Here is a 114242-nt window from a genome sequence, read left to right on the forward strand (position 1 = left end):
TTCGTGTCCGGCGGGGTGGTCAAGGCCGTCGACGGTGTCTCCTTCGACCTGCGTCGGGGCGAGACGCTCGGCGTGGTGGGGGAGTCCGGCTGCGGCAAGAGCACCCTCGCGCGGATGCTGGTCGGGCTGGAACAGCCCACCTCCGGCGCGGTGCGTTTCGGCCGCTCGGTGGTGCACCAGGCCAAGGGGCGGGAGCTGCGGGCGCTGCGCCGACGGATCCAGATCGTGCTCCAGGACCCGTACACCTCGCTGAACCCGCGCCGGACGATCCGGGAGATCCTGCTCCAACCCTTCGAGATCCACCCGGACGTGCTGGACCGCCGGCGCCGGGTCGAGCGGATCAAGGAACTGCTCGACCTGGTCGGTCTCGACGCCAGCCTGCACCTGGACCGCTACCCGCACCAGTTCTCCGGCGGGCAACGTCAACGCATCGGCATCGCCCGGGCACTGGCGTTGAACCCCGACGTGATCGTCTGCGACGAGCCGGTCTCCGCACTGGACGTCTCCGTGCAGGCCCAGGTGGTCAACCTGCTGGAACGGCTCCAGGAGGAGCTGGGCGTGGCGTACGTCTTCATCGCCCACGACCTGTCGGTGGTGCGCCACATCTCCGACCGGGTCGCCGTGATGTACCTCGGCAAGCTGGTGGAGACCGGTCCGGAGATCGACCTGTACGAGTCGCCCAAGCACCCGTACACCAGCGCGTTGCTCTCCGCGGTGCCGGTGCCCGACCCGGCCGGCCGTCGGCAGCGACAGCGGATCCTGCTGGCCGGTGACCCGCCCAGCCCGGTCAACCCGCCGTCGGGTTGCCGCTTCCGGACCCGCTGCTGGCAGGCGACCGACACCTGTGCCACCACCGAACCCCCGCTGGCCGCCGGTGAGCATCCGGTCGCCTGTCACTATCCGCTGGCCGCGTGACGGCCGGCTACCGTCCTGACAAGGAGAAGGTCTTGCTGCTAGATCCCGCCCCCCGGTACCAGGGCCACAGGTCGTACTCGTACCTGGAGCCGCACTCGGACTACCGGGTGTTCGAGCTGGCCAAGGAAGTCGGTCGGGTGCCGGAGCACGACCTCGGCCTGACCGACGCCCAGCGTGCGCGGGTGACCCGGCTGCTCACCGAGCACACCGCCATCTCGCTGCACGAGCATCCGGTGATCCTGCCCGAGGACGTCCGCGAGTTGCGCGCCTACAACCGGACGGCGCGCCAGCGCACCGGCTACGAGGGCCTGGCCCGCTCCGGCCTGACCGCCGTCTTCGACAACTTCATGGCTGGTGCCTCCTGTGTGACCAGCGAGAACGGCTGGAAGTGGAACGACCTCATCTATGCCCTCGGGATGCGGATGAGTGACCTCTACAAGCAGGATCACGTATTCCTGGCGACCTCGCTGGCCGACATCCGAGCGGCGAAGCGGGACGGCCGGCTGGCTCTGGTCGCCGGCCTGGAGTGCAGCAGCCCGATCGAGAACGAGCTGGACCGCATCGACATCCTGTACGGCTTCGGTGTCCGCCAGCTCGGCATCGCCTACAGCCAGGCGAACATGCTCGGCGGTGGCCTCTCGGAGAAGCACGACGGCGGGCTGACCCACTTCGGGCGGCGTGCGGTGGACCGGATGAACAAGCTCGGTATCGCCATCGACATCTCGCACTCCGGCGACCAGACCTGTCTGGACGTCATCGAGGCCAGCCGGGTGCCGGTGTTCATCACCCACGCCGGTGCCCGCGCGGTGTGGGACACCTCCCGGATGAAGCCGGACGAGGTGATCCGGGCCTGCGCCGAGCGGGGTGGCGTGATCGGCATCGAGGCCGCCCCGCACACCACCCTCTCCGAGGCGCACAAGCACCACTCGATCGAGTCGGTGATGGACCACTTCACGTACTGCGTCGACCTGGTCGGCATCGACCACGTCACCTTCGGTCCGGACACGATGTTCGGTGACCACGTCGGAGTGCACAACACCTACGCCGGCAACTACGCCCACGACGCCGGCAACCGGCCGGAACACCCGCGGGTGGAGTACGTGTCCGGACTGGAGAACCCGGGCGAGGCGTTCGGCAACATCGTCGGCTGGCTGGTCACGCACGGTTACTCCGACGACGAGATCGCCAAGGTGATCGGCGGCAACACCATCCGGGTGCTCGAACAGGTCTGGTGACCTGTCGGCCGATCGGCCTGGTGTGCACCGACGAACTACACTCCCTAGGCCGTCGACGGCGAAACGATGAGGTGAGGGCGGATGGCTCGGCGCGAAACCGCGCTACAAGCTGCGCACGGCCGGCTCCGGGAGCTGATCGGCAGTGAGTTCCGCTCGGGCGACAAGCTGCCCAACGAGCGGGACCTGGCCGAGCGGTTGGAGGTCAGCCGGGCCACCGTACGCGAGGTGCTCGGCCAACTCGCGGCCGAGGGAGTGGTGACCCGTACCTGGGGGATCGGCACCTTCGTGCACGACGGCGCCGAGCGGGTGCCGGTGTCGATCAGCGACGTCACGGCGCTGCGGGACCGGATCACCGCCTCCGGCCACCGGCCGACCCTTCAGGACGCCGCAGTCAGTCGGGCTACCTGCCCGCCTGACTGCGCGAAAGTCCTCGGGTTGGCGCCGGAGGCGCCGGTGTGGCGGGTCGACCGTCTCTTCGCCGTGGACGGCGTTCCCGCCGCCTGGATCCGTGACCACCTGCCGCTGAGCTTCGACGGCCGGGACCTCGACCCGTCCGGGCTGGTCAGCATCGACCTGGACATGTTCGAGTTCCTGGCCAGCGCCACCGGCATGCCGGTGTGCCGGGCCGAGATCGAACTCGCCGCCGTCCTCGCCGACGAGGAGTCGACCGCCCGGCTCGGCGTGGCGGTCGGCCATCCGCTGATCACCGCCACCCAGATCGGGTACGGCAGCAACGGCGCCGCCCTCTTCCACGGGCACTTCACGGTACGCACCGACGTGCTGACCCTGAAGATCAGCCGAGGTGGGGACCCTCAGCCTGCCCGATGAGCATGTGGGGCTGCTTGCCGGTGAGCATCTGGGGCTGCTTGCCACGCGGCCGACGCCCGGGGATCGGTGGTTGACCGCTCCGGTGCGTCGGCCGCCGGTTTGACAGGGCAGGCTCAGGGGGTGGCGCTGGCCGAGACGTCCGGGTCGGGCTCCTCGGTCGGCACGTCCGCTGCCGGCTCGTCCGCGGTCGGCTCGTACGGCAGGGCGCTGCCCTTGACGTACTGCTCCCAGCTGACGTTCCAGTCCGTCCAGCCGTTGCCGAGCTGAAGCTTGCGCTCGGTGCCCTTGACGACGATCGGGTCACCGACCTTGGTGTTGTTGAACAGCCAGGCGCCGTTGGCCATCGAGACGTTCACACAGCCGTGCGAGACGTTCGTGGTGCCCTGCTGCCCCTCCGACCAGGGCGCGGCGTGGATGAACTCACCACCCCAGGTCAACCGCTGGGCGTAGTCGATCTTCGTGCGGTACCCGTCCTCCGGGCCCAACTCGTCGAACGTGTCGAAGACCGTCTTGCGCAGCTTCTCCATCACTACCATCGTCCCGCTGGACGACGGGGTGCTCTTCTTGCCCAGGCTCACCGGGATCGTCTTGATCGTCTCGCCGTCGCGGGTGACCACCATCCGCTTGGTGCTGTTGTCGACCGTCATGACCAGCTTGGGGCCGATCTTGATGTCGACGGTCAGGTCGGCCCGGCCGTACCAGCCGTCCCCCAGCGGCAGCCCGCCCGCCTGCACCCGGTACGACACCTTGCTCCCGGCCTGCCAGAACTCCTTCGGCCGGTAGCGGACCTCGGTGGGGCTGACCCAGTGCCAGATGCCCTCCTGGGCCGGCGACGAGGTCACCGTCATCCGCCGCTGCAACTCGGCCCGGTACTGCTCCGGAATGGCCCGACCGAACTTCACGATCAGCGGCATGGCCACCCCGACGGTCTGGTCGTCGCCGAGGAAACTGGTGATCCGTACCTGCTTGCTCGGCTGCTTCATCACGGTGAATGCGCTGGTGGCCGTCACCGGAAGGTCGTCGTCGCCGGTTGCGGTGACGGTGACGGTGTACGACTCGCCGTACGACAACGCCTTCGACGGCAGCCAACTCTTACCGTCCTGGGCGAGGGTGCCCTTGACCTTCTTCCCGGCGGAGTCGGTCAGCTCGACCGAGGTCTGCTCCGCCTGCTGGGCGGCGAAGGTGATGGCCGTGGCGGCCGGCACGTTATTCGCGTCGGCGGCCGGCTCGCTGATGGTCACCGATGCCTTGGCAGCCGGCTGATCGGCACCGCCCTGCCAGCCCGGCGCATCGTCGCTGCCCTTACCGCCCGTGCAGGCGGAGGTCAGTGCCAACGCCACGGCGAGCATTCCCGCGGCGAGCACCCCCCGCCGCCGGTTGCGCTGGTCCCGAACTCGCATGGTGTCCTCACAGTTGTGGTCCGCTGCCCATCCACATCACTGACGCATCAGTTCACGTACCCGTTGCCGATGGTGAACCGAAACACGTGAAGCGGGATGTCCGGATAGTGACATATCCAGCCTCGGTCACAGAGCCGACCCAGCACCACCGTCCGGAACCGGCAACGCACTGCCCTTGACGAACTCCGCCCAGCTCAGATCCCACGCGGTCCACCCGTTGCCGGCCGCCAACTCACGCTCGGTGCCGGTGATGGTGATCGGGTCGCCGATCTTCGTACGCTCGAACAGCCACCGGGCGTTCGCCATGGAGACGTTCACGCAGCCGTGAGAGACATTCTGCCGCCCCTGCACATGCTCCGACCAGGGCGCGGCGTGGATGTACTCGCCACCCCAGGTGAGCCGCTGGGCGAACTGGATGTCGGTGACGTAGCGGTTCTCCGGGTCCGGGTCGTCCATCGTGTCGAAGACCGTCGCCTCCTTCTTCTCCATCACCACGAGGGTGCCACTGGAGGAGGGAGTCTTCTTCTTGCCGAGGCTCACCGGCAGCGTCTTGATCAGCTCACCGTTCTCGTACACCCGCATCTGCTTGTCGGAGTTCGTCACCTTCATCTCGAAGGCGGAGCCGATCTTGGCGGTGGCGGTGCGGTCGACGTTGCCGTACCGGCCGTTGCTCAGCGGGATCCCGGCCAGCGCGATGCGTACGGAGATCTTCGTGCCCGGCTTCCAGAACTCCGGCGCCCGGTAGTACGCCTGGGTGCCGTTGCCCACCCAGTGCCAGGCGCCCGGCTGCGGCGGATCCGTCTGCACGAACATCCGCTTCTGCACCTTCGCCCGATCCTTCTTCGCGATGCCCGGGTGGAACTCCGCCACCACCGGCATCGCCACCCCGTACGTCCGGTCGTCGAACAGGTACAACCCGGAATTGATCACCGAGCTGGGCTTGGCCATCGTGGTGAACGTGCTGGTGCCCTCGCTGACCGCGCCGTCCGGCTGGCTGGCGGTGACCGTGGCGGTATAGCTGGTGGACCACTTCAACGGCGCCGACGGCACCCACGAGGAGCCGTCCGTACGCAGCTTGCCCTTGACCTTCTTGCCGTTCTCGGTGGTCAACGTCACCTGCGTGACCTTGCCGCCGTCCGGCAACTTCGCCCCGATCTCCACACTGACCGGGCGGTCCTTCGCGCCGTCGGCCGGGCTAACCGCCAACGGCGGCCCACTGGACACCTCCGGGGTGCCCGGCGTCGCCGAACCGGTCGCTGTCGGCTGACTACCCTCCACGAACTGGGCACCACTGGAATCGCCACTGCAACCCGACAACGCCAGCGACGCCACCAGGCCCAGAGCACCCAGCAACGCCCCGGCCCGCGCGAACCTGCCCATCCCCACCCCTGTCTCACGCACCTGGCGGACATCGTGCCGTACCTGAGCCATCCGGCATCAGCCCGTCCCAAAGCTTGTGCACCTTTGGTACCGAATGTCCGCAGAAGCTCGGCCGAAGGGACGACCCGGGGATCGGATTGGAACCCGGTTCGCGGGCCATGCTAGTGTTCTCCCCGTTGCCAACGAGCGCCGCTAGCTCAACTGGCAGAGCAGCGGACTCTTAATCCGCGGGTTCGGGGTTCGAGTCCCTGGCGGCGCACCACCGAGCAAGGCCCTGACCTGGCAGATCTCTGCCGGTCGGGGCCTTATTCGCGTTCGCCGGTGGTGGGTGATTGCTCGCTGGGTGCTCGGGAGCCGTTGGACGCGGTGGATGAGTCCTAACCCGGGGCGTCTTGCGACTACCGCTTCCGGCGCGGCGCCCCGCGCTCCCGTACAAGGAAGAAGCCCACGCGCCGGTCTCGCGCGTTCTGATGGATCGTCCGGCGTTGTGCTTCGAAGCGAGCGACCCGTGCCTGGATTGCCAGGTTCGCGCTATCCAGGCAGTGAATACATCCGCCGTACTCACGCAGCATTGCCTTCACCGCAGGCTGCGTGGAGATCCGTTCGTCTTGGGTGAGCAGCGACCAGCCACGTCGTAGCCCATACTCGATCCACTCGGGGTCGCTGACCGCTTGGGCATCGTCGGGGAAATGATCACTGATGACGTGGATAATCCAGCCCAGATCAATCAGCAACGCTGGAGCTTGCTTGCCGAGGCAACGGTCAGCGAAAAACTCAAGCGGCGACTCGGATGAGCGCTTCGACCTGCTCAACGCTCAGTCCGTACTCGCTGGCAACGACATCGGGGCTTTCTCCGCCTCTCCACATGCCGAGGATCGTGTCAACGGTGACCTTGGCAGGCTCAACGATGGGAGCACCCCAAGCGAACCGTGGGTCAATGACAACCTGGGCGACGGCCGGGTCGTAGCGCCGCAGGGTCAACCGCTTGGCGAACCCGTCGTCGTCCCATGCGATGTACTGCAGGTAGTTCTCGACGATCTGCCGGATCGGCATCTGCCCGTCCGATGCGCGGGCAAGCTCGTCGCTGTCGAGATAGTGCACGAACACGTCGATGCCGTCGGTGGCAATCTTGCGCGTCGCCAGCCCATATTCGGTGCCGAACTGGATCCTGACGGTCGCCGCCGCATCAGCGATCTTCCGGGAGGACAGGCCGAGATCCCGCAGAGCGCGGAGCACGTAGGCCTCGACCAGCGCGATGAACGGCACCGACGGCCAGCCCCGTCGCTCCGGCTTGACGCTGTGTACGAGCGGCGAACCAGCGGCGTCCTGGTGCAGCCAGCGGCGCATCGTGCGCTCGGGGATCTGGAGGTGCGTAGCGGCTTCGTACGGGGTCAGCAGTGGAACCGTGAACTTGTCAATCATGGCTCACTCCTTGTCCTGGCTGACGGCCCGAGCATCGCACATCTACGACGACTGTATGGACCTCCGCTTGGCTGGACACGCCTGTCTACATCTGCTCAAGGTGTATCGGCCTGACGCCGCGCCGGAACACCTCCTCCGTCTGGGTATCGATCCGTCCCGAGCGGTACCGTCGGTCGACGCAGTAAGTTCGACGATTGGCCCACGTGGGACAACTGGGCTCGTTCGACAGCCGGCCAGGCTGGGACAACTCCTGGCCCGGTGCCGTCCTCGACGACTTGCGGCTGCGCGACAGCCGGGCCACTGGAGTCCTGCCAGCTCAACGGTGCACCTGCAGGGCAACTCCCTTCAGGATCTGAGGACCAGCCTCGGCAATCTGCACGGGTCATCCTTGGCGAAGATCATTACCCGACCTCACCCGGCTGGCCCGTCGAGGAATTCAGCCTCACCATCCGGGGGAGCGACCTCTCGCAGGGCACTCGGTCACCTTGCACGCGACCCACCCTGTAGTCAGCCGGACCGGCGACCTCCGTGTTTATCGGGAATCTCAGTCCAGCTCGGCCGTGAAGCATGCATTGCGGCGAAGTGATTCAGTGGCTCGGCCGGGCTGTCGCTGTCAACGGTTCTTGTGGCCGCCCTCGCCCATGAAAACCCTTACCGCATATCGGATTGCATCAGCGTGAAGATAGATGTCGTCGATAGAGTCGATCAAATGGCGAGTCTCTGTCTTGTTCGCGTCGAACGTGCCAATGTACTTCCGGGCCTTTCCGTTGAAGTGAAGTCGCGCGATCGGCTTGCGGTTGTTATCGTCGAGAATAATTGCGAAGTAGGACTTTGCGTCACGGCCAACAATGCGTTGGGGCTTGACCTCGCTGCATGCGATCGCCTTGACAATCTGGTAGCCCGTAAGTTCTTCAAGCGTGGTTTCCACCTCCGTGCCGCGTGCGGCATCGCTCAGTGCAACCTCTTCACTCTCAAGCGCTTCGGAGGGTACGTCGGTGGTCTGTTTGGGTAGATTTGTGTAGAGAGCGCCCTTGAGCCGTTCGTTTACTTGGTCCCTGACGAACTGCGAGGCAGCCTTGGCAACGAGCGATCTGAACTGTTCACGCCTCTTCTGGGTGAGCGAACCCTCATACACTTTCGTCGCGAAGAACCGGACCCACTCATCCTCGGGATCCTTGAACTGTGCCGCCATCCAACGCTTGATCTGGCCGAGATACTTCAACTCTTCGGCTGCGCTGATTATGGATTCGAGATCGAAAACTTCCTTCGAGAGCTTGCGTAGCTCAGGTATGAGGGTGTCGTCGATATCTTCCAAGTCGAGCACGAGGAAGGGCTTGTTGTCCATCTTGTTCGGGGCGTCGAGGTCGGTATAGAAGTGATAAATCTGTCCATTGGTGAGGGCGGCGATCCGTGCATTCGTAACCGAGAAGTATCGATAAAGTTGAGATGCGTGCTCAATTTTGAGGGAGTCACTCGGCTGCTTGCATTCGATGAGGATTTGCACCTCGCCGTCACGCATGATCGCGTAGTCTACCTTTTCGCCTTTCTTGGTCCCGACGTCGGCGGTGAACTCCGGGATAACCTCCAGTGGATCGAAGACGTCGTAGCCGAGGATCATAGAGATGAACGGCATGACGAAAGCATTCTTGGCGGCCTCTTCCGTCTGAATCGCGTCACGCTGATTCCGGACCTTCGTGGCGAGCGCGGCGACCCGTTCATCGAAATCCATTGAGGGACTCCTTCTGCGCATAAGTGGAAATGTGCCGTACGCATGCATGCATTCATGCCTGGTTCTGGCGACTCTCGGAAATCCGAGGCGACGATCGGATGCTACCGATCAATCGGGAAGCGCGAAGCCGCGAAGGAGACCTACTGACGTCTCCTTTCGTCGGTCCGATGCGACGAAAAGGGCAGTTTGCAGTGTCTCGGTAGTGAGTAAGATGCGCTACCGACTGAAGGCGTACGAGGCTACACGCAGCGCCGCGCAGAACGCCTGCTTATGCCAGGTAGCCAGCTGGGTTTTCGCTGCTGGTTGCTGTGTCGAACGCCAACGTCCAGGGGAAGGCTCGTTGCTGCTCGTTGCCACTGCCTGGTGGGTGTGGTTCCCAGCCGTCTTCGGGGCCGAGCAGGATCCGTACGCCTTCGTCGCGGAGGCTTGCCACGGCGCGGCGGAAGGGCGAACGGGCGGCGAGCGCGGCATTGACGAACGGGACGATGACGGTCGGTATCTGCCGTCCGATCAGTTCGGCGACTGAGGTCATGGCGTAGTTGTCGGCCAGGCCGAGAGCGATCTTGTTGATCGAGTTGTACGAAGCTGGTGCGATGACCAGCGCGTCTGCGGCGGGTAGCGAGCGGCGGTCGTCGCGGGCTTGCCGGTAGCTGGATCGCACCGGAGCGCCGGTCAACTCCTCGATAGCGGGTGCGTTGATGAAGTCCATCCCGTTGGGCGTGGCGGTGACGGCCGTCGTCCAGGAATGCTTGTGCGCGGCGCTGATCAGTTGAGTCACGTCGGCGGCGGGGCCGGCGGCGCAGACGACGATCTGCAGTTGGCCACCAGTCATATCCGGATCCCTGCCCGTCGGGCGAAGGCAATCACGGCGGCGTGGACAGAGCCCTTGGCCAGGAGAGTGAGATCGGTGGCGATTTTCTGGACGACTGGACGGCAGCGGATCTCTTCGGGTACCACCGTCTTTCAATCCCCCTCGCGTGGTGTGCCTGGACGTCGGCTGTCTGGTTGCCCTGCGTGGGCTCGGCCGTGCTGTCATTCGGCGTCGTAAGTGGGGCGGGACAGGGCGGGGATCTGATCGAGTTGGTTCGGACGGAGGTGGGCCGTGATGATCCCGGTGAGGGCTTTCCGTCGTGGTTTGAAGCTCAGTACTTGGTATGGGGTGATCGCGAGGTCGACTGGGAAGTCGTGGGCGGCGTGGGGTAGTTGGTCGTCGAGGAGTTGGGTCTGGTGGATGGTGGTGGCGATGGTGGTTTCGGTGGTGATGAGGCCGGCGTCGGTGAGGAGGGCGACTTCGAGGTCTGAGTAGCCGGCGCCTTTACCGATCCGTATGCCGTCGTGTCGGCTGACGGCGACGCTGCCGCAGACGATCAGGTCGATGGGCCGCATTTCGTCTGGGCTGACGGTGGGGGCGACTTCGGGTGCTCCGGTGCTGGTGGCAGCGGTGTCGAACGGGGCGGTCAGGGTGGTCGGGTCGAGGAGGTGGAAGGGTTTGGGGGTGGCGAGGCGTGGTACCGCCATGTAGAGCAGTTTGCCTTCTTGGAGCGCGCGTATCCGGACGGGAAGTTGGGCGCGGTCGGGGTTGCACTTGATGACCTGCGCCGCCTTCCAGGCGTCGAGGTCGGCGAGTAGGTCGGCGGCGGTTTCCTTGCCGACGAAGTCGGGGATGTGTCCGTGGACTCCGGCTGGGGCGGCGTGTTGTCGTTCGAGGAGGTCCCAGACGTGGTGCCGCACGGTCTGCTTGGCGTGGTCGATCTCGGCGAGGCTGGTCATGGCGATGGCTCCTACGGGGTCATGAGGGTGAGGAGTCGATCGTTGACGTCCTGGACGGCGGGTTGGTCGCGCCAGGGGCGTAGCTGGCGTGCTGCGGTGAAGGCGAGGTTGAGGCCGCCTCCGGCGCGGGTTCCTTCGATGACGTCGATGGCCTCGTGGAGATAGCAGGTGGCGGCGTCGAGGTCGCGTTGCAGGATGCTGGCAAGGGCCAGGTTGCCCAGGACGACGGCGGTGGATTTGCGGCGTGCGGCGATGAGGTGCCGGGCGTTCTCCAGCGCGGGGATGGCGTCGGCCGGCTTGTTCAGGAACAGCCAGCAGGAACCCGCGAGTCGGGTGTAGTGACTCGGGCAGAAGAGGGCGGCGGCTGGATCGTGGGTATCGACCGCGGCGAGGTGGTTCTCGGCGGCTGAGAGGGCGTCGGAGCAGTCTCGGGGCTGGCCGAGCATGGCGTGTGCCTCGGCGCGGTGCAGGTGCGCGAGGCCGGCGATGACGTGACTGTCGTTGCGACTGATGGATGCGGCGTTCGTGGTCAGGACCAGGCTGCTGGTGGGTTGCTTGGTGCCGTAGAGAGGGAGGTAGCTCTTGCGAAGCAGGGCGTTGGCCTCCGTGACGACGTCGCGGGTTTCGCGGGCAGCGCTGATCGCTTGATCGAAGTAGACGGCGCTGACGTTGTGGTCGCGTCGTTGTGAGGCGTCCCAGACGAGTTGGCCCATCAGCGTGGCGGATTCGGCGACGGCTGCTGCCAGTTCGCGGTGCACCGATCCGGCGTTGGCGTGCTGACGGAGGAAGATGGCCTGCCCGTGGAGTTGACCGGCCTCGGCGAGGAGGAGCGTGGAGGGCAGGGAGTCGTACTGCTGGTCGAGGCTCTGCACACGTTCCCGCAGATGCGCGACGGCGACCAGGTCGACCCGACGGGGGTGACGCAGGACGTAGGCGAGACGTTCGTCCGGTGGGGCGGGTGGCTGACCGACATCGTCCAGGAGATCGGCCAGTTCCTCGATCGACAGCCGGAGGGCCACTGCCAAACGTGGTCGATGCCACGGTTGGGGATCCGTATCCGCCCGTTCCCAGCGGACGATTGTCGAGCGGTCGACGCCGAGGGATTCGGCCAGGCGTTCTTGACTCAGCCCGACCGTTTTGCGGCGCTGGGCTAGCCGGTGCCGGCGTTTGCCCACCACGTACCCCTCCCTCGGCCGTCGGTCATAACGGAATCATTCATGCAGCTCACGCCTCGTAACGCAATGGGGATGCATCAGTTCTGCGCCGTTGCCGCCCTGGGAGCCGTCGCCCCTTACCGATTGGATGGACGCATGGAGCCGTCGCGTCCGCAGTGGCACTGTCGGGATGCGGCCATCCCTGGCCCTGCCTCCTGGCGCGGGCGATCGAGGCCCCGCGTGCGCGTTGGTCACCCCGGCTGGCGTTGGTAGACGGATCAGGAGACAGGACTCATCGTGGGCTATCGACCGGGGCCGAATGATCTGCTGCGCGCGGCGCGGTTGGCGCGGCGGTCTCCTTCAGGTTCAGGACGACCGATGTCGCGCCAGGAGTTGGCGGATGCGGTCAATGCGTACGCCTACCAGCATGCGGGGCGCCGGGTCGACGTGGACGCCCGCTACGTTGGCAAGCTTGAGCGCGGGGAGCACAGGTGGCCTTATGAGCCTTGCCGCACGGCGTTGCGGGAGTTTCTCGGTAAGGCCACCGACGCTGAGCTTGGGTTCTTCGTCATTCATGGACACGCCTCAGACCCCGAGGCGAACCCCGTCCCCGAACCGTCCCTGGGCGTGCCTGCCGTTGAATCCGAGGACGGGGTCAGTGCGATAGTGGCATTCGGGGATGCGGGTGATGGGCTGATCGTTCCCGGTGGTGCGGCGACGGTGCGGGTGCGCCTGACCGTCGAGGCGGCACAGGTCAGGGTGGTACGTGACCAGGGCCCGGCCGGGCGGGTAGCTGTCCTGGCAGGGCCGGTCGAGGTACTCATCGAACCCTCCGACGCCACGACCATCCTAGCGCCCTCGCCAGCCCGTTCGGGTACGGCGGCCGACGGGTCCCAGGTGCGCTGACCGTCTCGCCGGGTCGGCGTACGACCTGGCCGCCGCCGGGATCGGCGGCGGCCAGCAGCGCGGGTCTTCCGGTAGCTCAGCCGTTGTCGATCAGGCTGGCGATCTCGTTGTAGATGAGGTGCGCCTTCGCGCCCTGGTTGGACGGGCAGCCGCCGAGGTGGTGCAGGGCGATCACCCGGTGGCTGCTGTCCAGCACCGGCGAGCCGGAGTTGCCGCCGGAGGTGTCGCAGCTGTAGCTGATGTTCCAGGTGTTGTAGTTCGCGCTCCGTACGGTGCAGCGCGCTCCGTTCTGGGTGTTCTCGAAAATCGACAAGCGCTTCGGGCTGCCGTCGCCGTGCCCCGGGATGTACATCTGGGCGCCGTTGGTGGTGGCGGTCGTCGCCAGGTACAGGGTGCCGAATCCCTGGATGGCGGCGAAGTTGTTCACCGAGAACAGGGCGTAGTCCAGTTGGCTGGAGCCGCCGCTGCTCACCCGGTAGAGGGTGGCGCCGCTGACCTTGGTGCCGGGGCCGGGGTTCGAGCCGCCGCAGGTGGCGCACTGGTAGTTGAACTGCATCTCGCTGCCGCTGACCGCGGCTTGCGTCGAGAAGCAGTGCTTGTTGGTCAGCATGCGGTTGGTGTTGCCCACCCGCCAGGTGGTGCACATGCCGCCGCCGCTGATCAGTAGCCGCGCCACCGCGTTGCTGCGGGCGAATTCGGTGGGGTGGCTGTTCTGGTAGCAGACCACGTCGCGGCGGGCGTCGGTGCTGCAGACGGACTGGGTGGAGAAGTTGTACTGCCCGATCTCCGTGCGGTCGTAGCCGCGCCAGAACCGGTCGATGGTCGCGGCGGCGTTGGCGCGGGCGGGGCGGCTGCTGTGCAGGGTCACCACTGCGGTGTCGCCCTCCACCGACATGGCCCAGAAGCCCGGCTGGCCGTCGGTGGTGTAGTCCGAGCCGGTCGCCCGGTCCAGGTTGCGGTCGTACCGGTAGCTTTCCCGGCCGTCGGGGCTCGACACGGTGACGTACTCGCCGGGGGCCAGTCGCAGCGAGCTGAAGTGCACCTTGACGTAGGTGGCGCCGGGGTGCCGGATGACCTGGGTGCGGCCGTTCCGGGCGTACGACAGGGAACTGTCGACGGTGCGCAGCTCACCGACGGTCGTGACGCCCTCGGCCTCGAACTGTTCCGACTCGGGTGCCCGGTCGGAGTGCGGTGCGAGAGGTTGGACCGAGTACGCCGCGGCGGGTGCCGACAGCAGGCTCAGCCCGAGTGTGCAGGCGCCGAGTGCGGCCGCCAGCGTTCGTAAGCGGCGCGGGGCATGTCTCATCGTCGCTCCCTCCAGGATCCGGAACCTTAACGAGTGCTAAGTCTTCATACACGAGCACGAGGAAGACATGCAAGATAATCGATGTCTTGTGATGGCGGGGCGGGGTTTCGGGCTGACGTCGCCTGCTGGTCGCTGTTGATCGCTGTTCGACGGTCATCGATGATCAATAGTGTCGTCGTTATCGTTCACCTGCACGGCTTCCGGCGGCGGCCTGATGGGGTCACGTCACTGTGGGTAGACGTATGACGTTGACGATCATGATTGGATAGGTGTCCACATGCTGGGCTTCTTGAGCGCACTGAAACTTTGTGGCAATCTCGGCTTCATCGACGCGTAGCGTTCTCTCGTCTCCTGTGTCGCCCCGGGGAGCCTTTGAGCCGGCCGGTGATGTTAGCGCTAACTCGTCGAAGAAGATTCGACTCCGGGAAGGTGCTGGCAGATGAAAGATCTGGTACTACCGAGCGGTTCTCCGCGACGACTTGGTTTTCTCTCAGCGGTGCTGCGTGCACTGATAGCCGGGCTGCTGGCGGCCGGCATGACGCTGGTGCCCGTCAGTGCCGCCAATGCGGCCACCACGCTCGGTGCCTCGGCGGCGGAGAAGGGCCGCTACTTCGGTGCCGCCGTCGGGACGTACAAGTTCAACGACAGCACGTACATGTCGGTGCTGAACCGCGAGTTCAACAGCCTCGTCGCCGAAAACGAGATGAAGTGGGACGCGACCGAGCCCCAGCGCGGCGTGTTCAACTACGGCGCCGGTGACCGCATCGTCAACCACGCCCGCTCTCAGGGCATGAAGGTGCGGGGACACACCCTGTTGTGGCACGCCCAGCAGCCCGGCTGGGCCCAAGGGCTGTCCGGCGGTGACCTGCGCAACGCCGCCATCAACCACGTCACCCAGGTGGCCGGCCACTTCCGGGGGCAGATCTACTCCTGGGACGTGGTGAACGAGGCGTTCGCCGACGGCGGCAGTGGCGCCCGGCGGGACTCGAACCTGCAACGCACCGGCAACGACTGGATCGAGGCGGCGTTCCGTGCCGCCCGGGCGGCCGACCCGAACGCCAAGCTCTGCTACAACGACTACAACACCGACGGGATCAACGCGAAGTCCACCGGCATCTACAACATGGTGCGCGACTTCAAGTCCCGCGGGGTGCCGATCGACTGCGTCGGCTTCCAGTCCCACCTGGGCACCACGATTGCCGGTGACTACCAAGCCAACCTCCAGCGCTTCGCGGATCTGGGCGTGGACGTGGAGATCACCGAGCTGGACGTCACCCAGGGTGGCAACCAGGCCAACATCTACGCCACCGTCACCCGCGCCTGCCTGGCGATCTCGCGCTGCACCGGCATCACCGTGTGGGGCGTACGGGACTGCGACTCCTGGCGTGGCGGCGACAACGCCCTGCTCTTCGACTGCGCGGGCAACAAGAAGGCCGCGTACAACGCGGTTCTCGACGCCCTCAACAGCGGCTCGAACCCGCCCCCGAACCCGACCGGCAACCGGCTGCGCAACGAGGCCTCCGGCCGCTGCCTGGACGTCAACGGGGCAAGCTCGGCCAACGGGTCACAAATGATCATCTGGGACTGTCACAACAACGCCAACCAGCAGTTCACCCAGAACGGGCGGGCGTTGCAGGTGATGGGCAAGTGCCTGGACGTGCCGAACAACGCCGCCGCCGGGACCCGGGTGCAGATCTGGGACTGCAGCGGTGCCACCAACCAGCAGTGGGTGTTCAACGGCAACGGCACGATCAGCAGCGCCCAGACCGGGTTGTGTCTCGACGTCAACGGCGCCAACAACGCCAACGGCACTGCGGTGATCGTGTGGAACTGCCACGGGAACGCCAACCAGCGCTGGGCGAGGGCCTGACATGGGCGTTGCTTCTGCCACCAAAGGCTTGTTGCTCGCGGTCGCGGTGGCTGTCTCCGGCGTGGTGCCGTCCCTGATCGCCTACCAGGAACCGGCTTCGGCCGCGGCCCAGGCGACGTACTACGTGGCGCCTGACGGCAGCGACGCCAACCCGGGCACGATCACCGCACCGTTTCGGAGCCTGCAGCGTGCGCGGGACGTCGTGCGTACGACGAACGCGAACATGACCGGCGACATCCAGGTCTACCTGCGTGGCGGAACGTATCCGGTCAGCAGCACGATCGAGTTCGGGGCGAGCGACTCCGGCACCAACGGCTACCGGGTCAGCTACGCTGCCTACCCGGGCGAGACGCCGGTGCTCCAGGGCGGTGTGCAGGTCGCCGGCTGGACCCAGCACAGCGGCAACATCTGGAAGGCCCCGCTCGACCGAGCCAACAAGCTGCGGTCGCTCTACGTCAACGGCAAGCGGGCCTTCATGGCGGCCAAGACCATCAACTCGGCCGGCTGTCACGGGTCGTACACCATCACCGCGGGGCAGGCCGACTGGGCCTGGGAATCCGGCTCGCAGTGCGCGGGCGCGCGATACAGCCAGGCGGATTTCCCCGCCGTGGCCCGGAACCAGGAAGACGTCGAGATCGAAACGGCGACGACCTGGACCACCGCCATCGTGGGCGTCCAACAGGTGATCACCGACGGCGGGAACCGGGTGGCGTTGTTCCAGCAACCCGGTGCCGCCATCGCCCAGGGCGCGTTCAACGGCAACGCCCAGACCGGTGGCACGCACAAGGTCATGAACGCCTACGAGTTCCTGGACGCGCCGGGGGAGTTCTATTTCGACAAGTCCAGCCGGACGGTCTACTACTACAAGGCCAGCAGCGAGAACATGGCGACCGCCTCGGTCTTCGCGCCGAACAACGTGGCGACCGTGCTGCGGATCGCCGGCACGTCGACCAGCAACCGCGCGCGGAACATCACGTTCTCCGGGCTCACCGTGGAGCACTCCGACTGGAACCTGGTAAACGTCGCCGGTTCGGTGTTCAAGCAGGCGCAGCAGGGCAACCTCAGCGCCTTCGCGTACGCCCGGGGCAACTTCCACGTCTACCACTACCGCAACGTCGACGTCACGCCCGGCATCGTCCACCTGCAGAACGCCGACGGGATCCTGTTGGATCGCAACCGCGTCCAGCACACCGGTGCCGACGGGATCAACATGGTCAACGACGTGATCAACACCCGGTTGATCGGGAACTACACGAACGACGTCGCGGGGACCGCGGTCAGCGTGGGTCATCCGCAGCACGTCTACGTCGGGGACCACACGTCGAGCAACCGGGAGAAGTACTCGGCCCAGGTCGAGGGGGCGCCGCGGAACATCGAGATCAAGAATAACTACATCCATGACAGTGCGGTGTTGTTCAACGGGCACGGCGCGGTCGCGGCCTACTTCGTCGATGCCCTCACCGTGCAGTACAACCGCATCGAGAAGGCCCCCTGGGCCGGCATCACCATGGGGTGGGGGTGGTGGAACTTCGACGGCTCATCCGGATCGATCGTGCCGAACCGGCCCACCACGACGGCGAAGAACAACACCATCAGCCACAACCACATCATCGACACCGTGCAGCGGCTCAGCGACACGGCACCCATCTACACGTTGGGCAGCCAACCGGGCACCGTCGTCAGCAACAACTACCTCCAGGGCGTTCCCGCCGGCCACAAGTACGGGCTCCACCCGGACGAGGGATCGGCGTACATGACCTTCCGGGACAACGTCCTGAGCGTCGACAAGAACATCACCTGGATGATCAACTCGGACAACTTCGGGCGCAAGCACGACCTGACCATCACCCGGACGTACGGCCCGATCAACAAGGTCTCCGAGAAGAACCTGCCCAACAGCACCATCGAGGACATCATCGTCTCCTCCGACTACGTGTGGCCGACGGCGGCGTACCAGATCGCGGTGAACTCCGGGCCGGAGGACTCGTACCGCGACGTCGTCCAGGCCCGTGGGGTGCCGCTGCAGGACTACGTCCTGCCGGCCAGCACGACCGCCGCCAGCGGCGTGACCTCGATTCCGATCCGCAGTACCGGGGACGCGGCCAGGACCCTCTGGCTGGCCCCCTCCGGCACCACCAGCTTCGCGGCCGGCCCGACGATGACCAGGGCGGACGGCAATGCCACCAGCATCGCCGTGCCCACCACATCGGGGGATTACCGGCTCTACGTCCTCGACGCCCAAGGCAACCGGTCGGCCGAATCCGTGTCGATCGTGCGGCGGCAGGGCACGAGCGGCGGGCAGAGCGTCCAGCTCGTGGGCGGTCAGTCAGGTCGTTGCATCGAGGTGCCCGGCGCGGCCACCGCCAACGGCACCCAGGTGCAACTCTGGGACTGCGGCGCCGGCACGCACCAGCGGTGGACCTACACCGCGAGCAAGCAGTTGACCGTGTACGGCAACAAGTGCCTGGACGCCTTCGGCAACGGCACGGCCAACGGCACGGCAGTCATCATCTGGGACTGCCATGGCGGGCTCAACCAGCAGTGGAACGTCAACGCCAACGGCACCATCACCAGCGTCCAGTCCGGACTGTGTGTCGATGCCAACGGTGCCGCCACCGCCAACGGCACAAAGATCATTCTTTGGTCGTGCAACGGCGGCACGAACCAGCAGTGGAGTCGACGTAGCTGAGAATCGACCCGGGGGCCAGGCATCCCTGCCTGGCCCCCGGGCCTTTGCTACTCGACCGGCCCGGTGCACCGCACCGGTCCGGATCGGGTCACTCGGACTTGCCGAATGCGTCGACGCCGGTCAGCTCGGCCGAGAGCGTCCAGAGCCGCTCGGCCGCCTCGCGGTCCTCGGGGCCGTCGAAGGTCTTGGCGACCTTGCACGCCTGGAGGTAGCTGCCGCCCTCAGTCTCCAGCCCGGGTGACGTCGCGGCCCAGACCTGGGTCGCGGCGCCCTGCTCGGGGGCCCGGAATTCGGGCAGCAGTGCGTTGCCGTCCTCGTCGATCCAGCCGGCACCGACCATCTCCTCCTTGGCGAGGTGCCGCTGCAACGGGGTGAGGATGTAGCCGGGGTTCACCGAGAACGCCCGCACCCCGGCCGCCCGACCCAACCGGTCCAGCTCGGCGGCGAAGAGGATGTTCGCCGACTTTGACTGGCTGTACGCCGCCCACTTGTCGTAGCCGTCGACGAAGTGCACGTCGTCCCAGTTGATCCGGGGGTTCTCCCCGGCGCCGGAGGAGAGGACGACCACGCGTGCTCCACCGTCGCCGGCCAGCGCCGGCCAGAGCCGGTTGACCAGGGCGTAGTGCCCCAGGTGGTTGGTCGCGAACTGGGCCTCCCAGCCCTCACCGACCCGGGTCAGCGGGGTGGCCATGATGCCCGCGTTGTTGATCAGGATGTCGATGCTGCGTCCCGACGCAAGAAAGCGGTCGGCGAACGCCCGCACGCTGTCGAGGTCGGCCAGGTCGAGTTCGTCGACCTCCACGCCGTCGATCCCCCCGACCGCCTCCCGCGCGACATCCGTACGCCGGGCCGGGACGACGACCCGGGCGCCGGCGGCGGCGAGGGCGCGGGTGGTCGCCAGGCCCAGGCCGGAGTAGCCGCCGGTGACGATGGCGAGCTTGCCGGCGAGGTCGATGCCGGCGAGCACCTCGGTCGCCGTGCTGTCGATACCGAAGCCCAGGTCGTCGGACTGATCAGAAAGAGTCATCTTCAACTTCCGGTCAGGCACCATTACTAATGCTGGCGCGTGGGAGGGGTCAGGCGGGCGTCTCGACGCGGTAGAGCCGCTGCGTCATGCTTGGATATAGCAATCCCTGCAGGATGCCGATGCTGGCTGCCACCGCAGACGTGAGCGTCACCAATAGATGGAGCACCGTGAATTGTAGTCCAAAGATGACTCCGTGGTGCCGGTAGGCGTACGCATAGGTGCGCTTGTCGAGGGCGATGCCGATTCCGGTCAGCACCGCAGCGGCGAGCAGCGCCCAGGGGCCGAGTAGCACTGTCGAGACCAGCGCGAACACGGCCGCGAGGATGAAGGCGCTGCCCAGCGCCCGGTAGCCGGTGCCGGCGCCGCCGGGCAGCTTGTTCAGCCGCAGCCAGTTCGGAGCGCCGAGGCGGGTGCGGTTGAAGACCTTGGTCAGCATCACCCGCAGCGTTCCGTCGTGGTCGTGGCGCCCCCGGATGGTCGGGACGGCCTTGACCTCGTAGCGGGCGTTGAGCCGGAAGCCGTAGTCCTGCTCCTCGGTCCACCGGAGCCGGTCGTTGAACTCGCCGACCTCCAGGAAGGTCTCCTTCTTCATCGCGAACAGCGCCGAGTGCAGACCGGGGATGGCGCCTTCGACCTCGCAGAACCAGACGTACTGCTGGATGGCGCGGTAACGCTTGACCAGACTGTCGGGGAACATCGGCTCGGCCCGGTACATGCCGCAGATCGCGCCCAGTCCCGGCTCGGTCTGCAGGTATTCGACCGCCCGCTCCACCGCGTCCGGATCGAGCGCGACGTCGGAGTCCACGAAGAACAGCACCTCACCCTTGGCGTGCCGGGCACCCAGGTTCCGGGCGGTGGAGACGCCGCTGTTGACCGGCACCTGCAACACCGTGACGTCGAGTGCCCGGGCGATCGCCACCGAGTCGTCCGTGCTCGCGTCGTCGGCCACGATGACCTCTACGGCCGGGTAGGTCTGGTTCTTCGCCGCCTTGATGCACTCGCCGATGGTGCTGGCGTAGTTGTAGTTCGGAATGATCACTGAGACCAGTGGCTGCTCGTTCATCGGACTCCAACCTTTCCCTTGTTTCATCGGTGTTGCCGTGCTGCGGTGCGCCCGCGAAGGGTGCTGAAGAGAACCTCGTGCGCGTCCAGCGACGTCGCCACGGAGAAGCGCGCCCGGGCCGCCCGGGCCTTCTGCTCCTTCCAGTCCCGCGGCACCGTCGCCAGTTCGGAGATGGCCTGTTCCAGCGCTTGTGGATCTCGTGGGGGTACCACCCGACCGAATCCGGTGGCGGTGACCGGGTACCGGTTGCCGGGAAGATCGGTCGTCACCGACGGAATGCCGCTCATCATCGCCTCGGCCAGCACGGTGCCGAACGATCCGGCGACCGCCGGTAGCGCGAACACGTCGACGGAGGCGTAGAAGTCGTTGACCTCCCGGCCGCGTAGCTCGCCGAGGATCCGGACCCGGCTGTCGCGGTCGATCTCCGCCTGCACGGCGGCGAGATTGCTGGCCCCCGCGACCGTGTGGTAGTTGCCCGCGATCAACAGCCGGGCGTCGGGGTCGGCGATCCGGTGGAACGCCCGGACCAGGTAACCGATGCCCTTGTCCGCCACGATTCGGCCCAGGAAACCGACGTGCAGGCCGCGGGTCTCCCGGTACCGGGGCTCGCCACCCCGCCGGTCCAGACACGGTGGCGCGATCGGGGCGAAGTTGCGGTTGCGGATGACCGGCCAGAACCGGGAGGCGTGCGCCTGGTCGCGGCTGGCCGCCACCACGGCCGCGGAGCGGCGGATGGCCGCTCGGGCGGCGGCGTCCGAAAATCGTGCGATGGCCCGGCCGAACCAGCTCGGCGGCAGGTACGGGTCACTGTGCAGCATGCTCACCACCGGTACGCGGGGGGCCATCGGCATCAGCAGGCCCGCCGCCGACATCGGCAGGTTGAGGTGCAGCACCGACGACCTGCGCGCCAGCTGCCCGACCAGCATCGGATAGCGGGGGGCGACGCGTGTCCGGCTCGCCTGCATCAGCATCGGCGAACGGTAGACGTCGACGCCGCCGACGGCGTCGCGCAGCGGCAGTTCGGCGTCGTGCTGGGCGGTGACGACGGCGACCCGCCAGCCGCGGTTGGCCATGCCCTCGGCGATGCTGCGTGCCGTCTGCGTGAAGCCGCTGACGTACGGCTCGTAGTAGGGGGCCGCTATCGTCAGATCATATTTCCTGTCCGGCATCAGTACCGCATTCTCCGAGATGACGTCACGGCCGAATATCGAAGTCCCTGAGCACATTAGTGGCTCGCCTGTGGCCAGTTTCTTGGCGATTCCTTGGAAGCCGGCAGGCCGGCATTCGCGTCCTCCGTGCCGACCGCTGTCACGGGCTCGGCAGGAGGTGTCGCCATCGAACGACGTCGAATGATCGCCTGGGTGGCCAGTAGGCCGACGCCGGCGGTAGCAAGCTCACTGACCGTGACCACGACTCGGCTGACCAACGCCACCACCCCGGCCACCGGCACCGGCAGGATGACACTGAGCGCGACCGTCATCACCACCTCCCGGACGCCGATTCCGTCGGGGGCGAAGACGGCTATCACCCCAGCCACCGCACCGAGGCCGAAGGCACCCAGGCAGAGCGGCAGCGCGCGCAGCGGCGGCGCGCCCATCGCCACGGCGAGCAACCACAGGTGAGTGCCGCCGATCAACCAGGCCAGCAGTTGGGCGACGACCGCCTGCCGGATGCCGGTTCCGGACATCGCCGTCGACGGCTCCGGGCGGCGGCGCACCCGGGCGACCAGGATCGCGGCCCGGCCGACCAGTTCGGGACGGACCAGGACCGCAGCCACCGGCAGGACGGCCAGCAGGAGCCAGGCGGAGGACGCGCCGAAGACCTCCGGGCCGGCCGCCAGCCCCACGGTGGCCCCGGTGAGCAGGCTCACCACGAGGGCCAGCAGCCAGGCCGCGCCCATCCGACCCGCCGGTACGCCGATGCGCCGGCCCATCTCGACGCTGAGGAGCAGGCCCATCACCTTGCCGGGCACGTACTTGACGAACTGGCCGAAGTAGAAGATCCGGGCCGCGTTCACGGCGGAGACCCGCTCGCCGACGCCGGCGAGCATGGCCCGCCAGGAGATCATCGTCGCGACCAGGCCGGCGGCGTTGGCCAGTACGGCCAGTGCCACCATCGTCGCGACGAAGCCGGGCCGTTGACCGCGCAGCGTCGCCGCGACCGTGGACCAGTCCTGACCACGGAGCGTGATCACAATGAAGATCACGGTCGCCGCCAGCAGGAGGCCCATGACGACCTTGCGGGCCACCACCTGCCACCGCTTCCGCGGTGCCCCGGTCATTGTTTCGGCTATTTCCGGGAAGGTCTGCTGTGCGTCCAGTTCTTTTGTCGACACGCGCCACCTTCTCCGATCGTGGAAAGGATTCGACCTGGGTGACTCACGCTAACCGTGAACCGCTTGCTTCTTCCTTGTCCGACCGATCGACGATCATTTTTCCTGGAGCCCGGCGAAGCGCTCCCGGGCGTACAGCCGCAAGAGTTCGCCCATCCGGTAACTGCCCGGCGTCGAGGTCTCCAGCAGTTGCACGTCGACGAGACGCTCCAGGATGCGTTCGGTGTGCGCCTCCGAGCGGGCGAGCAGCCGGGCTGCGGTCGACCGGCTGAGTTCCGTCATCGTCGACGTCCCCAGCAGCTTGAACGCCTCGGCGATGGCGCGCTCGGAGCGGTCCGAGCTGCCGGAGAGGCGGTCGTAGGAACCGGCCATGCTGGCTCGCAGCCCGACACCGTCGAACTCCAGATTGTCCAGCCGGCGGCGCTCGTCGGCGAGCCGGTCGCGCAGCTCGGCGAGCGGCCATCCGGGCCGGGCGACGAGGCGGGCGCCGACGATGCGGAGCGCCAGCGGCAGGCATTCGCACCATTCGGCGATCGCGGTCGCGGCCTCCGGCTCGGCGGCCACCCGCTCCGCTCCGACCCAGTGGCTGAGCAACGCGATGGCGTCGGTGACGGTGAGCGGCCCGACCCGCAGTTGACTGACGTCGCCGAGGCCCGCCAGCGGTTGCCGGCTGGTCACCAGCGTCCCGCAGCCGGCACCGCTGGGCAGCAGGGGGCGCACCTGGGCGGCGTCGACGGCGTTGTCCAGCACCAACAGCAGCCGTCGCCCGGCGACCACCGATCGGAACAGGGCCGCAGCCTCGTCGACCTGCTCCGGGGCGGAACTCATGCTGACCCCGAGCGTGCGTAGCAGCCGGGCGAGCGCGTCGACCGGCGTCAGCGGCTCCGCGTCGACGCTCGTGCCCCGCAGGTCGATGTACAACTGGCCATCCGGGTAACGGCCGGCGACCTTGTGCGCGGCGTGGATGGCCAGGGTCGACTTTCCCACCCCGGCCGCCCCGTAGATCGACACGACCGGGGCCGAGTCCGCCGTGCCGGTGGGGTTCAGCCACTTCAGGACCGGGGCGAGGTCGTCTTGTCGGCCGGAGAACCGGGCGATGTCGGCGGGCAGTTGTCGCGGTACGTGCCGGACCGGGGTGGAGACCGGTCCGACGCTGTTCAGGTACGGCTCGTCGAGCTCGCCGCGGAGTATCGCGACATGCAGGTTACGCAGTTCGGGTCCGGGCTCGGCGCCGAACTGCTCGACGATCTGCGCGCGGGTCTCGACGTAGTACTGCAACGCCTCCGGGGTACGCCCCATCGAGCAGAGTGCCCGCATCTGGAGCGCCACGAGCGGTTCGGCGAGCGGGTACGAACCGAGGATCCGGGCCAGCCGGTCGGCGACCGCCTCCGGGTTGCCGAGTCGCAGTTCCTCGGTGCTCCAGGCGCCGGCCAGGCTGATCAGCTGCGACGCGACGCTACGCCTGACCCGGTTGGCCCAGTCGTTGGCGAGTGTGGCGAGTGGATCTCCCCGCCACAGGTCCATCGCCTCACGTAGTGCGGCGATGCGTTGGACGTCGCTGTTCTGATGCCCCGCACGGTTGGTGTCGATGAGGTGGTTCAGCCGATGCAGGTCGACCTGCTGACGGTCGACGTTGAGCACATATCCGTCCCCGTGGCGACTCAGGCTGATCGGCCCCCCGGAGCCGTCGTCGACCTGGGCAAGGGCCCGGCGGAGCCGGGCGACGTGCGCGTAGAGGGCGCTACGAGGCGCCTCCGGAGCGGCGGGGCCCCAGACCCGCTCGGTCAGGGTGTCGATCGACACCGGCGTGCCGGCGTCGATGGCAAGGGCCGCCAGAACCGCCCTACGTTGACGTGGTCCTACGTCCAACGGGCCGTCGGCCGACTCCACCCCGATAGGCCCCAGTAGTCGGATACTCACACGCTCTCCCCCTGATCACGCCGTACGCCGGCCGGATCTCAATGGACCCCGGCCGGTGTCCGGTACCTCTGTCGAAAGCGCGCGTCGAGCACGTAGCGCAGGCCACCACTCAACGCGCCCGCGGAAATCGCGAGACTGTACAGAAAGCTGAGTAACACGCTGGGCGGAACCATCCGCCAGCCGGCAGTACGTCGGACGTAGTTGAAGAGGGACAGGTCGACGCCGATGAACCAGGCCAGGAATACGGCCGGGACGGCAGCCAGGTAGGGCGAGACCAACACCAGGGGGAGGCTGGCGGTGGTCAGGAAGGCGGCTGCGACTTCGGCGGGGCGGTGGGTGGCCTCCCGTTCGGGCTTGAGTTCACGTTGTTTGAACACGAGGGGGACCAGCGAACCGGCCCGCCGGTAGAGCTTGCGCAGGATCGACGAGAGTTGGTCGTCGTCGTCGTGGTATCCGACCACGGACAAGGTGCGGATGACCGGATAGTGCTCCGCGATCCGGAGGCTGAACTCGTGGTCCTCGTTGGCGTACTGGCCGAGCAGCCGCTCGTCGAAGGCCCCGATCTTGTCGATGACCCAGCGGGGGATGGCACCGCTGGCGAAGTGGCCGGTGCGGGCCGGCCCGAGCTTGCGGGTGGCGCGGTAGTGGCCGTACAACACCTGCACCCACTCCACCACGCCGTCGTCCACCAGGGGACGGTTGCCGTAGACGCCCCAGACGGCCCCGTAGGACGGGTTCTCCTCGAAGATCTTCACGGCGTTGGCGACGGCGTCGGGGGCGAGTGCGACGTCGGAGTCGAGAAAGAAGAGGATGTCACCGCTGCTCGCCGCAATGCCGCGGTTGCGGGCCGGGCCGGCGCCGACATTCTCGGTCAGTTCGATGAGCGTGCAATCGAGTTTTCTGACAATCTCCGGGGTGTCGTCGGTGCTTGCGTCGTCAACGACTATGACCTCGATCGAGGGATAGGTTTGGTGCAATGCCGAGAGCACACTCAGAGCTATGGTCTTCGTGCTGTTATGGCAGGGGATTACCACCGATACCAGTGGCGTCTTTCCGGGCTTCATTGATGCTCCTCGGGCAGTAATTCGGCTGCGCTGCGAGGTGGACGACGCGTCTGCCTGTCGGTTTCCTCGTCGTCGAGAAGACCGTCGACCACCCTAGTACACGACCGACAACCGTCGATAGTCGTTGATCTGCCTCGTGCGTGTTAAAAGGCCAGGATTACTGGTCTTCGCCTGCTCGGCGCCAATGTGACGCTCATCTCGATCAGGGTGCCGAGATGACGAACTGCTGCGCTTTGTGGTCGGACAGGCCGTTGGGCATGGTCAGGTCGTAACTGTGCACTTTGATGTCCGGAGTGGTGAAAAGCCAGTCGATACGCCACATTCGCGGTTTGTCGCCCACCGGCCAGGTGACCGGGTAGAGCGAGGAGAGCACCTTGGTCTGGTCGACCAGCCGGTCGGAGACCATGTCGAGGAGGTTCATCGACGGTGAGGTGTTCAGGTCGCCGGCCATCACCGCCCGGTTCGGGTTCTTCTCCAGGTCGGCCGCGATGGCCTGGTAGCTGGCCTGCCGGATCTCGAAGTTGAACCGGTCGATCTCGAACATGTTCCGGTCGTCGTCGCTGCGCAGCAACAGGATCCGGACCGGCGGCTGGAAGATGTGCGAGTTGTAGAACGAGACGACCTGGCCGTTGACCTGGATGTCGGTGCGCAGCGCCTGCGACGTGTAGAACAGCGGCCGGTCGACCAGGGCCGGCGGCACCGGCTTCAGGTCGTCCGGCAGGTACGGCGTCGAGTCGAGCCAGGAGTGTCCGACGACCGGCAACCGGGTGATTGTCATGTTCCGCCCCTCGCGGACGATCGTGTAGCCGGGGAAAGCGGCCTTCAGCTGCGCCGTCTGGTCGATCTCGTACGCCTGCGCGAAGATGTCGACCAGTGAGTCGTCGACGTGGGCGTACTCGTGCAGCATGTAGACGTCGGCGTCCATCTCCCGCAGGAAGTCGTAGAACTCCTCGGTGGTGGTGCGCTGCTCACCGCCGTTGCGCCGGTCCTGGTCCCAGTACTCGGTGTTCCAGGTCACCACCTTGATGGCGTCGGCGGGTGCCGGTGGCGGGGTGTGGAAGACCGTCGCGAAGTTGATCCCGCTGTAGCCGACACCGAGTGCCAGGGCGAGCAGTGCCGCCCCGACCAGCTGCCAGCGAATCGACCGGGCCAGCCAGGCCACGGGCAGCAGCAGCACCGGGACCACCGCCCAGGTGATCGGTGGGAGCAGGTCGATCGGCCCCCACACGTACGTCCGGGCGCTGAGCAGGTGGTGCAGCGCGACGACGACCAGCCAGCCGACGCAGACCACGGCAGCGAGGCGCAGTCCCCAGCGTTGCCGACGCGACCGGGTGCGGGGTTCCGGCGACAGCTCTGTTTCCTTTTCGTCCATTATTGTCGTCGTCCTTGCCGCCGCTTCCGTCATGGCAACTCCTTTACGTCACCCCGGTTCCTGCCGAGATCGGTACCGGCCTCGGAAAAGGTATCGATCGGAACCTTGCTCGAAGCTTGTTCCGCACACCAAGGAGGGGGCAATCGCCGGTCGCTAGCGTCACGAGTGCCAATACCGGATTTCGCCGACCTGGAAGGAGCTCGGATGGCGTACGCGCAGCTTACCGACGCTCGCAAGGTGCGGCGTCGGAGATGCGGTCCCGGCCGGCCGATGTGCGAATTGCGCCGAATCCGGCGGGGCGGTCCGATTGGTCGGCGCAGCGGCGCCACGGGTGGCCCTTCGGTGAATACCTGATAACGACTAATGCCGAAACATGGCCGTCGTTCGGACGTGACATCGCCGTGAAGAAAGCGGCGTTTTTTCGAAACGGGAGGTGGAAGTGCACGCAGTGGTGACCGGAGCCGCCGGCATGTTGGGCACGGCACTGTTGGCGAGACACTGGCCGGGAGTCACCTGGACCGGAGTGGACATCCGTCCGCTCGCGTCGCGGGTGCAGGGACGGGCGACCTTCATCCGGGCCGACGTCCGGGACGTCGAAGCGATGACCCGTGCCTTCCGCTCCGCCGACGTGGTCATCCATTCCGCCGCCGCGTTGCCCAGCCACCGGTCGGCGGACATCCGATCGGTCGACGTGGACGGCACCGTCTCGGCACTTGAGGCGGCCCGCCGGGCCGGCGTGGACCGGTTCGTGCACATCTCCTCCACGGCCGTCTACGGGCTGCCCCGGGACTGCCCCACCCCGGAGGACTACCCGTGCGAACCGGTGGACCCGTACTCGGCCGCCAAGCTCGGCGCCGAGACCGCCGTGCTCCGGCAACGCGAGCAGGGCCTCTGTGCCCCGATCGTGCGCCCCAAGACCTTCCTCGGCGAGGAACGTCTCGGTCTGTTCGCCATGCTCTTCGAGTGGGCCGACGAAGGCCGACACTTTCCGCTGATCGGCGGCGGCGACGTCGCCACCCAGATGCTCGACGTCGAGGACCTCTGCGCGGCGATTCAGCTGATCTGCGAGGCCCCCGACGACAAGGCCAACGACACGTTCAACATCGGCGCGCGCGAGTTCCGCACCCTGCGGGAGGACTTCCAGGCGGTGCTCGACGCGGCCGGCCACGGCAAGCGGGTCCTCGCCATGCCGGTGGGGCCCGCCGTGGCCGTGTTGCGCGTACTCGCCGCTACGCGGCTCTCACCGGTCTACAAGCGACTCGTGCACAAGCTGACGCGCGACTCGTACGTCTCGATCGACCGCGCGACGCAGCAGCTCGGATTCAACCCGCGGTTCAGCAACGAACAGGCGTTGTTGAAGACGTACGACTGGTGGCGGGCGAACGCCGCCGGGGCGCGGCGTAGCGCCGGACGTACCCACCGCGACCCCTGGAAGCAGGGCGCCCTGAGCCTGGCGAAGGCGCTGTTCTGAGACTCCACGGAGCAAGGAGAGGTCCGCCATGAAGCACGCCCTGGAAGCCCCGGGCTCCCCGTCACCGGAGTTACCCGTGGTCTCCGTCGACCCGGCGGTCGCGGTGGAGGCGCTGAGACCCCTGGCCCGCGTCGCCGGACTGTTCGCCCTGCTACGACCCCGTCAGTGGATCAAGGGCAGCCTGGTGCTGACGGCGCCGCTCGTCGCCTCCCCGGGCACCGCGGTGACCCAGATCGTGCCGCTGCTCGGCACGCTGCTGAGCTTCCTGGCCGCCTCCTCGGCCGTCTACATCTTCAACGACCTGCGCGACCGCGACCGGGACCGACTGCACCCGGTGAAACGGAACCGGCCACTGGCGAGCGGCCGGGTGAGCACCAGCGCTGCGATCACGCTCCTCGTCGTCCTGCTCGCCGGCACCGCGGCCCTCACGGCGCTGCTGCCCGCCCTGGTCGGCGTCGTCGTCGCCGGCTATCTGGCGATCAACCTCTGGTACTGCCTGGCGCTCAAGCACCAGCCGCTGGTCGACGTGTCGGTCGTCTCCGTCGGGTTCGTCCTGCGGGTACTGGCCGGCACGATCGCCGTCGGCATCGCCGTCCAACCGGCGCTGCTGATCGGCGTCTACTGCGCGTGCCTCGCACTCTCCCTCGGCAAGCGACGCCACGAACTCGCCGCCCTGTCGGCTGCGGGCGGCGAGGCGGGCGAGCACCGGCCGGCGCTGCGGGCGTACTCGGTGCACTTCCTGGACCAGGTCGTGCTGGTGAACCTGGTGGCGGCGCTGGTCGGCTACGTTGCGTTCATCTGGGCCCAGACGCCGCCGTACGGGCCGGTCACCGCAGGGCTGACCTTCCCGTTCGCGGCCTTCGCGGTGCACCGCTATCTACAGATGATCGCCATGGGCGGCTCCGGTGGTGATCCGGTCGAGGACCTCTTCCGGGACCGCGCGCTGCTGGTCAACGTCGGACTCTGGGCCGCGGTGCTGGCGCAGGCGATGCTGGCCAGCGTCTGGCACGTCTGGTAACCGAACGACACCCTGGAGAAGCCCCGTGAGCAGCAAAGACTCTCGTGAATACGACCTCTGTGTCGCGGTCAACTACTACTCGCCCTACGTCAGCGGGTTGACCGAGGTGGCCCGGGTGCTCGCCGAAGGTCTCGCCGCGCGGGGCTGGCGGGTGGCGGTCGTCGCCGTCCGGCACGACCCGGCGCTTCCGCTGCGGGAGAGCCGCAACGGCGTCGACGTCTACCGCAGCCCGGTGGTCGCCTCCGTCAGCCGAGGCCCGGTCAGTCCCGGCTTTCCCGCCCTGGTACGCCGGATCGCCCGACGTTCGCAGGTGGTCAACCTGCACCTGCCGATGTTGGAGGGGGCGCTGATCACCGCGCTGCCGCTGCGGGTGCCGGTGGTCAGCACGTACCACATCGATCTCTGGCTGCCGCCCACCATCGTGACCAGGGCGGCGATGGCGGCGGTGCGGGTGTCGTCGCGGATCACGTTGCGTCGCTCGGACGCCGTCGTCGTCAACAGCGACGACCAGGCGCAGTACTCGGAACTCTGGCCGATCCTGCGGTCCAGCCGGCGTTCCGCGATTCCGGCCCCCTGCCTGGACCGGCGCGGTGGCGAGGCGACATACCGGGAGACCGAGGGCCCGCACATCGGTTTCCTCGGCCGGATCGTGCCGGACAAGGGACTGGACTACCTGGTCGCTGCGTTCGCCGAGATCACCGATCCCGAGGCGCGGCTGCTGCTCGGTGGCGACTACCTGACCGTCGCGGGCGGAAGCGTGATCGACCGGATCCGGGCCGCCGCCGAACGGGACCCTCGGATCCGGATCCTCGGGCTGCTGCGCGGCCAGGAGATCAACGACTTCTACGCCTCCATCGACGCGTTCGCCCTGCCATCCATCGCGGAGTCCTTCGGCATCGCGCAGGCCGAGGCGATGATGTGCGGAATCCCGTCGGTCACCACGGACCTGCCCGGCGGACGGTACCCGGTCCTGGCGACCGGGATGGGAAAGATCGTCCAGCCGCGCGACCCGGTCGAGCTGCGCGCGGCGCTGCTGGACGTGCTCGGCTGGGACGCCGCCACCCGGCACGAGGGTGCCAAGCGGGCCATCGAGGAGTTCAGTGTCCAGGGCTGCCTCGACCGGTACGCGGCGCTGTTCCGGGCCCACGGGGCACGGCTCAACGCATCGATGTGACCCACTAGGATGACGGCAACGTAGCGTCGCGGAGGTATGCATGCAGAGCAGGGATTTCGGTCGTCTCGGCACCGTCAGCGCGCTCACCCTGGGCGGTGGCGGGATCGGCGGCGTCTGGGGGGCGACCGATCACGCTGAGGCGGTGGCGACCGTGCAGGCGGCCATCGACGGCGGCGTCACGATGCTCGATTTGGCACCGACCTATGGTGACGGCTATGCGGCCGAGAACGTCGCCGGCGCCGCGCTGCGCGCCATGCCGGCCTCCGACGTCCTCATCACCAGCAAGATCGAACTGCCCGAACAGGACGGTGGTGATCTTCCGGAGAAGATGGTCCGCAGCCTGCACGCGACCCTGGATCGACTCGGCCGCGAGCACCTGGATCTCTTCCTGCTCCACTCCCAACTGCATCCGCACGGTTGGACCGGCCCCAAGCCCCGGACGCTGGGCTGGGATCTGTACCTCGACCAGGTGGTGCCGACCTTCGAACGGCTGCGCGACGAGGGCAAGATCCGGGCCTGGGGGCTGACCGGTGTCGGCCACCCGCAGACCGTGATCGACGCCATGCGCCAGCAGCCGCGCCCGGACGCGGTCCAGGCGGTGGTGAACGCCCTCGACCTCAGTGGCGACATGTGGCTGCTCGGCTCGTCGGCCGAACCCCGCAACGACGAGATCCGCCAGGCCGCGGTCGACGACGGCGTATCGGTGATCGCGATTCGCGCCGTCGCGGCGGGGGCGCTCACCGAGGGGATCGACCGGTCCGCGGACGAGGACTCCCCGGTCATGGTCGACTTCGCTCGGGCGGAACGGTTCCGCGTGCTCGCCGCCGAGTTGGGTGAGTCACCCGCCTCGTTGGCCCACCGATACGCCCTGAGCGTGTCCGGCGTGGCGACCGTGGTGCTCGGCGTGAAGAACCGCACCGAGTTGGCCGAGTGCCTCGCCGCTGAGGCCCGTGGCCCGCTGACCGAGGAGGAGTGGAAGGCCCTGCTCGACCTGCGAGCCTGAGCGTCGAAGTCGGGCTCTGGCCGATCTCGGTCCGGGTGCCCTGGCACGGGCCGCTGACCAGCGCGGGTGGGTCAGCGGCCCGGCACGGTGTGCCTGGCTCAGGGCGTCACTGGAGTTGGGTGAAGAAGTTCCAGGCCAGAGCGGGAACCCAGGTGCGGGTTCCACTGTCACCGGGGGCGCCGTCCTGGGGAGCGGCGATGTGGCCGCCGTCGAAGGCGGCCCAGGCCACCGGATACCCGGACCGGCAGCCGGAGTAGTTGGTGACCACGTGGGTCAGACTGCCCGCCGCCGGTTCGCGGGGGGTCTGCGCGGCACAGCCGTTGTTCCGGACGAACCGGTCGCGCATCGACCGTCCGCTGGCCGGGTTGTCGCCGATGCCGTGCACACCCAGGTACGCCACGGGTTGGCTGCCGCCACTGCATCCGCTCAGTTCCCGGGGCGCGGACTGGACCACGACCGCCCGGAAGACGTCCGGTCGGGCGCAGGCGAGGGCGTAGCTCATCGCGCCGCCGTAGCTGAACCCGATGGAGAACCGTTGCCGGGTGTTGACGCAGAGGGCCGACTCGATCCGGTTGCGTACGTTGTCGATGAAGGTGACGTCTTCGCCTCCGACGTTGGCCCAGCCGTTGTCGATGCCCTGGGGTGCGACGAAGATCGTGCTGTTGTTGGCCAGACGCTGGAGGCCGTAGTAGGACCAGGTGTTGCGGTCCACGGTCTGGCCGGTGTCCACGTCGACCGCGGTGCCGCCCCACCAGTGCAGTCCGAAGACCAGCCGGTACGGGTTGTTCTGCTGGTAGTTGGCCGGGATACGCAGGATGAAGCTCCGGTTCCGGCCGTTGCTGGTGATGGTGTGCGTGCCGCTCGCGATGCCCGGAGCCTTGCCGCAGCCCGAGGTGCCGCCGCCGGACGGTGGGCCGGTGTCGCCGTCGACGCGGACGAGCTGCCACTGCTGGTTGGCGCCGTTCCAGTCGTCGTACTGCACGATGTTTCCACCGTCGGCGGTCGAGGCGCCCTGCACCTCCACCACCTTGTTGCTGTGCCGGCTGATCAACCGGACGTGGCCACCATCGGAGTCGGCCAACCGGAACTGCTGGTTCGTCCCGTTGTGGTCCGTCCACTGCACGATGCTGCCACCGTTGGCGGTCGACCAGTTGTAGACGTCGAGCACCTTGCCGGACAGCCGCGACTTCAACCGGTAGTAACCACCACCCGAATCGACGAACTGCCACTGCTGCTGATTACCGTTGTTACGCGCCCACTGCGTGATCCGCGCACCATCGCTGGTGGCCAGGTTGTACACGTCCAACGCCTTGCCACTGTTGCGGTTGACCAGCACGTACCACGCGTTGGTGTCCACTGTCGCCGCCGAGGCGGGCGCCGCGTTCACCACGGCGAGTCCACCGGCCGCGAGCACGCCGGCTATTACTGTGCTGAGCCCTGAGCGCCAGCGACGTCTTGCCGGAGAGGCGGGACGAGCCTCCTCCTTGACCTTCATGGATCCACTCCTTCGATTGGGCCGCGTGCGGGTGGTGCGCGCGGTTCTGCCGGGTGCCGGCATGCGGTGGTGGTGGCGCCGGCACGCCGTTGACGGGTGCGGGCACGCCGAGGGCGTCACGCGAGGTCGTGTGTGCGCTGTCGACGGTGGTGCGTCCGCTGAAAGTCCGGCGTACGACCGCTGCACGCCGGCTGTCCGGATCGATCAGCGGGCATCGATGTGAGCGCTAACATATCTCAGCCTCGGTGGCCCCGCAAGGCCGAGAGGGTGTGGCCACATTGTTCAACTTATTCATGACGGGCGTCAGAATTTCTTGACTTCGGGTGCTGGGTGACTGACCATGGCCAACACAGTGACGTGACCTCTCACACAGTGGTAGGTCACCGGCAACTCCGTGGCATCCGCCGATTTCTGACGCACCCCACCACCCCTGCCCAGGAAGGGCCCCGTCAATGAAGAAGGTCATCGCTTTCGGGTTGATCGCCGCTACCGCGATCGCCCTCACCGGATGTACTGATTCCGATGCGTCGTCCCCGTCCGATCCGGCCGACGGCGACCTGCGCCAGGTCCGGGTTGCGGCGCTGCCTATCACCGAGACCGCCGCGCTGTGGGGCGGCATCAAGGCGGGCATCTTCGCCAAGCGCGGCCTCAGCGTGGAGGTGCTGCCCGCCCAGGGTGGCGCGCAGGCGATTCCGGCGTTGCTCAACGGCGACATCGACTTCGCGATCGGCCAGCCCTTCGGTCCGTTCCGGGCCGACCTTCAGGACCTCGGCGTCGTCATGATCGGCAACTACGCCTCCTCGTACGCCGAGGGCGACGACATCAACGCGGTGGTGGCTTCGGCGAAGTCCGGCATCACCCGGCCGGCCGAGCTGGCGGGCCGTCGGGTCGCGGTGAACAGCCTGGGCGCGGCCGGCGACGTGACGATCATGGCGGCGGTCGAGAAGGACGGCGGTGACCCGTCCACCATCAAATTCGTCGAGGTCGCCTTCCCGGACGCACCGGCCCAGCTGGAGGCCGGCAACATCGACGCCGCCTGGGTGCCGGAGCCGTTCGTCACGCAGCTGCGCAGCCGGGGTGACACCTTCATCGTGGCGCCCTACCAGGCGGTCGTGCCGGGTCTGACCACGCTGACCACGATCACCACCAAGGAGCGTACGGAGAAAGACGCCAAGCTGGTCGACGACTTCGCGGCGGCGATGAAGGAGACGCTCCAGTGGGCCCAGGACTCCGCCAACGAGACGGCGGTCCGGCAGGCCATCAAGGACAACCTGCAACTGCCGGAGCCGGTGGCGGATTCGGTGAAGCTGCCCGAGTTCGGCTGGGATCTCGACCGGACGAGCCTGCAGACGCTCGCGGAACTCGCCCAGAAGTACCGCGTCCTGGACAAGCAGCCGAACCTCGACCGCCTCATCCAGCAGAAGTAGCCGGCGCCCGTACGCCCTCCCCGGTGCCCGAGACCGGGGAGGGCGTCGCCGCCGTCTGATCACGGGAGTGACATGGCTGTCCCATCCACCCGACGCCTGCGCGGGTTGCGCAAGGCGCTGCTGGGCATCGTCGGCCTGGCCGGATTCCTCGTCGTCTGGCAGCTGATCCCGACGCTGGGCCTGATCAATTCGCAGTACCTGCCGTACGTGACGGACGTGTTCGCGCGGTTGTCCGAGGAGTCCGTCGACCTCGCGTTCTGGCGGCGGCTGGGATCCACCATGAAGTCCTGGGCGATCGGCCTGACGGTGGCCACGTTCGCCGCCGTGGTCCTCGGCACGATCGTCGGCCTGGTGCCGGTCCTGCGGCGTGCGACCCACACGATGGTCGAGTTCCTGCGACCGATCCCGTCGGTGGCCCTGATTCCGCTGGCCGTGCTGATGTTCGGCATCCAGATGCAGGCCGCCCTGGTCATCATCATCTACGCGTCGTTCTGGCAGGTGTTCGTGCAGGTGATCTACGGTGTGGCCGACGTCGACGCGGTCGCCCGGGACACCGCCCGCAGCTTCGGCCTGACCCGCCGCGAGCAGTTGACGCACCTGGTGTTGCCCACGGCTCTGCCGTACCTGATGACGGGTGTGCGGCTCGCTGCGGCGGTGGCACTCATCCTCGCCATCACCGCGGAGATGGTGATCGGCAATCCGGGCCTCGGCCGCCTGATCGAGCTGTCCCGATCGGCCGGGGATTCGGTCGGCCTGTACGCCTTCGTGGTGGTCACCGGTCTGCTGGGACTCCTGGTCAATCTGGTCTTCCGGTTCATCGAGCGACGCACGTTGTCCTGGCACCAGTCCATCCGAGGGGAGGAGGCCCGGTGATCAAGCACCCCGAGCGGATCGCCACCACGAGGCGCAGGCCGGGCGTCGGCTCCCGTATCGCGGCGAGCTTCGGCTACACGCTCGGGCTGCCGATGCTGCTGCTGGTGATCTGGGGCCTGGCGGCGACGAGGTCGACGAGCCGGTTCTTCCCCGACCCGCTGACGATCTTCGACGCCTTCGTGGACACCTGGGTCGGCGCCGCGTTCGTCGAGGACGTGCTGCCCAGCCTGTACCGTCTCGGTCTGGGCATCACCGCGTCGATCGTGATCGGCATCGCCGCCGGCACCATCATCGGCCTGGTCCAGTGGCTGCGCGAACTGCTCGAACCGCTGCTGGAGTTCTTCCGGGCCATCCCACCGCCGGTGCTGATCCCGGTGGTCATGCTGCTGCTCGGCATCACCGACACCATGAAGGTGGTCGTCATCGTCTCCGGCGCGGTCTGGCCGATCCTGCTGAACACCATCGAGGGCGTACGGGCCACCGACAGCGTGATGACCGAGACCGCCGACTCGTTCCAGATCACCTGGTGGGAGCGGCTGTGGTTCCTGGTGCTGCCGGCGGCCAGCCCGCGCATCATGGCCGGGGTCCGGCAGGGCCTGTCGGTGGCGCTCATCCTGATGGTGATCTCGGAGATGTTCGCCTCGTCCGCCGGGCTGGGCTATCGCATCGCCTACTTCCAGCGCAACTACCTCATCGCCGAGATGTGGAGCGGAATCCTCCTGCTCGGTCTCGTCGGCGTGTTCCTCGCCGTCGTCTTCGGAATCGTCGAGCGGCGCGTGCTGCGCTGGTACCACGGACTCAGGGAGGTCAACCGTGCCTGACCGGAGCACCCTGCTGCGGGTGGAGCATCTGCGCAAGGTCTACGAATCGGCCACCGGCAACGTCGAGGCGATCGGGGACATCAGCTTCACGATGGACGCCGGTGAACTGGTCTGCATCGTCGGGCCGTCCGGCTGCGGCAAGACCACCCTGCTGAAGTGTCTGGCGGGCCTGCTACGCCCGACCAGCGGCGTGGTGGAGATGGACGGCGCCCCGGTGACCGGGCCGAGTCCGGCCATGGCGGTGGTGTTCCAGGAGTACGGCCGCAGTCTCTACCCGTGGTTGACCGTGCGCGGCAACGTCGAACTGCCGTTGCGGCACAAGAAGCTCTCCCGCACCCAGCGGGACAAGTTGGTCACCGACGCGCTCACCGCGGTGGGCCTGGGGCACGCCGCCCGCAGTCACCCGTGGCAGCTCTCCGGTGGTATGCAGCAGCGGGTGGCGATCGCGCGGGCCATCGCGTACCAGCCCGAGGTGATGATCATGGATGAGCCGTTCGCCGCGGTCGACGCGCAGACCCGGGCAGACCTGGAGGACCTCGTCCGCGAGCTGCACGCCAGCCGTAACATGTCCATCCTCTTCGTCACCCACGACATCGACGAGTCGGTTTACCTGGGAGAACGCGTTCTAGTATTGTCCAAGTCGCCGACCTGGGTACAAGAGGATCTCGCGATCGATCTGCCGCCCAAGCGCGATCAGATCACCACCCGCGCCCTGCCCCGGTTCACGGAACTGCGGACCCACGTCTACGACCAGATCCAGCGAGCCAAGCGTGGGCAGACTGTCACCTGGCAACCGATGGGGTGAGCGCTGCTGCCACGACGACGGAATCGCCGAAAGGGAGGGCTGTGCGTAGTCGTCAGCCGAAGCAACTGCTGCTCGCCTTCTTCGGTGAGCATGTGGTCGATGCTGCCACCGGGCCGATCCGGGCCAGCGCGCTGATCGGCGTGCTGGAGGGGGCGGGCGTCGCCGCGCCGGCCACCCGCGCGACCCTCGATCGCCTGGTGCGCAGCGGCATCCTCGGCCGGGCCAGGAACGGCCGGGAGATCCTGTTCTCACTCACCGAGCACGGTGCGGCGGTGCTGCGCGAGGCGACGGACCGGGTCCGTGGTCCCCGGCCGTTCGACCCGCAGGGCCACGGGTGGACCCTGGTCACCTTCTCGATCCCCGAGGGCCAACGGATGCTGCGGCACCGGCTGCGCTCCACCCTGACCTGGGAGGGCTTCGCGCCGATCCGCGACGGGCTGTGGCTGGCGCCCGGCGAGGTCGACCTCGCCGGGTCGTTGGAACCGCTGCGGCAGGACCTCCCACCGCACGCCGTGATCGCCTTTCACGCTCGGGAACTGGACGGGTTCCCGATCGGCGAGAGTGTGCGCGCCGCCTGGGACATCGAGGCGATCCGGCGTGAACACCTCGCCTTCATCGAGGTCTGGGACGACCCCGCCGCCGTGGCGCTGGCGCCGAGCGCCCTGACCGTACGGACGATGTTGGTGGCGGACTGGCTCGCGCTGCTGCGCGCCGACCCCCGGCTGCCGGCCGAGTTCATGGACGCGCAGTGGCCAGCCACCCGGTCGGCGGAAACCTACCGCCGGATGCACGAGAAGCTGGCCGAGGCGTCCGCCGCGGAGTTCGCCGAACTCGTCGCGGCCAGCCCGACGGTCAGGCGCCGAACCGGGCTCGCAGGTCCGCCTTCCGCACCTTCCCCGAGGCGGTCCGCGGCAAGTCGTCCACGATGACCACGTTCTTCGGCAGCTTGTAGCGCGCCAGCCTGCCGTCCAGGTGCGTCCGCACGGTGTCGACGTCCACCGCAGCCCCCTCGCGGATCGTCACGATCGCCCACGGCACCTCGCCCCAGCGCTCGTCGGGCACGCCGATGACCGCCGCGCCGGTCACCCCGTCCAGCTCGCCGAGCAGTTGCTCGATCTCGGGTGGGTAGATGTTCTCGCCACCGGAGATGATCATGTCTTTGAGGCGGCCGGAGATGTAGAGGTAGCCGTCGGAATCCAGGTAGCCGAGGTCACCCGAGCGGAACCACCCGTCCGGGGTGAACGCGTCGCCGGTCACCTCGGGCAGCCCGTGATAGCCGGGGAAGACGTTCGGCCCGGTGATCTCGATTTCCCCGACGGTGCCGGTGGGCGCCGGCTCCCCGGTCGCGTCGGTGATCCGGACGTCGGTGAAGAAGTGCGGCAGACCGACGCTGCCCTGCTTGGCGCGGGTCATGTCCGGCGGCAGCGAGGTGGCCCCCGGTGAGGCCTCGGTCATGCCGTAACCCTGCGAGAACGACAGCCCCCGTGCCTCGTACGCGTTGAGGATGCGGGGCGGCACCGCCGAGCCTCCGCAGGTTAGCTTCGCCAGTGTCGACAGGTCGGTGGTGGCCCAGGCGGGATGATCGGCCATCAGCTGATAGGTGGTGGGCACCCCGCTGAGCATCGTGACGCCGTGCCGTTCGATCTGCGCCAGCGCGCGTCCCGGCTCGAAGCCCTTCTCCAGGACCATCGTGGCGCCCTTGAGGATGACCGGAAGGGCGCCCATGCCGAGCGAGGCGACGTGGAACAGCGGCGAGATCATCAGCGCCACGTCGGTCGAGACGACGTCGTAGTCGACCACGCAGTTGAGGGCGACCCAGGTGAGATTGCCGTGGGTCAGCACGGCGCCCTTGGCGCGGCCGGTGGTGCCGGAGGTGTAGATGATCGCCGCCGGGTCCTGGTGGCCGGTGTCGGCGTGGCCGACGGGGTCGGCGACCGTGGTACGGGCCAGTCTCGCGAGCCCCGGCCGGTCGGCGCTGCCCTCGCCGGTGACCACGACGTGCGGCGGCCGCGCGGCCGCCACGGCGACGGTCACCCGCGACCCGAACTCGGGGTCGTGGATCAGCACCCGGGCACCGCAGTCGGTCAGGACATGGGCGATCTCGGGCGGTGCGAGCCGGGTGTTGACCGGTACGAAGACGGCACCCAACTGCGCCGCGCCGAACATCACCTGGAGGAACTCGGGGCTGTTCTCACCCAGGTAGGCGACGGTGTCGCCCTTGCCGACGCCCCGCTGTGCCAGCACCGCCGAGATGCGGTCGGTGGCGTCGGCGAGCTGGGCGTACGTCAGCGTCGACCCGTCGCCGTGGACGAGGGCGACCTTGTCGGGGGACTTGAGCCGGCGCTTGGCCATCCAGACGCCGATTCCGTGCTGGTGCATCATCAGTCTCCTGGTGGTGGAGGTGGTGTGCGCACCTGGGCCCGACTGACGCCCTGCCGGGTCCAGGCGTGAAGCGTGCAAGCGCGGTGGTTCAGGCGTAGAAGCGGTAGAGCCCTCGGGCGACGACCGCGGGCTTGGTGCCACCCTCGATCTCGATCGTCTGGTCGACGGCGATCTGGTAGCCGCCCCGGACCTCGGCGACCTCGGCGATGGTGGCCCGCATGCGTACCCGCGAGCCGACCGTGACCGGTGCCGGGAAGCGCACCTTGTCCAGGCCGTAGTTCACCTTGGTGGTCACCCCCTTGACCTCCAGCAGTTCGGTCCAGAACGGAACGGCCAGCGAGAGGGTGAGGAAACCGTGCGCGACCGGGGCGCCGAACGGGCCGGTCCTGGCCCGCTCCGGGTCGACGTGGATCCACTGGTGGTCGTCGGTGGCGTCGGCGAACAGGTTCACCTGGTCCTGGGTGACCGTCCGGTACTCGGTGCAACCGAGGTCGGTGCCGGCGAGGTCGGCGAGCTGGTCGTAGGCGATGGTGGTGGTCATGGCGGTTCCTCTCGTCGTCACCGGGCGAGGCGCAGCAGCCGGGCCGCGTTGTCCTTGAGGATGCCCGGGAGCACGTCGGGCCTGAGGTCGGTGGCCGCCACATCGCGCAGCCAGCGGTCGGGGGTGATCAGTGGATAGTCGGTGCCGAAGAGCACCCGGTGCTTGAGCATCGAGTTGGCGTAGCGCACCAACTCGGCCGGGAAGTACTTCGGGCTCCAACCGGACAGGTCGATCCAGGTGTTGTGCTTGTGCATGGCCACCGACAACGCCTCGTCCTGCCACGGCACCGAGGGGTGGGCCATGATGATCTGCAAGTTCGGGAAGTCGGCGGCGATCGGGTCGAGCAGCATCGGGTTGGACAGCCCGAGCCGCAGACCGTAGCCGCCCGGCGTGCCCGCGCCGATGCCGGTCTGTCCGGTGTGGAAGATGACGGGCACACCCGCCCGCTCGATGAGCGCCCACAGCGGCGCGTACTGCTCCTGGCTCGGGTCGAACCCCTGCACGGTGGGGTGGAACTTGAAGCCGCGTACACCCTCGTCCTCGACCAGCCGGGCGGCGAGTTCGAGCGCCGCTTCGCCGGTACGCGGGTCGACCGAGCCGAAGGGGATCAGCACGTCGGCGTGCTCGGCCGCGGCGCGGGCGATGTCGGTGCTGGACAGCGGCGGGTGCTTGAGCTGCGTACGGGCGTCGACGGTGAAGACGACGGCGGCCATGTTGCGCTCGCGGTAGTACTGCGCCACCGCGTCGACCGCGGGTCGCGGCCCGTCGGTCCGGAAGTACTTCGACACCGCCGCCACGAGTGGCTCGGGCAGCGAGGCGTGACCGTGGTCGTCGACCTCGATGTGGACGTGCATGTCGATCGCCATGACGGCGTCGAGGTCGATCGCGGGCTGGTACATGAGGGGCACCTTCGTCAGGCGGATCGCGTCAGGCAGGTCAGGAGGCTGCGGGCTTGAACTCCTCGGGGAGCTCGGGGAAGCGTTCACCGACACTCTGCACGGCTTCGGCGAACTCCTTCGGCCAGGCCTGCACCAGCGCGTCGTAGCTCCAGCCGCCCGCACGGTAGGCGGACAGCGCCGCCTCGGGGTGGGTCCAGATCTGGAGCCGGTCGCCGCCGACGCCGATCACCTGGCCGGTCACCGAGGCTGCCGCGTCGGAGCCGAGGAAGGCGATCAGCCCGGCCACGTCATCGGCCGTGCCGAAGCCGAGGTCGTGGCGGAAGAACGCGGGCATCGGCTCGCCGTTCGCCTCGGCCTGCACCGCAGCGGCGAAGTAGGGCACGGTGGCGGTCATGGCGGTCGCCGCGACCGGTACGACGGTGTTGGCGGTGATGCCGGCCCGTTTGAGTTCCAGCGCCCAGGTGCGGACCATGCCCACGATGCCCGCCTTGGCGGCGGCGTAGTTGGTCTGGCCGAAGTTGCCCCGTTGCCCGGTGGGCGAGCCGATGCAGATGATCCGGCCGCCCTCGCCGGCCTGCCGCATGTGCAGCACCGACTCGCGCACGGTGGTGAAGGTGCCGCGCAGGTGCACGTTGATCACCGTGTCGAAGTCGTCGTCACTCATCTTCCACAGCACGGTGTCGCGCAGCACGCCCGCGTTGGTGACCAGGATGTCCAGTCGCCCGAACTGTTCGACCGCGGTGTTGACCAGTTGTTTCGCCGTCTCGGTAGGACCGACCGGTGCGGTCACCGCGACGGCCCGCCCGCCGGACGCCTGGATCGCCGCGACCGCGTCGGCCGTGACCGTGGCGTCGACGTCGTTGACCACGACGGACGCCCCTCGGCGGGCCAGCTCCTTGGCGTAGGCGAGGCCGAGACCCCGACCGGATCCGGTGACGATCGCGACTTTGCCGTCCAATGACATAGGTGCTCCTTTGTGTCCGATGCCGATCTGAGCACGAATCGTTGAAAAAGTCAATTATTTGTTAAGCTTGCTACCATCGTCGTCATGTCCCCTATCGGAAAGACCCGGCCGACCGGACGCGACCGGCTGCGGGACAGCGTGCTCGCCGGGGACCTGAGCTTCCTGCTGGCCCGCGCCAACGCCCTCACCCTCGCGGCGGCCAACGCGGCCCTCGCGGAGCACGGGCTCAAGGCCCGCTCCTACTCCGTGCTAGCGCTGGCCGCCGACGACGTCCGTCCCACCCAGCGGGAACTCGCCGAGTTCCTGCGGCTGGATCCGAGTCAGGTCGTGGCGCTGGTCGACGGGCTGGAGAAACGCCAACTCGTCGAGCGCCAGACCGACCCCGCGGATCGCCGCGCGAACGTCCTCGTCGCCACCGACGCCGGCCGGGCCCTGTTCGCCCGCGCCCAGGAATCCGCGCGGGCCGTGGAACTGGGCCTGCTGGCCGCCGTGACACCGGAGGACCATGAACGGCTGGCCCAACTGCTGCGGCTGCTGGCCTTCCCCGACTGACACCGCGACCGGGCGGCGCCGTCGTGGCGCCACCCGGTCATCGGTGCCGGTTGCGGTTACTGTGCGGCGCAGTCGACCGCCGGGTGTCCCCGGAGCAGGATGGTCGTCACCGCCTCGTCGTCGAGCGATCCGGTGACCCGTACCGTCGCCGTGCCGGTCGGCAGTGCCGCCACCCGCGTGGCGAACTGCTGGAAGGCGTTGCCGCCCGGTGCCACGGCCGCGAACGACCGCTCGCCGTACGCGGTCTCCAGCGCGATGCCCACCGGCGCGTCGTGGTCGTTGCGCACCTGCACCGCCACGTACGCCCGACCGGTGATGCACCGGGCCTGCACGGTCACCGTCACCGGCAGCACCGGTCGCACCTCGTGCTCGGGGGACCAGCGGATCCAGGTGTCCGCCAGCGGCACCTGACCGACGCCGGGCTTCGACCAGTCACAGACGCCGCCGGGGAAGACCGCCTGGAGGCGCTGCCACTGCTCGTCGGTGAAGCTCGCCCCGTACGACTCCCGGTTCAGGGGCGTGAGCTGGCACTTGAGCACGGCGGAGGTGGTCGGTCCACCGGCGACCACACGCGGGTTGCGGTGCAACGGGAACAGCTGGTTGCACTGGGCCGCCGGGTCCAGGGTCAGCGCCTCGGTGATCCGGTCACCGTTGGCCGCGATGCAGCCGTCGGCCAGGCCCTCGGGCCGGGACAGCCGGGTCAGCGTCACGTCGTCCAGCTCCGGCTGCGCCGCCGCCAGCGCGGTCCGGGCGGTCAGCCAGGTCTCCATGCCCTCCAGGGCGAGGGCCGAGGCGGTGTTGGCGGCAGCGCCCGGCGCGGCGGTGATGCTGATGTGGTTGTCGGCGTTGCCGTTGGCCGCGACGATCCGCTCCCGCATCGTCCAGGACCGGAACCGGTCGTGGAAGTCGCCGGACGGGTCGGTGTAGCCCCGGGTCTCGATGATCGGCGTCCAGCGCAGACCGCCGTCGAACTGGTTGACCCGGCCGGTCTCGTACGCCACCTTGATCGCGTCGACGTCCGCCGAGGTGCGCTGCGGGGTGCGGTTGCCCTGCACGTCGAGGCCGCCGATGCCCTCGTTGAGCCGGACGAACTGCTCCGGGGTGATCGTGCCCGCCTGGAGGGTCTGCAGGCCGTACTGCACACCGACGGTGTCCGGGATGATCGGCCGACCGAAGCCGGTGGCCGGGTCGACGCCGTACACGTTGGAGATGAAGTCGGCCATCGCGCACCGCAGGCCGGTCGGGTTGGTGACCGGGTGGTACCGCTGCGCCGCCGGGACGTGGCTCGGGCAGTTGGCGGGCCAGTCGACACCGTCGAAGAACTGGTAGCCGAAGCAGGTGTTCGGGCTGGCGAAGCCGGTCACCGCGGTGTGCTGCGCGGTGGACAGACCGGCGGCCGAGGCGGCCTGACTGATGAAACGGCACTCGTGACCGCTGATCGTTGTGGAGCGCTCGTCCGGGTAGCCGATCTGGCCGATCACGCCGTCGATGATGCCGGGATAGGCGTTGGAGATCAGCAACTGCTGCATCGTGCCGGCCGAGCCGCCCCAGCCCATGGTGAAGGCGGGCACGCCGTACGTCTCGATGAAGTGCTCCTTGACCATCATCGCGGTCTCGGCGGAGGTCACGTCGTTGCAGTTGTTGGCGAACACGTTGAACGTGGAACTGGCCACCGCGTAGCCCCGGCTGAGCAGGCCGTGGTCCAGCACCCCGCCGGTGCTGGTGGCCTGGGTGTAGCCGATGCCGCAGGCGCCGCCGAAGGTGTAGACCAGTCGCTCGTTCCAGCCGTCGGTGGCCGTCCACGGGTCGGGCAGGGCGGTGCCCGGCTGGTGCAGCAGCGCGATCTCGTAGACCGCCCGGTTGATGGTGCCCCGCTCGATGCGTACGACGTACGGCACGGTGCGGCCGTCGATGGTGGTGGTCGTGGCCACGTTGCCGGGCAGCGGACCGTCGGGCAGGGCGGCGAAGCTGCCGGCGGTGGTGCGGTACTGGTAGGTCACCCGGGGTGCCGCCACGTGGCAGTTCTCGTCGACCGGCCCGAGGTTCCAGGGGCTGCCGGAGGCGGTGCAGAACAGCGGGATGTGCGGCCCGGAGAAGACCGGGCCCTGCGCGGGGTGGTTGAGCAGCGTCACGTCGGCCTTGGGGCGACCCTGGCCGTTCCCGTTGGCCCGCACTTCGAGGGTGTTGTCACCCAGCGCCAGGTCGTCGACGAGGCCGAGCAGCGTACGGCCGTCGCCGACCGGGCGGAACCGGTCGGTGAGGTTGCGGCCGTCGAGGTGGACCTTCACCTGGTGCGGCGGAACGTTGCGGGGCACGCCGATGCGTACCAACGCGTCCCCGCCACTGATCATGTCGGCGCGGGTCGAGACGACCTCCACGTCGAAGGTGCGGTCGATGCCCGCGCCGGGCGGTGGTGCGGCCAGGCCCGGCACCGCTGAGCTGCCGACCAGTGCGGTGGCGACGAACGCGGTCAGGGCGACTTTCCAGGATCGTCGCGGTGATTTCCCCCGGGATCGACGTGAGTGCATAGCAGGGCCCCTTTCAGCCGGGAACGGGCGGCTGGACCTCCTGGTCACATGTGCACCGGGAACCTAATGCGAAATCTGATCGCGCGTCAACGAATCTGCAATGTATCTACTTGAGACGCGACTTCGCGGTGCGCCACTCAGGCCCGGTCGGGAGTCTGGACGAGCTCCTCGAAGCGCTGTTGCGCCGACTGGGCCAGCGCCTCGGAGATGTCCAGGAACATCGTCCGGGCCTGCGCACGGGGGAAGGAGGCGGGTAGGAACGTGGCGGGCAGGTCGGGATCCTCGCCCACCAGGGCACGCCAGTCATTGACCATTTCGGTACGCCGTACGAGCGCCTGCGCCGGCGGCACCGTACCCGCCGCGGCCCGCCAGGCCAGGTCGCGGTACCGCTTGAGGAAGGACTGGTAACCCGCGGCCACCTCGTCGATCCGCCAGGCGGCTTCGAGCCGGGCCCGACCGCTGGGCAGCAGGTCCAGGTCGGTGGCGCGCAACACCACCGCGTCGTTGATGCCCAGCTCGCTCAACTGCTCGCGAACCTCGTCGAAGCGATCGTGCGGGGTGACCCAGGTGGCGTCGTACAACGGTGAGAACGTCAACCAACGCAGCCGGGCCCGCAGCAGCCGACGCTGGCTCGCATCGTCGAGCGGCAGCGTGAACGCGATCAGGGTCCAACAGCCGTCCCAGGCGTTCTCGTCGGTGGTGGCGAAGATGCGTCGGGCGCCACGCTGGAGGATGTGCCAGGCCGATTCGGTCAGCCGGTAGTTGGTCCGCCGGCCCTCCTTGGTCCGCTCCAGCATCCCGCGCTGGGTGAGCCGGCTGAGCGTCGCACGGGCGTTGGCGGGCGCGATGTCGAACTCGGCCAGCACCGCGACCAGGCCACCGGAGGGCAGCGGTGCGTGCCCGGCGTGCCAGTAGTCCCCGAGCAGCGTCACCAGCAGCCGCTGGGCCCGGGCCCGTCCGACCGCCGCCGAGCCGTCAGCGGGCGTCTCCAGCGCGTGATGGACATCGGACATCCGGATAAATTACTGCGTCTCGTGGCGAGACGGTACCGGCGCCCCGCCCGCCACCTGCCGGTACGAGGTACTCAGCGCCCGGGACAGCACCCGCCCCGCAGCCTGCACCAGCGGGGCCAGCGCCAACGGGTCCGCGCGGTCGTGGGCGACCACCAGCGAGATGGCGGCCACCACCCCGTCGGGCGTACGGATCGGTGCGGCGACCGAGAGGGCGTCCATGGTGACCTGGCGGTCGCTGACCGCGTACCCGATCCGACGCACCTCGGCCAGGCACCGGCGCAGCCGCCTCGGATCGGTGATGGTCAGCTCGGTGTACCGCTCCAGCGGTGCGGCCAGTACCTGCTCCTGGACCTCGGCCGGCGCGTAGGCGAGCAGGATCAGCCCGACGCCGGTGGCGTGCAGCGCGAAACGACCGCCGACCCGGGTGAGTACGGGCACCGCGTGCCGCCCGGCGATCCGCTCGATGAAGACCAGTTCCAGATCCTGCCGGACGGCGAGCTGAACGTTCTCGTGGGTCACCTCGTACAGGTCTTCCATGATCGGTAGGGCCAGCTCGCGCAGCCCCAGACCTCGGGGCGCGAGCGAACCCACCTCCCACAACCGCAGACCGATCCGGTACCGCCCGTCCTCGCCGCGTTCCAACGCCCCCCAGGCGACCAGCTCCGCGGCCCGCCGGTGGGCGGTGGGCAGCGGTAGCTCGGCGCGGCGGGCCAGCTCGGTCAGGGTCAGCGCCGGGTTGGCGGGGCTGAACGCGTCCAGCAGCGCCAGCACCTTGCTGGTGACCGACCGGCCGGGCTGCGCGTCCACCCTGCCATCATCGCGCCTGCGCCAGGTCGGTCACAGCTCCAGCACGAGCCGGGGCGTACGGGCCCGGGACACACAGATCATCATGGTGTCCCCGGCCGCCCGTTCCTCCTCGGTGAGCAGGCTGTCCCGGTGATCCGGCACCCCGGCCAGCACAGTGGTCTCGCAGGTGCCGCAGGTGCCCTCCCGGCAGGAGGAGAGCACCTGGACGCCGGCCTCCTCGACCGCTTGCAGGATCGGCGTACCCGGCGGCACCGTCAGCGTCCGGCCGGAGAGCGTGAGCTCGACCTCGACAGCCGTGTCGGTGCCGTCGGCGCTGTGCACCGGGGAGAAACGCTCGACGTGCAGGCAGCCGGGCGGCCAGCCGAGACAGTGCTGCTCCACCGCCTTGACCAGTGCTTCCGGGCCACAGCAGTAGACGAGCCGGGCCTCGGGGCGGCCGAGCAGCCCCGGCAGGTCGAGCAGGCCGGTCTCGTCCTGCGGGCACAGGCTCACCCGGTCGCCGTACTTCTCCCGCAGGGCGTCGGCGAAGGCCATGGTGGCACGGCTGCGTCCCCCGTACACCAGTCGCCAGTCGGCGCCGGCTGCGTCGGCGGCGGCGACCATCGGGCTGATCGGGGTGATGCCGATGCCACCGGCGATGAACAGGTAACGCGGTGCCGCGACCAGCGCGAAGTTGTTCCGGGGCCCGCGCACCGTGACGGTGGCACCGGGCGTCAGCCGATCGTGCACGCGCCGCGAGCCGCCGCGCCCGTCCGGCTCGCGCTGGACCGCGATCCGCAGCACGGACCGGTCCGCCGGGTCGCCGCAGAGCGAGTACTGGCGTACCAGGTCCGGGCCCAGCAGCAGGTCGATGTGCGCGCCGGGAGTCCACTCCGGCAGGTCACCGCCGTCCGGGCGGCCCAGGGTGATCGCGACGACCTCGCTCGCCACCTGCTCCCGGGTGGTAACCACCAACTCCACCTCGGTCACGCCGGCACCGCCAACCGGGTCGGTACGTCGGGCGCGGGCGGAGCCGGGGCCTGGTGTCCCTGCGGGTGGGCGAGCAGCCACTCCCACAGCTCCACCGGCTCCTCGGCGATTCGCTCGGCGCCGCAGTGGCAGACCCCGCGCAGGATGTCGGTGCCCGGCATCCAGTGGATCCGGTAGACCCGGTCACCGGTGAGCATGCCGGTCGGGCCGCTCACCGGGGCGCCTCCACCGTCCCCGATTCGACCATGCGGGCCAGCAGCCGCCGGGCGGCCAGGCCGCCGGTGTCGATGTTGATGCTCAGCTCCTGGTACTTCTCCGGTTCGCCGGCGATCACCTGCTCCAGGATGTCGAGCGCGGTCACGTCCTGCATGACCACCGTGTGGTTGCTCTGGTGCAGGTACTCACTCACCGACTCGTCGTCGATGGCGAAGTCCCGGGCCACCGCCCAGAAGTCGTAGGTGGTGTGCTCGGTCGACGGGGTGATGGCGTACACGATCTCGGCGTGGAACGCCTCGCTGTCCTCGCCCTGCGCCGGCGGGTAGACGCCCTGCGGGGCGATCCGGCTGTGCAGCAGATAGAGGCAGGGCGGGTGGTACTCGATGTCCTGCCAGCGGGTGATGCGGCCCTGGATGCCGGTCGAGCGGGCATAGAACGGCGGGCACTCGGCGTCGTCCATGTGCCGGCTGACGTAGACGATGCCGCGTTCGTCGTCCACCTCGGTGGTGATGGGGGTGTTCGCGACCTCGGGCGTGCCGATGTAGCCACCGTGCAGATAGGTCTCGTGGGACAGGTCCATGAGGTTGTCCACCAGCAGGCCGTACCGCGCGTTCAGCGGTGCCATCCCGCGTACCACCGCGTAGCGCGGATCGGTCAGCCAGGGGGCGCGGGGGATCGTGGTCGGATCGGCCCGGTCCCGGTCACCGATCCACACCCAGACGAACGAGTCCTGCTCGACCACCGGGTACGCCGCGACCCGTGCGGTACGCGGGATGCGCTGCTGACCCGGTACGAAGACACAGGAGCCGGTCTGGTCGTAGGTGAAGCCGTGGTAGCCGCAGACGATGGTGTCGCCGTCGAGCCGGCTCTCCGACAACGGGTAACGCCGGTGCACACATCGGTCGGCGAGCGCCACCGCCTGCCCGGCTTCGGTGCGGTACAGCACCAGCGGCTCACCCAGTACCGTACGGGCCAGCAGGTCGCGCCCGACCTCACTGCCGTAGGCCGCCACGTACCACTGGTTACGTGCGAACGCCATGGGATCCTCCTGTTCGACGAGCCAGCCGGATCATCCCGCGCGGCGCCCACGATCGGGACCGCAGCTTTCACTGAGTGAAAGGCGGGCGCCGCTCGATCATCGGGCTTGTTCTGGTTAGGGTGTGACGTCGTGCTCGGCGGGGGACTCCACATTGGGGCGGTGCTGGATGACGATCACTGCGAATGACGTGGAACTCGTCACCGCAGCGCAGTCGGGCGACAGGTCGGCCCGCGATCAACTGATCGCCGGGCACCTCCCCTTGCTCTACAACATCGTCGGTCGGGCCCTGCACGGTCACGCCGACATCGACGACGTCGTACAGGAGACGCTGGTCCGGGTGATCCGTGACCTGCCGGCGCTGCGTGCCCCGGAGAGTTTCCGGTCCTGGCTGGTGGCGATCGCGGTACGGCAGATCGCCAGCCACCGGCAGCGGGTGCGCACCGCCACCTACCGGGCCACCGTCGTCGACACGGCCGACCTGCTGCCGGCTGGCGGGGACGTCGAGGACGAGGCGATCCTGCGGCTGCACCTGGCCGACCAGCGCCGTCAGGTCGTGGAGGCGACCCGCTGGCTCGACCCGACGCACCGCCCGATGCTGGCCCTGTGGTGGCAGGAGTGCGCCGGCCAGTTGACCCGCCGGGAGGTCGCCGCCGCCTGCGACACGAGGGTCGCGCACGTCGGCGTACGCCTGCAACGAATGCGCGAGCAGCTCGAACTGAGCCGTGGCATCGTCACGGCGCTGGCCGCGCAGCCACGCTGCGCCGGGTTGGCCTCGGCCATCGACGGCTGGGACGGTGCGCCCACGCCCGTGTGGCGCAAGCGGATCGCCCGGCACACCCGAAGCTGTCCGAACTGCTCGACCCGCGCGGAAGGGCAGGTGCCCACCGAGCGGCTGCTGCTGGGCATCGCGCCGCTGGCGGTGCCGGCCGGTCTCGCCGCCGCGCTCGCCGCCAAGGGGCTGCTGACCACGACCACCGTGGCCACGCCCGCGCTGGCTGCGGCACACACCGTCACCGGGACCACGTACGGCGGTACGCCGGGCACACTGTTCGGCAAGCTCACCCAGCTGGTCGGTGCCCACCCGATGGTCGGTCTCACCGCCGGTGCGGCGCTGCTCGCCGGCACGGTGACCCTGGTGGTGGTGCAACCCGGCTCGACATCGACCCCACCTGCCGCCATCGCGGCTCCCACGGCGGCCGCCGCAGTGCCGAGCCCCACGCCGTCGCCCGAGGCGTCCCCGGGCCAGCCGTCCCTGTCCCGGCGGTCCCCGGTTCCGCCGCCTCCGGTCGCGCCGTCGTCGGCGCCACCGCCGGTCGCGCCGCCACCGACCCGGCCCGCCGTAGCGCCGGGCACGATCCCACTGGGTGACTGGTCACTGGAGTCGGTCAAGGCGACCGGCCGATACCTCAGCCACGACGGCAGGTACGCCGTACTCGGTGCGGTCGACGCGGCCAGCGCGGAATCGGACCGGAAACGGGCCACCTTCGTGGTCGGTCGAGGGCTGGCCGACCCGAAGTGCGTCACGCTGCGCGCCGCCGACGGGCGCTACCTGCGGCACTGGGGGATGCAGGTGCAGCTCAGCCCAGAGGAGAACAGCACGATCTTCCGCGAGGACGCGACCTTCTGCCCGCGGCCGGGCGCAGCCACCGGATCGGTGACCCTCCAGTCGTACAACTACGACCTGCACGTGGTGCACCACCGCGACGGCGGGTTCTGGCTGGACGTCCCCGACGGCAGTCCGGCGTTCGCGGCCGAGAGCTCCTTCGTCGTACGCGATCCCTGGGCCTGACCCGCTGACATCTTCCGGCCGTCGCGAATCCGGCACCTGATTTCCGTTATCCGCAGGCTGTTCGCACAGTCTCCTACTGCGTGAGTCGCCGTCGGTCCCGCATCGACGTCCAGGAGCGGACGTGTCAGGCCCGGACTTCCCGTCCGCCGGGAAGTCAGTCCCGGGGGTGGGCCGGCCATGGCTGAGGACGCTCAGCCGCCGCCACATCTGCTGGCCACGGAACCCGCAGAGCACCCGCCGATGCGCCCGCTGTGGTTGTGTCGCCAGTGCGGTCAACCGTGGCCGTGTACGCGGGCCAAGCTGGCGCTCCTGGCCGACTACGCCGGCAGCCCGGTCAGCCTGCGCCTCTACCTGGCCGGCTGCCTGTGCGACGCCATCGACGACCTGCACCGGCTCAGCCCCAGCCTCACCGGCAGCGCTGCCGACATGTTCGACCGTTTCCTGGGTTGGCCGGGCCAGCTCGCCCGCGCCTATCGGGTGACCCGGCGCTCCGGTGGTCATCCCGGCCGAGTCGGGCAGTTCGGCGACGATTCGCGGGGTGGCCAGTCGATGCCGGTGCAGCCACCGGCCGTGGCCGGGCGGACGGAGCGTTCAGAAGAGGGTTGTGGGCTCGACCGCGATCGGCCGAGGTAACGGCGCCAGTTCGGGTAGGTGGGCGCGTACCTCGTCGTGGAAGCGGCGGGCGAGGGTCGGTGCCTCGGCGTTGTCCGGGGTGTGGATGAAGACGGTGGGCGAGCGTCCCTCGCGCAGCCAGCCGACGGTGATCTCGACCCAGCGCTGCCAGCCTTCGACCGTCCGGTCCGGGTCGTCGCGGCCGAGATAGCGGACGATCGGCTGGTCGGTCAGCGCCTCCGTACGCAGCGGTGTGCGGGGCTTCTTGATCCAGGCATCCCGCTCGGCGTCGCTGGTCGGCGGGCTGGCGAAGAACGCGGTGGTGTCGAACGGCACCCACTCGGCGTCGGTCTCCGCGAGCATGCTCTCCAGCCGCCCGACCGCGTGCGGATCGGTGAAGAACTCGTGGTGACGGACCTCCACGGCGCACCGGTAGGTGGTCGGTATCCGGCGCAGGAAGCGGGCCAGGGTGGGCAGATCCGTCGGTGCGAACGACTGGGGGAGTTGCACCCAGAGTGCGTGGGCGCGCGGACCGAGCGGCTCGATCGCGTCCAGGAAGGCACGCATCGGTTCGGCGACGTCGGTGAGCCGACGTTCGTGCGTCACGATTTTCGGCAGCTTCACCACGAACCGGAAGTCCGCGTCGGTCTGCCGCGCCCAGGACGCCACCGTGTCCCGCGCCGGGATGGCGTAGAAGGTCGTGTTGCCCTCGACGGCGTCGCACCAGCCGGCGTAGTGCCGCAGCCGCTCCTCGGCCGGCAGCGGATGCGCAAACAGTCGTTCCTGCCACGCCTTGTGCGTCCACATCGCGCAGCCGACGTGCAGCCGCATGCTCTCGATTCCTCCCGCTACCGATGGGTCGCCGGGCGGTCGCCCGCGCTCGCAGCAGATACCGTAACCGGGTCGGTTCAGCGGCCAGCTTCGGTGCGCTCGACGGTGAGGCCGGAGACCCCGGAGGTCGCGTCGATGTCGTAGCGGTCCGTCGCGTCCTTCCACTGTGGGGCAGTGAAGGTGGTGCCGCCGGCCACGCCGGAGTGGGTGGTGCCGTCGACGGTGACCGTGCCGGCGCCACCGCCCGCGCGTACCTGGACCGGCGCGTCACCGGTGAGGCGTACGACGACCTGACTCGCACCGCCGCCGAGCACGGTGCGTTGCGTTCCGGTGGGTGCGGGCAGGGTCAGCTCGATCCGGTTGGCGCCTGCGGTGAACTCGATCCCGCCCACCCGGGCGGTACCCAGGTCGAGGTGCTGTTCCTTGGCCCCGCCGTCGAGTCGGATGTGCCAGCGCGTCGACTCGCGCAGCACCACCTCGACGATCGCCGGACCCTCCTTGCCGGTGCCGTGCAGGCTGGTCAGCAGGCTTCCGTCGGTCAGCGAGACGGCGGGGCGGAGGCTGGCGTCGCGCGGCGTGGACACCCGGTAGGCGTCCTCGCCCAGGTCGGCGGTGCGTATCCGGATCACGTCGGCACCGTCGAGCAGGACGAAGGTGGCCTCCTGGAGGTCACCGGCGGTACCGGTGACGACGTGCCCGGACCGGCTGTCGCCGCGTACCGTCACCCAGGTCCAACTGGCGACCAGGACCACCACCACGACCAACAGCACGCCGCCCAGCCACCACCAGAGCCGTCGCCCGCCGACCGTCTGCGCGTCGTCCATCTCGCCTCCCGTACCTCGGTGACTCCGGTGGGCTACTACCCACCGTTGCCGTCACCGACTCTTACGTACGGGAGGCCGCCGGGGCTCACCACGGTGCGCCCCGGCTGTTGCGGGGTCAGGCCCGCGACCACTTCTGGTTGGGGGTGCCGGCGCAGTCCCACAGTTGCAGTCGGCCGCCGTTGGCCGGGTTGTTGTCCCGTACGTCGACACAGCGGTTGGCGTTGAGGTTGACCAGGTCCCCGACCGCGTTGAGGGTGAAACGTTGGGCCGGGTTCCCGTTGCAGGTGACCAGGTTGACCTCGGTGCCGTTGGCGGTGCCGGCCCAGGCCGGGTCCATGCACTTGCCCATGGCCCGGATCGTGCCGTCGGCGGCGAACGTCCACGCCTGTGCAGCCGTGGTGTTGCAGTCCCAGATCTGTAGCGGCGCGCCGTCGTACGGGTTGGCGGCGGGGATGTCGATGCAGCGACCGCTCTGCTGTCCCCGGATCCGGGTGGTGCCGGCGTTGCCGTCCGGGACGTAGCTGTAGACGCGGACGTAGTCGACGAGCATCTGCTGCGGGAACTGGGTGCTGCCGTCCGGGTAGCCGGGCCAGTTACCACCCACCGCGACGTTGAGAATCATGAAGAAGGGGTGGTCGAAGACCCAACGGTTGCCGCCGAGGCGGCTCGGGTCGACCCGGAAGAACTCCTGGCCGTCGAGGTACCAGCGGATGACGTTCGGTTCCCAGTCCACCCGGTAGGTGTGGAACGCGTCGGCCAGTGGCTGCCCGATGGTGCGGCTGCCGGTGATCCCGCCGCCGCCGGAGTAGCCGGGCCCGTGGATGGTGCCGTGCACGGTGTTGGGCTCCCGGCCGACGTTCTCCATGATGTCGATCTCGCCGGAGGCGGGCCAGCCGACGTTGCCGAAGTCGTTGCCGAGCATCCAGAACGCCGGCCAGATGCCCTGTCCACGGGGGATCTTGATGCGGGCCTCGAACCGCCCGTACGCCTGGGTGAAGGTGGCCGCGGTCAGCAGCCGGGCCGAGGTGTACTCGCATCGGCCGTAGTGGCACTGGTAGTTGGCCGGATTCTCCCGGCGGGCGGTGATGACCAGGTTGCCCTGCCCGTCGTGCACGGCGTTGCCGGTGCTGTTGGTGTAGTACTGCCGTTCGTTGTTGCCCCAGCCGTGGCCGCCGATGTCGAAGCGCCATCTGGACTGGTCGACCGGGGTCCCGGCGGGCGCGTTGAATTCGTCCTGCCAGGTGAGTCCGCCGATGGCGGCGGCGGCCGGTGCGGCGGTCACGGGTACGACGAGGGTGCTGGCGACGAGGGCCGCGACCAGGACGGCGGCTGGTCGTCGGAGCCTGCGGGAGATGACGGACACGATTGGTCTCCTTCGGTTGGACGGATGAAGCGGACGCCCCGGCGAGGGAGGGAGAGCGCTCTCCATATCGCAGTCTGTCGATTTGAACAGAATTAGTCAAGGTTGTTAACAGCGATCTTCGCGGAGCCCCGATGATCGTCAACCTGGGGTTGACGGCAGAGCGACCGTCAACCTAGGGTTGACGCATGACGAATCCTGTCCAGATGAGCAACCCGGTCCGGCTCGACGATCTGATCCAGACCATCAAGCAGACCCACACCGACGCCCTCGACCAGCTCGCCGGCGCGGTCTTGGTCGCCGACCACATCGGCGAGGTCGCCGACCACCTGATCGGTCACTTCGTCGACCAGGCCCGGCGCTCCGGCGCGTCGTGGACCGAGATCGGCCGCAGCATGGGGGTGAGCAAGCAGGCCGCGCAGAAGCGCTTCGTCACCGGGGCGATGGATCCCCAGGAGGGCTTTCAGCGGTTCACCCCGCGCGCCCGCAACGTGGTGGCGGCCGCGCACAACGAGGCGAAGGCCGCCGGTAACGCCCACACCACCCCGGTACACCTGGTGCTCGGGCTGCTCGCCGAGCCCGAGGCGCTGGCGGCGAAGGTGCTGGCCGCCGCCGGTGTTTCGGTCGAGGCGGTGCGAGAGGCGGCCACCGCCGCGCTGCCGCCGTCGGTCGACGAGGTTCCCGACCTGATCCCGTACGACGCGGCCGGCAAGAAGGCGCTGGAGCTGACCTTCCGGGAGGCGCTGCGACTCGGGCACAACTACATCGGCACCGAGCACATCCTGCTGGCGCTGCTGGAGCAGGAGGACGGCGACGGTGTGCTGACCGGCCTCGGCGTGGACAAGGCCGCCACGGAGGCGAACATCGTGGCGGCCCTGGCCAAGCTCCGGGCGTTCGAATAGGCGATCAGGACGCGGTGGGGAAGCCGTACCGGGCGGCGTGCTCCGGGTCGGCCGGGTCGATCTGGCGCAGCCCGACGTCGGCGAGGCGCTTGTTCACCTCGTCGAGCTGCTCGCGCACCAGCCGGGCCTCATCCTCGGTGACCCGTCCCCGGTGCGGCTTGCCCGCGTGCTCGATGGTGCCGTAGTCGATCTTCTCGGTGGCCCGGCGCGCCTTCGGTGGGCGTACCCGCTCGGCGGTCTTGAGTAGCTGCGCCATCGGCATGTCGGTGGCCATGGCATCGAACTCGCTCGCGGTCAGCACCACCCGGCGCGGCTCGCCATGGCCGTGCCGGTCGTGTATCTCGACCACCGCCACGTCCAGCGCCGCGTCGTCGAGGTTCTCCACCTCGACCGGGGTCGCGTCCAGCTGCACGGGCCCGGCCACCAGGTCAGGGTGCTCGAGGACGACGACGCGAACCGCCTCGTCGTCGGGGCCCAGCACCGTGCCGCTGAAGTCGGAGACGCGGATCGTCTTCTTGCCCATGGGTGCGCTAGCTCCTGTCGTAACCCGGTCGGAGGACCAGCAGACGTTACCCGACAGGTGTGCGAACGACGGTGCTGGCTCGCCGTCGGGGTCGGCGGGACCACAGGGGTCGGCGGCGGGGGAACGGGGCAGTCGCTGCCGTAGGACGAACGCGCGGTCAGTGGGTGTTGAGATGGCGGGCCGAGCTGCCCACGGGCAGTCGGTTCAGCGCCGCCCAGGACAGCGACCCGGTGCGGCGGCTGCGGTGCGGCGGCTGGTCGGGGAAGCGTCCCGCCGCCCTGCCGTCCGGCCAGATCCGCGTGGTGTCGTGCTGGTGACGGTCGTCCGGTTGAATCGGCATGAGCCCACCGTTCCAAAGAAAGTTGTACATGTATGGAATGGGGTATGACGGCAGATCGATGGCGCAGGTTCCGGCCCACGCGACGATCACGAAGCACCACCCGTCCGGAAGTCCGGTCGGCTCGGGCATCGTGCTGCGTCCCCGTTCGCCGTACCGTCGCCGAGGGTTCTTAGGGCCGGACGGTCGGCGCCGTGGCCCTCGCCCGTCGTACGGTGGTCGGGCGGCAGCGACGGCGCGGGAGGTGGACGGTGCGCGACCGGCGGCTCCACCTGCACCTGGCGACCTGGTTGGGGCAGTGGCCGGCAACTGCCGGGCTGCACGTGGTGGGTTCGTGGCGCCGCAGTCGCCCGGCCTGGGACGGCCGCCTGCGGCCGGCGATCGCGGTCACCGCCGGTGCGAGCACCGTGTTGTCCGTGCCGCCCGACCGGGTCGCCGTGGTACGCGAACTGGCCCAGCGGCCGGACGGGCTGCTGCCCGCCCTGCCGGCGGCGGTCGGCCAGCCCGGGTGGGCCGTGCACGACGACGTGTTCCGGTGGAGCCTGGCGCCCGCACCGCTGCCGGAGGTCGGCGAGTGGATCTCACCCACCACCCTCGGCCTGCCGTCCTGGCTGCGGCTGTTCGACCGGCCGGTGTTGGTGGTCCGTGACGACCGGGGCCGCTACCTGGCCGGAGTCGGGATCAAGCGGCACGATCGGTTCGGGCATGAACTGGCGGTGGGTACGGTGCCGGCGGCCCGTGGGCGGGGGCTGGCGCGGCGCCTGGTCGCGCAGGCGGCGCGTCGGGTGCTCGACGACGGCGCCGTGCCGACCTACCTGCACGATCGGACCAACGTCGCTTCGGCCCGGGTTGCCGAGGCGGCCGGTTTCCCGGACCGGGGCTGGCGATCGTACGGGGTCTATCCCAGCTGACCTGCGACGGCAGGGCGCGGACCGTGGATCCCGGGCCGGATCCACGGTCCGCAGCCTCCCCCCAGGTCCGCGTGCGATTCGATGCTGATCACGCTACGTATCCGACTGCTTCCACGGCAAGCTTCGCGTGTCGCCCAGTGCTGTCCAATAGTGGACTTGACCAGGAAAAACGCGGCTCAGGGGTGGTCGGAGGGTCAGTGGCGCAGAGCGCGAACCAGATCGATGATCTGTCGGGTGACCGGGCGTAGCACCCGCAGCCGGGAGAGTGTGACCAGCCGGTCGATCAACGGCACCGCGCCGTTGATGAGCGTCCGGGTGCGGGCCTGCCCCGGCGAGCGGTCGTAGACCCAGTAGAGCACCGTCCCCATGTACGCCAGCCAGAGCAGTTCGGGCAGGTGGGGGCGAAGTTCCGGGTCGACCTTGGCGGTGGAGCCCGTCAGCACCTCGGCGAAGAGGTCGATGGACGCCTGGCGCGGGCCGGCCGACTCGGGCGAGAACGGGCTCAGTGGCGAACTGGGCTCCGCGGCGACCTTGAAGAAGCTGGCCGCGAAGTCGTGCGACGGGGTCAACACGTCGATGGCCGCGTGCAGCACCCCGGCCAGTCGGGCGGCGAAGTCGCTCTCCCGGTCCAGCACCGGCCGCGCCGCGGCCAGGTGCTCCCGCTGGGTCCTGTTGTAGAACTCCTGGATCAGGCGTTCCTTCGAGCCGAAGTAGTAGTAGGCGTTGCCGACCGCCACCCCGGCCTCCTGGGCGATGGCGCGCATGGTGGTGCGGGCGTAACCGCGCTCGCGGAACAGCCGCATCGCGGTTTCCAGGATCAACTGCCGGGTCTGCTCGCCCCGGGCGGTCGTCGCCTCACCCGCAGCGGTCGTCGGCACAGGCTGGTCGGTCATCCGGGTCACCGTATCCCGCCGGACCGTCGGGCGGCGCCGACCCCGGTTCGCGGACCAGTTCCCGAACCGCCGAGGCGGCGGCCACCATCCGTCGAGCCAGCGGCAGCAGGTGAGGGCGGGCCAGGCGCTCGGCCGTCGCCCGGTGCTCGGCCAGCGCCCACAGGCAGGCGAACCAGGCGCCGTCGCCGACGTACACCGCCCCGGTGTCGGCCACCACCGTGATATCGCGCAGGGTCGCGTCGTGATCCAGTCCGGGGAAGCGCTGCCGGGCCTCGGCCGAGCCGGCCGGCACGAACTCCAGGGGTACGAGTTGCGCCCGCGACGCCAGCCACCCGCGCGCGGCCCGACACATCGGGCAGTGCGCGTCATAGAGGACGGTGAAGTACCGGATGCCACCACCCCCGTGTGTGGTGGCATCCGGTAGCCCACCTGCCCGGTCCGGGCCGTGGGTGCTCATCGGGGCGGAGCCGGCGGGTGGGTCGGTGGGTGCGCCGGTGGGTGCGTCGGCGGGTGTGCCGGGCGCTGACCGGGCGCGGCGGCCGGGTGGGGCTGCTGCATCGGCAGGTAGCCGGCCGGAGGCAGCGGCGGTGCGGTGGCCAGTTGACGTAGCCGGCTCTTGCGGTAGCGGTTGAGGGTGAAGACGTTGAAGAAGTGCAGGGCGCCGAGCACCAGCAGCACCAGGCCGATCTTCCAGGAGAGTTCCTCCATGGCCCCGCTGATCGACTCGACCGGCTCGGAGTGGCGCATCGCCACCGTCACGTAGCCGAGGTTGAGCAGGTAGAACCCGACCACCAGGAGGTTGTTCACGGCGCGGGCGAGCCGCTCGTCGGAGAACACCTCCTCCAGGAACACCAAGCCGTTGCGGGCCAGCGTCCGGGCCACCCAGACGGTCAGGCCGATGCTGACCGCCAGGTAGACCAGGTACATCCAGACCTTGATGTCCATGCCGCCCCCAACTTGAACGTGTTCAAATATCGACGCCAGTAGCGTAAGCCGTAAGTTGAACGCGTTCAAGAGTGGGCCTGGAACGGTCGGAGTGGCGTACGCCTCAGCCGGCCAGGCCGAGCACCTCGGCGGCGGCCCGGCCGTTGGCGTGGCTCGCGCCGTACGTGATGACGAAGGCCTGCGTGCCGACCGGCCGCCAACTGGCCGGCCAGCCCATCTCGACCACCGTCACCGGATGCGTGCTGACCAGCGCGGCGACCAACTCCGGCCCGCCGGGCAGACGGTGCAGATGCCGGCCGACCAGCACGATCGGGCGGTCGCCGGCAAGCCGGCACAGCTGCTGCGGATCGGCCTCGGCGGCCACCACCTGGATCGACTCCGTGCCGTTGAGGTGCGGGCCGAGACCCCACGGCACCCGCCCCTGCACGACGGTGGACCGGGCATGCACCTGCACCACCAGCGAATGGGTCAGCCCGGTCAGCACGCCTTCCACCCGGACGGCGCGCCGAGCCGCCGCGTATCCCAGCTGCCCGGAGGCGCCGCTGGCCGGGCCGGCGGCGCGGGTCCAGGCGGCCAGTTCCGCGGCACGTCCGGCGGCCTGCTCGACCCGGCTCAGTGCCAGCCGGCCGTCGTCCATCGCCGTGACGATCTCGGCGGCCACCTGTTCGACCAGGTCGGCGTCCACCTTGGCGCCGATGCAGAGCAGGTCCGCACCGGCGGCCAGGGCCCGTACGGCGCCCGGGGCGATGCCGCCGGTGGCGAGCGCGGCCCCCTTCATCTCCAGCGCGTCGGTGACCACGGCGCCGGTGAAGCCGTACTCGTGACGCAGCAGGTCGACCAGGACGGCGCGGCTGAACGTGGCCGGTCCGTCGCCGGTCAGGGCGGGCACCCGGATGTGGGCGGTCATCACCGCCTTGGCGCCGGCCGCGATCACCGCGGCGAACGGCGGCAGGTCTCGCCGGCGCAGCAACTCCGGCGACGCGTCCACGGTGGGTAGTTCGTGATGGGAATCGGCCACTGTGGCGCCGTGCCCGGGGAAGTGCTTGGCGCAGGCGGCCACCCCGGCGGCCTGGAGGCCGGCGGCTGCGGCCGCGGAGTGTGCGGCGACCCGTACCGGGTCGGCGCCGAACGACCGGGTGCCGATGACCGGGTTCTCGTCGGTGCTGTTGACGTCGACCGTGGGCGCCAGGTTCACGGTGATGCCGAGGGCGGCCAACTCCGCGCCGATGGCCTGGTAGATGTCCCGGGTCAGCGCCACGTCGCCGATCGCGCCGAGCGCTGCGTTACCCGGGTACGGGCTACCGGTGGCGTGTGCCAGCCGGGTGACGTCACCGCCCTCCTCGTCGATGGCGACGAGGACGTCGGCCCGACCGGTGCGTAACGCGGCCGTGCCGGCCGCCACCTGTGCCGGTTCGGCGATGTTGGTGCCGAACAGGGTGTGCCCGGCCAGCCCGTCGGCGACCAGGTCGACCGCCCAGTCAGGTGGGACCGGCCCCGGATACGCGGCCAGCAGGGTACCCAGGGCGAGCCGGCGAAGCCCCCGGTCCAACCCCACGGGATTCCCCTTTCGGTGTCGGCGTTGCCGAGGTGGTGCCGGGTCGGCGGAGCGACCCGCTTCCGTGCTGCCGATACGCTACGGCTACCCGTTCGTACCGAAGATATAGTTAGCAAAGCTCACTAAAAACTCGAGGATATTGCATGAGTGCGACCCGGCTCCCCGGCACCCCACGTCTGTTGCGGGCCCTCAACGACCGCGCGGCGTTGGAACTGCTGCTGGAGCAGGGGCCACTGACTCGGGCCCGGATCGGCGAGCTGACCGGCCTGTCCAAGGTCACCGCCTCCCAGTTGGTGGAGCGGCTGGAGGAGCGTGGGCTGGTCACCCGGGTCGGCGAGCAGGCCGGCGGACGCGGGCCGAACGCCCAGCTCTACGCCGTGCGACCGGACAGCGCGTACGTCGTCGGGGTGGACGTCGGCCCGGAACGGGTGGTGGCCGCCTGCGCCGACATCACCGGCGCGGTGGTCGGCCGGGTCGAACAGTCCACCAAGGACACCGACGATCCGGTGGGCGTGGTGCACAACGCCGTGGTCCAGGCGGCCAGCAGCGCCGGTGCGCAGCTGTCGAGCGTACGCCGGATCGTGCTCGGCACCCCTGGCCTGGTCGATCCGGGCACCGGCGACATCACCTTCGCCTTCAACCTGCCCCGCTGGCACAGTGGTCTGCTCGCCGCGCTCCGCGACGACCTGGACACCCCGGTCGTCTTCGAGAACGACGTCAACCTCGCCGCGGTGGCCGAGGCGCAGTCCGGCGCGGCCCAGGGCGTGGCGGACTTCGTACTGGTCTGGATCGGTGCCGGGGTCGGTCTGGCGATCATGCTGGGCGGGCGGCTGCACCACGGCAGCAGCGGCGCGGCCGGCGAGATCGGCTATCTGCCGGTGCCCGGCGCACCGATCCCACGCGACGTGTCCCGCCGGGCCAAGCCGGCGTTCCAGCAGGTGGCCGGCGCGGATGCGATCCGTTCCCTGGCACGCGAGCACGGCTACCCCGACAGCGGCGCCGCCGAGGCGGTACGAGCCGCGATCGCCGACGGCACAGCCGGCGGACCGATGCTCGACGAGGTGGCCCGTAGGCTCGCCCTCGGTGTGGCGAGCACCTGCGTGGTGCTGGACCCACCGCTGGTCGTGCTCGCCGGGGAGGTCGGCCAGGCCGGCGGGGCCGCGCTGGCCGAACGGGTGCAGCACGAGGTCGCCGCCATCACGCTGGTACGCCCCCGGGTGGTGCCCACCGGCCTGACCGAGGAGCCGATCCTGCGCGGGGCGCTGCGTACCGCCCTCGACGCCGTCCGCGACGAGGTGTTCGGCTCCACCGTCGGCTGAGCGCCGCCGCAGTGGTCAGACCAGGTCGCGGCGCCGGAACAGGGCGAACGCCGCGACGGTGAGGCCGGTGGTGAGCAGCAGCAGGACGCCCAGCGCCGGTTGCCAGGTCAGCAGGTAGCTGCCGTCGCAGTAGCCGAAGACGTCGTCGAGGCAGATGCTGTTGTCGTAGAGCCTGATCCGTTTGGTGAGCCAGGCGGCCACGTGACTGCTGAGCATCAGCTGGTCCGGCCGTGTCACCTCCAGAATCTGCAGCACGATCCGCCCACCCAGCTCCCACACCACCAGGTACGCCATCACCGAGCCGAGCGCCGCCGCGGTGTGCCGACCGATGGAGGCGAGGGCGAACCCGACCGCGGTGGCGAGCAGCACCAGCCCGACCCCACGCCCCCACAACTGAGCCAGGGATGTCCAGAAGGCCGAGCCGGTGGGGCCGGGGTAGCCGGCGACGTGCGCGATGACCCAGAAGGTGACCAGGTACGCCACCGAGGCGAGCACCGACAGCACCAGGACCGCTCCGAGCAGCGTGCCCAGCTTCGCGCCGAGCACCATCAGCCGGCGGGGCCGCCAGAGCAGCAGGTTGACCACCCCGCCGGAGTTCAGGTCGGCACCGATGTAGGAGGCGCCGACCAGGAAACCGAACATCACCAGGAAGGCGATCAGGAAGTACAGCAGCCCCTCTGCCTGCCGGGTGAAGGTGAACACGCCCGACAGATAGTCGGCCGTGACCGGCAACCGGTCCATCAGCGCGGGATCCACCTCACTGCACTCGCGTGGCAGGTAGGAGTAGCGCTGATCGGCAGACTCAGCGCCACGATCACGGGCCAGGCAGCGGGCGTGTTGCTGCTCCAGGGCGCGTCGATCGTCGGCGGCCTGCTGCTGCGCCGCGGCCAGTTCGCCGCTGGTGGGCGTGTGCGATCCGGCCAGGGTGGTCCCCGCCGTCAACACGAACGCCAACAGCAGCAACAGCACCATCAACTGGACGAATCGGCGGGCGGCCAGCCGCTCCGCCTCGGCGCGGATCAGGTTCACGCGTCCACTCCCCGGATCTCGTCGAGGTCGATCACCGGTGCGGCGGACCGGTCGTGCGGGGTGCCGTCGCCGGGCGACCCGGGCACGAATCCGCCGTCGGCCTGCCGGGGGACCGTCGGCTGCTGCCCGGCACCGGTCAACTCCAGGAAGACGCTCTCCAGATCCGGCCGCACCGGGGTCAACTCGCGTACCCAGACGTCCTGCTCGCCAAGGGTCCGGCTGATCAGCGTCGGATCCGGCACGCCGCCGACCACCAGATGATCGGTGTGCGCGGCGACGGTCAGCCCGGCCGCGAGCAGCAGCTCCTCGGCGCGAGCCAGGTCGTCGGCGCGGACCAGGCACTCGTTGCGGTCGAATCCGGCCAACACCTCGGCCACCGTGCCGGCCGCCACCCGCCGACCCCGCGAAATGATCGTGACGTGGTCGCAGATCAGCTGGATCTCGGCCAGGATGTGGCTGGAGACCAGCACGGTCACCCCGTTGCCGGCCAGGGTGCGCATCAGGTCCCGCATCTCCCGGATGCCGGCCGGGTCCAGCCCGTTGGCCGGCTCGTCCAGGATCAGCAGCTCGGGCCGTTTGAGCAGGGCCGAAGCCACCGCCAGGCGTTGTTTCATGCCCAGCGAGTAGCCCTTGACCCGCTCGTGGCCGCGATCGCGGAGACCGACCTGCTCCAGCACCTCGTCGACCCGGCTGACCGGCACGCCGCCCGCCACGGCGAGCAGCCGCAGCGTACGGTGCCCGGTGAAGTTGCCGAAGAACTGCGGGCTCTCCACGATCGCACCGATCCGGTCGGCGACCCTGGGCAGCAACTCGGGTGCGTCCGCGCCGAGCAGCCGCATCCGTCCCGCGTCGGCGCGGACCAACCCGAGCAACGCCCGCAGGGTGGTCGTCTTGCCCGACCCGTTGGGGCCCAGGAAACCGTGCACCTGACCGGCTTCGACCAGCAGATCGAAGCCGTCGACGGCGACCCGGCGACCCTTACGCATGCTGCGGAAGGCCTTACGCAGGCCCTCGATCTCGATGACCACACTCACGCGGCAGGCCCCCGACGACGACTGGGCATGGACGCCCCCCGAAATAGGTGAGCAACGACACGGCGCCTCACCCTACGGCCGCAGCGCCCGCCCATGGGGGCGGCACGCGTTGCGTGGTTGGATGGGCGGGTGACTGGTGACCTGATCCCTGGCGCCGGTGGCGCCACAACCGCCCCCTCACCCGTGGACGCGGATCTGGTGGTCAGCCTCGACGGCGTCGGAGTACGCCGGTCCGGCACCGCCCTGCTGCACGACGTCAACTGGCGGGTGGAGCTGGACGAACGCTGGGTGGTGCTGGGCCCCAACGGCGCGGGCAAGACCACCCTGCTCAACCTCGCCGCCGGCCGACTGCACCCGACCACCGGCACCGCGCACGTGCTCGGCGAGCGGATCGGCCGTACCGACCTCAACGAGCTGCGTACCCGCATCGGGTTGACCACGGCGGCGCTGGCCGAGCGGCTGCCCGCCGACGAGAAGGTCCGCGACGTGGTGATGACCGCTGCCTGGTCGGTGGTCGGCCGCTGGCGGGAGGACTACGACCCGGCCGACGAGGCCCGCGCCCGCGCCCTGCTCGACCAGCTCGGCGCCGGCACGTTGGCCGACCGTGACTACGGCACCCTGTCCGAGGGGGAGCGCAAGCGGGTGCAGATCGCGCGGGCCCTGATGACCGACCCGGAGCTGCTGCTGCTCGACGAACCGGCGGCCGGGCTCGACCTGGGCGGCCGGGAGGACCTGGTGGCCCGCCTCGCCGCACTGGCCCAGGATCCGCAGGCCCCGGCCCTGGTACTGGTGACCCACCACGTGGAGGAGATCCCGCCCGGCTTCACCCACGCGATGCTGCTGCGCGACGGTGCCGTGATGGCGCAGGGCCTGCTCGACGAGACCCTCACCGCCGACAACCTCACCAAGACCTTCGGCCTGCCGCTGCTCGTCGAGCGCACCGGCGACCGCTTCACCGCCCGCGCCGCCTGAGGCGGTGCAAGGAAGGGCCCCTGCTCAACGTCTCCGGTAGAGCAGGGCCCCTGTTGACAAAACGCAGGAGGCTCCCGTGCGGCAGACCCGAGTCGCCGTGGTGGGCAGCGCGAACATGGATCTGGTCGCCACCGCGCCGACCCTGCCCCGGCCGGGGGAGACCACCCTCGGCACCGACTTCGTCACCGTGCCGGGCGGCAAGGGAGCCAACCAAGCCATCGCCGCCGCCCGGGCGGGCGCCGCCTGCACCTTCCTCGGCGCGATCGGCTCCGACTCGTTCGGGGTGACGCTGCGGGCCCGGATCACCGCCGCCGGGGTGGACGCCGGCCAGTTGCGCACCACCTACGGCGCCTCCGGAGTGGCCCTGGTCATGGTCAACGCCGAGGGCGAGAACGCCATCCTGGTGACGCCGGGGGCGAACGGCTCGCTGACCGCGCTCACCGAGAGCGAGCTCGCCGTCGTACGCGACGCCGACGTGCTGGTCGCGCAGCTGGAGATTCCGGTCGAGACGGTGACGCAGGCGGCGGTGGCCGCCCGAGCCGCCGGTACCCGGGTGGTGCTCAACGCGGCTCCGGCCGTACCGCTGCCGCCTGAGCTGCTGGCCGCGGTGGACCTGCTGGTGGTCAACGAGAACGAGGCGCAGGCGTACACCGGTCGGGGGTGGGACGACCCACACGCCCTGCTCGACCTGGCGCCCCGGGCGGTGCTGACCCTCGGCGGACAGGGGGCCTGGTACGGCGACCGGGACGGCACCGCCGTGCACGTGCCTGCAGTCAGGGTGGACACCGTCGACTCGACCGCCGCCGGAGACGCCTTCACCGGCGCCCTGGCAGTGGCCTGGGGTGAGGGCCGTGACCTGGTCGACGCGGTCCGCTGGGCGTCGGCGGCCGGCGCGGCCTGCGTACGTCGGCTCGGCGCGAGCGTGTCGCTGCCGCACCGCGTCGAGATCGACCAGCTGTACGTCCCATCGACCTGACCAGGCCCGGCTTACGGTTCACTCGCCGGCTGCGACTGCTGACCCGGTACCGGCCCTCGTCCGTGGTCAGCCCACGTCGTCGTTGAGCTTCTCGCCGCGTCGACGCAGCATCGCCAGGCCGGGGATGCCGGCCACGGCGAGCTTGAGATCCCGGGTGACGTCCAGCAGGTCGTGCAGGTCGGGGCCGACCCGGTCCAGAGTGGCCAGGATCGGCATGACATCGGCGGTGAGATGCTGCCGCAGCTTCGGCAACTCGTCGACCAGTCGTACCGCCGCGGCCACCTCCTCGTGGCTGAGCTGCTCGACGAAGTGGGTGGCCATCGGGGCGGCCCGGCGCAGCGCCGGCTCGTACGCGGCCAGTAGTTCGGCGGCGGTGGCCGCCGCCTCGGCCGCCACGCCGACCGCCTCGGCGGCCCGGCCGGACACCGTTTCCGCCCGCGCCACCACGTCGGCCGCGGCGGCGGCGACCGTGCCGGCGTTGTCCACGGCGGCGGTCGCGGCGGCGCTGATCACCGCGACCTCCCGGACCGCGACGTCGGCGTCGGCGAGCACCCGGTCGGTCCGGTCGAGGGTGTCCTCGATCCGATCCACCACTGCGTTGATCCGGGTCAGCAACGCCTCCACCCCGTCGAGCACCGCGAAGGCGCGGGCCGGGATCGCGGCGAAGGACGCGGCCGAGTCGAGGGCGGAACGAGTGAGGCCGACGACCGCGGTCGGTCGGGGAAGGGGGATCACCATGGGCTCAAGTGTGCGTCCGGCGGGCGACAGTTGCCGCACGGGTGCTCACCAGTGGTCGCCCTGCTGCTCCACGGCCCGCTGTACCGCCCGGTAGATCTGCCCGAAGCGCAGCGCGTCCGGGGTACGCAGCACCATGGCTTCCTGCCCCCGGTACTGCACCCACAGCTCCTGCACCCGGTTGCCGCGCTCGTACGAGCGGTCCAGCCAGCCGAGCGGGATCTCCAGGAACGGCACCAGCGCCAGCGCGATGACCAGGCAGGCCGCGAGCACCATCAGCGCCGGCACCCAGCCCCGGTCCTGAGCCGACCAGACCAGCGACAGTACGCAGACCAGCCCGACCAGTGGGGGCAGGGACAGCAGCAACACCAGTACGCCCCGGCCGAGCACCCGGCCCCGGACCGCCAGCGTGGTGTGTCCCTTCTGATGCCAGACGTAGGTGACTTCGGAGATCGGGATGACGTGCCCTCCGGCCCGGATCGACTCCGAGGAAACCTGCACCACGTCGTCCCGGTAATAGAGCGCCATCACTAAGCCTAACCGTTGCGGGCGGTCGGCGGCGGTCAACCGGTCGCCCGATGCGGCAGGTGGTGCGGTTAAAGGGGGCCCGTGCTCTAGCCGGAGTCGTTAACGGGGGGCCCGTCCTTGCATCTGGGCTTCCATGGCGCGTTGCACGGCGCGGTAGATCTGCCCGAAGCGCAGCGCGTCCGGGGTGCGCAGCAGGCGTACCGGGTGGCCCCGCCAGCGGATCCAGACCTCGCGCGGACGGCTGCCCCGGGCGTACGAGCGGTCGAAGTACTCGAAGAGTTGGTCGGCGATCGGCCCGGCGGCGAGTCCGATCAGGATGGAGACGCCGACGATGGCGACCGTGACGGTGGTCGAACCGTCGAGCCAGACCGCGAGCGCGATGCCGAGTACGGCGGCCACCAGCGGGCCGATCATCGCCGCGCCGAGCGCACCCCGACCGGCCAGCACCCGCCACGACCGGCTGCCCTGGTGGTGCCAGACCTCGCTGATCTCGGCGAGCGGGTAGGCGTCGCCGTTGACCGTGACAGCGGTGGAAGTGACCTGGACGGACTTGTCGTCGTAGTACGTGACCATGGCGGAACTCCGGGACGCGGGACTGGCAGCCAGACTACGTGCCGACAGCGACTGGTCGTAAGGTTGGCACGCGACTTCGACGAGGAAGTGAGGCTCAGCGTGGGCGAGTTCGTGCGGCTGGAGACCGGGGACGGCATCGGCACCATTCGGCTGGAGCGGCCACCGATGAACGCGCTCAACACCCAGGTGCAGGAGGAGTTGCGCGCCGCCGCGACGGCGGCCACCGCCGACCCTCAGGTCCGCGCGGTCATCGTGTACGGCGGGGAGAAGGTCTTCGCGGCCGGCGCGGACATCAAGGAGATGGCCGACATGTCCTACGTGGACATGGCGGAGCGGGCCGCCGACCTGTCCAGCGCGCTGGGCGCGATCGCCCGGATCCCCAAGCCGGTGGTCGCCGCGATCACCGGGTACGCCCTCGGTGGTGGCTGCGAGTTGGCGCTGGCCTGTGACTGGCGGGTGGTGGCCGAGGACGCCAAGCTCGGTCAGCCCGAGATCAAGCTCGGCATCATCCCGGGTGCCGGGGGCACCCAGCGGCTGGCCCGGCTGGTCGGCCCGGCCCGCGCCAAGGATCTGATCATGTCGGGCCGGATGGTTGACGCGCAGGAGGCGTTGCGGATCGGGTTGGCCGACCGGGTCGTTCCGGCCGCCGAGGTCTACGACGCGGCGGTGGCGCTGGTGCAGCCGTACCTCAACGGGCCGGTGCAGGCGTTGCGCGCGGCCAAGCTGGCGGTCGACGGCGGCTTGGACATGGACCTGAACTCGGGCCTGGCCTGGGAGAGTCAGCTTTTCGCGGCGCTGTTCGCCACCGAGGACCGGCGCGAGGGTATGGCGGCCTTCGTCGAGAAGCGCAAGCCGGACTTCACCGGTCGATGAAGATGGTTCACATTCCTCCTACCGGCCAGTAGCGTGTGACTCCGGTCAGGCGACGAGAAGGAGCGGCGATGACGGAGCGGATCGAAGGCCACGGCGGGGAACTCGCTCTCGCGGCGCTGCGGGCGTACGGGGTGCGGGAGATGTTCACCCTCTCCGGCGGGCACGTTTTTCCGCTCTACGACGCCGCGCACAAGATCGGTTTCCCGCTGTACGACGTGCGGCACGAGCAGTCCGCCGTCTTCGCCGCCGAGGCGGTGGCGAAGTTGCAGCGTCGCCCCGGTCTCGCCGTGCTCACCGCCGGCCCCGGCGTGACCAACGGCATCTCCGGCCTGACCAGCGCATACTTCAACGCCTCGCCGGTGCTGGTGATGGGTGGGCGGGCGCCGCAGTTCCGGTGGGGTTCCGGCAGCCTCCAGGAGATGGACCATCTGCCGCTGGTCGCCCCGGTCACCAAGCACGCCGAGACGGTGTTCAGCGCCGATGACATCCCCCGGGCCGTCGCCGCCGCGCTGACCACCGCGCTCACCCCGCACCGGGGCCCGGTCTTCCTCGACTTTCCGCTGGAGGCGATCTTCTCCACCGGCGACGCCGAGCTGCCGGCCGGACCGGCCCTCGCCCCGATCGCGGCCGACCCCGACGAGGTGGCCACCGCCGCCGGCCTGATCGCCGGTGCTCAGCGGCCGGTCGTCATCGCCGGCTCCGATGTCTACGCCGGTGACGCGGTGGCGGCCCTGCGCGCCGCCGCCGAGGCTCTCGACGTGCCGGTCTTCACCAACGGCATGGGTCGGGGCGCTCTGCCACCGGAGCACCCGCTGGCCTTCGCCAAGGCCCGTCGGGTGGCGCTGAGGGGCGCCGATGTGGTCGTGGTGGTGGGCACGCCGCTGGACTTCCGGCTCTCCTTCGGCGACTTCGGCGACGCCAAGGTGGTGCACATCGTCGACGCGCCCAGCCAGCGGGCCTCGCACGTGCAGCCCGCCGTGGCGCCCGCCGGTGACCTGCGCGGCATCCTGTCCGCGCTGGCCGAGTACACCGGCGACCGGGCCGACCACACCGACTGGGTGGCGCAGCTGCGTACCGCCGAGGACGCCGCGAAGGCCCGCGACGCCGAGGAGATGGCCGCCGAGACGGACCCGATCCGCCCGGCCCGGGTCTACGGCGAGCTGCGCAAGGTCCTCGCCCGCGACGCGATCACCATCGGCGACGGCGGCGACTTCGTCTCGTACGCCGGCCGCTACCTGGAGCCGGCCCAGCCGGGCACCTGGCTCGACCCGGGCCCGTACGGCTGCCTCGGCACCGGCATGGGGTACGCGATGGGGGCCAGGGTCACCCACCCGGACCGGCAGATCTGTGTGCTGATGGGCGACGGCGCGGCCGGATTCTCGCTGATGGACGTCGAATCGCTGGCACGCCAGAAGCTGCCGGTGGTCATCGTGGTCGGCAACAACGGCATCTGGGGCCTGGAGAAGCACCCGATGCGGGCCATGTACGGCTACGACGTCGCCGCCGATCTCCAGCCCGAGCTGCGCTACGACCAGGTGGTCACCGCACTCGGCGGGGCGGGCGAGACGGTCGCGAAGGCCGCCGACCTGGGCCCGGCCCTGCACCGGGCCTTCGACGCCGGGGTGCCCTACCTGGTCAACGTGATCACCGACCCGGCCGACGCCTATCCCCGCTCGTCGAACCTGGCCTGACCCGGGGCGTACCCGTCCCGGGCGTCACACCTCGGGGCGGGGCTCCTCGCGGGGCGGATCGCCTTCGCGGCGGCGCAGGTCGTCCTCGCGCTTGCGCAGGTCCTCCTCCCAACGGCGGAAGAGTTCCTGGTCCTCCTTGCGTGAGCGCTCCTCGATCGAGCGCAGGAACTCGGGGTCGTCGTCCGGCGCGAGTGGCCGGGCCGGCCGGCGTACGGCGGGCTGGGTTCCGCCCGAGAACATCCCTCCACCGGCGGTCTTGCGCTTGCGGCCGGCGAGGAACCAGGCGATCGAGCCGACCAGCGGGAAGAACAGGATGATCAACACCCAGGCGATCCGGGGCAGGTGACGAACGTCGTCTTCCTCGGCCGAGAGGCAACTGATCAGGGCACAGACGGCGAGGACGACCTGTACCAGGAAGAGGAGGATATAGAGCCGGGCCATGTACCCATCATGTCCTACTGCCCGTCGATGCTCACACCCCGTACACGACCAGCACGACGCCGATCAGGGCGAGACCGGCGATGCAGAGACCCACGGCGGAGAGCGTACGGACGCTGGTGCCGGGTACGCCGCTGCCGACGGCCCGTCGCCAGCAGAGGGTGATCGTGGCACCCCAGCCGAGGATGGCGAGCACGGTCAGCAGCGCACCGACCCGGCCGCCGGTGAGCCCGAGCCGGATGGCGAGGATCGTCACCACGGTCACCGCCAGCATGGTGCGACGCCAGGCCAGCCGGGTCCGTTCGGGCTGGAGACCGGGGTCGCGGACGGCGGTCATCTGCCCAACGCCCCGGCCAGAACCGCCACCACCAGCAGCAGTGCGCCGAGACCCACCACGACGGCGAGTACGGCGGGGAAGCGGGACGCCGGCAGTTCCTTGCCGAGCCGGATGGCCCGTTCGACGCGCGCCCAGTGGTCGATGGCGCGGACCGCGACCGTGCCGCCGAGCAGCAGCAATGCAATGGAGATCGCCTCGCGCAGGTGTCGCAGCGGCAGGGCCGGGAGGAACTGCGCCGCCGCGAGTCCACCGCCCACCAGTGCCAGCCCGGTACGCAGCCAGGCCAGGAAGGTCCGCTCGTTGGCCAGCGAGAAGCGGTAGTCGGGGGTGGTGCCCACCGACCGTAGCTCATGAGGGTCGAACCAATTCCTGATCCTTTGCCACACGGTGGTGATTATCCGGTGTGAACTGGGCATAGCCTGGAAACATGACGGATCTTGACTTGACCACGTTGCGTGCGGCGTACGACGCCCAGCTGCGGCCGGGCCTGCCCGACCCGGTACCGGTGGGCGCGCGGGTGGAGCAGGACGGGCCGTTGTTCCGGGTGCTGGGCCTCGACCATGGTGGCCTGGTGACCTATCGCGACCTCGGTGGGTTGGTTGACGCCGAACTCGACGCGTTGATCGCCCGCCAGGCGGAGGTGGCCCGTGAACGGGGCGAGCCGGTGGAGTGGAAACTGCACGGCCACGACGAGCCGGCTGACCTGCCGCAGCGGCTGCGCGCGGCCGGATTCGTGCCGCAGGCCCAGGAGAGCGTCATGGTCGGCCCGGTCGCGCCGCTGGCCTCCGCACTGCCGGTGGTACCCGAGGGCGTACGCCTGCGGGAGGTCACCACCCGCGCGGACCTGGACCGGATCGCGGCGCTGGAGACCGAGGTGTGGGGCCGTGACCTGACCGGTCTCGCCGACGGGCTGGAACGGGAGATCGCCGCCGATCCGCAGGCGATCACCGTCGTGGTGGCCGAGGCCGGTGAGACGGTGGTGAGCGCGGGCTGGGTCCGTTACCCCGTGGGCAGCACCTTCGCCACCCTCTGGGGCGGGTCCACCCATCCGCAGTGGCGTGGGCAGGGCGTCTACCGGGCGCTGGTCACCTATCGGGCCCGCCTCGCCGGCCAACGCGACCGGACACTGTTGCAGGTCGACGCCTCCGACGAAAGCCGTCCACTGCTGGGACGCCTCGGTCTCGTCCCGGTCACCAGCACCACACCCTACGTCTACACTTCGTGATCATGGCGCAACGGCTGACGGACGAGGAGATGTTGACCCTCAAGACGGGGGCCTTCGGTGCCGTGTTCCTGGTTTCCAACGCCGATCCAGGGATGCTCGCGTTGTTCCGGGAGAGCTTTGCCGCCTCCGGGCCGATGGCCGATGCGAGCGGAGTGGTCAAGGCCGCGTTGAGCAGCGGACCGCTGCCCAAGTTGCCCCGTGACTCGGAGTTGGAGATCGAGTCGGTGGTGCTGCCCGCGCTGCGCCAGGCGATCAGGATCCTGACCGAGAAGGCCCCGGAGGACGTCGCGGTCTACCGCTCGGTGGTGTTGGCCGCCGCCGATCGTACGGCGCGGGCCCACGACGGGGTCAGCACCGCCGAGGCGCAGGTCATCGAGCGGATCGCCGGGGCGTTACGCGAGCCAGCGGCCTGAACCGACGGTCACCCGGGAGCGGCCGGTGCGTGCCGGGCTCGGTGACGGGCCGCGGTGGCAAAATGCCGGTGACCTGAGTCACCCGGTGTGCGTCCGGAGGGCTAACTTACTGGCAGGTAACATTGCGGCGTGGGCAACTGCACAGGGTTGATGGTTGACCTAACGGTGGCTCAGGAGCAAGGCTGCGCCCCAGAGCAGGGCGTGTGATCACATCACCACAGCAGGAGGGTCGTCGAAGCGCGATGAATATCGTCGTACTCGTCAAGCAGGTGCCTGATTCGGGGGCGGACCGCAATCTGCGTTCTGACGACAACACAGTTGACCGCGGTTCGGCGAACAACGTGATCAATGAGATGGATGAGTATGCCATCGAAGAGGCGTTGAAGATCAAGGAGGCGCACGGCGGTGAGGTGACGATCCTGACGATGGGTCCGGATCGGGCGACCGAGTCGATCCGTAAGGCGTTGTCGATGGGTCCGGACAAGGCGGTGCATGTGGTGGACGACGCCCTGCACGGGTCGTGCGCCGTGGCCACGTCCAAGGTGCTCGCCGCCGCCCTCGGGCAGCTCAACGCCGATCTGGTGCTCTGTGGTTCGGAGTCGACCGACGGTCGGGTGCAGGTGATGCCGCACATGCTCGCCGAGCGGCTCGGCGTCGCGGCGCTGACCGGTGCCCGCAAGCTCACCGTCGACGGCAGCGTGTTGACGGTGGAACGGCAGACCGAGGAGGGCTACGAGGTGGTCACCGCCTCTACGCCGGCCATCGTGTCGGTGTGGGACACCATCAACGAGCCCCGGTACCCGTCGTTCAAGGGGATCATGGCCGCCAAGAAGAAGCCGGTGCAGACGCTGTCCCTGGCCGACCTGGGCGTGGCCGCCGACGAGGTGGGTCTCGCCGGGGCGACGAGTGTGGTGGTGGAGCACAGTAAGCGTCCGCCGCGCTCGGGTGGGGCGAAGGTCACCGACGAGGGTTCCGGCGGCGCGCAGCTGGTCGAGTTCCTCGCCACCGAGAAGTTCGTGTGAGGGGTGTGGGACATGTCTGAGGTTCTCGTCGTCGTCGAAGCCACTGGTGAGTTCGGCGTCAAGAAGGTCACGTGCGAGATGCTCACCCTGGCCCGTGAGTTGGGCAGCCCGTCGGCGGTGGTGCTCGGCGGGACCGGTGCCGCCGACGCGCTCGCGGCGAAGCTGGGCGAGTACGGCGCGGAGAAGATCTACGCCGCCGAGGGTGAGCAGATCGACGGTTACCTGGTGGCGCCGAAGGCCACCGTGGTGGCTGACCTGGTCAAGCGGGTGCAGCCGGCCGCTGTCCTGCTCGCTTCCTCGCAGGAGGGTAAGGAGATCGCGGCCCGGCTGGCGGTCAAGCTGGACAACGGCATCCTGACCGACGTGGTCGCGTTGGCCGCCGACGGCACCGCCACCCAGGTGGCCTTCGCCGGCTCGACCATCGTCACGTCCAAGGTCACCCGGGGTCTGCCGCTGGTCACCGTCCGACCGAACTCGGTCACCCCGGCCCCGGCCCCGGCCACCCCGACCGTCGAGCAGCTCACCGTCACCGTCTCCGACACCGACACGCTGGCCAAGGTGGTCGACCGGGTGGCCGAGCAGAAGGGCTCCCGCCCCGAGCTCACCGAAGCCGGTGTGGTCGTCGCCGGCGGCCGTGGAATCGGCAACGCCGACAACTTCACCCTGGTCGAGGAGTTGGCCGACCTGCTCGGTGGCGCCGTCGGCGCCTCCCGCGCCGCCGTCGACTCCGGCTTCTACCCACACCAGTACCAGGTCGGCCAGACCGGAAAGACCGTCTCCCCGCAGCTGTACATCGCGCTCGGCATCTCCGGCGCCATCCAACACCGCGCTGGTATGCAAACCTCGAAGACCATCGTCGCGGTCAACAAGGACGGCGAAGCGCCGATCTTCGAACTCGCCGACTTCGGCGTCGTCGGCGACCTGTTCAAGGTAGTTCCACAGGCCGCCGAGGAAATCCGCAAGCGCAAGTAGGGCCAACCGACAGCCGCCGCCCGATATCGGGCGGCGGCTGTCGGTTGTGCGGGAAAAGGGAGCTGATCGGCGGGCCGGGGAGCTGAACCGGCCCGCCGATCAGCCCGTCAGAGAGCCCCTCAACAGGCTGTCGCCGGAGTGGGCGGTGTTGTTGTCGAACTGCTCGGCGGAGACGTCGACGACAGAGTATTGCCTCAGGTCCACGTTCGGCGGCAGCGGTAAGAGTACGTCAGCGCCGCCGCCGAGGACGCCGATCGAGAACATCTCCATGTTCTGCGGGTTGATCAGCCACACCTCGTAATACCCCGTCACCGGCGGGAGATTCGCCACGTGCAGGTGCAATTCCCCGCTGCCGAGCACGCGGGCGTCGCCCCGGGCCTGTGGCGGAGTCGAACCGTACGCGGCCAGTCGGGCGCTGGCCGTCACCGATGGTTGCGGCGGCGTGCCCTCGCGCAGCACCGCGGCGGTGCCGGCCACGCCGACCGCGGCGGCGGCGACCGCGGTGACCGCGTATCGGACCCAGCGCCGGGGCCGGCGCGTCGCCGACGGGACAACGCGTGGTGCCGCGCCGTCCCGGCGATCCGCCGGCTGCGGTCGCGTGATGGTCAGTGCGGGTAGTTGTTCCGCCGCCCTGATCTCGGCGGTGATGCCCTGCCAGAGGTGCTCCGGCGGATCGGGCAGGTCGCGCAGCGACTGGGTGGCCCTACCGAGGCCGGCGACCTCGCGCAGACCCGCCAGCTCGGCGCGGCAGTGCGAGCAGGCGTCGAGATGGGTGCGGTCGGCATTGTCCGCCTCACTCTCACCGAGCGCCAGAAATATCAGCCGGTCGTGCTCCAGGTGCTGCACCGTCCACCTCCCATCTGCGCTTCAGGCTCGCCATGCCCCGCCGGATGTGACTCTTCACCGTGCCGAGCGGCACCCCGGTGACAGCCGCGATCTGCTGGTGGGTCAGATCGTCGAAGAAGGCCAATTCCAACATGCGTCGCTGCTCGTCCGGCAGCCGCGCCAACTCGTCGGCCACCACCAGCCGGTCGACCACGATGTCCGGGTCGCTGCCGGGGGAGACCGGCTCGGGCAGTTGGCGTACGGTCTCGACCACCCGGTTCTCCCGGGCCGAGGAACGCAGCCGGTCGATCACCTTGCGCCGGCCGATCCCGAGCAGCCAGCCGACCAGCGAGCCCTTCGTCGGATCGAAGGTGTCCCGGCCGAGCCAGGCGGCGACGAAGGTGGCCTGGGTCGCGTCCTCCGCGTCGCTGCGGTTGACCAGAGTGCTGGTGGCCAGGTGCAGGACGGCCCGTCCGTAGCGGTCGTACGCCTCGCGCAGTGCCCGCTCGTCACCAGCGCGGAAGCGTTGGGCCAAGTCGTCTTCGGATGTGTCCGGTTCCTGCCGGATCTCCGTCACGAGACGGCTCGCCTGGTTGGAGGCATACCCGACTGTAGCTCGCACCAGTGCCGTCCCCTCTGTCCGCCCGGCGTGGCTCGTGATCCGTCTGTCAGCCCCAGGGGCTCCTCCACCTCTTTTCGTCCGCGCGGTGCCGGTTGGATGCGCCGTCGGACGAAAAAAGAAAGTCGCCTCCGGCCGCATCCGAGCGGCGAGGTGCCGGCGTAACTCGGGGTGCACAGCAAGCCTGACGAACCAGCACGAACCATCAGGAGGCAGACATGCAGTTCGCGTACCTTCGCCGGGCCGCCGCGGGTGGTGCGGTCGCCGCGCTGACCTTCGTCGGCGCCGGCATCGCGACGGCCACCCCCGCGTACGCCGCCACCTCGAAGGTCTCCGTCGTCCACGGCATTCCGGACACCCCGGTCGACGTCTACGTCAACGGGGAGAAGACCCTGGAGAACTTCAAGCCCGGTGACGTGGCCGGCCCGCTGGACCTGCCGGAGGGGTCGTACGACATCGCCCTGACCAAGCCCGGTGAGCCCATCGGACAGGCGATCCTGACCGCGGACGACGCCGAGGTGCCGGGCGGGGCGAACATCAGCATCGCCGCTCACCTCGACGCCGACGGTGAGCCCACGATCACCCCGTTCGTGAACGACACCGCCAAGGTCGACGCCGGTAAGGCCCGGCTGATCGTCCGGCACACCGCCGCCGCGCCGGCGGTGGACGTGCGGGCCGGCGGCAGCCCGGTCTTCGAGGGGCTGACCAACCCGAACGAGGCCAAGGCCGATGTGGACGCGGGCAGCGTCTCGGCGGACGTGGTGCTCGCGGGCACCGACACGGTGGCGATCGGGCCGGCCGACCTGAATCTGCGCGAGGGCACCGCCACGATCGTCTACGCCATCGGCTCCGCCGAGGCGGAGAACCTGACCGTCGTGGCGCAGACCATCACCGGCCTGCACTCGGCGCCCTCCGGCGTGCCGAGCGGCACCGGCGGTCAGGCCGACACCGGCCTCGGCCTGTGGTGGTACGCGCTGGCGGGTACCGGCGTCCTGCTGCTGGTCGCGGGCGGGGCGCGGGCGGCTGTCGTCCGGTCCGGTCGCCGGTGACCGTGGTCAACCGTGGGGCGCTGGCGGCGGTTGCCGCCGGCGCCGCCGCGCTCGCCGTGGCGACCGTGCTGGCCGTGGTGTCCCGACCGAACGGGACCGTCGGCGCCGACCAGGCCGCCGCACTGGCCGGCCCGAGCCCTTCGGCCACCGGGTCGTCAGCCGGTGGGCTGCCGGTGGCAGTCGTTCCGGGAGCGCTGCCCGACGACGTCGGACCGGTGCCACCGGTCCGGCTCCGGATCCCCGCGATCGACGTCACCGCCCGGGTCGACCCCGTCGGCGTCGACAAGCGCACCGGCGAGTTCGACGTGCCGCCCAGCGTCGACCAGGTCGGCTGGTACCGCTACGGTCCCGGGCTCACGGCCGAGTCCGGTTCGGTGGTGATCGCCGGCCACGTCGACAGCGCCGAGCAGGGCCGGGGCGCCTTCTACCGGCTGCGGGAACTCGTCCCGGGCGACACCCTGACGGCCATCGGTGACGACGGGACCGAACGGACCTACCGGGTGGTGGCCCGGGAGGAGTACGACAAGACGAAGATCCCGCTGGAGCGCTACTTCGCGCGCGACGGTCGACCGCGACTGACCCTGATCACCTGTGGCGGGCCCTTCGACGCCGAGGCCCGCAGATACCGCGACAACATCGTCGTGACCGCGGTTCCGGTCTGATGTCGACGTCGGGTTATCCGGCCTGCGGTCGGAGCGAGCGCGGTCGTTAGGCTGAGTCGTGATGGCTTACCTGGATCATGCCGCGACGACCCCGGTGCTCGACGAGGCACTTGAGGCGTACGTCGCGACCGCCCGCGAGGTCGGCAACGCGTCGTCACTGCACGCCTCCGGTCGGCATGCCCGGCGGCGGGTGGAGGAGTCGCGGGAGCGGGTGGCCGCCGCACTAGCCGCCCGGCCGTCCGAGGTGATCTTCACTGGTGGCGGTACGGAGAGCGACAATCTCGCGGTCAAGGGCATCTTCTGGGCCCGCCGGGACGCCGACCCCCGGCGCCGCCGGGTGGTCTCCAGCGCCGTCGAGCACCACGCCGTGCTCGACGCGGTGGACTGGTTGGGCCGGCATGAGAACGCCGAGGTGGGCTGGCTGCCGGTCGACGAGGTCGGCCGGTTGCACCCCGACGCGCTCCGCGCCGAACTGGCCGAGCACGGCGAGCAGGTGGCGTTGATCACCGCCATGTGGGCGAACAACGAGGTCGGCACGGTACAGCGGATCAGGGACCTGGCCGCGGTCGCCGTGGAGTACGGCGTGCCGTTCCACACCGACGCCATCCAGGCGGTCGGCCAGGTGCCGGTCGACTTCGCCGCCAGCGGCGTCGCCGCCCTCACCGTGACCGGGCACAAGCTCGGCGGCCCGGTCGGCGTGGGCGCGTTGGTGCTGGCCCGGGACGTGGCCGCCGTGCCACTGCTGCACGGCGGTGGGCAGGAACGCGATGTGCGCTCCGGCACCCTGGACACCGCCGGCATCGTGGCTTTCGCCGTCGCCGTCGAGGCTGCGGTCAAGGGCCAGCAGGAGTACGCGGCCCGGGTGGCCGCGCTCCGCGACGATCTGGTGCAGCGGGTCCGGCAGGCGGTGCCCGAGGTCGTCTACAACGGCGATCCCGACGACCGGCTGCCCGGTAACGCCCACTTCTCCTTTCCCGGCTGCGAGGGCGACGCCCTGCTGCTCCTGCTGGACGCCCAGGGCATCTACTGCTCGACCGGGTCGGCCTGCTCGGCGGGGGTGGCCCAGCCCTCGCACGTGCTGCTCGCGATGGGCGCGGACGACGACCGGGCCCGGTCGTCGCTGCGCTTCTCCCTCGGCCACAACAGCACCCCCGACGACGTCGACGCCCTGATCGCCGCTCTCCCCGGAGCCGTCGAACGGGCCCGCCGCGCCGCCCAGCGCAGCCCTCGCTGACTGCGAAGGAAGGGCCCCTTGTTAACGCCTGCGGTAGAGCAGGGGCCCCCGGTTAACACCGGCCGTACCGCACGCCGCTAAGTGCCAGTGCGGGGGATAGGGTCGACGGGAAGGGAGAGTGGTCGGGGTGAGGGTGTTGGCGGCGATGTCCGGCGGCGTGGATTCCGCCGTGGCGGCGGCGCGGGCGGTGCAGGCCGGTCACGACGTCACCGGCGTACACCTGGCCCTGGCTCGGAACCCGCAGACCTATCGCACCGGCGCGCGGGGCTGCTGCACCCTGGAGGACTCCCGCGACGCGCGGCGCGCGGCCGACGTGCTCGGCATCCCGTTCTACGTCTGGGACATGGCCGACCGCTTCCACGCCGACGTGGTCGACGACTTCGTCGCCGAGTACGCGGCCGGACGTACCCCCAACCCGTGCCTGCGCTGCAACGAAAAGATCAAGTTCGCCGCGGTGCTGGACCGGGCGGTGGCCCTCGGGTTCGACGCGGTGGTCACCGGCCATCACGCCCGGCTCGGCCCGGACGGCCTGCTGCGTCGCAGCGTCGACGAGGCCAAGGACCAGTCGTACGTGCTGGCCGTGCTCACCCGCGAGCAGCTGGACCGATCGATGTTCCCGCTCGGCGACTCGACCAAGGCCCAGGTGCGGCAGGAGGCCGCCGAGCGTGGCCTGGCCGTGGCCGACAAGCCGGATTCGCACGACATCTGCTTCATCGCCGACGGCGACACCCGAGGTTTCCTCGCCCAGCGGCTCGGCGAGTCGCCCGGCGACGTGGTCGACGCGACCACCGGCGCCGTGGTCGGACAGCACACCGGGGCGTACGCGTACACCGTCGGGCAGCGGCGTGGTCTGCACCTGGACCGGCCCGCCCCGGACGGTCGGCCCCGGTACGTGCTGTCCATCACGCCCAAGACCAACACGGTGACCGTCGGCCCGGCCGAGGCCCTGGAGGTGTCCGCCGTCTCCGCCACCCGCCCGGTCTGGACCGGCGGCCCACGCCCCGACCAGCCGATCGAGTGCGAGGTGCAGCTGCGGGCGCACGGCGTCGTCGTACCCGCCGTCGTCACCGTCGACGCCGACCAGCTGCACGCCGACCTGCGGCGTCCCGTTCGTGGTGTGGCGGCCGGACAGGCGATCGTCGCGTACCGTCCCGACCCGGCCGGCGACGTGGTCCTCGGCTCCGCCACCATCACCGACTGACCGCCCGGCGGGTCCGTGCCGGACCGAGCGGGTGGCCGCGGCCCTGTGGTTGCGGCGACGGCGGGTAGGGTTCTGCCGTGACTGATCGGGGATGGCCTTGGCCGGTGGGCGCGGCGACCGGGATCGGGTCGCTGCCCGGCACCGACATCGCCGAGGCGCAGCGGATCGTGCTCGGCGAGTTTCCCGCCCTGCCGCACCTGCCCGAGTTGCCGGCCCGTGGGCCGGGCGCCGACCTGATCGGTCGCACCGCCGGCCTGCTCGTCGAGCTGCCGGTGGAGCTGTACGCCGCGCGCTGGCGGGTCGCACCGCGGCCCGGCAAGGACCTGCGTCGGGCTCGTGACCTGATGGAACGAGACCTCGACCAACTCGCCGAGCAGGCCGAGGAGTACGCCGGCACGGTCAAGGTCCAGGCGGGCGGTCCCGTCACCCTGGCCGCCTCGCTGGAGTTGCCGATCGGTGGCCGGATGCTGCGCGATCTCGGCGCCGTACGCGATCTCGCCGGCTCGCTCGCCGAAGGGCTGCGTGGCCATGTCGAGGCGGTGGCCCGCCGAATGCCCCGGGCCGGTGTGCTGCTCCAGTTGGACGAGCCGTCGCTGCCGGCGGTGCTGGCCGGTCGGGTGCCGACCGAGAGCGGTCTCGGCACGTACCGGGCCATGGAGTCGGAGGTCGCCGCCGGTCTGCTGCGCGACGTGATCGAGTCGGCGGGAGTGCCGACCGTGGTGCACTGCTGCGCCGTGGACGTGCCGCTGGAGCTGATCCGGTCCGCCGGTGCGGTCGGGGTGGCACTCGACCTGAGCCGGGTGACCGACCTGGATCCGCTGGGTGAGGCGTTGGACGCCGGGCTGGGGTTGGTGGCCGGGGCCGCGCCGACTTCACCGCCGACCGGTGGCGCGCCGACTTCGGCGCAGGTCGCCGACCGGGTACGCGGGCTCTGGGACCGTCTCGGCTTTCCACGCGGCCAACTCGCCGAGCAGGTCGTGGTCACTCCCGCCTGCGGGCTGGCCGGGGCGACTCCGGCGTACGCCCGGGCCGTCCTGGCCGCCTGTCGCGACGCGGGTCGTCGGCTAGCCGAGGTGTGAGGTTCCTGTCGTACCCGGTTGGCAGGATGACCGACATGATCGGACGACTACGTTCCACTGTCATCGACAGCGGCCCCAACAGTTCCATCTCGACGTGACGGTCGACGACATCGAGACGGCGGAGCGGAGGGTGCTGGCCCTGGGCGCCCGGCGCCTGCCCGGAGCGGGCGAGGGTTTCCGGGTCTACGCCGACCCGGTCGGGCATCCGTTCTGCCTCTGCTGGGACTGACCGGTCGATCGGGTGTTGGCCGGGCTCGCCGGCGGGCGGCATGATCGCCTCCATGACCCCTTCTGTGCAGCGTCGGGCTGCCGGTTCGATCTTCGGGCTGGCCTTCGGCGACGCCCTCGGCAAGCCCACCGAGTTCCTCAGCGTCGCTGAGATAGACCGGCGGTACGGGCCGACCGGCCCCCGCGAGTTGGTCGGCGATCCGGCGCTGGTCACCGACGACACCCAGATGGCGCTGGCGGTGGCCTGGGCGCTGCACGACGCACCGGAGCACACGGCCGAGGCGGTGCAGCCACTGCTCCGGCAACGCTTCCTGGCCTGGGCTGCCAGCCCGGACAACAACCGGGCACCAGGAATGACCTGTCTGCGGGCCTGCGCCGAGCTGTCCCGTGGGCTGCCCTGGCAGCAGGCCACGGTGGTCGACTCGAAGGGCTGCGGGGCCAACATGCGGGTCACCCCGGTCGGGCTGCTCGACGTCGACCTGGACACTCTCGCCGGGTTGGCCCAACTTCAGGCCGGCCTCACCCACGGTCACCCGACCGGTCTGGCCGCCAGCGAACTGACCGCGTACGCCGTCCGGCTGCTGCGCGCCGGCGTCGCCCTGGCCGAGCTGCCCGGTCTGCTCACCGAACGGGTGGGCGAGCAACGGGTGGTCTACCGCACCGACTGGCTCGGCGACCTTTGGCGGCGCGCGAACGCCGCGACGCCCGAGGCCTTCATCTCGGCCGGTTGGGACGAGTGCGGTGCGGCGCTGCGTCAGCTCGACGCGGCACTGTCCGGGCCGGACGATGGGGGCGACCCGTGCCGGCTCACCGGTGAGGGCTGGATCGCCGAGGAGGCCCTGGTGACGGCCCTCTACTGTGCCGTTCGGCACGCCGACGACCCGGTCGGCGCCCTCGTCCGGGGTGCCCGCACGGCCGGTGACTCCGACTCCATCGCCGCCCTCGCCGGCGCCTTCGTGGGTGCCGCCCTGGGCATGGCCGCCTGGCCGGCACCGTGGGCCGAGCGGATCGAGTACGCCGACCAGCTCGTCGCCCTGTCGGCGCGGCACGACTGACCCGCGGCTGCCACCATCGACCGGACCGGCCCGGAACCCGACCCCGGCACCTGCATGGCCGCCCTGGTCGGCCGGGTTGTCCCACCCGGGCGCTACGGTGCGGAGGTAGCACGATCACGGGAGGTACGGTGGCCGGAGGCGGCAGCGTGTCCGAAGAAGCGAGCGGTCAGCAGCTCAGCGCGGCGCAGGAGGCGGCGGCGGGAGCCGAGCCGACCCCACAGGCACGGGAACGCCATGCCACCCTGAGCCAGGAGCTGACCGAGCATCAGTACCGCTACTACGTGCTTGATGCGCCGACCGTCTCCGACGCCGAGTTCGACCGGCAACTGCGCGAGCTGACCGCGCTGGAGGAGGAGTTCCCGGCGCTGCGTACGCCGGATTCGCCGACCCAGCGCGTCGGCGGCACCTTCTCCACCGACTTCACCCCGGTGGCCCACGCCGAACGGATGATGTCGCTGGACAATGCCTTCGCCGACGAGGAGTTGGCCGCCTGGGCGGAACGGGTCGAGCGGGACGCCGGTGGGCCGGTGCCCTACCTGTGTGAGCTGAAGGTCGACGGGCTGGCGATCAACCTGACCTACCAGGACGGGCGACTGATCCGGGCGGCGACCCGGGGCGACGGGCGCACCGGTGAGGATGTCACGGCCAACGTGCGCAGCATCCGGGACGTGCCCAGCCGACTGACCGACTCGGCCGAGTTCGGTCCGGTTCCCGAGTTCATCGAGGTGCGGGGCGAGATCTACTTCCCGATCGCGGCCTTCGCCGACCTCAACGCCGGCCTGGTCGAGCAGGGCAAGGCACCGTTCGCGAATCCACGCAACGCGGCTGCGGGCAGTCTGCGGCAGAAGGATCCGCGGATCACCGCGTCGCGGCCGTTGCGCCTGGTGGTGCACGGCATCGGCGCCCGGCAAGGCTTCCAGCCGGGCACCCAGTCCGAGTCGTACTCGGCGTTGCAGGCGTGGGGCCTGCCGACCAGCGACCGCTGGCGGGTGCTGCCGGATCTCGCCGAGGTCCGCGACTACATCGCCCACTACGCCGCGCACCGGCACGACGTCGAGCACGAGATCGACGGCGTGGTGGTGAAGGTTGACCCGGTGCCGATCCAGGGGCGGCTCGGCTCGACCAGCCGGGCACCCCGCTGGGCGATCGCCTTCAAGTACCCCCCGGAGGAGGTCAACACCAAGCTCCTCGACATCGAGGTCGAGGTCGGCCGCACCGGGCGGGTGACGCCCCGTGCCCTGCTCGAACCGGTCAAGGTGGCCGGCTCCACGGTGGCGTACGCGACCCTGCACAACGCCCGCGAGGTGGAGCGCAAGGGGGTGCTGATCGGCGACACGGTGGTGATCCGCAAGGCCGGCGACGTGATCCCCGAGGTGCTCGGCCCGGTGGTCGACCTGCGCCCGCCGGATGCCCGACCGTTCGTCATGCCCACCACCTGCCCGGCCTGCGACACCCCGTTGGCCCCGGCCAAGGAGGGCGACGTCGACATCCGCTGCCCGAATTCGCGCAGCTGCCCCGCGCAGCTGCGCGAGCGGGTGTTCCACCTGGCCGGGCGCGGTGCGTTCGACATCGAGGCGCTCGGCTACAAAAGCGGTGCCGCACTGCTCGACGCGCAGATCATCACCGACGAGGGGGATCTGTTCTCCCTCGATGCCGAGCAGCTCGCCCGTTCGCCGTTCTTCGTCAACAAGGACGGCAGCCTCGGCAGCAACGCGACCAAGCTGCTCGACAATCTCGCCGTGGCCAAGGAACGTGACCTGTGGCGGGTGCTGGTGGCGCTGTCCATCCGGCACGTCGGGCCGACCGCCGCGCAGGCCCTGGCCCGGCACTTCCGCTCGATCGAGGCGATCGACAACGCCTCCGAGGAGGAGCTCTCCTCCGTCGACGGGGTCGGTCCGACGATCGCCGCCAGCATCCGCGAGTGGTTCGCCGTCGACTGGCACCGCGAGGTCGTCCGTAAGTGGGCCGAGGCGGGCGTACGGATGGCCGAGGAGGCGGTGGCGGAGGGGCCCCGCCCACTGGAAGGCCTCACCGTGGTGGTCACCGGCACGCTGAGTGGATATTCCCGCGACCAGGCCGCCGAGGCGATCCAGTCGCGGGGCGGCAAGGTCTCGGGCTCGGTCTCGAAGAAGACCGGCTTCGTGGTGGTCGGCGACAATCCGGGGTCCAAGGCGGACAAGGCGGCCACCCTGAAGGTGCCGATCCTCGACGAGGATGGCTTCCGGGTGCTGCTCGACGCGGGGGTCGACGCGGCCCGCGAGGTGGCCCGCGTCGACGAGTGAGCCCTTCGGGGCACTCGTGGAGGTACCAACTTAATTACGACTACGACCGATTCGTGACTGTCGCGGAGGGAAAACCGCCACCAGGGGCGTTTCATTGGGTCACGGCACGTGAGAGCACGTGCCGGGTTCCGTACCGGGAGGTGTGATGGAGCCGCCCGACCCGCGCAACCTGGTCCCACCCGGACGGGCGGCGCAGTTCACCGCCTTCGTGGTTGGTGTGCTCGCAGTGGCAGTGCTGGTCTCGGCCGGCCCGCTGGTGTCCCTGGGCACGTCGCTGCCCGATCTGCCGGTGGCGTTCTGGACGATGGCGGTGCTCGCCGTGGCCTGCGACGCGCGCCCGTTCGTCGCGCCCGGGCGGCGGCAGTCCTCGGCGGTCTATCCGTCGAGCTGCTTCACCTTCGCCATCCTGCTCGGCTGGGGGCTCGGTCCCGCCGTCGCCGTGCAGGCGGTGGCCGTGCTGGTGTCCGGGGTCCGGATGGGCCACGCCCCGTGGCGTACGGCCTTCAACGCGGCCCAGTACGCGTGCTCCCTGGCCGCCGCGTACGCGGTCAGCCGGCTCGGGCCCGGCGCCGCCTTCGACAGCGGGCCCCTGAACTGGACGGACGTCGCGGCGATCGGTGGTGCCGGGGTCGCCTGGTTCCTGGTCAACTACGGCCTGGTAACCGCCGCCGTCCGGCTGCGCTTCGGCGAGCGATGGTGGCCCAACGCCTGGCGGGGCCTGCCGTTCGAGCTGCTCTCCACCGGCTCCCTGCTGCTGCTCGCTCCGATCCTCGTCACCGCGGCCCGAGCCAGCGCGGCCCTCGTCCCGCTGGTGCTGGTGCCGCTGTTCGCGGTGTACCGGATGGCGCGGCTCACCGTCGAGCAGCATCAACTCGCCTCGCTCGACCCGCTTACCGGGCTACCCAACCGCAAGGCGCTGCTGGCCGAGGTCAACGAGCAGGTGCACCGGCACGCCGAACGCGCCGCACGGGGCGAGCCGGACGCCCACCTGGCCCTGCTGCTGATCGATCTGGACCGCTTCAAGAACGTCAACGACGCGCTCGGGCACGCGGTGGGTGACCGGCTGCTGGTCGAGGTGAGTGCCCGGCTGACCGACGTGGTCGAGTCGCCGGACCTGGTCGCCCGGCTCGGTGGCGACGAGTTCGCCATCGTGATGACCGGCCTGACCGAGGTCGGGCAGGCCCGTGCCTTCGCCGACCAGGTGGTGCGGGTGCTGGCCGAGCCGGTCCCGCTGGACGGGCTGCCGCTGGACGTCGGTGGCTCCATCGGGATCGCCCTCTATCCCGATCATGGCGAGGACTTCGCCACCCTGATGCGGCACGCCGACGTGGCGATGTACGACGCGAAGCACCGTAACGACACCGTCGCCGTCTACACGGCCGAGTCCGACCACAACTCCGCCGAGCGGCTGGGCCTGCTGGCCGACCTGCGCCGAGTGCTGGAGGTGGGGCCGACGGGGCAACCGCGCGCAGCGGAGGCCGCACCCCCGGTACGCGGTGGGGACGGCGCCACGCTGCCCGCTGCCCCACCGACGGAGGAGGGCCCCGGCCAGCGGTGGTGGAGTCGCCGCCGACGCCGGCTGCCGACCGGGGTCCACGACGACGAGCTGATCAACCGGATCGTGATCGCTGCGGACCCGATCCTGCGCCGGAGCACCCAGCCCACCCAGCCGGAGCCGGACGCCGACGAGGTGTGGGCCCGGCCGACGCAACCCGAGGGGCAGTCCGATCCGGCGCCGGACGCGGGCGAGATCATGTTGTATTACCAGCCGCAGATCGAGATCGCCACCGGCGAGGTGGTCGGCGTGGAGGCACTGCTGCGGTGGCGTCACCCCCGCCGGGGGATGGTCGACCCGGAGGAGTTGATCCGGGTCGCCGAGCAGAGCGCGGTGATGCGGCTGCTCACCCGCCGGGTCGTCGACGATGTGGTGGAGCAGCTCGCGAAGTGGTCGGCGGCCGGTGTCAGCCTGCGGGCGGCCCTCAACGTCAGCGTGCGGGACCTGCACACCGGCGAGATCGCCGAGCAGATCGCCGATCGGCTGACCCGCTACGGGGTGGCCCCGCAGCGGCTGCAACTGGAGATCACCGAAGGTGCGTTGATGGCCGATCCGCGTCGGGTGCTGGCCACCATCACCCAGCTGCACCGCATCGGGGTGGGCATCGCGCTGGACGACTTCGGCACCGGCTACTCGTCCCTGCAACACCTGCGTCGGCTGCCGTTGTCGGAGGTGAAGGTCGACCGGTCCTTCGTCCTCGGCATGGCCGACGACGGCGACGACGCGGCGATCGTGCGGTCGACCATCGAGCTGGCCAAGGCACTGGGGTTGCGGGTGGTGGCCGAGGGTGTGGAGGACGAGCGGACGTGGCGGATGCTGCACTCGGCGGGCTGCGACGCCGCCCAGGGCTGGTTCTACGCCCGGCCGATGCCGGCCGAGGAACTGGTCGCCTGGCTGGCCCGCTACCGTCCGGTTCGTCCGTTGGCCGCCTCCGACGAGGCGGAGCTGCCGCGCCGGCACCCCCGGTGACCTGCCGGCCGCGAGGTGACCTGGCGGCCGATCTCGAAGGTGTGTGAATCGGCGTCCGGGGAGCCGCCAGCGCTCGGCCGGGCAGGGAACAATAGACTCGCTGGGCGTCACCGCGGGTCGCGGCGCAGCGACCGGGTGGGCGTAGGCAGACGCAGGACAGCCACGAAGGGGGCACCGATGGCCGCCATCTCCCGCGAGGAGGTCGCGCACCTGGCGCGACTGTCGCGGCTCGCCGTGACGGAGGAGGAACTCGACACCTTCGCCGGCCAGCTCGACGTGATCCTCCAGGCGGTAGCCCAGGTGGGCGAGGTCGCCGCCGCCGACATCCCGCCGACCTCGCACTCGGTACCGCTGACCAACGTGTTCCGCGACGACGTCGTGACGCCGTGCCTGAGCCCGCAGGAGGCGCTGTCGGGTGCACCCGACGCGGAGGAGCAGCGGTTCCGCGTACCGCGGATCCTGGACGAGGATGTGGCATCGTGAGCGAGCGGATCATCGGGCTCGGCGACGGCACGGGGCGAAGCGGAGTGGCGGCATGAGTGACCTGACGAAGTTGAACGCCGTCGAGATCGCCGGCCTGGTCGCCTCGGGGCAGACCTCCGCCGTCGAGGTGACCCAGGCGCACCTGGACCGGATCGCCGCCGTCGACGGACGGGTCAACGCCTTCCTGCACGTCGACAGCGAGGGCGCGCTGACCGCCGCCCGCGAGGTCGACGCCCAGCGTGCCGCCGGTGCCCAGCTGGGGCCGCTGGCCGGGGTGCCGGTCGCGGTCAAGGACGTGCTGACCACCAAGGGCGTGCCGACCACCGTCGGGTCGAAGATCCTTGAGGGCTGGCGCCCGCCGTACGACTCGACGATCGTGCAGCGGCTGCGCGCCGCCGGCACGGTGATGCTCGGCAAGACCAACATGGATGAGTTCGCGATGGGCTCCTCCACGGAGTACTCCGCGTACGGACCGACCCGCAACCCGTGGGACACCGACCGCATTCCGGGCGGTTCCGGTGGCGGTAGCGCCGCCGCGCTGGCCGCGTACGAGGCACCGCTGGCGATCGGCTCGGACACCGGTGGCTCGATCCGCCAGCCGGGTGCGGTCACCGGCACCGTCGGCGCCAAGCCGACCTACGGCGGCACCTCCCGCTACGGCCTGGTGGCGTTCTCCTCCTCGCTGGACACCCCCGGCCCCTGTGCACGTACGGTGCTCGACGCCGCGTTGCTGCACGAGGTCATCGGCGGGCACGACCCGCGCGACTCGACCTCGATCGCGGCGCCGGTGCCGGACGTGGTCGCGGCGGCGAAGCTCGGCGCCACCGGTGACCTGACCGGGGTACGGCTCGGCATCGTCACCGAGTTCGCCGGCGAGGGTGCCGAGCCGGGTGTGCTGGCCGCCTTCAACGAGGCGGTCGACACGCTGACCAAGCTCGGCGCGGAGATCGTCGAGGTCTCCTGCCCGCACTTCAAGTACGCGCTGCCGGCGTACTACCTGATCGCCCCGAGCGAGTGCTCCTCCAACCTGGCCCGCTTTGACGGGGTCCGGTTCGGGCTGCGCGTCGGCGACGACGGCAACCGGTCGCTGGAGGAGGTCATGTCGCTGACCCGGGAGGCCGGTTTCGGTCCCGAGGTCAAGCGACGGATCATGATCGGCACGTACGCGCTCTCCTCGGGCTACTACGACGCCTACTACGGGCAGGCCCAGAAGGTCCGTACGCTGATCACCCGAGACTTCACCGCCGCGTTCGAGCGGGTCGACGCGCTGATCTCGCCGACCACCCCGTTCGTGGCGTTCCCGCTGGGTGCGCGCACCTCCGACCCGTACCAGATGTACCTGGCCGACCTGTTCACCATCCCGACGAACCTGTACGGCGGGCCGGGCATCTCGGTGCCGTGCGGTCTGGCCGACGGGCTGCCGGTCGGCCTCCAGGTGATGGCCCCGACGATGGCCGACGACCGGATGTACCGGGTCGCCGCCGCGTTGGAGAGCGCGGTCGGCACGCTCACCCCTCCGGCCCTGTGATCTACGGTGCGCAAGGCGGCCGCCCGCCGCCTTGCGCACCCGCATCGTCGTGTCTCCGGTGTGGTCACCCGACCGCACCGGGCGTGGTCGTCGGCGCGACACGCTGGCCGCCGTTCGGGTAATTGCCCGCCATCAACCTTCCTGATTGGATGATTGCGAGTCGGCTGGACCGGCTGGACTCCGGTCGCTGGCGAACGCGAGCCGTTCTGATCAGACCTGGATGTGCGATGAAGACACTGCGCCCGGTCATGGCCCTGACGATGGTGGTCGCGTTACTGCTGGGCACCGCACCCCCGGCCGCAGCGGCGACCGTCACCATCACCTCCGGCGCACCCCGGTCGCCCATGTATCTGGGGCAGGTGTACGCGATCCACACGGTCGAGGCCACGGGTGGCACCGAGCCGTACCGGTTGTCGGTGAGCGCGGGGAGCCTGCCGCCGGGCATGTTGGTGGTCGGCAACTCCCTCGGCGGTTCGCCGACCACGGCGGGCACCTACACCTTCACCCTGCGGATGACCGACGCGGCCGACCAGTTCGCCGAGCAGAGGGCGACGATCGAGGTACGCGAACCCACGATCGAAATCACCTCGGGTGCGCCCCGGACGCCGATGTACCTGGGGCAGGTGTACGCGATCCACACCGTCGAGGCGACCGGTGGCACCGAGCCGTACCGGTTGTCGGTGAGCGCGGGGAGCCTGCCGCCGGGCATGCTGGTGGTCGGTAACTCGCTCGGGGGTTCGCCGACCACGACCGGCACCTACCCCGCGACCCTGCGGATGACCGACAAGAACGGCTTCTTCGGCGAGCAGGACATCAGCATCCTCGTCGCCGAGGCCGCGACCGCCTTCACCTCCGGCGACCCGCCCGCCGGCAGGGTCGGCCAGCCGTACTCGTTCCGGTTCACCGCCGACGGTGACGAGAACATCACCTTCGCCCTGGCCGCCGGAACCCTGCCGGACGGGCTCACCCTCGCCACGGACGGCCGGCTCAGCGGCACCCCGAGCAGCGCCGGCACGTTCGACTTCATGGTGCGAGCGGCGGGTGCCCGCACCAGCGCCACCACAGAGGTGGAGCTGGTCGTCGCCGCCGCGACGCCGACCACTCCCACGGCGACCCCGACCGGTCCGAGCCCCACACCGACCGTTCCCACGGCCACGCCGACTCCGGTCGACCCGACCTCGACGCCGTCGCAGAGCCCTGCGGCACCGGTCCCGTCGCCATCGAAGACGAGCGGGGCGTGGCTGCCGGTCACCGGATCGAACTCGACCCTCGTGCTGCTGTTGCTGAGCGTCCTGGCGTTCTCCATCGGCGGGATCCTGCTCGTGCTGACCTTCAACCGTCGTCGGCGGTTCAGCGCACCCGAGTGACATCCCGACCGACACCGCGGTGATGCCCGGCCGAGACGGGCCGGGTCGAGCGGTTAGGCTTGGCAGCGTTGTGTCCGGATGCCGCCGTGGGCCGGCTACCGCCTGCAAAGCTGGAGTTCTCATGACCACGACGCTGCCCGCGTACGACGAGGTCGTCGCGCGCTTCGAACCGGTGATCGGCCTGGAGACCCACGTCGAGCTGGGCACGAACACCAAGATGTGGTGCGGCTGCCCGACCGACTTCGGCGGCGAGCCGAACACCCGGGTCTGCCCGGTCTGCCTGGGCCTGCCCGGCTCGCTGCCGGTGGCCAACAAGGCGGCCATCGAGGCGACCATCCGGATCGGCCTCGCGCTGAACTGCTCGATCGCCCAGTGGTGCCGGTTCGCCCGGAAGAACTACTTCTATCCGGACATGCCGAAGAACTTCCAGATCAGCCAGTACGACGAGCCGCTCTGCTTCGACGGCTACCTGGACGTCGAGGTCAACGGCGAACTGGTACGCATCGGCATCGAGCGGGTGCACCTGGAGGAGGACACCGGCAAGACGCTGCACGTCGGTGGCGCCACCGGGCGCATCCACGGTGCCACCGAGTCGCTCGTCGACTACAACCGGGCCGGCATCCCGCTCGTCGAGATCGTCACCAAGCCGATCCCCGGCACCGGCGCGCTCGCCCCCGAGGTGGCTCGCGCGTACGTCACCGAGCTGCGCGACGTGATCCGCTCGCTGGGCGTCTCCGACGTACGCATGGAGGAAGGCTCGCTGCGCTGCGACGTCAACACCTCGCTGAACCTGCCCGGCGAGGAGTGGGGCACCCGCACCGAGACCAAGAACGTCAACTCGTTGCGCTCGGTCGAGCGGGCGGTCCGCTCGGAGATGCTGCGCCAGGCGTCCGTGCTGGAGGCAGGCGGTCGGATCACCCAGGAGACCCGGCACTTCCACGAGGACACCGGGGACACCACCCCGGGCCGGTCCAAGGAGACCGCCACCGACTACCGCTACTTCCCCGAGCCGGATCTGGTCCCGATCGCCCCCGACCCGGCCTGGGTGGCCGAGCTGAAGGCCGCCCTGCCGGAGCTGCCCCGGCTGCACCGCCGCCGTCTTCAGGAGGCGTGGGGTCTGTCGGACACGGACATGCAGTCGGTGCTCAACGCCGGTGCCGTCGAGTTGATCGAGCAGACTGTCGCCGCCGGTGCCTCGCCGGCCGCCGCCCGCAAGTGGTGGCTGGGTGAGCTGTCCCGGCGGGCCAACGAGACGGGTGTGGAGTTGGCCGACATCGGGGCCACCCCGGCGCAGGTGGCCGAGTTGCAGTCCCTGGTCGACGCCGGCAAGCTCAACGACAAGCTGGCCCGTACGGTGCTGGAGGGTGTCGTCGCCGGTGAGGGTTCACCCACCGAGATCATGACCGCCCGCGGCCTGGAGGTGGTCTCCGACACCGGCGCGCTCACCGCCGCCGTGGACGAGGCGATCGCCGCCAACCCGGATATCGCCGACAAGATCCGCAGCGGCAAGGTGGCCGCCGCCGGTGCGCTGGTCGGCGCGGTCATGAAGACCACCCGCGGTCAGGCCGACGCCAAGACCGTCCGCGAGCTGATCCTCGCCCGCCTCGGCGCCTGAGGTGTAAGGAAGGGCCCCTTCTTAACGCCTCGCGTAGAGGAGGGGCCCCTTCTTAACATCCGAGCCGCGCCGGGCGCTTCGAGCGCTTCGGGCGCGAGCCGGCTCCCCGACCTCGGGGTTTCGAGGGGCCGGGCGCGTCGCCGACGGCGACGTTCGGCAGCCAAGGCACCACCACCCGTCCCCGATCGGGCGTCAACGACGATGCCCCTGGAGCCCACCGTGAACCAGCACGACATCGACGTTCTCGACAAGATCCAGCGACGGGTGCTCTGGCTCGCCACCCGGATCGTGGATGCGGCCAACCACGACCGCGTGACCGGCGACGGGGTGAAGGTCGGCGGGCACCAGGCGTCCAGCGCCTCCCTGGTCACCGCGATGACCGCGCTGTGGTTCGCGCACCTGGACGCCGACGACCGGGTCGCGGTGAAACCGCACGCCTCCCCGGTTTTCCACGCCATCCAATACCTGCTGGGCAACCTGGACCGGTCCTACCTGACCCGGCTGCGGGCCCGGGGCGGCCTCCAGTCGTACCCGTCCCGCACCAAGGACCCGGACGAGGTGGACTTCTCCACCGGGTCGGTCGGCCTGGGCGCCGCCGCCCCGCTGTTCGCCGCGGTGACCCGACGGTACGTCGACGCGCACTTCGGCGCCCGTCCACACTCGCGGTTCGTTGCGTTGATCGGTGACGCCGAACTGGACGAGGGCAACATCTGGGAGGCGGTCGCTGACCCGGCCACCACCGGTCTCGGCAACGTGATGTGGGTGGTCGACTTCAACCGGCAGTCGCTGGACCGGGTCGTGCCGGGCGTACGCATCGACCAGTGGCGCGGGCAGTTCGAGGCCGCCGGCTGGCACGTGGTCGAGGTCAAGTACGGCCGCAAGCTGGCCGAGGCGTACGCCCAGCCGGGTGGCGAGGCGCTGCGCGACTGGATCGACGCGATGCCCAACGAGCAGTACCAGTCGCTGTTCGGGCTGACCGGGCCGGCGCTGCGCAAGCAGTTCCTGGACGGCGCGCCGGCCGAGGTCGCCACGTTCGTCGCGGACATCGCCGACGAACAGCTGGGCCCGCTGGTCACCGACCTGGGCGGGCACGACCTGGCGGCGCTGCTCGACGCGTACGCCCAGTGTGACGCGGTGACCGATCGGCCGAGCGTGGTGTTCGCGTACACCGTCAAGGGTTGGGGTCTGCCGATCGCCGGCAATCCGCGCAACCACTCGGCGCTGCTCACCGGGGAGCAGGTCGACGCGCTGCGCGCCGCGCACGGCCTGACCGACGACACCGAGTGGGACCGCCTCGACCCGGCCTCGCCGGCCGGCATCCGGGCCGGGCAGCGTCGGGAGGCACTGTCCCGCGCGCCCCGCGAGCGGGCGCTCGGGGTCACCGTTCCACAGACCACGAAGGTACGCGCGACAAAGCCGATCTCCACGCAGGAGGTCTTCGGTCGAGTGCTGGTCGACCTCGCCCGCGACCCGCAGGTGGGCAGATACCTCGTCACCACCGCGCCGGACGTGGCCACCTCGACGAACCTGGCCGGGTTCATCAACAAGACCGGAGTGTTCGCGCCGACCGCGCAGCGGTCCTGGTCGGAAGACCGGATGCTGCGCTGGACGGAGAGCCCTGACGGGCAGCACATCGAACTCGGCATCTCCGAGATGAACCTGTTCCTGCTGCTCGGTCAGCTCGGCCTGGCCTGGGACCTGTCCGGGCAGCCGCTGCTGCCGGTCGGCACCGTTTACGACCCGTTCGTGCTGCGCGGCCTGGACGCCTTCCTGTACGGCACCTACTCCGGCTCCCGGTTCGTGGTGGCCGGTACCCCGTCCGGCATCACGCTCGCCCCGGAGGGCGGCGCCCACCAGTCCACGATCACCGCGAGCGTGGGCCTGGAACTGCCCGGAGTCACCTTCGTCGAGCCGGCGTACGCGACGAGTCTGGACTGGTTGCTCTGCGACGCGCTCGGGCAGATCGCGGGCCCGGCACAGCCGGCGGCGACCGCGGCACCGGCCGAGGACGGCGCGTACTACTTCCGGCTGAGCACCCGGCCCGTGGACCAGGCGCCGTTCGAGGCGGCCCGAGCCCGTCTCGGCGACGCGGTGCTGCGCCGGCAGGTGCTCGCCGGGGCGTACCGGCTGGTCGACGCCCACCAGGCGTACCCGCACCTGGCCGGGGCCCCAACGGTGCAACTTGCCGCGTCGGGTGCGGTGCTGCCCGAGGTGCTTACCGCTGCGGCGGAACTGGCCGACGAGGGCGTCGCCGCTCACGTCGTGGACGTCACCAGCCTCGACCGGCTCTACCGGGCCTGGCAGCGCACGCTGCGGCAGGGCGTACGCACGGCAACCGTGCCCAGCGTGCCCGGTGCGCTGCGGTCGGCCTTCGCCGACCGGGTGCCGGTGGTCACCGTGCACGATGCCGCCTCGCACGCGATGGCCTGGCTGGGCTCGGCCCTGGCCGCCCCTGCCGTCCCGCTCGGCGTCGACGAGTTCGGCCAGTCCGGCAGCGTCCACGAGCTCTACGACCTGCACGACCTGCTCCCCGGCAGCATCGTCAACGCCGCCCTAGCCGCACTCTCCCTCCACTAACCACCCCCGCCCCCGCCCCCGCCCCTACCCGCCCTCGCCCCGCCCCCGCCCCCACCCCGCCCCCGCCCCGCCCGCCCCTGCCCTCCGCCGTCTCGTTGCGTCGATCTTGCACTTTTGGTCGCCGAATTGCCCGGTTAGGCAGCATTTGCGGCGACCAAAAGTGCAAGATCGCGGAGGGCAAGGGGGTGGGGTGAGGGTGAGGGTGGGGTTAGCGGGTGGGGGTTGGGGTGGGGGGAGTGGGGGTTGGGGTGGTGGGGGTGGTGGGGGGGTTGATTACGGTGCGTTCGAGGTTGACCTGGGCTTGGCCGGTGCCGCCGACGGTGATGTTGTCGTATGCCTGGAGTTGTTTTTCCTGGTCGAAGTAGAGCACCGTCATGGCCAGCGGGGTCGGCTCCTCGCCTTCCAGGCCGCGTAGGCCGGCACCGCCGGTGGAGCCCTGCACCATCAGCGTGGTGGGCTGTTGACCCGGCACCTCCGGCAGCCGTTCGATCTGCCGGCGGTGAGTGTGACCGGAGAGCACGAGCGGGGTGGTTCCGGAGAGTGGGCCGGCGGCGGCCGGGTCGTGCATCAGAGCGATGTTCACCGGCTTGGGTGAGCTGCGGATCGTCGCGGCGAGCGTGTTGCCCGTGCTGATCAACTCGTCGGCGGTGGGTGGGATGAGGCCGCCGGCGGCCGGCGAGGTGCTCTTGTCCGGGGTGAAGCGGGGGTCGCCGATGCCGGCGATGGTGAGCCCGGCGACCGTGGTGGTCGCGTTGTCCAGCACGATCGCGTTCGGCTGGCGGGCCACCGCCGCGGCCGTACGCCCCGAGTCGTGGTTGCCCCGGATGTAGACGTACGGCTTGCGGAGCAGGCTGATCGAGCCGACGTAGGAGGCCTCCGGCTCGCTGCCCCAGTCGGTGATGTCGCCGGTGTCGATGACCACGTCGATGCCGAACTGCTCCACCACGGTCCGGATGAGCTGCCAGGCGGCCGGGTTGAGGTGCATGTCGGAGATGTGCAGCACGCGGGTGGTGCCCGGCTGCTGCTCGTACACCGGCAGCGCCGACACGGTGGTGTAGAGCTGGGTGACGTTGCCGATGAGACGCTGAAGCTGCTCGGCGTACCGGGTGTAGTCGTTGGCGATCTTGCGTACGTCGCCGACGATCGCCGGTGCGTTGACCAGCAGCCCCTCGTACGTCGGCTCCTCGATCGCCTGTGGCCGGATCGTCGCCGCGGCGGTGCCCAGGCTGCCTGCGGTGATCAGCAGCGCCAGCCCACCCGCCCAGGCGGCCCGGCGGGTGTTCCGGAACACCAGCAGGGCCAGCAGTACGGTGGCCAGGACGGTGGCGCCGAGCGTACGCAGCCCGAGCCGCAGCACGCCGTCGGTGACCTCCTCGACCGCCGACTGGGTGGCCCGGTTCAGGCTGGCGGGATCGTCCAGCAGTGCCTCGACGCGGCTCTGGTCCAGCGCGCCCAACTCGACGGTCAGGTGGGTCGGCCCGTCGTGGCTGTTGAGCAGGAGTGCTCCCAACGGCGGGATCTGGATGGTGGTGCCGCCTTCGGCGGCCGGCGAGATGGACAGCTTCGCGCGGAACGGACCGATGTCCGTGCCGACCTGCCCGCCGGCCAGGGCGCCGAGCAGCACCCCGGCCAGGGTGACGACCAGCACGGCCAGGGCGACCCCGACCCGGCGTACGCCGGTGAGCCGCCCGGGACGGCGCGGCGCGGAGCCGGTCCGCCGCAGTGACGCAAAGCGGCGCGAACGACGGGCCGGCATCTCGCCGTCCCGGCCGTGGTCCGGCTGCTCGTGTTCCTGATCGCCCATGTTGAGATTCTGACCTGCCCGCCGAAGGATCTTGACAAACCTGAGGGTGTCGTATTAGAGAGTGCCTCAGCTTCGCCCAGCTCCGCCACCTGCGAAAACAAGTCGCAACAGTCGGTCGTCCTCGGGTGCGGGTCGGCCCCGCCCGTCGTGGTTGGAGGTGCTCACCCAGATCGAGCCGTCCGGGGCGGCGGCCACGGCACGCAGTCGCCCGTACTGCTCGGTCAGCAGCGCCCGGGGCTGCCCGAGCACCGTACCGGTGTCGGTCAGCTCGACCAGCCAGAGGCGCTGGCCGCGCAGGCACGCGGTGGCCAGCGTCCGTTCGACGGCGGCCAGCCCGGAACAGGACGCCTCGTCGGTCGGCCACTGCACGATGGGGTCCACGTACTTCTCGTCGTCGCCCCGGCCCTCCACCTCGGGCCAGCCGTAGTTCTTGCCCTTGGAGATCTGGTTGATCTCATCCCAGGTGTTCTGACCGAACTCCACGGCGTACATCCGGTCGCCGTCCCAGGCGATGCCCTGCACGTTGCGGTGGCCCAGAGACCAGACGGGTGAGTTGGGGAAGGGGTTGCCGGGCGCGGGCTTACCTTCCGGGGTGATCCGCAGGATCTTGCCGCCGAGCTGCTTGACGTCCTGCGACTGGTCGGTGTCCCCGGCGTCGCCGGTGCTGGCGTAAAGCTGCCCGTCGGGGCCGAAGGCCAGGCCGCCGCCGTTGTGGATGCCCGCCTTGGGGATGCCGGTGAGGATCGGGGTGGGTTTCTCCCCGAGCCGCAGTCGGGCGATCCGGTTGTCCTGTTCGGCGGTGTAGTAGACGAAGACCGTCCGGTTCTGCGCGAACTGCGGTGACACGGCGATACCCAGCAGACCACCCTCGCCCGAGGCGGCCACGTCGTCGATGGTCTGCACCTCGGTGACCCGCAGGCCGTCCGGGGTCGACTCCGGGCCGACCTGGACGATCCGGCCGCTGTCGCGTTCGGTGACCAGGGCGCCGCCGTCGGGCAGGAAGGCGATGCCCCACGGCACCCGCAGCCCTTGGGCGAGCACGGTGGCGACGGCCTCCTGGCCACCGTTGCCCGCGCTGGTCGACGGAGTGGGCAGGTTCGGTGGCTCGCCGGCCGGATCCGGCTCCGGTTCGCCGAGGCTGCAACCGGTGGCGGCGAGCAGGAGTGTCACGCAGGACGCCGCGAGGGCCGTGCGGAGCCTACGGGCGCGGGGGAGTGGGGGACGGGCGCTCACGCGGCCCAGGGTAGCCCGCCGTGGACGCGGGCGTCGGTGCCCGCGCGTGCCGCCCCTCGGCGGCGGTAGCCGTCGCGGGGGCTATCGTCAGCGGGCGTGAAGGTATGGATTCCGCACGAGGTCGGCCACGACCTGCTGGGTGAGCTGCCGCCGGAGGTCATCGTCGAGACGATGAGCGACCCGGCGAAGCTGCCGTCGCCGACGTCCGGTGTCCGTTTCTGGGTGCCGCCCTTCCTCGCCCCGGCTGCGGCCACCGCCCTGCTGTGCGAACTGCCCGACCTGGCGGTGGTCCAGTTGCTCTCGGCCGGGGCGGATTCCTGGGTCGGTCGGGTCCCGCCGCAAGTCATGCTCTGCGACGCCCGGGGCGTGCATGATCCGTCCACCGCCGAGTGGGTGGTCACCGCCATCCTGTCCCAACTGCGCGGCTTCCCGGCGATGGCCCGCGCGCAGGCGCAGCACCGGTGGGCGTACGACGAGGTGGCGCCGACCGACGAGCTGGCCGGCAAACGAATCCTGATCGTCGGTGCCGGTTCGATCGGTACCGCGGTGCGTGACCGGCTGGCCCCCTTCGAGGTGCAGTTTCACCTGGTGGCCCGCACCGCTCGACCCGAGCAGGGCGTGTACGGGGTCGACGACCTGCCCACGCTGCTGCCGCAGGCCGACGTCGTGGTGCTGCTGGTGCCGCTGACCGAGCAGACCCGGGGCCTGGTCGACGAGTCGTTCCTGGCCGCGATGCGCGACGGTGCGTTGCTGGTGAACGCCGCCCGGGGACCGGTGGTCGCGACGGAGGCGCTGGTCGCCGAGTTGGCCACCGGCCGGATCCGGGCGGCCCTGGACGTCACCGACCCGGAGCCGCTGCCCGTCGACCACCCGCTCTGGGCGATGCCGAACGTACTGATCACCCCGCACGTCGCCGGGTCGGTACGCGGCCTGTTGCCTCGGGCGTACCGCCTGGTGGGCCAGCAGATCCGGCGGTTCGTGGCGGGAGAACAGCTCGACAACGAGGTGGTGAACGGCTACTGAGCGGCCCTGGCGCCGCTCCGCGCGGCTACTGAGCCACTTCGACGCTGCCTCGGCCGGCCGCCGCCACCAGCTGCGGCAGGTCCACGTGGCGTACTGCGGGCAGCACGAGCTGGCTGCCGTCGTCGAGTTGCGCGACCGCCCGGCCGCGTGCGTCGCCGCCCAGCTCGACGACCTGGTCCCAGCGGATCCGGCGGTCGCCGAGCAGCGCCCGTAGCCGCAGCCCGTTCGGGTTCACGTCGGTGCCGGCGCGCCATGCCCAGACGGCCACCGCCAGTGGCACCAGCAGCACGGGCAGCAGGTACGCGCGGGCGCTGGCCAGGGGCAGGGCACCGATGGTGCCGACGATCGCCCCGACCAGGATGGCCTGGTGGTGTCGGAATCGGGTGGTGTCGGTGCTGGTCACCCCTCGATGATCCCACCATCGCCGACCTGGACGGCAGCGGGCCGTGGCAGGGGCACCCCGGGGGCCTGCTTCTGCGTGATCGACCGAGCGCGTACAGTGATCTGGCTCACTGGGCGTCACTGCTTGCGCGCTGGCTCGTTTTCCGGGGATGAGTGGCCGACTAGCTGTTCGCCCTCGCACCGCCGCACCGCCCCAGTGCCCCCTCACGAAGGCGAATGTCGTGCCCGTCGCGTCTGTGTTCCGCGCCACCGTCCGACGCCCTGCCCTGCCGGAGACCTGCGTGCTCGCGGTGGTGTCCGTACTCGTCATCGTCGGCGCGGCCGGGTCGATGCCAGCGCTGGCGGTGGTGGCGCTCGCCGGTGCGGCCGGTTCGACGCTGGCCGGGGTACGGCTGTCCCGGCTCGCCGTCGGTCCTGACACGCCGGCCCCCGGTCCGGCCGGTGGGCGGCTCGCCCGCCGCCGTGCGGCCCGGCCGCGTCGAGCCGCAGCCCTGCTGCACGCGGCGGTGGTGATCGCCGGTCTGAGCGCGGCGGTACTGCCGTTGGCCTCCGACGACAGCCGCCCGGCGGCCGCCGTCGCCGGACTGGCCGGTGCCGCCGTGCTGCTCGGCGGCGGCCTGTTCAGCCTGCCTCGCCGGCCGGGGCCACCGGAGCGGATGTGGCCCCGCCGGCTGCTCGACGGCGCTGCGGCCGGTGTCGGCCTGGTGCTCACCGCCTGGCTGCTGCTGCCGTACGCCGGTGTGTCGTCCCCGGTGCGGTTGGTCGCCGCGGTGGCCGTCGGCGTGCTGACCGTTGTCGTACTCACCGTGCTGACCGGGCCGAACCGGGCGGCCGGCGTAACCCGGTGCCAGGCCGGGGCAGCGCTGACCCTGCTCGCGTTGACGCTGCTGGCCGCACTGCCATCCGGTCCTGCCGTCGGGCGGCCGGCCCTGCTGGCGGTTCCGCCGCTGGTGATTGGCGTGCTGCTGACCGCTGCCGGGGTGCGGCACCTGGTGGCGGCGGAGGCGGAGCCGTCACCGGTGGCCACGTTGCGCTGGCCGCGTGTGGTGGTTCCGGCGGCAGGGGTGGTGCTGGCCACCGTCCATCAGTTGCAGTCCGGGCGGTTACCCGACCGCACCACCGTGTTGCTCGCGCTCGCCGTGGTGCCCGCGCTGGTGGCACGCGAGCTGCTCGGCGCCGGCCCGGAGACCGCCCCGATCCCGGTCGCGCCGACCCCCGCTGCCCCGACCCCCGTTGCCTCGACCCCCGCTGCCCCGACCCCCGCTGGCCTGGCTCCGGCGATCGGCGAGGAGCCGGTCGCCACCGGGCGCGCTGCCCTGCTGCGGGTCCTGGCCGCGAGGTCGGAGTCCGCGACCGGCACCCTGCTGGTGGTCGATCTGCACCTCACCGAGTTGCCCGGGATGGCGGTGCGCGACAACGTGGCCGCCGAGGCCGTCCACCGGGCGCGGGCCGTGACAGGGGCCGACGACGAGGTGATCGACCTGGCCGGCAGCGGGTTCGCGGTGGTCACCGGGGCGGGGCCACTGCTGGCGTACGCGCTGGGCACCCGGCTGCTCGCCGCGCTGGACCGGCCGTACGAGGTGTCCGGTGCGGTGCTGCGCTCGCGGGCCTGTGTCGGGCTGGCCGAACTGGCCCACGGCCGCCCCGAGGACGTGTTGCGCCAGGCGGACCTGGCCCGTCGGCGCGCGGCGCAGCTCGGCCGGGACCGGGTCGAGTGGTACGACGCCTACCTGGAGGACCAACTGGTCCGTCGGCTGGACCTGGAGCGGGAACTGCCCGGCGCGGTCGCCCGAGGCGAGTTGGACCTGGTCTACCAGCCGGTGATCGGGCTCGCCGACCGGATGCCGGTCGGCACGGAGGCGCTGCTGCGTTGGCGCAGCCCGGTGCTCGGCACGGTGTTCCCGGCCGAGCTGTTGCCGGTGGCGGAGGATCTCGACATCGTCGGTGAGCTGGGCGCCTGGGTGTTGGACCGGGCCTGCCGGCAGGTGGCGGCGTGGTCCGTCGGCGGCCGACGACTGTGGATGGCGGTCAACGTCACCACCCGCGAGCTGATCTCACCGGATTTCGTCCCCCGGACGGCGGCGGTCCTGGCGGCGCACGGGGTGACGCCCGACCAGTTGGTGGTCGAGGTGGCCGAGCCGCGGTTGGCTGCCGAACTGCCGACTGTCGTGGCACGGCTGGCCGGGCTGCGGTCGATGGGCATCCGGACCGCGCTGGACGACTTCCGGGCCGAGCAGGCCTCCCTCGCCCAGCTCCGGCGACTCCCGATCGACCTGCTCAAGGTCGGGCCGGAGGTGACCGGGGCGAGCCGGGACCGTCCCCTGCTGGACGTGGTGGTCACCGTCGCCGACCGGTTGGGACTGGAGGTGGTGGCCGAGGAACTCGAATCCGCCCACCAGGTCGACGGTGCCCGCCGGGCCGGATGCCGCTACGGCCAGGGGTACGAGTTGGCTCGTCCCGCCACGGCTGAGCGGGTCGAGGCGTACTTCGAGGAGTTCCCCTCCGCGTCCCGATGAGGGCTTAACCGGTTCACTGGTCGCCGCCGGGCGGGCCGGTGCTGCCGCGTGGCGTCAGATGAGCCTGCTCGTCCTGCAGGTCGGTCGCCGGAGCCCCCTCGATCAACTGCAAGAGTTGCCGGGCGGCATGCGCGCCGTACGCGGGGATGTCCCGTCCGACCGCGGTCAGCGGCGGATGCACCAGTCGGCACAGCGGTGAGTCGTCCCAGGCCACGATGGACAGATCGGCGGGAACGGTGAGGCCCATCTCCTGTGCCACCGACAACCCGGCGATGGCCATCACATCGTTGTCGTAGATGATCGCGGTGGGGCGGATCCGGGAACTCAGGAGCCTCCGGGTCGCCCGCGCGCCCTCCTCGCCGGTGTAGTCCGTCGAGGCGACGACCGACTCGGTCAGACCGAGTCGCTGGCACACTTCGGTGAAGGCCTGCGTCCGGATGGTGGTGTGCAGCAGGTCGGGCAGGCCGGCGACGCGGGCCATCCGGCGGTGCCCCAGGGCGTACAGGTATTCCACGGTCTCCACCAGCGCCGCCGCGTCGTTCGACCAGACGCTGGCCAGCCGGCCGGTGCCCGCCGGGCCGCCGATCACCACGGCGGGCAGCCGCAACTCCTCCAGCACCGGCACCCGCTGGTCGTCGGTGCGCAGGTCACAGACGAGCACCCCGTCGACCCGCCGCTCACCCCACCACCGGCGGTAGACCGCGATCTCGGCGGTGGCGTCGGTGACCACCTGAAGGGTCAGCGCGTAGGAGCGCGCCGACAGTTCCGCCTCGACGCCGCTGATCAGCTCCATGAAGAACGGCTCGATGCCGAGGGTCTGGGCGGGCCGGGCCAGGATCAGGCCGATCGCCCGGGCGGTCGCGCCGGACAGGGCCCGGGCCGCACTGCTCGGGCTGAAGCCGATCTCGGCGGCGATGGCGAGGATGCGTTGCCGGGTCGCCTCGGAGACGCCGGGCTGGCCGTTGAGCGCGTACGACACCGCACCCTTGGAAACCCCCGCCCGCCGGGCGACATCCGCGATCGTGGGCCGCTTCACCGGCGTACGTCCTCCTGCACCAGTCCATTGTCCGCCTGCCGTACGGCTGTCCGCCGGCGCTGGACACGCTACCCGTCGACCGCCACCCACCCGGTGTGGGTCCGAGCGCCGCGAACTTGTTCGGTTCAGTCTAGGTAGTTGGTGCGGGTCGAGCTTGCCGGGCCAACTGGCCATCGGGCCTGGAGCTGGTGGTTGATCGGGTTTTAACCGTCCTCGGGTTACCGGCTGACCACGTCGTTAACTCGCCGTTGACACTTCGGGAGTGCGCCCGTACGGTGGCGTCACTTATCCGGTTCAGTCGACGTATCTCGATCTCGGGAGCGGTCCCACTCGTCTTGGAGGATGGGTCATGAAGCGGTCTACGCCTCGTTGGCTGCGGGTCGCAGCCGTAGGACTTGCGGTCGGTTCACTCGTCGTCGCGTGCAGCGGACGCAGCACCACAGGTGGCTCCAGCGCTGACGGTCAGGTCACGCTGACGATCAACTTCTGGGGAGACTTCGGCCTCCAGGAACTCAAGACCAGGTACGAGGCGGAGCACACGAATGTCAAGATCGCGCTCAATTCGGGGGAGTACAACGCCCAGCACGAGGACCTGCAGAAGAAGCTGATCGCCGGTTCGGGTGCGCCCGACATCGCCGCCATCGACGAGGGCTTCATGGTCCAGTTCCGCAGCCAGGCGGACAAGTTCGTCAACCTGCTCGACTCCGGTGCGGGCAAGTACGAGAGCAACTACCTGCCGTGGAAGTGGAAGCAGTCGCTGTCGGCCGACGGGCAGACCCAGATCGCGCTCGGCACCGACGTGGGTGGCCTGGCGATGTGCTACCGCACCGACCTGTTCGCCGCCGCCGGCCTGCCCACCGAGCGCGATCAGGTCTCCGCGCTCTGGCCCACCTGGGACGACTTCCTCGCCGTCGGCCAGCGCTACGTCGCCAAGACGAACAAGAAGTTCGTCGACAACGCGACCAACCTGTTCAACCCGATCCTCGGCCAGCAGCCGGTCGGCTTCTACGACGCGGGCGAGCAGCTGCTGATGGAAGGTGGCCCGAAGGTCGCCTTCGACTACGCGGTCAAGGCCGCCGACGCGGGCCTGTCGGCCAACCTCACCAGCTTCCAGGCCGACTGGGACAAGGGCTTCACCAACGGCTCGTTCGCGGTGCTCACCTGCCCGGCGTGGATGCTCGGCCACATCCAGAACACCGCGCCCGGCACCAAGGGCAAGTGGGACATCGCCGCGGTGCCCGGCGGCGGTGGCAACTGGGGCGGCTCCTTCCTGACCATCCCCAAGCAGGGGCGCAACATCGACGAGGCGTACAAGTTCCTGGAGTGGCTGATCCAGCCGGAACAGCAGATCGAGGTCTTCAAGACGGTCGGCAACCTGCCCTCGCAGCCCGGGCTCTACACCGACCCCGCGATCGCCGACTTCAAGAACGAGTTCTTCAACTCGGCGCCGGTCGGGCAGATCTTCCCGAAGATGGCCGAGGGCCTGACGCCGCAGTACCTGGGCCGGAAGAACGGACCGACCCGGGTGGCGGTGGAGAACGTGATCAACCGGGTGCAGAACGGCACGCTCAAGTCGGACGCGGCCTGGGCCGAGGCGATCAAGGAAGCCGAGAAGGCCAGCAAGTGAGGTGATCGGGGTGGCGCGGGAGAGTCCGCGTCACCCCGGCACCGGTCTGTCGTCCCGCCGTACCTGGAGTGTCCTGATGCCCACCACGCGCGCGGCCCCCGAACCGGCCACCCGCCCCCGGCCACCCACCGGCCGGTCGATGACCTGGCGCGACCGGCTGCACCGCTTCGACGTGCGTTACGTGCCGTACCTGTTGATCGCTCCGTTCTTCCTGCTCTTCTTCGTCTTCGGGCTCTTCCCGATGGTCTTCAACGGGGTGGTGGCGCTGCGCCACTGGCGCCTCGACGAGCCGGATCTGACCGGCTGGGCCGGTGTGGAGAACTTCCGTCGGCTGTTCACCGACGGCGACTTCGGCAACGCGCTCTACAACACCTTCGGCATCTTCCTGCTCTCCACCGTCCCGCAACTGCTGCTGGCGCTGGTCATCGCCTCGATGCTCAACCGTCGGCTGCGGGGACAGACCTGGTGGCGGGTCAGCGCGTTGCTGCCGTACATCACCCCGATCGCCGCCTCCACGCTGGTGTTCAACGTCTTCTTCGCCCGTGACCTCGGAATGGCGAACTGGGCGCTCGGGCTGGTCGGCATCGGCACCGAGAATCCGATCGACTGGCGCGCCGACAAACTGCACTCCTGGATCGCCATCGCCACGATGGTCAACTGGAAGTGGGTCGGCTACAACGCCCTGCTCTACCTGGCCGCCATGCAGTCCATCCCCCGGGACGTCTACGAGGCCTCGGCGCTCGACGGTGCCGGCCCGTGGCGTCAGCTCTGGCGGATCACCGTGCCGATGATCCGACCGGTGGTCATCTTCACCGTGGTGCTCTCCACCATCGGCGGGCTCCAGTTGTTCACCGAGCCGATGCTGTTCGACCTCAACGCGCAGGCCGCCACCGGCGGTTCCGGCGGGGAGTGGCAGACCGTGGCGCAGCTGATCTACAAGGTGGGCTGGAAGGACCTCAACCTCGGGTACGCCGCCGCGATGTCCTGGGCGCTGTTCCTCATCATCCTGGTGGTCGCCGCGCTGAACACCGCGCTGACCAATCGCATCTCGGGGGGACGCAAGTGAGCCTTCTGGCGCGGCGTCGCGCCGCCACACCCGTACCGCCCGCGAGGCGCAAGCGGCCCGCGCTGCTGGGCCGGGCACCGCAGGACACCCCGGCCGGCATCGGCACCTATCTGTTCCTGGCGGTGACCGCGCTGTTCGCGGCGTTCCCGCTGTACTGGATGTTCGTCATCGCGACCAGCACCGACGAGGCGACCTCGCAACTGCCGCCGGTGGTGATCCCCGGTGACCGGTTCCTGGCGAACCTGGACGAGGTCTTCTCGCTACAGGACGTGTACTTCGCCGCGTCCCTGGTGAACAGCGTCATCGTCGCCACGGTGGTGACCGCCTCGGTGCTGTTCTTCTGCTCGCTGGCCGGCTTCGCCTTCGCCAAGCTGCGTTTCCGGGGCAGCAGGGCCCTGATGCTCTTCGTGATCCTGACCCTGACGGTGCCCAATCAACTCGGCATCGTCGCGCTCTACATCGTGATGGGCAAGCTAGGTTGGAACGGCACGCTGCTGGCGGTGATCGTGCCCGGCATGGTCACCGCGTTCGGCGTGTTCTACATGCGACAGTTCATCGTCAACACGGTGCCCGATGAGTTGGTCGAGTCGGCTCGGGTGGACGGCGCCAGCACCATACGGATCTGGTGGACGATCGCGCTGCCCGCGGTGCGTCCGGCTCTTGCGGTGCTCGGCCTGCTCACCTTCGTGGCCACCTGGAACGACTTCCAGTGGCCGCTGATCACCCTCAACGGCACCGACTACCCCACCTCGATGGTGGCCATCTCCGACCTGGCCAGCGGCAACTACGTCATCTACCGACGGGTGCTGGCCGGTGCGTTCGTGGCAACGGTGCCACTGCTGATCATGCTCGTCATCGGCGGTCGGCAGATCGTCCGAGGAATCATGGAAGGCGCGGTGAAGTCTTGAGCGACGCGCGGGGGACCGGTCCAATCCGGCAGGCGCTGCACGACGGCTGGACCCTGCGGGCGATCTCCGGCCCGCAGGTCCCAGCCGAGGTCGACGGTCGGGTGGTACCAGCCACCGTGCCCGGCTGCGTGCACACCGACCTGCTGGCCGCCGGTTTGATCGCCGATCCGTACCTCGACGACAACGAGACCGCGCTGGCCTGGATCGGGCACACCGACTGGGCGTACGAGACGACCTTCGACCGGCCGCCCGGCGCCCACCAGCGTCTCGACCTGGTCTGTGCCGGGCTGGACACGGTTGCCACGGTGACCGTCAACGGCGTCGAGGTCGGCCGCACCGAGAACATGCATCGCGGCTACCGCTTCGACGTCACCGCACTGCTTCAACCCGACAACAACACCCTGGCCGTACGCTTCGACTCCGCCTACCGGTACGCCCACGCGCACCGCGACCGGCTCGGTGACCGGCCCAACGCCTATCCGGAGCCGTTCCAGTTCATCCGCAAGATGGCCTGCAACTTCGGCTGGGACTGGGGGCCCACCCTGGTGACCGCCGGCATCTGGCAGGAGATCGGCCTGCACGGCTGGTCGGTCGCCCGGCTGGCCACCGTACGACCGCTGGTCACCGTCGACGCCCTCGACGGGCGGGTGGCGGTGCACGTCGAGGTGGACCGGCTCGCGGACCTGCCGCTCACCGTGCGGGCCCAGGTGGCGGGGGTGACCGCCGAGGCGACCGTCGCGGCGGGACAGCGAAGCGCCACCCTGACCCTCGACGTGCCTCGGCCCGCACTGTGGTGGCCGCGTGGTTACGGCGACCAGCCCCGCTACGACCTGGACGTAGCCCTGCACGGGCCGCAGAGCGAGCTGCTCGACGTCTGGCACCGGCGGATCGGCTTCCGCTCGGTACACCTGGACACCACGCCGGACGCGCACGGCGCGCCGTTCGCCCTGCACGTCAACGGGGTGCCGGTCTTCGTCCGGGGAGTGAACTGGATCCCCGACGACGTCTTCCCCACCCGGGTCACCCGGCAACGGTTGGCCCACCGCTTCGACCAGGCCGCCGACGCCAACATCAACCTGCTGCGGGTCTGGGGCGGCGGCCGGTACGAGTCGGACGACTTCTACGACCTGGCCGACGAACGTGGCCTGCTGGTGCAGCAGGATTTCCTCTTCGCCTGCGCGGCCTATCCCGAGGAGGAACCGTACGCCGGCGAGGTCGCCGCCGAGGCCGCCGAGCAGGTCACCCGCCTCGCGCCGCACCCGTCCCTGGTGCTGTGGACCGGCAACAACGAGAACATCTGGGGCTGGCACGACTGGGGCTGGCAGGAGCAGTTGGCCGGGCGCAGTTGGGGCCACGGCTACTACCTGGACCTGCTGCCCCGCATCGTCGCCGAACTGGACCCGACCCGCCCCTACTGGCCCGGCAGCCCCTGGTCGGGCAGTGAGCAGATCCACCCCAACGACCCGGCGTACGGCACCACCCACATCTGGGACGTCTGGAACACCGACGACTACGTGAAGTACCGCGACTATCTGCCCCGGTTCGTCGCGGAGTTCGGCTACCAGGGGCCACCGGCGTACGCGACGCTGCGCCGGGCGATCTCCGACGAGCCCCTCGCGTACGACTCGCCCGGCATGGCGCACCACCAGAAGGCCACCGACGGCGACCGCAAACTGCGCCGGGGCCTGGACGCGCACCTGCCCGAGCCGCGCGACTTCGACGACTGGCATTACCTGACCCAGCTCAACCAGGCTCGCGCCATCCAACTCGGCGTGGAGCACTTCCGCTCCCACCGGGGGCGGTGCATGGGCACCATCGTCTGGCAGCTCAACGACTGCTGGCCGGTCACCTCCTGGTCGGCCGTCGACGGCGACGGCCGGCGCAAACCCCTGTGGTACGCGCTGCGCCGGGCGTACGCCGACCGGCTGCTCACCGTGCAACCCCGCGACGGCGGGCTGGCCCTGATCGCCGTCAACGACGGCGGTCAGCCGTGGCGGGCCCCGGCCACGGTCACCCGGCTCACCCTGACCGGTGAACCGAGGGCGAAGACGACCCTGGAGCTGGACGTGCCCGCGTACGCCACGGTCACGCTGGCGCTGCCGGTGGAGCTGGCCCGGCCCGACGACGCGCACACCGAGCTGCTGGTCGCCGAAGCGGGCGAACCGACCGGCCGGGCGTTGTGGTTCTTCGCCGAGGACCGCGACATCCGGTGGCCGGCGGCGGCTTATGACGCGGTGGTCGAGCCGACCGACGGTGGCCGACTGGTCCGGGTCACCGCCCGCACCATCCTGCGCGATCTGAGCCTGTTCCCGGACCGGCTCGATCCCACCGCCGAGATCGACGAGGCGCTGGTGACCCTGCTGCCCGGTGAGTCGGCGACCTTCACGGTGCGCTCGGCGGCGCCGCTCGACCCCACCGCCCTCACCACCCGCCCCGTTCTGCGCTGCGTCAACGACCTGTCGACGGGAGCACCCGTCTGACGGCCGAGCCACCGTCCGCAGCATGGATGCACAGTTGAAGAATCCTGCAAGTGCTAAAGTCTTCAGGGTGCCCGCGCGGGGCACTGCGGGAGGAGGCTGAGGCGTGTCGGTGCCGCTGTACCAGGCGAAGGCGGAGTTGTTCCGCACCCTCGGGCATCCCGTCCGCATCCGAGTGCTGGAGCTGCTCCAGGACGGCCCCAAGCCGGTGCGTGACCTGCTCGCCGTCATCGATGTGGAGCCCTCCAACCTCTCCCAGCAGCTCGCCGTGCTGCGCCGCGCCGGCATGGTCACCTCCTACCGGGACGGCGCGCTGGTGATGTACGCGTTGAGTACCCCCGACGTGGCCGACCTGCTGGCCGCCGGTCGGCGGATCCTCGGTGCGGTGCTGGCCGACCGGGACGGCCTGCTCGACGAGTTGCGCGCCGGTGGGCAGGGCCAGTGAGCGGCGCCGAAAGCGTTGGCCGCCGTTCCGCCCTGGCTGCCGCGTGGGGGCGGGTCCGTGCCCTGCTGCCCGGCCGTGCCGACCTCCAGGCGGTACGCCGAGCGCCCCGCCGTGATCTGGTCGCCGGGCTGACCGTCGCGGTCGTCGCGCTGCCGCTGGCTCTTGCCTTCGGGGTCACCTCCGGGCTGGGTGCGGAGGCCGGGCTGATCACCGCCGTGGTCGCCGGTGCCGTCGCCGCCGTCTTCGGCGGATCCAACCTCCAGGTCTCCGGGCCCACCGGCGCGATGACGGTGGTGCTGGTGCCGATCGTGGCGCAGTTCGGGGCGGCCGGCGTGCTGATGGTCGGCGCGTTGGCCGGGCTGATCCTGATCGCCCTGGCCTTCGCGCGTATCGGGCGATTTGTGCGGTACCTGCCGGTCCCGGTGATCGAAGGCTTCACCGCCGGCATCGCCGTGGTCATCGCCCTGCAACAGGTGCCGGCCGCGCTCGGCGTCACCGAGGCACAGGGCGAGCGGGTCTGGGCGGTGGCCGCCGACGCGGTCGCCCGTTTCGTCGTAGACCCGCAGCCGGCCCCGATCGCGGTGGCGCTCGGTGTCGCGGCGGTGATGCTGGTCGGTGCCCGGTGGCGTCCCGGCGTGCCGTTCTCGCTGCTGGCCGTGGCCGCCGCCACGATCATCGCGGAACTCGTGCCGGTCGACCTGATCCGCATCGGCGCCCTGCCGCAGACGCTGCCCGCGCCGTCGCTCGATTTCCTCGACCTCGGGGCAGCGGGCGTACTGCTGCCTGCCGCGTTCGCGGTGGCGGCGTTGGCTGCGCTGGAGAGCCTGCTCTCGGCCACCGTCGCCGACGGCATGACGGTCGGTCAGCGGCACGACCCGGACCGGGAACTGTTCGGGCAGGGCCTGGCCAACCTGGCGTCTCCGCTGTTCGGCGGTATCCCGGCCACGGCGGCGATCGCGCGTACCGCCGTGAACGTGCGGGCCGGTGCGGTGTCCAAGCTCGCCGCGCTCACCCACGCGTTGGCCCTGGCCGGCATCGTGCTGGCCGCCGCGCCGCTGGTCGGCCGCATCCCACTCGCGGCGCTCGCCGGGGTCCTGCTGGCCACCACGGTACGGATGGTCGAGGCGGCATCGCTGTGGGCGCTGGCGCGGTCCACCCGGGGCGACGCGCTGGTGCTCGTGCTCACCTTCGCCGTCACCGTCATCTGGGACCTGGTCACCGCCGTGGCGGTCGGCGTCGGCGTCGCGGTCGTGGTGGCCCTGCGTGCCGTGGCCCGCAGCGCCCGGCTGGAACAGGTTCCCCTCGACACCGGCGAGCACACCGCCGAGGAGCAGGCCCTGCTCGCCGAGCACATCGTGGCGTACCGGCTCGACGGGCCGCTCTTCTTCGCCGCCGCGCACAACTTCCTGCTCCGGCTCTCCGACGTTTCCGACGTGCGGGTGGTCATCCTCCGGATGTCCCGGGTCTCCACCATCGACGCCACCGGCGCCCAGGTGCTGGGCGACGCCATCCGCCGGCTCCAGGGTCGCGGGGTCACCGTGCTGCTCTCCGGCATCGATCCCGGCCACGACCAGGTGCTGGACACCCTCGGCGTGGCCGACCAGCTACGCCGCGACAACCTGATCTTCGCGGACACCCCGGCAGCCATCGCGTACGCCCGCACTCTCGCCCTGCCCACCTCCGGAAAGTCTGAGGCCGGCACCGGGCCTGAGGCCGGCAAGCCGGCGACCAGCCGCGCCTGATCGCCCGCGATCAACTGGCGCCGCCCGGTGGATCGACTCCGTTTCGGCGCAATGGCGGGCTTCCGGTGGGGTGGTCACCGCCATGCCACCGAAACCGCGCGGATACATTGACCGCCGTCTGGTTCATCGTTACCATTCGGGCGGGATGGAAAGCGCTTTCCTGCTTGTCGGGCGGCGGCCCAACGTCGATCCTGGAGAAGCTCATGAGGTGGAAGTCACTCGGCGCCGCGACCCTGCTCGTGGCCGCCGCCGTCACCGTACCGGCAGTCGGACCGGCGTCGGCCGCCCCGATCAGGTACGAGGCCGAGCACAGCCCGGCGCGGTGCACCGGCACCATCGACACCAACTGGTCCGGTTACTCCGGCAGCGGGTTCTGCAACGGCAACAACGCGGTCGGGGCGTACGCCGAGTTCACGGTCTCCGCCGCGACCGCCGCAACGGCCGAGCTGCGCGTCCGGTTCGCCAACGGCACGACCGGCAATCGTCCGGTCGACCTGATCGTCAACGGGACGACCGTGCGGAACGTGTCGTTCGAGGGCACCGGCGCCTGGGACACCTGGGTGACGAAGCCGCTGTCGGTCAGCCTGCGCTCTGGCAGCAACACCATCCGGCTCAACCCGACCGCCTCCGGCGGCCTGCCCAACGTGGACCATGTCGAGTTGGAAGCGGGCGGTGCACCGTCGGACGTGCTGCACGTCGCCACCAACGGCAACGACGGCAATCCCGGCACGCTGAGTGCTCCGCTGGCGAGCATCCAACGGGCCGTCGATCTCGCCCAGCCCGGCCACACCATCCTCATCCGGGGCGGGACGTACGCCCCCAGCAGCAACATCCAGCTGCTCAAGGACGGCACGTCGAGCCAGCCCATCACGATGCGCAACTACGCGGGCGAGCGGGTCGTCATCGACGGGGAGAACATGCCGCACACGCCGGCCCCGGTCGGCGGCAGCATCCCCCGGCCGGAGCGGGGCGCCATCCACATCGAGGGCGACTGGTGGCGGCTGATCGGCCTGGAGATCATCAACGGCCCGTACGGCGTGTTCGGCCTGGACGTCAACAACGGCGTCTTCGAGCGCCTGGTGACCAGGGACAACTACGAGTCGGGCTTCCACCTTCAGGGCTCGTCGAGCAACAACCAGATCATCAACCTGGACGCGTACGGCAACCGGGATCCGCGCAAGAACGGTGAGAGCGCCGACGGGCTGGCCATCAAGGAGGGCTCCGGCAGCGGCAACGTGGTGCGGGGCGCCCGGTTGTGGAACAACTCCGACGACGGGCTGGACTACTGGATGTTCGCCTCGCCCATCGTCACCGAGAACAGCCTGGCCTGGGGCAACGGCTTCAACCGGTGGAACCTGCCCGACTACACCGGCGACGGCAACGGGTTCAAGCTCGGCGGCAACGCCGTCTCCGCCAACCACACCGTGCGCAACAGCATGGCCTGGGACAACGCGGTCGGCGCCTTCATCGACAACAACAACCCCGGACAGCACCGGATCGAGCGGAGCACCGCCTGGCGTAACCCGGGAACCGGGTTCAACGTCAACCGCTCCACCAGCACCCTGACCGGCAATCTGGCGGTCGGTAACGGCACCAACGTCTCGCTGGGCGCCAACTCCCGAGGCAGCGGCAACTCCTGGGACATCGGCGGCAGTTGGTCGCTGGCCAACACCAACCCCAGTACGATCATCGGCCCGCGAAACGCCGACGGTTCGATCCCGTCCTCGACCTTCCTGCGCCCGGCCAACGGCGCCAACGTAGGAGCCCGCTTCTAAGGGTCCGTGTCGAAGTCCTCGGTCGTGCCGAGGACTTCGACACACACAGAGCTAGTGCGCCTCCGGCCCGGCGAGCAGCGGCCCGTGCAGGGCGGTGCAGACCGCACGAGCACGCTCGGCCTCGGTGAGGATGTCGGTGCTGTCCACGAACTGGTCGACGCCGCCGACATGCTGCGGCAGCGTCGACACCTCCGGGCGTAGGGCGGGTAGCGACGTTCGACGAGCATCGCCAGGCGCATCAGGTCGCGGACCAGCCGAGCGGTGACCAGCCGGGAGCCGAGGTCGTCGCCGACCTCTGTGCAGCGGCCGGGGAAGGACTCTTCCTGGGCGATGCGCCGCCACTGGCTGGCCAGCAGGTATCGCCATACGTCGTCGGGATACCAGGCCAGCGCGGTGCGGATGGGTTCCAGTTGGCCGAGACCGTCGTGGAAGACGGCGCCCGAGGTGACCTCCAGCAACCGTTGGGTCGGGACGGCCAGCCAGTCGCGGACGCGCATGCCGCCGCGCGGGTCGGCGCCGAGGCGGGTGGCCAACCAGACGTCGAGGTCGAATACCTCGACGCGGTGCTCGATCGGGGCGTCGCCGGCAGGTCGCAGGGTACGCGAGCGCCCGGGTTCGGGTGGGCTGAAGTTCGTGCTCCAGCCCCGCACCGAGGGGGGGCAGCCGCTCGGCGAGCACGCCGACGAGGTCGTCGGCGTGCCGCCGGGCGTCCGAGAACGCCAGGAACAGCAGTAGGCGCGGCCCCCAGTCGTGGTCGGTCGAGCGGGCGGTGTCGTAGCCGAGCACGTCCGAACCCGGGCCCAGCAGCGCCGCCGAGTGCACGAGCCCGGGGAAGGCGACGTCGAGGATCGGCCGTACCGCC

The 114242-nt window shown here is 70.0% G+C and carries 101 protein-coding genes, 1 tRNA gene and 2 pseudogenes (1 of these 104 cut by a window edge); 53 read left to right on the plus strand and 51 right to left on the minus strand.

Annotated elements, in window-relative coordinates; genetic code table 11:
- The 3 genes from AB0M35_RS03140 to AB0M35_RS03150 all read left to right on the plus strand — a co-directional run.
- A protein-coding gene (locus AB0M35_RS03140) for a dipeptide ABC transporter ATP-binding protein (RefSeq protein ID WP_363740812.1) crosses the window boundary here: on the plus strand, window positions 1-915 show its 3' portion. Its footprint begins 75 nt before the window's first position; only the last 915 of its 990 coding nucleotides appear in the window; its start codon lies beyond the left edge, outside the window; the stop codon is at window positions 913-915.
- Between the two features lie 32 nt (window positions 916-947).
- Window positions 948-2150: a membrane dipeptidase gene (locus AB0M35_RS03145; RefSeq protein WP_363740814.1), complete on the plus strand. Its 1203-nt coding sequence runs from the start codon at window positions 948-950 to the stop codon at window positions 2148-2150.
- An 81-nt stretch (window positions 2151-2231) separates the two neighbouring features.
- Window positions 2232-2978 (plus strand): GntR family transcriptional regulator, encoded by a 747-nt coding sequence (locus tag AB0M35_RS03150; protein WP_363740816.1) that lies wholly within the window; start codon window positions 2232-2234, stop codon window positions 2976-2978.
- A 113-nt stretch (window positions 2979-3091) separates the two neighbouring features.
- Here the strand turns inward: AB0M35_RS03150 and AB0M35_RS03155 are convergent, their stop codons facing one another.
- Window positions 3092-4378: an Ig-like domain-containing protein gene (locus AB0M35_RS03155; protein WP_363740818.1), complete on the minus strand. Its 1287-nt coding sequence runs from the start codon at window positions 4376-4378 to the stop codon at window positions 3092-3094.
- A gap of 126 nt (window positions 4379-4504) precedes the next feature.
- Window positions 4505-5758: an Ig-like domain-containing protein gene (locus AB0M35_RS03160; RefSeq protein WP_363740820.1), complete on the minus strand. Its 1254-nt coding sequence runs from the start codon at window positions 5756-5758 to the stop codon at window positions 4505-4507.
- A 186-nt stretch (window positions 5759-5944) separates the two neighbouring features.
- Here AB0M35_RS03160 and AB0M35_RS03165 point away from each other — a divergent pair.
- A tRNA-Lys gene (locus AB0M35_RS03165) sits at window positions 5945-6020 on the plus strand.
- A gap of 136 nt (window positions 6021-6156) precedes the next feature.
- Here the strand turns inward: AB0M35_RS03165 and AB0M35_RS03170 are convergent.
- From AB0M35_RS03170 to AB0M35_RS03195, 6 genes are all read right to left on the minus strand, one after another.
- Window positions 6157-6570: a hypothetical protein gene (locus AB0M35_RS03170; protein ID WP_363740822.1), complete on the minus strand. Its 414-nt coding sequence runs from the start codon at window positions 6568-6570 to the stop codon at window positions 6157-6159.
- Window positions 6533-7180 (minus strand): DUF433 domain-containing protein, encoded by a 648-nt coding sequence (locus AB0M35_RS03175; RefSeq protein WP_363740825.1) that lies wholly within the window; start codon window positions 7178-7180, stop codon window positions 6533-6535. The genes AB0M35_RS03170 and AB0M35_RS03175 overlap by 38 nt, the downstream gene beginning before the upstream one ends.
- Window positions 7181-7793: 613 nt before the next feature.
- Window positions 7794-8909, minus strand: a complete 1116-nt coding sequence (locus tag AB0M35_RS03180) for a type I restriction endonuclease (protein WP_363740827.1) — start codon at window positions 8907-8909, stop codon at window positions 7794-7796.
- Window positions 8910-9177: 268 nt separating this feature from the next.
- A complete protein-coding gene (locus AB0M35_RS03185; protein ID WP_363740829.1) occupies window positions 9178-9741 on the minus strand; it encodes a flavoprotein in 564 nt (187 codons plus the stop codon).
- A gap of 200 nt (window positions 9742-9941) precedes the next feature.
- Window positions 9942-10679, minus strand: coding sequence for a 5-formyltetrahydrofolate cyclo-ligase (locus AB0M35_RS03190; protein WP_363740831.1), 738 nt, complete (start codon window positions 10677-10679; stop codon window positions 9942-9944).
- Window positions 10680-10690: 11 nt separating this feature from the next.
- Window positions 10691-11857 carry a helix-turn-helix transcriptional regulator gene (locus AB0M35_RS03195; RefSeq protein ID WP_363740833.1) on the minus strand — a complete coding sequence of 389 codons (1167 nt, stop codon included), beginning with the start codon at window positions 11855-11857 and terminating at the stop codon, window positions 10691-10693.
- 354 nt (window positions 11858-12211) lie between these two features.
- On the opposite strand from AB0M35_RS03195, the gene AB0M35_RS03200 reads away from it, so the two are divergent.
- Window positions 12212-12739: a hypothetical protein gene (locus AB0M35_RS03200; protein WP_363740835.1), complete on the plus strand. Its 528-nt coding sequence runs from the start codon at window positions 12212-12214 to the stop codon at window positions 12737-12739.
- A gap of 76 nt (window positions 12740-12815) precedes the next feature.
- Here the strand turns inward: AB0M35_RS03200 and AB0M35_RS03205 are convergent, their stop codons facing one another.
- Window positions 12816-14045, minus strand: a complete 1230-nt coding sequence (locus tag AB0M35_RS03205; protein ID WP_363740837.1) for a serine protease — start codon at window positions 14043-14045, stop codon at window positions 12816-12818.
- Window positions 14046-14580: 535 nt separating this feature from the next.
- On the opposite strand from AB0M35_RS03205, the gene AB0M35_RS03210 reads away from it, so the two are divergent.
- Together AB0M35_RS03210 and AB0M35_RS03215 are read left to right on the plus strand one after the other, a co-directional pair.
- Window positions 14581-15915, plus strand: coding sequence for an endo-1,4-beta-xylanase (locus tag AB0M35_RS03210; RefSeq protein WP_363741878.1), 1335 nt, complete (start codon window positions 14581-14583; stop codon window positions 15913-15915).
- A gap of 1 nt (window position 15916) precedes the next feature.
- Window positions 15917-18604 (plus strand): RICIN domain-containing protein, encoded by a 2688-nt coding sequence (locus AB0M35_RS03215; RefSeq protein WP_363740839.1) that lies wholly within the window; start codon window positions 15917-15919, stop codon window positions 18602-18604.
- Between the two features lie 88 nt (window positions 18605-18692).
- On the opposite strand, the gene AB0M35_RS03220 is transcribed toward AB0M35_RS03215, so the two are convergent.
- The 7 genes from AB0M35_RS03220 to AB0M35_RS03250 form a co-directional block, all read right to left on the minus strand.
- Window positions 18693-19631, minus strand: a complete 939-nt coding sequence (locus tag AB0M35_RS03220) for an oxidoreductase (protein ID WP_363740841.1) — start codon at window positions 19629-19631, stop codon at window positions 18693-18695.
- A 49-nt stretch (window positions 19632-19680) separates the two neighbouring features.
- Entirely contained in the window at window positions 19681-20694 is a 1014-nt protein-coding gene (locus AB0M35_RS03225) for a glycosyltransferase family 2 protein (RefSeq protein WP_363740843.1), read from the minus strand.
- 23 nt (window positions 20695-20717) lie between these two features.
- Entirely contained in the window at window positions 20718-21863 is a 1146-nt protein-coding gene (locus AB0M35_RS03230; protein WP_363740846.1) for a glycosyltransferase family 4 protein, read from the minus strand.
- Between the two features lie 56 nt (window positions 21864-21919).
- Window positions 21920-23029, minus strand: coding sequence for a lysylphosphatidylglycerol synthase transmembrane domain-containing protein (locus AB0M35_RS03235; RefSeq protein WP_363740848.1), 1110 nt, complete (start codon window positions 23027-23029; stop codon window positions 21920-21922).
- A gap of 93 nt (window positions 23030-23122) precedes the next feature.
- A complete protein-coding gene (locus tag AB0M35_RS03240) occupies window positions 23123-24946 on the minus strand; it encodes a BTAD domain-containing putative transcriptional regulator (protein ID WP_363740850.1) in 1824 nt (607 codons plus the stop codon).
- A gap of 38 nt (window positions 24947-24984) precedes the next feature.
- A complete protein-coding gene (locus AB0M35_RS03245; RefSeq protein ID WP_363740852.1) occupies window positions 24985-26010 on the minus strand; it encodes a glycosyltransferase family 2 protein in 1026 nt (341 codons plus the stop codon).
- Window positions 26011-26212: 202 nt separating this feature from the next.
- Window positions 26213-27382: an endonuclease/exonuclease/phosphatase family protein gene (locus AB0M35_RS03250; RefSeq protein ID WP_363740854.1), complete on the minus strand. Its 1170-nt coding sequence runs from the start codon at window positions 27380-27382 to the stop codon at window positions 26213-26215.
- A 439-nt stretch (window positions 27383-27821) separates the two neighbouring features.
- Between AB0M35_RS03250 and AB0M35_RS03255 the strand changes: the two genes are divergently transcribed.
- Genes AB0M35_RS03255 through AB0M35_RS03270 form a run of 4 tightly spaced genes read left to right on the plus strand, consistent with a single transcriptional unit; the run spans window position 27822 to window position 32048 of the window.
- Window positions 27822-28853: an NAD-dependent epimerase/dehydratase family protein gene (locus AB0M35_RS03255; RefSeq protein WP_363740857.1), complete on the plus strand. Its 1032-nt coding sequence runs from the start codon at window positions 27822-27824 to the stop codon at window positions 28851-28853.
- 28 nt (window positions 28854-28881) lie between these two features.
- Window positions 28882-29871 (plus strand): UbiA prenyltransferase family protein, encoded by a 990-nt coding sequence (locus AB0M35_RS03260; RefSeq protein ID WP_363740859.1) that lies wholly within the window; start codon window positions 28882-28884, stop codon window positions 29869-29871.
- Between the two features lie 25 nt (window positions 29872-29896).
- A complete protein-coding gene (locus tag AB0M35_RS03265) occupies window positions 29897-31045 on the plus strand; it encodes a glycosyltransferase family 4 protein (RefSeq protein WP_363740861.1) in 1149 nt (382 codons plus the stop codon).
- 40 nt (window positions 31046-31085) lie between these two features.
- Window positions 31086-32048 (plus strand): aldo/keto reductase, encoded by a 963-nt coding sequence (locus AB0M35_RS03270; protein ID WP_363740863.1) that lies wholly within the window; start codon window positions 31086-31088, stop codon window positions 32046-32048.
- A gap of 106 nt (window positions 32049-32154) precedes the next feature.
- Here the strand turns inward: AB0M35_RS03270 and AB0M35_RS03275 are convergent, their stop codons facing one another.
- Entirely contained in the window at window positions 32155-33543 is a 1389-nt protein-coding gene (locus AB0M35_RS03275; RefSeq protein ID WP_363740865.1) for an RICIN domain-containing protein, read from the minus strand.
- Between the two features lie 452 nt (window positions 33544-33995).
- Between AB0M35_RS03275 and AB0M35_RS03280 the strand changes: the two genes are divergently transcribed.
- The 5 genes from AB0M35_RS03280 (at window position 33996) to AB0M35_RS03300 (ending at window position 38398) form a co-directional block, all read left to right on the plus strand.
- Window positions 33996-34970 carry an ABC transporter substrate-binding protein gene (locus AB0M35_RS03280; RefSeq protein ID WP_363740867.1) on the plus strand — a complete coding sequence of 325 codons (975 nt, stop codon included), beginning with the start codon at window positions 33996-33998 and terminating at the stop codon, window positions 34968-34970.
- Window positions 34971-35042: 72 nt separating this feature from the next.
- A complete protein-coding gene (locus AB0M35_RS03285; RefSeq protein WP_363740869.1) occupies window positions 35043-35843 on the plus strand; it encodes an ABC transporter permease in 801 nt (266 codons plus the stop codon).
- On the plus strand, window positions 35840-36664 hold the full coding sequence (locus tag AB0M35_RS03290) for an ABC transporter permease (RefSeq protein ID WP_363740871.1): 825 nt from the start codon (window positions 35840-35842) through the stop codon (window positions 36662-36664). The genes AB0M35_RS03285 and AB0M35_RS03290 overlap by 4 nt, the downstream gene beginning before the upstream one ends.
- The gene (locus tag AB0M35_RS03295) at window positions 36657-37469 is read left to right on the plus strand and encodes an ABC transporter ATP-binding protein (protein WP_363740873.1); all 813 of its coding nucleotides are present in this window, start codon (window positions 36657-36659) and stop codon (window positions 37467-37469) included. The genes AB0M35_RS03290 and AB0M35_RS03295 overlap by 8 nt, the downstream gene beginning before the upstream one ends.
- A 41-nt stretch (window positions 37470-37510) precedes the next feature.
- Window positions 37511-38398 (plus strand): PaaX family transcriptional regulator C-terminal domain-containing protein, encoded by an 888-nt coding sequence (locus AB0M35_RS03300; RefSeq protein ID WP_363740875.1) that lies wholly within the window; start codon window positions 37511-37513, stop codon window positions 38396-38398.
- Here AB0M35_RS03300 and AB0M35_RS03305 read toward each other — a convergent pair.
- From AB0M35_RS03305 to AB0M35_RS03320, 4 genes are all read right to left on the minus strand, one after another.
- Window positions 38322-39848: a long-chain fatty acid--CoA ligase gene (locus tag AB0M35_RS03305; protein ID WP_363740877.1), complete on the minus strand. Its 1527-nt coding sequence runs from the start codon at window positions 39846-39848 to the stop codon at window positions 38322-38324. The two genes, AB0M35_RS03300 and AB0M35_RS03305, sit on opposite strands and share 77 nt — an antisense overlap.
- Before the next feature lie 91 nt (window positions 39849-39939).
- The gene (locus AB0M35_RS03310) at window positions 39940-40392 is read right to left on the minus strand and encodes a MaoC family dehydratase (RefSeq protein ID WP_363740879.1); all 453 of its coding nucleotides are present in this window, start codon (window positions 40390-40392) and stop codon (window positions 39940-39942) included.
- A gap of 17 nt (window positions 40393-40409) precedes the next feature.
- Window positions 40410-41291: an amidohydrolase family protein gene (locus AB0M35_RS03315; protein ID WP_363740881.1), complete on the minus strand. Its 882-nt coding sequence runs from the start codon at window positions 41289-41291 to the stop codon at window positions 40410-40412.
- A 37-nt stretch (window positions 41292-41328) separates the two neighbouring features.
- Entirely contained in the window at window positions 41329-42255 is a 927-nt protein-coding gene (locus tag AB0M35_RS03320) for an SDR family NAD(P)-dependent oxidoreductase (protein WP_363740883.1), read from the minus strand.
- Between the two features lie 84 nt (window positions 42256-42339).
- On the opposite strand from AB0M35_RS03320, the gene AB0M35_RS03325 reads away from it, so the two are divergent.
- Window positions 42340-42807 (plus strand): MarR family winged helix-turn-helix transcriptional regulator, encoded by a 468-nt coding sequence (locus tag AB0M35_RS03325; protein WP_363740886.1) that lies wholly within the window; start codon window positions 42340-42342, stop codon window positions 42805-42807.
- 56 nt (window positions 42808-42863) lie between these two features.
- Here the strand turns inward: AB0M35_RS03325 and AB0M35_RS03330 are convergent, their stop codons facing one another.
- From AB0M35_RS03330 to AB0M35_RS03355, 6 genes are all read right to left on the minus strand, one after another.
- Window positions 42864-45335: a DUF6351 family protein gene (locus AB0M35_RS03330; protein ID WP_363740888.1), complete on the minus strand. Its 2472-nt coding sequence runs from the start codon at window positions 45333-45335 to the stop codon at window positions 42864-42866.
- 137 nt (window positions 45336-45472) lie between these two features.
- Window positions 45473-46348: a PaaX family transcriptional regulator C-terminal domain-containing protein gene (locus tag AB0M35_RS03335; RefSeq protein ID WP_363740890.1), complete on the minus strand. Its 876-nt coding sequence runs from the start codon at window positions 46346-46348 to the stop codon at window positions 45473-45475.
- Between the two features lie 9 nt (window positions 46349-46357).
- Window positions 46358-47155, minus strand: a complete 798-nt coding sequence (locus AB0M35_RS03340) for an IclR family transcriptional regulator (protein ID WP_363740893.1) — start codon at window positions 47153-47155, stop codon at window positions 46358-46360.
- Between the two features lie 30 nt (window positions 47156-47185).
- Window positions 47186-48124, minus strand: coding sequence for a PDR/VanB family oxidoreductase (locus AB0M35_RS03345; RefSeq protein ID WP_363740895.1), 939 nt, complete (start codon window positions 48122-48124; stop codon window positions 47186-47188).
- Window positions 48121-48339, minus strand: coding sequence for a hypothetical protein (locus AB0M35_RS03350; protein ID WP_363740897.1), 219 nt, complete (start codon window positions 48337-48339; stop codon window positions 48121-48123). The genes AB0M35_RS03345 and AB0M35_RS03350 overlap by 4 nt, the downstream gene beginning before the upstream one ends.
- On the minus strand, window positions 48336-49379 hold the full coding sequence (locus tag AB0M35_RS03355; RefSeq protein ID WP_363740900.1) for an aromatic ring-hydroxylating dioxygenase subunit alpha: 1044 nt from the start codon (window positions 49377-49379) through the stop codon (window positions 48336-48338). Before AB0M35_RS03355 ends, AB0M35_RS03350 begins: the two co-directional genes overlap by 4 nt.
- A 166-nt stretch (window positions 49380-49545) precedes the next feature.
- On the opposite strand from AB0M35_RS03355, the gene AB0M35_RS03360 reads away from it, so the two are divergent.
- Both AB0M35_RS03360 and AB0M35_RS03365 read left to right on the plus strand, forming a co-directional pair.
- Window positions 49546-51168 carry a sigma-70 family RNA polymerase sigma factor gene (locus tag AB0M35_RS03360; protein ID WP_363740903.1) on the plus strand — a complete coding sequence of 541 codons (1623 nt, stop codon included), beginning with the start codon at window positions 49546-49548 and terminating at the stop codon, window positions 51166-51168.
- Window positions 51169-51345: 177 nt separating this feature from the next.
- Window positions 51346-51651, plus strand: a pseudogene (locus tag AB0M35_RS03365) (hypothetical protein); the annotation flags it as partial.
- A gap of 108 nt (window positions 51652-51759) precedes the next feature.
- Here AB0M35_RS03365 and AB0M35_RS03370 read toward each other — a convergent pair.
- The 3 genes from AB0M35_RS03370 to AB0M35_RS03380 all read right to left on the minus strand — a co-directional run bounded on the left by AB0M35_RS03370 (window position 51760) and on the right by AB0M35_RS03380 (window position 54798).
- A complete protein-coding gene (locus AB0M35_RS03370; RefSeq protein WP_363741881.1) occupies window positions 51760-52587 on the minus strand; it encodes a DUF72 domain-containing protein in 828 nt (275 codons plus the stop codon).
- Between the two features lie 101 nt (window positions 52588-52688).
- Complete coding sequence (locus AB0M35_RS03375) at window positions 52689-53435, minus strand: hypothetical protein (protein ID WP_363740905.1); 747 nt, start codon at window positions 53433-53435, stop codon at window positions 52689-52691.
- Between the two features lie 115 nt (window positions 53436-53550).
- Entirely contained in the window at window positions 53551-54798 is a 1248-nt protein-coding gene (locus tag AB0M35_RS03380) for a family 16 glycosylhydrolase (RefSeq protein WP_363740907.1), read from the minus strand.
- A gap of 185 nt (window positions 54799-54983) precedes the next feature.
- On the opposite strand from AB0M35_RS03380, the gene AB0M35_RS03385 reads away from it, so the two are divergent.
- On the plus strand, window positions 54984-55697 hold the full coding sequence (locus AB0M35_RS03385) for a Clp protease N-terminal domain-containing protein (protein ID WP_363740910.1): 714 nt from the start codon (window positions 54984-54986) through the stop codon (window positions 55695-55697).
- A 4-nt stretch (window positions 55698-55701) separates the two neighbouring features.
- On the opposite strand, the gene AB0M35_RS03390 is transcribed toward AB0M35_RS03385, so the two are convergent.
- Window positions 55702-56220 (minus strand): hypothetical protein, encoded by a 519-nt coding sequence (locus tag AB0M35_RS03390; protein WP_363740913.1) that lies wholly within the window; start codon window positions 56218-56220, stop codon window positions 55702-55704.
- 157 nt (window positions 56221-56377) lie between these two features.
- Window positions 56378-56689 (minus strand): hypothetical protein, encoded by a 312-nt coding sequence (locus tag AB0M35_RS03395; RefSeq protein ID WP_363740915.1) that lies wholly within the window; start codon window positions 56687-56689, stop codon window positions 56378-56380.
- Between the two features lie 119 nt (window positions 56690-56808).
- Here AB0M35_RS03395 and AB0M35_RS03400 point away from each other — a divergent pair, with 119 nt between their 5' ends.
- The gene (locus tag AB0M35_RS03400) at window positions 56809-57468 is read left to right on the plus strand and encodes a GNAT family N-acetyltransferase (RefSeq protein ID WP_363741884.1); all 660 of its coding nucleotides are present in this window, start codon (window positions 56809-56811) and stop codon (window positions 57466-57468) included.
- A 194-nt stretch (window positions 57469-57662) separates the two neighbouring features.
- Here AB0M35_RS03400 and AB0M35_RS03405 read toward each other — a convergent pair whose 3' ends face one another.
- The 4 genes from AB0M35_RS03405 to AB0M35_RS03420 all read right to left on the minus strand — a co-directional run bounded on the left by AB0M35_RS03405 (window position 57663) and on the right by AB0M35_RS03420 (window position 60861).
- On the minus strand, window positions 57663-58361 hold the full coding sequence (locus AB0M35_RS03405) for a TetR family transcriptional regulator (protein WP_363740918.1): 699 nt from the start codon (window positions 58359-58361) through the stop codon (window positions 57663-57665).
- A complete protein-coding gene (locus AB0M35_RS03410) occupies window positions 58324-58818 on the minus strand; it encodes a DCC1-like thiol-disulfide oxidoreductase family protein (protein WP_363740921.1) in 495 nt (164 codons plus the stop codon). Before AB0M35_RS03410 ends, AB0M35_RS03405 begins: the two co-directional genes overlap by 38 nt.
- Window positions 58815-59306, minus strand: a complete 492-nt coding sequence (locus AB0M35_RS03415; RefSeq protein ID WP_363740924.1) for a hypothetical protein — start codon at window positions 59304-59306, stop codon at window positions 58815-58817. The genes AB0M35_RS03410 and AB0M35_RS03415 overlap by 4 nt, the downstream gene beginning before the upstream one ends.
- Window positions 59307-59409: 103 nt before the next feature.
- Entirely contained in the window at window positions 59410-60861 is a 1452-nt protein-coding gene (locus tag AB0M35_RS03420) for a glycoside hydrolase family 3 N-terminal domain-containing protein (RefSeq protein ID WP_363740927.1), read from the minus strand.
- Window positions 60862-61004: 143 nt separating this feature from the next.
- Between AB0M35_RS03420 and AB0M35_RS03425 the strand changes: the two genes are divergently transcribed.
- Window positions 61005-62180: an ROK family transcriptional regulator gene (locus AB0M35_RS03425; RefSeq protein ID WP_363740930.1), complete on the plus strand. Its 1176-nt coding sequence runs from the start codon at window positions 61005-61007 to the stop codon at window positions 62178-62180.
- A 15-nt stretch (window positions 62181-62195) separates the two neighbouring features.
- Here AB0M35_RS03425 and AB0M35_RS03430 read toward each other — a convergent pair whose 3' ends face one another.
- Both AB0M35_RS03430 and AB0M35_RS03435 read right to left on the minus strand, forming a co-directional pair.
- Complete coding sequence (locus tag AB0M35_RS03430) at window positions 62196-63209, minus strand: ABC transporter permease subunit (RefSeq protein ID WP_363740933.1); 1014 nt, start codon at window positions 63207-63209, stop codon at window positions 62196-62198.
- Window positions 63206-64243: an ABC transporter ATP-binding protein gene (locus AB0M35_RS03435; protein ID WP_363740935.1), complete on the minus strand. Its 1038-nt coding sequence runs from the start codon at window positions 64241-64243 to the stop codon at window positions 63206-63208. The genes AB0M35_RS03430 and AB0M35_RS03435 overlap by 4 nt, the downstream gene beginning before the upstream one ends.
- A 93-nt stretch (window positions 64244-64336) precedes the next feature.
- On the opposite strand from AB0M35_RS03435, the gene AB0M35_RS03440 reads away from it, so the two are divergent.
- Window positions 64337-65215 carry an ABC transporter ATP-binding protein gene (locus AB0M35_RS03440; protein ID WP_363740937.1) on the plus strand — a complete coding sequence of 293 codons (879 nt, stop codon included), beginning with the start codon at window positions 64337-64339 and terminating at the stop codon, window positions 65213-65215.
- 76 nt (window positions 65216-65291) lie between these two features.
- A complete protein-coding gene (locus AB0M35_RS03445; RefSeq protein WP_363740939.1) occupies window positions 65292-66191 on the plus strand; it encodes a ribokinase in 900 nt (299 codons plus the stop codon).
- Between the two features lie 66 nt (window positions 66192-66257).
- On the opposite strand, the gene AB0M35_RS03450 is transcribed toward AB0M35_RS03445, so the two are convergent.
- The 3 genes from AB0M35_RS03450 to AB0M35_RS03460 all read right to left on the minus strand — a co-directional run bounded on the left by AB0M35_RS03450 (window position 66258) and on the right by AB0M35_RS03460 (window position 68027).
- A complete protein-coding gene (locus tag AB0M35_RS03450) occupies window positions 66258-66929 on the minus strand; it encodes a hypothetical protein (RefSeq protein ID WP_363740941.1) in 672 nt (223 codons plus the stop codon).
- A 45-nt stretch (window positions 66930-66974) separates the two neighbouring features.
- The gene (locus AB0M35_RS03455) at window positions 66975-67454 is read right to left on the minus strand and encodes a DUF6232 family protein (protein ID WP_363740943.1); all 480 of its coding nucleotides are present in this window, start codon (window positions 67452-67454) and stop codon (window positions 66975-66977) included.
- Between the two features lie 99 nt (window positions 67455-67553).
- A complete protein-coding gene (locus tag AB0M35_RS03460) occupies window positions 67554-68027 on the minus strand; it encodes a DUF6232 family protein (RefSeq protein WP_363740945.1) in 474 nt (157 codons plus the stop codon).
- Window positions 68028-68126: 99 nt separating this feature from the next.
- On the opposite strand from AB0M35_RS03460, the gene AB0M35_RS03465 reads away from it, so the two are divergent.
- Both AB0M35_RS03465 and AB0M35_RS03470 read left to right on the plus strand, forming a co-directional pair.
- On the plus strand, window positions 68127-68900 hold the full coding sequence (locus AB0M35_RS03465) for an enoyl-CoA hydratase-related protein (protein WP_363740947.1): 774 nt from the start codon (window positions 68127-68129) through the stop codon (window positions 68898-68900).
- A gap of 68 nt (window positions 68901-68968) precedes the next feature.
- On the plus strand, window positions 68969-70591 hold the full coding sequence (locus tag AB0M35_RS03470) for an acetolactate synthase (protein ID WP_363740949.1): 1623 nt from the start codon (window positions 68969-68971) through the stop codon (window positions 70589-70591).
- Window positions 70592-70615: 24 nt separating this feature from the next.
- On the opposite strand, the gene AB0M35_RS03475 is transcribed toward AB0M35_RS03470, so the two are convergent.
- From AB0M35_RS03475 to AB0M35_RS03485, 3 genes are read right to left on the minus strand one after another with little or no spacing between them, the layout of a single operon-like run.
- Window positions 70616-71032 carry a PLD nuclease N-terminal domain-containing protein gene (locus AB0M35_RS03475; RefSeq protein ID WP_363740951.1) on the minus strand — a complete coding sequence of 139 codons (417 nt, stop codon included), beginning with the start codon at window positions 71030-71032 and terminating at the stop codon, window positions 70616-70618.
- A 31-nt stretch (window positions 71033-71063) separates the two neighbouring features.
- Window positions 71064-71366, minus strand: a complete 303-nt coding sequence (locus AB0M35_RS03480; protein ID WP_363740953.1) for a DUF202 domain-containing protein — start codon at window positions 71364-71366, stop codon at window positions 71064-71066.
- Complete coding sequence (locus tag AB0M35_RS03485) at window positions 71363-71752, minus strand: DUF202 domain-containing protein (protein WP_363740955.1); 390 nt, start codon at window positions 71750-71752, stop codon at window positions 71363-71365. The genes AB0M35_RS03480 and AB0M35_RS03485 overlap by 4 nt, the downstream gene beginning before the upstream one ends.
- Before the next feature lie 41 nt (window positions 71753-71793).
- On the opposite strand from AB0M35_RS03485, the gene AB0M35_RS03490 reads away from it, so the two are divergent.
- The 4 genes from AB0M35_RS03490 (at window position 71794) to AB0M35_RS03505 (ending at window position 74998) form a co-directional block, all read left to right on the plus strand.
- Window positions 71794-72591, plus strand: coding sequence for a GNAT family N-acetyltransferase (locus AB0M35_RS03490; RefSeq protein ID WP_363740957.1), 798 nt, complete (start codon window positions 71794-71796; stop codon window positions 72589-72591).
- Window positions 72588-73004 (plus strand): hypothetical protein, encoded by a 417-nt coding sequence (locus AB0M35_RS03495; protein WP_363740959.1) that lies wholly within the window; start codon window positions 72588-72590, stop codon window positions 73002-73004. The genes AB0M35_RS03490 and AB0M35_RS03495 overlap by 4 nt, the downstream gene beginning before the upstream one ends.
- Before the next feature lie 242 nt (window positions 73005-73246).
- Window positions 73247-74026, plus strand: coding sequence for an electron transfer flavoprotein subunit beta/FixA family protein (locus AB0M35_RS03500; RefSeq protein ID WP_363740961.1), 780 nt, complete (start codon window positions 73247-73249; stop codon window positions 74024-74026).
- 12 nt (window positions 74027-74038) lie between these two features.
- Complete coding sequence (locus AB0M35_RS03505) at window positions 74039-74998, plus strand: electron transfer flavoprotein subunit alpha/FixB family protein (protein WP_363740962.1); 960 nt, start codon at window positions 74039-74041, stop codon at window positions 74996-74998.
- 99 nt (window positions 74999-75097) lie between these two features.
- Here the strand turns inward: AB0M35_RS03505 and AB0M35_RS03510 are convergent, their stop codons facing one another.
- Window positions 75098-75844 (minus strand): anti-sigma factor, encoded by a 747-nt coding sequence (locus tag AB0M35_RS03510; protein WP_363740964.1) that lies wholly within the window; start codon window positions 75842-75844, stop codon window positions 75098-75100.
- Window positions 75798-76400, minus strand: a complete 603-nt coding sequence (locus tag AB0M35_RS03515; protein ID WP_363740966.1) for a sigma-70 family RNA polymerase sigma factor — start codon at window positions 76398-76400, stop codon at window positions 75798-75800. The genes AB0M35_RS03510 and AB0M35_RS03515 overlap by 47 nt, the downstream gene beginning before the upstream one ends.
- A gap of 260 nt (window positions 76401-76660) precedes the next feature.
- Here AB0M35_RS03515 and AB0M35_RS03520 point away from each other — a divergent pair, with 260 nt between their 5' ends.
- The 14 genes and pseudogenes from AB0M35_RS03520 to AB0M35_RS03585 all read left to right on the plus strand — a co-directional run bounded on the left by AB0M35_RS03520 (window position 76661) and on the right by AB0M35_RS03585 (window position 95326).
- The gene (locus AB0M35_RS03520; RefSeq protein ID WP_363740968.1) at window positions 76661-77491 is read left to right on the plus strand and encodes a DUF4397 domain-containing protein; all 831 of its coding nucleotides are present in this window, start codon (window positions 76661-76663) and stop codon (window positions 77489-77491) included.
- Window positions 77488-78153, plus strand: a complete 666-nt coding sequence (locus tag AB0M35_RS03525; RefSeq protein ID WP_363740970.1) for a class F sortase — start codon at window positions 77488-77490, stop codon at window positions 78151-78153. Before AB0M35_RS03520 ends, AB0M35_RS03525 begins: the two co-directional genes overlap by 4 nt.
- A gap of 61 nt (window positions 78154-78214) precedes the next feature.
- Complete coding sequence (locus AB0M35_RS03530) at window positions 78215-79387, plus strand: cysteine desulfurase family protein (protein ID WP_363740973.1); 1173 nt, start codon at window positions 78215-78217, stop codon at window positions 79385-79387.
- A 127-nt stretch (window positions 79388-79514) separates the two neighbouring features.
- The gene (gene mnmA / locus AB0M35_RS03535) at window positions 79515-80588 is read left to right on the plus strand and encodes a tRNA 2-thiouridine(34) synthase MnmA (RefSeq protein ID WP_363740975.1); all 1074 of its coding nucleotides are present in this window, start codon (window positions 79515-79517) and stop codon (window positions 80586-80588) included.
- A gap of 77 nt (window positions 80589-80665) precedes the next feature.
- Window positions 80666-81667, plus strand: coding sequence for a methionine synthase (locus AB0M35_RS03540; RefSeq protein ID WP_363740976.1), 1002 nt, complete (start codon window positions 80666-80668; stop codon window positions 81665-81667).
- 73 nt (window positions 81668-81740) lie between these two features.
- Window positions 81741-81896, plus strand: a pseudogene (locus AB0M35_RS03545) (VOC family protein); the annotation flags it as partial.
- Between the two features lie 40 nt (window positions 81897-81936).
- Complete coding sequence (locus AB0M35_RS03550) at window positions 81937-82950, plus strand: ADP-ribosylglycohydrolase family protein (protein ID WP_363740978.1); 1014 nt, start codon at window positions 81937-81939, stop codon at window positions 82948-82950.
- Window positions 82951-83096: 146 nt separating this feature from the next.
- The gene (gene ligA / locus AB0M35_RS03555) at window positions 83097-85232 is read left to right on the plus strand and encodes an NAD-dependent DNA ligase LigA (RefSeq protein WP_363740980.1); all 2136 of its coding nucleotides are present in this window, start codon (window positions 83097-83099) and stop codon (window positions 85230-85232) included.
- A 145-nt stretch (window positions 85233-85377) separates the two neighbouring features.
- The gene (locus tag AB0M35_RS03560) at window positions 85378-87756 is read left to right on the plus strand and encodes an EAL domain-containing protein (RefSeq protein WP_363740982.1); all 2379 of its coding nucleotides are present in this window, start codon (window positions 85378-85380) and stop codon (window positions 87754-87756) included.
- A gap of 177 nt (window positions 87757-87933) precedes the next feature.
- Complete coding sequence (gene gatC / locus AB0M35_RS03565; protein WP_363740984.1) at window positions 87934-88239, plus strand: Asp-tRNA(Asn)/Glu-tRNA(Gln) amidotransferase subunit GatC; 306 nt, start codon at window positions 87934-87936, stop codon at window positions 88237-88239.
- A 52-nt stretch (window positions 88240-88291) separates the two neighbouring features.
- A complete protein-coding gene (gatA, locus tag AB0M35_RS03570) occupies window positions 88292-89767 on the plus strand; it encodes an Asp-tRNA(Asn)/Glu-tRNA(Gln) amidotransferase subunit GatA (protein WP_363740986.1) in 1476 nt (491 codons plus the stop codon).
- A 227-nt stretch (window positions 89768-89994) separates the two neighbouring features.
- Window positions 89995-91134, plus strand: a complete 1140-nt coding sequence (locus tag AB0M35_RS03575; protein WP_363740988.1) for a putative Ig domain-containing protein — start codon at window positions 89995-89997, stop codon at window positions 91132-91134.
- A gap of 121 nt (window positions 91135-91255) precedes the next feature.
- Window positions 91256-92749 carry an Asp-tRNA(Asn)/Glu-tRNA(Gln) amidotransferase subunit GatB gene (gatB, locus tag AB0M35_RS03580; RefSeq protein ID WP_363740990.1) on the plus strand — a complete coding sequence of 498 codons (1494 nt, stop codon included), beginning with the start codon at window positions 91256-91258 and terminating at the stop codon, window positions 92747-92749.
- 219 nt (window positions 92750-92968) lie between these two features.
- On the plus strand, window positions 92969-95326 hold the full coding sequence (locus AB0M35_RS03585) for a pyruvate dehydrogenase (protein WP_363740992.1): 2358 nt from the start codon (window positions 92969-92971) through the stop codon (window positions 95324-95326).
- Window positions 95327-95534: 208 nt separating this feature from the next.
- Here AB0M35_RS03585 and AB0M35_RS03590 read toward each other — a convergent pair whose 3' ends face one another.
- Together AB0M35_RS03590 and AB0M35_RS03595 are read right to left on the minus strand one after the other, a co-directional pair.
- On the minus strand, window positions 95535-97130 hold the full coding sequence (locus AB0M35_RS03590) for a metallophosphoesterase (RefSeq protein WP_363740994.1): 1596 nt from the start codon (window positions 97128-97130) through the stop codon (window positions 95535-95537).
- Between the two features lie 66 nt (window positions 97131-97196).
- Window positions 97197-98363: a PQQ-dependent sugar dehydrogenase gene (locus tag AB0M35_RS03595; protein ID WP_363740996.1), complete on the minus strand. Its 1167-nt coding sequence runs from the start codon at window positions 98361-98363 to the stop codon at window positions 97197-97199.
- Between the two features lie 96 nt (window positions 98364-98459).
- Between AB0M35_RS03595 and AB0M35_RS03600 the strand changes: the two genes are divergently transcribed.
- The gene (locus tag AB0M35_RS03600; protein WP_363740998.1) at window positions 98460-99386 is read left to right on the plus strand and encodes a 2-hydroxyacid dehydrogenase; all 927 of its coding nucleotides are present in this window, start codon (window positions 98460-98462) and stop codon (window positions 99384-99386) included.
- Between the two features lie 25 nt (window positions 99387-99411).
- On the opposite strand, the gene AB0M35_RS03605 is transcribed toward AB0M35_RS03600, so the two are convergent.
- Window positions 99412-99789, minus strand: a complete 378-nt coding sequence (locus AB0M35_RS03605) for a PH domain-containing protein (RefSeq protein ID WP_363741000.1) — start codon at window positions 99787-99789, stop codon at window positions 99412-99414.
- Between the two features lie 220 nt (window positions 99790-100009).
- Between AB0M35_RS03605 and AB0M35_RS03610 the strand changes: the two genes are divergently transcribed.
- Window positions 100010-102304 (plus strand): EAL domain-containing protein, encoded by a 2295-nt coding sequence (locus AB0M35_RS03610; protein ID WP_363741002.1) that lies wholly within the window; start codon window positions 100010-100012, stop codon window positions 102302-102304.
- A gap of 13 nt (window positions 102305-102317) precedes the next feature.
- Here the strand turns inward: AB0M35_RS03610 and AB0M35_RS03615 are convergent, their stop codons facing one another.
- On the minus strand, window positions 102318-103340 hold the full coding sequence (locus AB0M35_RS03615) for a LacI family DNA-binding transcriptional regulator (RefSeq protein ID WP_363741004.1): 1023 nt from the start codon (window positions 103338-103340) through the stop codon (window positions 102318-102320).
- 349 nt (window positions 103341-103689) lie between these two features.
- On the opposite strand from AB0M35_RS03615, the gene AB0M35_RS03620 reads away from it, so the two are divergent.
- From AB0M35_RS03620 to AB0M35_RS03650, 7 genes are all read left to right on the plus strand, one after another.
- Window positions 103690-104967: an ABC transporter substrate-binding protein gene (locus AB0M35_RS03620; protein WP_363741006.1), complete on the plus strand. Its 1278-nt coding sequence runs from the start codon at window positions 103690-103692 to the stop codon at window positions 104965-104967.
- 76 nt (window positions 104968-105043) lie between these two features.
- Complete coding sequence (locus AB0M35_RS03625; RefSeq protein ID WP_363741009.1) at window positions 105044-106033, plus strand: sugar ABC transporter permease; 990 nt, start codon at window positions 105044-105046, stop codon at window positions 106031-106033.
- Between the two features lie 5 nt (window positions 106034-106038).
- Window positions 106039-106941, plus strand: coding sequence for a carbohydrate ABC transporter permease (locus AB0M35_RS03630; protein ID WP_363741887.1), 903 nt, complete (start codon window positions 106039-106041; stop codon window positions 106939-106941).
- Complete coding sequence (locus tag AB0M35_RS03635) at window positions 106938-109421, plus strand: glycoside hydrolase family 2 protein (protein WP_363741012.1); 2484 nt, start codon at window positions 106938-106940, stop codon at window positions 109419-109421. Before AB0M35_RS03630 ends, AB0M35_RS03635 begins: the two co-directional genes overlap by 4 nt.
- A 103-nt stretch (window positions 109422-109524) precedes the next feature.
- Window positions 109525-109863, plus strand: a complete 339-nt coding sequence (locus AB0M35_RS03640; protein ID WP_363741014.1) for a metalloregulator ArsR/SmtB family transcription factor — start codon at window positions 109525-109527, stop codon at window positions 109861-109863.
- 32 nt (window positions 109864-109895) lie between these two features.
- Window positions 109896-111605, plus strand: coding sequence for a SulP family inorganic anion transporter (locus tag AB0M35_RS03645; RefSeq protein ID WP_363741890.1), 1710 nt, complete (start codon window positions 109896-109898; stop codon window positions 111603-111605).
- 203 nt (window positions 111606-111808) lie between these two features.
- Entirely contained in the window at window positions 111809-113380 is a 1572-nt protein-coding gene (locus AB0M35_RS03650; protein WP_363741017.1) for a carbohydrate-binding protein, read from the plus strand.
- Here AB0M35_RS03650 and AB0M35_RS03655 read toward each other — a convergent pair.
- The gene (locus tag AB0M35_RS03655; protein WP_363741019.1) at window positions 113377-114030 is read right to left on the minus strand and encodes a DUF4037 domain-containing protein; all 654 of its coding nucleotides are present in this window, start codon (window positions 114028-114030) and stop codon (window positions 113377-113379) included. The genes AB0M35_RS03650 and AB0M35_RS03655 overlap by 4 nt on opposite strands.
- Window positions 114031-114242: the final 212 nt, after the last annotated feature.

It is taken from the genome of Micromonospora sp. NPDC051196 (assembly GCF_040682415.1).
Lineage (GTDB): Bacteria > Actinomycetota > Actinomycetes > Mycobacteriales > Micromonosporaceae > Micromonospora.

Bases quoted from the DNA above. Each gene is read 5' to 3' on its own strand.
- AB0M35_RS03360 (WP_363740903.1), top strand. From the start codon at position 49,546: ATGACGATCACTGCGAATGACGTGGAACTCGTCACCGCAGCGCAGTCG.
- AB0M35_RS03480 (WP_363740953.1), bottom strand. From the start codon at position 71,366: ATGACCGCCGTCCGCGACCCCGGTCTCCAGCCCGAACGGACCCGGCTG.
- AB0M35_RS03305 (WP_363740877.1), bottom strand. From the start codon at position 39,848: ATGCACCAGCACGGAATCGGCGTCTGGATGGCCAAGCGCCGGCTCAAG.
- AB0M35_RS03375 (WP_363740905.1), bottom strand. From the start codon at position 53,435: ATGGACGACGCGCAGACGGTCGGCGGGCGACGGCTCTGGTGGTGGCTG.
- AB0M35_RS03315 (WP_363740881.1), bottom strand. From the start codon at position 41,291: ATGTACCAGCCCGCGATCGACCTCGACGCCGTCATGGCGATCGACATG.
- AB0M35_RS03150 (WP_363740816.1), top strand. From the start codon at position 2,232: ATGGCTCGGCGCGAAACCGCGCTACAAGCTGCGCACGGCCGGCTCCGG.
- AB0M35_RS03440 (WP_363740937.1), top strand. From the start codon at position 64,337: ATGGGGGCGGCACGCGTTGCGTGGTTGGATGGGCGGGTGACTGGTGAC.
- AB0M35_RS03325 (WP_363740886.1), top strand. From the start codon at position 42,340: ATGTCCCCTATCGGAAAGACCCGGCCGACCGGACGCGACCGGCTGCGG.
- AB0M35_RS03590 (WP_363740994.1), bottom strand. From the start codon at position 97,130: ATGGGCGATCAGGAACACGAGCAGCCGGACCACGGCCGGGACGGCGAG.
- AB0M35_RS03550 (WP_363740978.1), top strand. From the start codon at position 81,937: ATGATCGCCTCCATGACCCCTTCTGTGCAGCGTCGGGCTGCCGGTTCG.
- gatC (WP_363740984.1), top strand. From the start codon at position 87,934: ATGGCCGCCATCTCCCGCGAGGAGGTCGCGCACCTGGCGCGACTGTCG.
- AB0M35_RS03230 (WP_363740846.1), bottom strand. From the start codon at position 21,863: ATGCCGGACAGGAAATATGATCTGACGATAGCGGCCCCCTACTACGAG.
- AB0M35_RS03450 (WP_363740941.1), bottom strand. From the start codon at position 66,929: ATGGTGATCCCCCTTCCCCGACCGACCGCGGTCGTCGGCCTCACTCGT.
- AB0M35_RS03190 (WP_363740831.1), bottom strand. From the start codon at position 10,679: ATGACCAGCCTCGCCGAGATCGACCACGCCAAGCAGACCGTGCGGCAC.
- AB0M35_RS03200 (WP_363740835.1), top strand. From the start codon at position 12,212: ATGTCGCGCCAGGAGTTGGCGGATGCGGTCAATGCGTACGCCTACCAG.
- AB0M35_RS03210 (WP_363741878.1), top strand. From the start codon at position 14,581: ATGACGCTGGTGCCCGTCAGTGCCGCCAATGCGGCCACCACGCTCGGT.
- AB0M35_RS03490 (WP_363740957.1), top strand. From the start codon at position 71,794: ATGACGGATCTTGACTTGACCACGTTGCGTGCGGCGTACGACGCCCAG.
- AB0M35_RS03560 (WP_363740982.1), top strand. From the start codon at position 85,378: ATGGAGCCGCCCGACCCGCGCAACCTGGTCCCACCCGGACGGGCGGCG.
- AB0M35_RS03185 (WP_363740829.1), bottom strand. From the start codon at position 9,741: ATGACTGGTGGCCAACTGCAGATCGTCGTCTGCGCCGCCGGCCCCGCC.
- AB0M35_RS03575 (WP_363740988.1), top strand. From the start codon at position 89,995: ATGAAGACACTGCGCCCGGTCATGGCCCTGACGATGGTGGTCGCGTTA.
- AB0M35_RS03160 (WP_363740820.1), bottom strand. From the start codon at position 5,758: ATGGGCAGGTTCGCGCGGGCCGGGGCGTTGCTGGGTGCTCTGGGCCTG.
- AB0M35_RS03390 (WP_363740913.1), bottom strand. From the start codon at position 56,220: ATGGGCAAGAAGACGATCCGCGTCTCCGACTTCAGCGGCACGGTGCTG.
- AB0M35_RS03215 (WP_363740839.1), top strand. From the start codon at position 15,917: ATGGGCGTTGCTTCTGCCACCAAAGGCTTGTTGCTCGCGGTCGCGGTG.
- AB0M35_RS03225 (WP_363740843.1), bottom strand. From the start codon at position 20,694: ATGAACGAGCAGCCACTGGTCTCAGTGATCATTCCGAACTACAACTAC.
- AB0M35_RS03415 (WP_363740924.1), bottom strand. From the start codon at position 59,306: ATGGACATCAAGGTCTGGATGTACCTGGTCTACCTGGCGGTCAGCATC.
- AB0M35_RS03650 (WP_363741017.1), top strand. From the start codon at position 111,809: ATGAGGTGGAAGTCACTCGGCGCCGCGACCCTGCTCGTGGCCGCCGCC.
- AB0M35_RS03355 (WP_363740900.1), bottom strand. From the start codon at position 49,379: ATGGCGTTCGCACGTAACCAGTGGTACGTGGCGGCCTACGGCAGTGAG.
- AB0M35_RS03500 (WP_363740961.1), top strand. From the start codon at position 73,247: ATGAATATCGTCGTACTCGTCAAGCAGGTGCCTGATTCGGGGGCGGAC.
- AB0M35_RS03275 (WP_363740865.1), bottom strand. From the start codon at position 33,543: ATGAAGGTCAAGGAGGAGGCTCGTCCCGCCTCTCCGGCAAGACGTCGC.
- AB0M35_RS03330 (WP_363740888.1), bottom strand. From the start codon at position 45,335: ATGCACTCACGTCGATCCCGGGGGAAATCACCGCGACGATCCTGGAAA.
- AB0M35_RS03505 (WP_363740962.1), top strand. From the start codon at position 74,039: ATGTCTGAGGTTCTCGTCGTCGTCGAAGCCACTGGTGAGTTCGGCGTC.
- AB0M35_RS03260 (WP_363740859.1), top strand. From the start codon at position 28,882: ATGAAGCACGCCCTGGAAGCCCCGGGCTCCCCGTCACCGGAGTTACCC.
- AB0M35_RS03250 (WP_363740854.1), bottom strand. From the start codon at position 27,382: ATGGACGAAAAGGAAACAGAGCTGTCGCCGGAACCCCGCACCCGGTCG.
- AB0M35_RS03180 (WP_363740827.1), bottom strand. From the start codon at position 8,909: ATGGATTTCGATGAACGGGTCGCCGCGCTCGCCACGAAGGTCCGGAAT.
- AB0M35_RS03520 (WP_363740968.1), top strand. From the start codon at position 76,661: ATGCAGTTCGCGTACCTTCGCCGGGCCGCCGCGGGTGGTGCGGTCGCC.
- AB0M35_RS03460 (WP_363740945.1), bottom strand. From the start codon at position 68,027: ATGGTCACGTACTACGACGACAAGTCCGTCCAGGTCACTTCCACCGCT.
- AB0M35_RS03245 (WP_363740852.1), bottom strand. From the start codon at position 26,010: ATGAAGCCCGGAAAGACGCCACTGGTATCGGTGGTAATCCCCTGCCAT.
- AB0M35_RS03385 (WP_363740910.1), top strand. From the start codon at position 54,984: ATGACGAATCCTGTCCAGATGAGCAACCCGGTCCGGCTCGACGATCTG.
- AB0M35_RS03280 (WP_363740867.1), top strand. From the start codon at position 33,996: ATGAAGAAGGTCATCGCTTTCGGGTTGATCGCCGCTACCGCGATCGCC.
- AB0M35_RS03425 (WP_363740930.1), top strand. From the start codon at position 61,005: ATGAGTGCGACCCGGCTCCCCGGCACCCCACGTCTGTTGCGGGCCCTC.
- AB0M35_RS03475 (WP_363740951.1), bottom strand. From the start codon at position 71,032: ATGGCCCGGCTCTATATCCTCCTCTTCCTGGTACAGGTCGTCCTCGCC.
- AB0M35_RS03455 (WP_363740943.1), bottom strand. From the start codon at position 67,454: ATGGCGCTCTATTACCGGGACGACGTGGTGCAGGTTTCCTCGGAGTCG.
- AB0M35_RS03405 (WP_363740918.1), bottom strand. From the start codon at position 58,361: ATGACCGACCAGCCTGTGCCGACGACCGCTGCGGGTGAGGCGACGACC.
- gatB (WP_363740990.1), top strand. From the start codon at position 91,256: ATGACCACGACGCTGCCCGCGTACGACGAGGTCGTCGCGCGCTTCGAA.
- AB0M35_RS03620 (WP_363741006.1), top strand. From the start codon at position 103,690: ATGAAGCGGTCTACGCCTCGTTGGCTGCGGGTCGCAGCCGTAGGACTT.
- AB0M35_RS03370 (WP_363741881.1), bottom strand. From the start codon at position 52,587: ATGTGGACGCACAAGGCGTGGCAGGAACGACTGTTTGCGCATCCGCTG.
- AB0M35_RS03205 (WP_363740837.1), bottom strand. From the start codon at position 14,045: ATGAGACATGCCCCGCGCCGCTTACGAACGCTGGCGGCCGCACTCGGC.
- AB0M35_RS03625 (WP_363741009.1), top strand. From the start codon at position 105,044: ATGCCCACCACGCGCGCGGCCCCCGAACCGGCCACCCGCCCCCGGCCA.
- AB0M35_RS03470 (WP_363740949.1), top strand. From the start codon at position 68,969: ATGACGGAGCGGATCGAAGGCCACGGCGGGGAACTCGCTCTCGCGGCG.
- AB0M35_RS03270 (WP_363740863.1), top strand. From the start codon at position 31,086: ATGCAGAGCAGGGATTTCGGTCGTCTCGGCACCGTCAGCGCGCTCACC.
- AB0M35_RS03530 (WP_363740973.1), top strand. From the start codon at position 78,215: ATGGCTTACCTGGATCATGCCGCGACGACCCCGGTGCTCGACGAGGCA.
- AB0M35_RS03155 (WP_363740818.1), bottom strand. From the start codon at position 4,378: ATGCGAGTTCGGGACCAGCGCAACCGGCGGCGGGGGGTGCTCGCCGCG.
- AB0M35_RS03395 (WP_363740915.1), bottom strand. From the start codon at position 56,689: ATGCCCGAGCCGACCGGACTTCCGGACGGGTGGTGCTTCGTGATCGTC.
- AB0M35_RS03175 (WP_363740825.1), bottom strand. From the start codon at position 7,180: ATGATTGACAAGTTCACGGTTCCACTGCTGACCCCGTACGAAGCCGCT.
- AB0M35_RS03220 (WP_363740841.1), bottom strand. From the start codon at position 19,631: ATGACTCTTTCTGATCAGTCCGACGACCTGGGCTTCGGTATCGACAGC.
- AB0M35_RS03320 (WP_363740883.1), bottom strand. From the start codon at position 42,255: ATGTCATTGGACGGCAAAGTCGCGATCGTCACCGGATCCGGTCGGGGT.
- AB0M35_RS03285 (WP_363740869.1), top strand. From the start codon at position 35,043: ATGGCTGTCCCATCCACCCGACGCCTGCGCGGGTTGCGCAAGGCGCTG.
- AB0M35_RS03310 (WP_363740879.1), bottom strand. From the start codon at position 40,392: ATGACCACCACCATCGCCTACGACCAGCTCGCCGACCTCGCCGGCACC.
- gatA (WP_363740986.1), top strand. From the start codon at position 88,292: ATGAGTGACCTGACGAAGTTGAACGCCGTCGAGATCGCCGGCCTGGTC.
- AB0M35_RS03410 (WP_363740921.1), bottom strand. From the start codon at position 58,818: ATGAGCACCCACGGCCCGGACCGGGCAGGTGGGCTACCGGATGCCACC.
- AB0M35_RS03335 (WP_363740890.1), bottom strand. From the start codon at position 46,348: ATGTCCGATGTCCATCACGCGCTGGAGACGCCCGCTGACGGCTCGGCG.